A 115,343-nucleotide genomic window follows, 5' to 3' on the forward strand; every position below is an offset into this window, starting at 1 on the left:
TCCGGCGCCGCCGAGAGTGCCGCCGGCGGGCGCCACGCAGCAGGCAACAGTCCGTCCGAGGTGCAGTGAGCGCATGTCCTCTTCGGTGATGCGCCGGGTCTCGCTCCGAAACCTCCGGGCGCACAAGCTCCGCCTGTTCCTCACGGTCTTCTCGATCGTTCTCGGCACGTCTTTCGTCGCCGGGTCGATCGTGTTCACCTCGACCGTGTCCAAGGCGTTCAACAGCATCTTCGATTCGGCGGCTCCCGGTGTGGCGGTGGAGATCACGCCGGAGAACACTCAGTCGGCAGGCGTTCCGCTCACGGTGGTCGACGACCTCACCGCCCGTAAGTCCGAACTCGGCATCGACCGGATCGTCACGAATTACTCGGGTCTGGTCACCATCGCGAACTCCGAGGGCAAGGCCCTGCAGACGGGGGGCGCGCCCAGCGTCGGCACCGCGTACCTACCGCCCGATGCCGCTCTCTCACCCGATACGAACAAGCTCGTGCCCGGTGGACGAGGACCGACGAATCCCGGTGAGATAGCGCTGAATTCGTCTGCGGCCGAGAAGGCCGGTCTCCGGGTGGGCTCGACGACCAAGGTGGTGTTCGGCCAGGGATCCACGACCCCGCAGCAGGTCACCGTCGTCGGTCTGATCGATCTGCCCAGCAGCACGGGCGGATTCGTCAACGTGCAGTTCGATCAGGCGACTGCGAAACGCATCTTCTCCGACGGCTCGCACGCCGCCACCGTCGACATGTCGGCGGCCGCCGGGGTGACACCCGAACAACTGCAGGAGCGGATCCGATCGGCGCTGCCACCGGATGTGTACAAGGTCCGGACGGGCGATCAGGTTCGGCAGGATGAGAAGGACAACGTCAACCAGTTCCTGACGATCTTCACCGCAATCCTGTTGGCATTCGCGGCGATCGGACTCATCGTCGGGACGTTCATCATCTACAACACCTTCTCGATGATCGTCGCCCAGCGCAATCGTGAACTGGCGCTGCTGCGGGCCGTCGGGGCCAGCCGACGCCAGGTGTCGCGGTCGGTGCTGTTCGAGGCGTTCGTCGTCGGGTTGCTCGGCGGCGTGGTCGGTCTGGGTATCGGCATCGGTCTGGCCGCGGTGCTCAAGGCGATCACCGCGTCGTCGGGGCTGCCGGATGCGCCGTTGCAGGTCGGTGTGTCGGCCGTCCTGGCGGCGATGTTCGTCGGTGTGGTGGTGACGATGATCAGTGCGTGGGTGCCTGCCGTCCGCGCGTCGCGTGTCCCACCGGTCGAGGCGATGCGATCGGGGATGGCCGAGGGCTCGGCATCGCTGCGCACCCGCACGGTCGCAGGTGTGTTCGTCGGGGTCGCCGGCCTGGTCTGCATCATCGTCGGCGCAACCGGAGTCGGCCTCGGCCCGGCGATGTCGGTCGGCGCCGGAGCGGCCGCGATGATCGCAGCCGTGGTGCTCGCGGGGCCTGCGTTGTCCCGGCCGATCGTCGGAGCGCTGGGTCGGGTCATAGGGGCGCCGTTCGGCAAGATCGGTGGTCTGGCGCGCACCAACGCCGTGCGTAACCCGAGGCGTACCGCGGCAACGGCTTTCGCATTGACGCTGGGGCTGATGCTGGTTGCGGTGATCGGGACGTTGGGTACCTCCTTCAAGGGGACCGTCGACGACGCCGTGGACAAGGGTGTGCGCGCCGAGTTCATCGTCGCGGGCGCCAACAATCTGCCGATCCCCGCAGCGGTACTCGGCGCGGTCGATCAAGTGGACGGGGTCGGCGAGGCCGTCTCGCTCGACGTCTTGCGGGCGAAGGTCGGTGACACGGTCGAGACAGGATACGCGCCGGTCGGCGGTCAGATCACCGACGTCGCCGTGCTGTCCATGAAAGACGGTGCCTCCGAGACACTTCCGGATGACGGGATGTTTGTCAGCGAACGCACCCGGGCGAGCAAGGGGTGGGATCGTGGTGACGTCGTGACGTTCACCGGGGCCACCGGCGAGACCGTGCCGGTCACCGTCGCGGGCGTCTACGCCGACAACGAGGCGCTCGAACCGTTCCTGGTCGGAGAGTCGGCGTATCAGAAGCTGGTGCCGGCATCGGCGCGTGCCAGTGTGGGGATCTTCGTGTCGCCGAAGGCCGGGACCGATCCGGCGACGCTGCGCAGTGGCCTGGAGGACGCCACCGATTCCTACCTCACCGTGCAGGTGCAGGACCGTGAGGAGTTCAAGAGTTCGATCTCCAGCCAGATCGACCAGATGCTCGCGACCCTGTACGCGATGCTCGGGTTGGCCCTACTGATCGCCGTGCTCGGGATCATCAACACGTTGGCCCTGTCGGTGGTGGAGCGCAAGCGTGAGATCGGCATGCTCCGGGCGGTCGGCATGCTGCGCTCGCAGGTACGTCGCAGTATCTACCTGGAGTCGGTGCTCATCGCGATCTTCGGTGCCCTGCTCGGCGTGGTGCTCGGAAGCGTCATCGGTTGGGCGCTGGTGCGAACCCTGGCCAAATGGGGGCTCGGTACGCCGGTGCTGCCCTGGAGCCTGATCGTGATCACGCTCGTCGCGTCGGCGGTCGTCGGTGTGCTGGCCGCGCTGTGGCCTGCGGTTCGCGCCGCCCGGACCAGGCCACTCGAGGCGATCACCGAGGCTTGACCCCGATCGGCCTCGGAATCACCGGTGGCCTCGAGATCACCTGTGGCCTCGAGATCACCGGTGGCATGGCGTCATTCGGCCTGATCGCCGGTGGGCGCGTCGGACTTCGGGGTCAGTGCGTGCGGGCTGAGGAACCAGAGCCCGACCGCACCGACGAGCATGATCGCGCCCATCGTGACGCAGGATGCGTTCAACGGCTCGATGAACGCGTGTTTGGCCTGGGTGACGATCTCGGAGAGCGCACCCGCCTGCTGCGGGTATCGATCGCCGAGCGCTCCGATCGTGTGCAGCGCCTCGGCGAGTGAGCGGGAGATGCGGTCACCGAGTTCCGCCGATCCCGTCGCCGACCGGACCTGGTCGGCGACGGGACCGATGTTGTGCGTGTAGCCGGATGCGACGATGCTGCCCGCCAGTGCGATCCCGATGGCCGCGCCGACCTCGCGGAAGGTGTCGTTGACGGCGGAGCCGACGCCCTGATTCGCTGCCGGGGTGTTCGCCATGATGGCCGTCGTCGGGGGTGCGGTGGCGAATCCCTGACCCACCGACGCCAGGATCAGCCAGGGGAGCAGCCCCAGATAGGTCGTGTAGTCGAGGGTGCCCATCAGGATCAGTGCGACGCCGGTCAACGCCACACCGAGGAACAGGATCGTGCGTAGCGAGTAGCGCACCGCGAGCCAGCTCCCGATGGGCGACAGCACCATGATGACGACGATCAGCGGCAACATCGCGGTGGCGGCCATCAACGGCGACATACCGAAGTCGAGTTGCATCCGCTGCAGCACGACGAAGAAGAGGCCGAACGAGGCGAAGAACTGCACCAGCACGGTACATGCGCCGGCCGAGAAGGCGCGATTGGTGAACAGCCGGACGTCGAGCAACGGTGAATCGGACCGCAGTTCGGTGACGGTGAACGCGACGGCGAGCACCACGCCTGCGATCAATGCCACGATCACGAAGGGATCGTCCCAGCCGCGGGTGGGGGTCTCGAGCAGCCCGATGACGAACAGGAAGACCGCCGCGGTCGACAGCACCGCACCGAACAGGTCGAACCGTCGGGGCTCTGAGTCCCGCGACGTCGAGATGGTGCAGGACGCGATCATCAACACGGCGCTGACGACCGCGAAGGTGACGAAGATCGATCGCCAGGTGAACCACTCCAGCAACGCACCGCTGACGAAGAATCCGCCGATGCCGCCGGCCCCGGCGACCCCGGCCCAGAGTGCCACCGCCAGTGGTCGTTTCGAGGCGGGCAGCTCCGAGGTCAACAGCGAGAGGGTGGCCGGCATGATCATCGCGGCGCCGAGCCCGGACAACGCCCGTGAGGCGATCACGACGGTGGGATCGGTGGCCCAGACCGCGGGCAGCGACGCGAGGGCGAACACGGCCAGACCGACGACCAGCAGGCCCCGCCGACCGTATCGGTCACCCACCGCACCGCACGGCAGCAGCAGTGCGGCCAGCGTGACGGTGTAGGCGTCGACGAGCCACGTCATCTGCGTGGTACTCGCGCCCAGGGCCGGGCCGACCTCGGGGAGGGTGAGATTCAGTGCGGTGATCGCGGCGGCGACCACCGACAATCCGCCGCACGTCACGCACAGCAGCCAGATGCCGCGCACCCCGAGTCGATCGGGCGAGGTGGCCGCTGCGCCGGCAGGGTCCGGTCGCGATTCGGTCGTCTTCATGACGTCTTGGTCCGCCATCATCCTGTGACCATACACTCATCAGGCTTTGTATGTTCAGGCTAAGGTGACGTCATGGTGCGACGGACAGGGTGGGGCGGTGAACTGCCGGCCAGCGATGCCGAGGCGGTCGCGCGGATCATCGGCGCCACCCGTCGGGTGATCGACTCGGAGGGCGCGGGGGTCAGCATCACGCACGTCGCTCAGGAACTGCAGGTGACCAGGCAGACGGTCTATCGGTACTTCCCCAGCCTGCAGGCACTCCTGCAAGCAGTGGCACTCGACGCCGCCGAGGCGGTGCTGCCCGGCATCCTCGATCAGGTGCGCACCGCGCACGATGCGGTGGGCATCGTCATCGAACTGCTCACCTCCGGTATCGAGGTGCTCACCACCGACCGCGTGCTGGTATTCCTGCTCGGCCAGGGGGCCTCGACCGGACTGCTCGGCGGGTCGATGACCGGGCCCGTGGCCCGGGCGCACACCAAGGCCATCCTGGACCGGGTCGACATCGATTGGCGTGCACTGGGATTCGACGATCAGCAGCTCGACCAGCTCATCGAGTGGTGCCTGATCGTGATGAGCGCATATCTGCAGCGACCTGCCGACGAGATCTCGCCACCCGACCAACTGCGCGCCTACCTGACGCGTTGGCTGGCGCCGTCGATCGAGGCGGTGCGCAACGGCCCAGATCGCAACGGCGACGGACCAGACCGGCTACCGCTCGTCGAGTCCGAACGGTAGTCCGCGTGTTCGAGCCCACTCGGCGTGCAGTTTCGCCATCTGGCTCCGAGGCTCACCGACGCCGTCGAGGACGTCGGCCTGCTCACGCGTGTCCAGGGTGGCACCGAGTGCGCTGAAGACCGCGTTGACGCCCAGGTTGATGCGGCTGATCATCAGATAGTCGCTGGGCACGTCCATCTTCCGCAGGGCGGTGCCCAGCGCGCCGTCGTCGAACAGTGAACGCATCAATGCGGTCCCGTCGGCGGGGGTGAAGGTGTGCGGTTGCTCGGCGATGATCGACGACACCGACATCTCCCACCATCGAAAGGCCTCGTCGGGGTCGAGATCGGTGGACTCCTCGACGAATCCGTGGTCGGTCATGAGGCGGAAGAGCTCGTCTCGATCGCCGTCGACGGTGGCCCGGACCATGGCGACGATGCCGTGGCGCACGTGTTCGGGAAACTCCTTGACGCAGCCGAAGTCGACGAAACCCACCGACCCGTCGGCCCCGAAGCGATAGTTGCCCGGGTGTGGGTCCGCGTTGAAGAGGTTGCTGTGACGGTATCCCGAGAATGCGAAGTACCCGATCGACAGCGCCCACTGGTTGCGCAGATCCTCGTCCGCCTTCTTGGCCTCGGACCAGCTGATGCCGTCCAGGTAGGTCATGGTGAGAACCCTTGTGCCGCAGCGCTCCGGGATCACCTCGGGCACCCGGATGAACGGGTGGTCACGGAACAGGTCGGCGAACCGTGCGATGTTGCGAGCCTCGCGCCGGTAGTCGAGCTCCTCGGCGATGCGCTCGGCGACCTCGGCGGCCGCGCCGCGTTGATCGGTCGGCATCGATCGCGAGGTCAGCGACATACCGAGCTTCAGGAAGGTCGCCAGCAGTTCGGTGTTGCGCAGATCATCCCGGATCGCCTGCGCGACACCGGGGTACTGGATCTTGACCGCGACGCGGCGACCGTCGTGCAGCCGTGCTCGGTGAACCTGGCCGATCGATGCGGCCGCCAGCGGGTCGGCGGAGAACTCGGCGAACAGGTCGTCGGTCGGCGCGCCCAGGTCGTCTTCGACGATCTCGCGAGCGGTCTGCGCGTCCATCGGCGGGGCGTCGGACTGTAATCGTTGCAGCGCTTGCTGATAGGTGGCCATCGGCCCGCTCTCGATGTCGTCGACATCGTCGACGTCGAGGGTGGACAGTAGCTGGCCGGCCTTCATGAGCACGCCCTTGGAGTGGCCGAGCAGTTCGGCATAGCGTTCCGAGGTGCGTTGATGGAAGCGGTCGATCGCCTCGCGGTCTCCGGTGCCGGCCCGTAATCCGGCGATCACACGGCCGCCGGCGGCGCGGGCGGCGAAACCCGCGACCGGTACGGTGCGTCGCACCCGCCCGGAGCGCACCGGACGAAACCGCTCGGTGCGCTTCGATGGTTCATCGGTCATGGGGATCTCCTCGAAAGAGCATCGGTACCGATTGTGGTCCCCGCAGCAGGGCGGTGGGCCGCCGGGTGGCGGGGCCGGTCAGGACGGGATCACGAGCGAGGATGCGGCGCAACGCGATCTCCGTCTCCAAGCGGGTCAACGCGGCGCCCAGACAGCGGTGTCTGCCGAAGCCGAGCGCCAGATGTGCGGTGGCGTCGTCACGATCGAGGCGGAACGAATGGGGGTCGTCGAACACCTCGGGGTCGCGGTTGGCCGCGGCGATCACCACGATGACCCGCGCCCGCGCCTCGATGCGATGGCCGTCGAGATCCTGGGGTTCGAGTGCGGTACGCGCAACGGCCTGTGCCGGTCCGTCGAGTCGGAGCAGCTCGTCGACGACGGCCGGGGTGACCTGGTGGAGCCGGTCGGCGATCCGTCCCGTACCAGTGTCGGTCAACAGTCGTATCAGGCTGTTGCCCAACAGGTTCGCGGTTGTCTCATGACCTGCGATGGCGAGCAGGATCGCATTGATGACGACCTCGTCGAGTTCCAGGTCGGGGTCGGTGGCGAGCAGGCTGAGCAGATCGTCGCCGGGTTCGTCGCGCCGTGACGCGGCCAGCGGCAGGAATCGCGTGACGAGTGCAGAGAGTGCTCCGATGGCGGCCGCGCTCGGCTCCGGATCGAGTGCACCGTCGAGCAGGCGGACCAGATCGGCGGCCTCTTCCCACAGGATTCGAGTGGTATCACCTTCCAACGCAAGCCATTCCGCGATGACCGCGACCGGCAGCGGCGTCGCGATGTCGGTCATGAGGTCGAACCGCACGCCGCTGGGCAGGGTGTCGACGGTGTCCGCGGCGATCGTCTCGATCCCGGGTGCGAGGTCGGCGATGTAGTGCGGGGTGAACACGTCACGCACCGAGTCGCGCAGCCGGGTGTGGTCGGGTGGGTCGACGGTGAGCATGCTCGCGCGGAACGGGAAGTCGACGATGCCCTGCTCCTCGATCAGCCGGCGCGCGACGTCCGACGACAGGGGATCGCTGCTCCATCCGGTGCCGACGAGGAGGTCGCGAGCGGCCCGATGTCCCACCACGATCCAACATTGCGTCGCGTCGTCGTAGGCGACCGGACCGTGCCGGTCGCGCCAGATGTCGTACGCGGCATGGACATCCTCGGTCTGCCAGGGGCTCCACAGCTGCGGCGCCGTCGTGGTGTCCATCCGATCCACCTCCTAAGTGATCACTTTGGTGGTTCACTTGGGTACACTAAGTGAGCACTTAGGAGGTGTCAATGGACGATCGGTGGACACACCGATGACCGCGGCCACTCGGGATCGGTTGATCGACGAGGCGATGCGCCTGTTCGGGGAGCAGGGGTATCGCGCGACGAGCGTCGCGCAGATCGAGGCCGCTGCGGGGCTCGCGCCGGGGGCGGGCGGGCTCTACCACCACTTCCGGTCGAAGGAACTCCTCCTCGAGGCGGGCGTGGATCGGCAGCTCGATCGGCTCCGTGCGTTGCGTGACATCCGGCGCATCTTCGAAGGCCTCACCGATCTGCGTTCGGAACTGACCGTCCTGGGCCGCTACACGCTGGGGATCATCGACGAGGAAGCGCAGTTGTTGCGCATCCTGTCGTCGGAACTGCGTGACCGGCCGCGCAAGTTGGCCGACGCGTACTCCGGACTGATCGACGAGACCTACCGGGGCATGGCCGATTGGGTGTCGCATCGCGCGCCGGCGGCCGCCCGCGACCGCGTCGAAGCAGTGGCCACCGTGGCACTGAATGCGCTGTTCGCCCATCGGACGATGCACGAGTTCCTCGGGGTCCGACCGCCGCTGCTCGACGACGACCGGCTGATCGAGGAGTGGGTGGAGACGATCGCCGGGCGGATCGAGGCCCTGCAGTAGCGGGTCGACGATGAGCTGGCACGTGGGAGGTGCGTCGCCGAGGTGACACAATCGACGCCATGACCCGACCACCCGACGACCGCTGGGACCCGAACCGAGAGACGCCCGAGACGCGCCAGTTCGGTCCCTCCGACGACACGGCCGCCCACGGTCAACAGCAGCATCCCGATCCGTACCAGCAGCCGGGATATCAGGAGCCGTACGCACCGGATCCGTATGCGACGCCGCAGGCGTACACCGAGGCCACGCAGGCCTACGGCCAGTCAGGGTACGAGCAGCAGGATCCCGGATACGGTGACGAACCGCCGCAACCGCCCGCGAAGCACACCGGTCGTACGGTCGGGCTGGCGCTGGCGGCGATTGCCGCACTCATCGTGCTGATCCTGCTGGTGGTGTTGGTCACCCGCGACAACGGTGACGGCAGCGACGAGCCGGCCGCAGGTGCGGCGTCGAGCACCACGACGACGGCGCAGCGCAGTGAGCCGACCACCACGACGACCACCACCGAGGACACCACCACCACGACGACTCGGACGGCCCGGCCCGGTGCGGTCGTCTATCAACTCACCGGCAACGGGGACGTAGTGGCGATCCGATTCCGCGACGGTGATCAGCACACCTTCGTCGCTGCGGCCGGTTCGCCGTGGTCGCAGGCCGCGACGGTGAGCGGCGGACGGGCCGACATGACCGCGATCGTCGTGCGGGGGCCGGTGACCTGCACCATCCTGCACAACGGTGAGCTGTTGTCGTCGTCGACCAGCAACGGTGGCCCGTTGTCCTGCTCGGCGCCGGTGCCCAACGACTGAGGGCGGCCCCGACTCCGTGGGCTCACGCCTTGCGGAGCACCACCACGAGATTGGTGGCGAGCACCTCGCGCAGTCCCGGGACCCGCATGATCCACCACAGCCAGTGCGGTAGATAACGCGGGAAGGCGGCCACGGTGTGGGCGGACGGCTCCACCGAGCGCGCCCATCGCAGGCCGGCGGCCGCGGTGACCGCGAACAGCGAGGTGCCGAAGAGGTTCTTCGGGGGATGGCCGTGGCGGCGCGTGTACCGGCGTGCCGCCCGCCGTCCGCCCAGGTAATGGGTGAGCCCCATCTCGTGGCCGCCGAAGGGCCCCCACCACAGCGTGTAGCTGACGATGACGGTTCCGCCCGGACGAGTCACCCGAAGCATCTCGTCGCACATCTCCCACGGTCGGCTGGTGTGCTCGACGACGTTCGACGAGAACACGACGTCCATCGAGTCGTCGGCGAAGGGCAGGTGCTGACCCGAGCCGCGGACCGTCGCGCGGTGCTCGACGCCGCCGGCGTGCATCTCGGTGGGGTCCGGCTCCACCGAGATGTAGTGTGCCCCACGATCATCGAACGCGTCGGCGAAATATCCGGGGCCGCCACCGACGTCGAGGACCACTGCGCCGTCGAGAGGGGTGCCGTGCCAGTCGGCGATCATCTTCGCGGTGTCGGCGGCGATCGCGCCGTAGAAGCGCGCCGGATCGCTCTGCTCGTAACGGAAGTCGTTCAGCAGTCGTGCGGCGCGAGACAGTGTGGCGTGGCGCGCAAAGGCTTTCGGCGCAAGAGATTGAGGCATGTCGCGGTGGACCTCTCTGTTCGTCCCACCGGTCAGCGGTGGATCTCGGTGGCCCGTCGTCGAAGGCCCGCCACGAAGGTCTGCAACGCGAAGACGAACTCGGCGCGCAGATCCTCCGGCAACGCCGGGATGGCCGTCGCGATGGACGGGTACTCGGCGGCGTCGAGGCGACGATAGTACTCGGCGAGCGTCGCCCGGCTCGGCGACTCCTCCCGCGGTGACTGCAGCGCATAACCGACGATGAGTCGCGCCAGGGCATGGTCGGCGGCCGCGGCGTCGGTGGGCGAGAAGCCCGCGGCCAGCAGCAGTCGCAACGACAGTTCGTAGCGCAGCAGGCCCATCGGACCGAACTGCACCTGCCCGGCGAACAGGGAGGCGGCGTACGGGTGGCGTCGCAACACGTCGAAGGAGACGACCGCCGACTGCTCGATCGTGGCACTCCACTCGTCATCGAGTCCGGACGCCGCGATCCCGGTGACGATCTCGGTCATCACGTGTTCGGCGAGACGCGTGCACAACTCGTCCTTGCCGCCGGGGAGCTGACGGTAGAGCGTAGACGTCGACGATCCGAGGCGCCGTGCCAATGCCCGGATGCCGAGTCCGTCGAGTCCGTGTTCGGCGAGCAGGGAGAGCGCCTCGGTGAGGATCTCGTCGAGGGGCAGCGGCGGACGCCCGCGCCCGGAACGGTGCGCCGCGTCGGTGTCCTCGCGCGATGCCGCCCACCAGTCCGGGGTGCCGAGCGTGGGAGGCGTCGAGTCTGTCGGATCGGTCATCGGGTGCGTATCGTCCTCACTGGGAATGTCTCAACTGCCGTTGTAGACGTCGGCAGTTTTTTCGGCTACAGTGTAGCCGCAACCGGGGGGCGATGCCCCACGGCTGCAGGGGTTCCCAGGGGGATCGGACGTGGTGTGGAGGGGATGCCACGTACGACCTCTGGGAACCTTTTTCGACTCTCGGTACGCTGGATCGGCGATGACCACTCCGACCCATGTCCTGCTGCTCTGTTGGCGCGACACCTCGCATCCGCAAGGTGGCGGCAGTGAACGCTACCTGGAGCGCGTCGGTGCCGAACTGGTGGCGCGGGGCATGAGGGTGACCCTGGTGACGGCGGCCCACGAGGGTTCGCCTTCGATCGAGGATCGAGACGGCATCCGGATCTTGCGCGCAGGCGGACGGCTGAGTGTTTATCCACGGGCACTCGCCACGATCGTGGCGGCGCGATTCGGGCGCGGGCGATTGCGCGGGGCGGAGCCCGACGTCATCGTCGACACCCAGAACGGCATCCCGTTCTTCGCCACGGTGGTGTCGTCGGCGCCCACGGCCGTCCTCGTCCATCACTGCCATCGCGAACAGTGGCCGGTCGCCGGTCGCGGCCTGGCTCGACTCGGGTGGTTTCTCGAATCCCGGGTGTCCCCGTGGGTTCATCGGCGCAGCTCCTATGTGACGGTCTCCGGGCCGTCTGCCGACGAGTTGGTCGCTCTCGGAGTGGACCGTGACCGGATCACCGTGATCCGCAACGGGATCGATCCGCTGCCGTCGGACGGCGCGGACTCCGGCACCGCCGAACCGGACGCCGCACGGTTGTGCGTGCTCTCCCGGCTGGTCCCGCACAAGCAGGTCGAGGATGCGCTCACCGTGGTCGCCGAGCTCCGGCGTACGCATCCGCAGATTCGGCTCGACGTCATCGGCGGCGGCTGGTGGTCGGAGCAATTGGTCAGGCGGGCAGGCGAACTCGGGGTGCTCGAACACGTCACCTTCCACGGCCACGTGGGCGAGGTGGACAAGCATCGGCTGCTGAGCCGTGCTGCCGTGCACCTCATGCCGTCGCGCAAGGAGGGGTGGGGGTTGGCCGTGATGGAGGCGGCCCAGCACCGCGTCCCGACGATCGGATACCGCAGCTCGGTCGGGCTCGTGGAGTCCGTCGAACACGGCGAGACCGGCTTGTTGGTCGACGGTGTGGACGAATTGGTCAGCGCCACGAGGAAACTCGTGGACAACCCGGACGAGGCCGTACGTCTCGGTCACAATGCGCGGCGCAAGGCGGCAGGCTACTCGTGGTCGGCGACGGCGGACGGGTTCGCCGCAGTGATCGACGACCTGCGTCACTGAGGGTGGCGATCAACGCGGCGCATAGTTGGCCCATCCGTGCTCGGGCCAGTTGAACCATCCCGACGACGCCAGGGTGCCGCCGTCGGGATGGATCGTCGTCCCGGTGATGTACTCCGAGAGGGCCGACGCGAGGAACACCACGGCATGTGAGACATCGGTGACGGAGCCGGGACGCCCCATCGGGATGGCGATCCGCGCGCCGTCGGGTGTGGCCATGACCGGGGTCTCGCCGTGCCCGAACTTGGCCAGATTCGGGGTGGGGACGAAGTCCGGAGCCACGTTGTTGACCCGGATGCGATCCGGCGCGACCTCCACGGCAAGGGTTCGTGCGAACTGTTCGACGGCTGCCTTCGCCGCCGAGTAGACGGCGAAACCCGGTGCGGCACGGTGCGCTTCGATCGTCGTCACGTTGACGATGCTGCCGCCGCGTCGTCCCGCCCGCATATGTGGGACGGCCAGCCGGCACGCGTGCAACACGTGCAGGAAGTTCGTGCGCAGCAGGGCATCCCAGCCCTTCGGTGTGGTGTCCACGAAGTCGGACCGGAAGGTCCCACCGACCAGGTTCACCAGCGTGTCGATCCGCTCCCACCGTCCGACCGCCGTCGCGAAGAGATGCTCGAGGACCTCGGGATCGCGGGCATCGCCGCACTGCACCACGACGTCGTGATCGCGCAGTGTCGCGCGCAGGCCGTCAACGGCTGCCTCGTCGACGTCGACCACCGCGAGCCGTACGCCGTTGGCGGCCAGATCCACTGCGGTGGCCTCACCGAGTCCGCCTGCGCCGCCGGTGATCACCGCGACCGTGCCGTCGAGCCCGGCCCGTTCCTCGAACCATCCCATCGTGGGTACCCCGCGCTCAGGTCAGGTAGGTGGTGCCGAAGGCGTCCAGGAACTCGGTGGTTGCCGCGAGGCCGACAGTGCGGCTCGACACCACCACCCAGGTGACACCCGCCTTCTCCAACCGTGCGAAGGCCTCTCGATGACGTTGCGCGTCGTGTGCGGGCGAGTCCAGCCCATCGCCGTGGTAGGAGTACACGATGTCGATCGGCTCGGTACGTCCCGCGGTGTCGGCCGCGGCGTTGAGATCGGCGATCGCCTCGGTCAACTCGTCGACGGTGCCGATGGACGGCGTGCGGGCCGTGGAACTCAGCTGTGCGCCACCCGACATCGGCATCCAGCCCTGTGCGCGGGTGGCCACGCGGCGACGGCTCAGCCGGGAGTTCCCGCCCACCCAGATCGGGATCGGGTCCTGTGCCGGACGGGGGCGGGCCATCACGTCGCGGGCGCTGAAATGCGTGCCCTGATAGCTGAACGCCTCACCGCTCCAATGCTGCGGAAGGACGTCGAGGGTCTCGTCGAACAGGGTGTTGCGCTCACCGAAATCGATACCCAGCGCGTGGAATTCGCTCTTCTGGTACCCCACGCCCAGGCCCAGGATCAGGCGTCCGCCCGACAGCGAGTCGAGGGTGGCCGCCGACTTCGCCAGCAGCATCGGGTTGCGGTATGGCGCGACGGCGAGGTAGGTGAGCAGCCGCAATCGCTCGGTGGCTGCCGCAACGAATCCCAGCGCGACGAACGGGTCGACGGTCTGGTGGCCACCCGATGCCAACCATCGGGCGCCCGGCGACGGGTGCTCGCTGAGCGAGAACGCGTCGAATCCGGCGTGCTCGGCGGCCGCGGCCACCTCCGTCAATGCACCGGCGGCGAACAGGTCGCCGTCCGGGCCGTTGGTCTCCGGATAGTGGTAGATGAACCGCATCGGCCGAGAATAGCATTTTCAATTTGGAGATTGATGATCTCGGCGGGTTGGTTCGGTCGGTGCTCTGCGTCGGAGCCGGGTCATCGCGGCGACGACGAGCGACAGGAGCGCCGCCGCAGCCCAGGCGACGTGTGCGCCGATGACCGTCGCGCGCGCCGCGGCTGACGCACCGCGATCGGCGACCGTTCCGGGGATCCGGTAGAGGGTCAGATCGTCGCCGCGATACGCAACGGCCGCGTCGCGCGCGAGGTCGCGCGGTGGGTTGCCGTCTTCCACCACCACCCATCCGACTCCCAGCTCGGCCAGGGCACCGGGCGAACCGCCGGTGGTCAGGACATGGTCGACCTCCGCGCCCCGGCCGGACGCCCGGTCGACCACCAGGTCGTCGACGATGAGCTCACCGGAATCGGTCACCGGTGCACGAACCATACGCGGCAGCGGGTCCAGCGACACCGTGTCGGTGAACGCATAGCGTCGTACGGTCCCCACCGGCCACACGGCGACGTCTCCGTCGTCCGGCGGGATGATCCGGGTCACCGCGGCCCAATCGTCGGGGTAGGTGATCGGTCGGATCTTTCCGCCGACTCCCCACGCCAGGTCGGGCAGCGGGGCGGCGATCAGCAGGACCGCAGTGGCGAGGGCGAAACCCGCGGGTACCCAACGGCGCAGGCCGGCGACCGCGGCGGCCGTGGCGAGGCTGAAGAACGGAACGAGCAGCGCCGAGTACTTCTGCGTATCGCGGAGCAGTCCCACCCCCGGTATCACGCCGGACACGTCGGCCAGCGCCGACGCGACCGGGCCGACGGCGCTGACCACGAGGAGAATCGTCACGACCGCGGCCAGCAGGGCGAGCCGACCCACGGCCGGGTCCGAGGTCGCGCGATCGCGCCACAGGCGCAAGGCGCCGGCCACCACCACGACCAACAGCGCCACCGTCGCGGCCGCCGCCCACCAGATGGTCCGACTGGCCGGTACCGCGTCGGCATTCCAGATCCCGCCGAGGCCGAGCACCGTGCCGATCGTCCCCAACCCCGGCTCGGCTCGAAGGCCGAACACCTCGAAGCCGTCGGGACCCGTCGTCGTCGACCCGGAGCCGAAGGCGGTGGCGGTCAGCCAGGGCAACGCGCCGAGAACCATGACGGTGCAGGTGATCAGGAGGTCGACCGGGCGTCGGTCGCGAAGCAGCGGCGCACCGACGACGACGGCCACGACCACCACCGCGAGCACCGATCCCGTCGGCGTGAACCCGGCCAAACACGCCGTCGCGGCCAAGGGGGCCCAGCGTGTACCGCTTTGCCCACGCACCACCGTACGGGCGGCCAGGATCAGCCATCCGATCGTCGCGTAGGACACCAACAGACTCCAGTGACCCTGCAGAAGTCGTTCGGCGACATAGGGATTCCAGATCGCGATGACGGCTGCGGCGACCGCGCCGGTCCGTCCCGCCGCAGGTACCAGCACGGCGGCCATCCGTCCGTAACCGACGCCGGCGGACGTAAGGGCGAGGAAGGTGATCGCGGTGACCACCGCGCCGCCGTCGACGGCCCGGCTCGTCATGGCGACCACCCAATCCTGTGGTACCGCACGGGCGGCCACCCCGCCGAGTCCGAGGATGGTGTCGGTGACGAACGAGCGAGGGGTGGAGACCGCGTCGCGATACAGCAGATATCCGCCGCGCAGGATCGGCGCCAGGATCAGTGCGGTCAACGCGGCCGAGACCCCGGTGAGCAGCCACAGGAGGTGTCGCGAGCGGGGAATCTCGTTCGGCGCCAACAGGAGAGCCGGTCAGAAGTGGTGGGTGTCCGACGGTGCGGGCACGTGTACCGGATCGTCTTCGTACTCGGCGGACCCGATCTGATAGGCACGCGCCAGGTCGAGGATCTTGGTGGCGCGGGAGATACGGGGGAGGTCCGAGCCGTTGCGGATCTCGCCACCGTCACGTTCGAACTCGGCGAAGAACTCCTTCGCCCAGCTGATCTCGTCCTGAGACGGCGACAGTCCCTCGTTCACGGGATGGCATTGCTCGGGGGTCAGGCAGATCTTGCCGGTCATCCCGAACTCCACGCTGACCGCGGTGGCCTCGGAGAGTTTCAATGCGCTCGAACCCACGGTCGGACCGTCGATCGCGCTCGGCAGGTGAGCGGCCTTGGCGGCGATGGTGAATCGGGACCGTGCGTAGGCGAGGGTCGCGGGATTGTCGCCGAAGCCGGTGTCGCGACGGAAGTCGCCGATACCGAAGGCCAGGCGGAATGTGCCCTTTGCCGAGGCGATCTCACTGATCCGTTCGAGTCCGCGTGCGGTTTCCACGAGTGCGACGATGGGGATGCCCGGTAGCCGCTTGGCGGTTTCGGTGACGTGGTCGACGGATTCGACCATGGCGAGCATGATGCCGCCCACGCTGCCCGGTGCCAGGGCGGCGAGATCGTCGGCCCACCACGGGGTCCCGAACCCGTTGACGCGCACCCAGTCGGCGTGACCGCCTGCCAACCAGGACACCACGTTCTCGCGGGCGACGAGCTTGTCCTTGGGGGCGACGGCATCCTCGATGTCGAGCACGACGATGTCGGCACGTGACCGCGCAGCGGCCGCGAACCGGTTGGGTTGGGCGCCGTTGACCAGCAGCCAGCTGCGCGCCAGCACCGGGTCGATGCGGAAGCCGGTCGGGTCGTCTGCCGCATCCGGAGGTGGGGTCGTGTTCTGCTCGTACATCGGACTTTCTCGTGGTCGATGTGGGGGAGTCCCGTCAACCATCGTCACCCATGGGTGCGGCGGTGTGCAAAGTGCCCCTCCCACAGCACAGTCGCGTCGACGTGCACACTTGACCTCATGGCGGAGCAGACCCGGGGAGCGCTGGCCGGCGCGCTCGGCTGGGTGGCCGCCGGTTCGATGGTGGCCAACGTCTGCGCCTATCTCATCCACCTGACGGCGAGCCGCTGGTGGCTGAGCACCGCCGAATACGGCGAGCTGGCGGTCGGGCTGTCCGCGATGCTCGTCCTCGGCGTCGCGGCGCTCGCACTGCAGGCGGTGATCGCGCGGGCCGTCGTCCAGCGCACCGGGACGGGACGAATCCGAACGGTGACCATCCAGACCGTCGCGGTGGTCGCGGTGTTGGTGGTCGTCGGTACGCCGATCATGGCCTGGGCCACCTCCACGGGACCGGACACCGCCGGGGCCGCCCTGCTGACGGCGCCGTTGCTGACCCTGGTCGGCGCGGGCCAGGGTGTGCTGCAGGGGCGAGGACAGTTCCGACTCCTGGCGTGGGTGCTCGCGGTCGTCGGGGTGTTGCGCACCGCGCCGGTCATGGTGGCGCTCGCGATGGGCGCCGGGCCTGCCGGGGCACTGCTGGCCGGCGTCCTCGGCACCGGTGTCGCGGCCCTCGTGGTCGGGTGGGCGGTCCGTGCCACACGCGTCGACGATCCACGACCGCAGGAGTCCGCCCTCGATCTCGGCGACGTGGTGCGGGCGAGCGGCGTGCAACTGGTGCTCGTCGTCGCGGCGTCGATCGACCTGCTGCTGTCACGGTCGGTGCTGTCGCCGGACGACGCCGGGATCTATGCGCTGGGCGCCATCGCGACCAAGGTCGCGTTCTGGCTGCCGCAGGCGGTGGGGGTGGTGTTCTATCCCCGGCTCGCCGATCCGGCCACGTCGGGTCGGTCCCTGCGGCATGCCGTCGGCGTCGTCGCGGCCATCGGGGTGGTGCTGACAATAGGCGCGGGTGTCGCGGGGCCGCTGGTGCCCATCGTGGTTCGGCCCGACTACGAACCGTTGGTGCCGCTGCTGTGGCTGTTCGCGTATACGGGCGCAACGCTCGCGGTGCTGCAGGTGGCGTTGTTGTCGGCGATTGCGCGTCGGGCCACCGCGGTGTCGTCGGTGACCTGGGCCGTGGTGGTCGTCGAGGCGGTGGTCATCGTGACCGTCGTGCAGTCCATCGTCGCGCTCGCGGTGACCGCGGCGGTGTCGGCAACCGTCGCCGCGGCCGTCACGACGACGGTGGGTCTGCGCCGGACGTCGGCGGACCCTGTCGATCCGCCCACCACCGAGGACGCCACGCGGGATTGACGATCGCCAGCCCGACGGCGATGGCGACCACACCGAGGATGCCCGCGATGATCGGCACGACCCGGCCCCACACCGTGATCGGCGTGGCCAGCGATGTCGCGCGCTGCACCTGGTCGCGTTGCGTCTGCTCGTCGTAGGAGAACGTGGCCGACAGATTGGTCAACCGATGGTCGGGCAACGTGGGATCGATGAAGCGGTAGGTCTCCTCGACCGAGATCGTCGCGTCCAGGATGGTGCCGGTGGTGGTGTCGACGGCGAGCTCCCAACGGCCACTGTGGTGCAGCGTGGCACTGACCTCGCGGTCGGGGTCCACCCCCGGCACACCGAACCAGCCCGCGGGACGCGTGATGATGGTCGGCGGGGTTCCCTCGTCGCTGCCGGAGTGGATCTGATGCAGGTCGGTGTCGGGGACGTCGGCGACGAACCGGGCTACGTCGCGGCCGCCCACCGTGGTCTCGCCGCGGTGATGCAGCGGCACGGACCGCCGGGTGGTGACGTCGAAGAAGGTGTGGTCGGATTCCGACAATCCGAACGGGAACAGGTACGTGTAGCCCTGCCGGTCGGGCACCCGGATCGGTGCGGTGTTGCTGTCGTACTGGATCTCCGAGCTGCCCGGCGGGTCGCCGCGCAGGTCGGGCAGGGCGGTGACCCGGTCGAGCGTGATGCGGTCGCGTGCGGCGGTCGCGATGGGCTCGGTGCACGCGGTCGCGCCGTCCGGCACGCGGGCGTCACTGCCCGGACGAGGGGCGTCGGCCGCGATGTGTCTGCCGTCGACCACCAGATCCTCGGCCCGGATCGACGTGCCGGCCTGCAGCGTCACGCGGTCGGCGTCCGACGGGCGGACCGCGACGAACCGCTGCTGGCGCGTGAGCGTGGCCTCGACGACGTTCGCGGTGGGCGTGTTCAGCGAACAGCGGTCCAGCATGCGGGCGCCCGGCGCCGACGACGCGGCCGTCGTGACATCGGTGCTCAGCGGGATGGTCCGCAGGTTGTCGACGAACAACGTCGGCAGGGCGATGGCCGCGGCGAGCAGGAATCCACCCAGGAAGATCACCACCGGTCCGATGAGGTCGGTGGTCGACAGACGACTCGGCCCGGGTGACGGCATACCGGCGAGGTTACTGGCCCGGCCAGGCCAGGGAGATCCGCCCCGAGGTCGGGTCGGGAATTGCGCCCGGGAATTGTGCCCGCGTCGGTGGCGTGTCGTCGGCGCGTCGGAAGTCGGTCGCCAGCGGAGGGCGCTTTTTCCGGGCGCTTCACCGAACCCGGGACTGGCGTGCGCTGCGGCCACGCTCGGTAGGCTGTCGTGCAGCATGAGCACGACCCGCACCCCCGACGTCGCCCACGAGATCCGCCGGTTCTATCCGCAACTCGAGGGCATGCGGGCGATCGCGGCGATCGGCGTGCTCACCACGCACGTCGCGTTCCAGACGCGCGCCGTCGGGTTGCCGATCATCGGACCGGTACTCGGTCGCCTCGATCTGGCCGTGGCGTTGTTCTTCGGTCTGTCCGGTTTCCTGCTGTGGCGCCCCTGGGTGGGGGCTGCCCACGGTCGCGTCGCGAAGCCGTCGGTGCGGCGGTATCTCGCGCATCGTCTGATCCGGATCTGGCCCGCCTACCTCGTGGTCGTCGTGGTGGTGCTGACGTTGTTGCCGGACGCGAAGAACGCCGACCTCACGGTGTGGCTGGCGAATCTGACGCTCACGCAGGTCTTCGTGCCGCTGTCGCTGACCGCCGGGCTGACCCAGATGTGGAGCCTGTCGGTCGAGGTGGCGTTCTACGCGCTGCTGCCGCTGATCGGGTACTCGATGCTGCGCCTGCGGGCCCGTGGGGTCCGCGACGGCCGAGTGCTGTGGCGCATCCCCGTGCTCCTCGGACTCGGGGCGGTGGGCCTCGGCTGGGCGTGGGTCGCGATGGCACTGCCGGTGGCGGCGGGTGTGGAACCCAAGAACTGGGTGTTCGGTCATCTGCCATGGTTCGTGGCCGGACTGGTGCTTGCGGAGCTGGCCGGGATCGTCGAACTCGACGAGCATCGTCCGGTGCCGCGCTGGGTGCGCTCCGTGGTGGCGGTGGGGGCCAGACGATGGCTGATGCTGGCGGTGCTCGTGATCGCCTACGCGCTCGCCTGCACACCGCTGGCCGGCCCGACCGGGCTGGGCGACCTGGCGGCCTGGCAGTTCGCCGTCAAGATGGTTCTCGGCGCGATCTGCGGGTTCGCGGTGCTGGCGCCTCTGGTGTGTTCTGCGGGCGCCGGGAGCCATGTCGGCGAGCCGGGTGTCCGCGGTGCCGAGCTCGAGGCGAGTGGGCCGGGGAGCGATGTCGGCGAGTCGGGTGTGCGTGCGGTCGGGAGTGCTGTTGGTGAGTCGGGTGTGCGTGCGGTCGGGAGTGCTGTGGGCGAGTCGGGTGCTCCGACGTCGTTCCGGTTCCTCACATCGCGGGGCATGCTCGCACTCGGTCGCTGGTCGTACGGGATCTTCATCTGGCATCTCGCGGTTCTCGCGGCGGTGTTCCCGCTGTTCGGCATCGTCCCGTTCAACGGACATTTCCCACTGGTGTGGGCACTGACCGTCGGACTCACGATCGGGGTGTCGGCGGCCAGTTACGCCTTCGTCGAGGAACCGGCCCGACGGTGGCTGCGCGTCCGGGAGAGCCGTCGACGTGTCGCCGCAGCGTCCGCTACGACGCCCGAGCCCGCGCCCGTTCTCCCGAGCTAGCCGTCACGGTTCTTCCGCCTGGTTTCTCATCTTCCCCCGCACGTTTGCGGGGGAAGATGAGAAACCAGGGGGAAGAACGGACGTGGTGAACCCGCGGTGGGCGAACATCAGGTCGGTGACGGCGAGCCAGACGGTCAGCGAGACCGCGATCAGCGCAGGCAGCTGGACCCACCACGAGAACCCGTGGTAGCCCCCTGACGCATGCCACGGTCCACTCGCGAGACCCAGGGTGGCCAACAGCATCGCCACGAACACCAGCACGACACCGGCCCGACGACGACGGTCCAGCCGTGGCGGATGTCCGCCGTTCTCATCCGGGTGGAGCGGATCCGCCTGTCCGTCGAGCAGATCCTCCTGCCTGTCGGTCGTCGCGCGCCTGCGCAGATCGAAACCGTTGAGCCACAACGCTATCCCGCCGAGCGCGGTCGAGACGGCCAGGCCCCACCACCCGGTCAACAACCAGGACGCACCCAACCATGCGACCCCTGCCACCGCGGGTAACCACGCCGGGGCGCCGCTCGCGTTGGTTTCGGGTGCGGCCGGCTCGGGCGTGCCCGTCGGTCCCACCCAGAGCGCGGGATCGATCGCGTGGTGGCCGGATTCCGTGCGCCGCGGCCACCATGCGAACGCGAAGAGCAGTGCCATCAGGGCCAGTCCGAGTCCCAGGGCCCACCGATAGAGGGAGTCGAAGCGGTAGGTCAGGGTCACGGTGCCGTGGGTGCCTGCCGGGACCACCCACCCCTGCTGCCAACCGTCGACGACGACCGACCGCAGTCCGACGCCGCCCGCCTCGGCCTGCCAACCCGGGTTGGTGCTCTCCGGGACCACCAGGATTCGGTCGCGGTGTGCGGCATCGACGGTCACGGTCCGGTGCGTCGACGACCAGTCGCCGACGACGGGCCGCTCGGCGGGTGCGGCCGGACTCACCGACTGTCCGACGACCGGCAACGACACCTGCTCGACGGTGAACGCGGTGCCCGGATTCGCCGACAGTTCCTGCTCGCCGTCGCCGAGGTGGACCGGCGTCGGCGAGCACGGGCGTGCCGCCACCGGCTCGCCCGCCCGCAACGCGGATATCGTGGTGCGCACCGACATCCCGATCACCTGACCGGACACCGTGAGCCCGATCCCCGCATCACACCCGATCTCGACGACTCGGTCGGCGGGCGGGCGGATCGGTGCAGGACCGATCTCGACCTCGCTGATGCCTGCAGGGGCGGGGCGGGCGAAACCGAGACTGTTGACGTCGATGAGGTCGGCCGCTTCGGTCAGGGTGAGCGAGATCCGTTCGGTGACAGCGGGATCGAGCATCACCGTGCCGTCACTGTCGACCTCGCGCTTCTGCTCGCCGGTGCCCAGGTCCACCAGTACCTGCCGGGGTGCAGCCGGATAGCGGTCCGGCGCCACGATCCGCAACCGATCGACGCGTTGCGCTCGCGGCAGGTGGATCACCAACTCCGGGTCCGACTTTCGTCGATCGCGGGCCGAGTCGGGTGCGGTCCACGTCGTCGACGGGTCCCCGTCGACCGCGGCGCCCGCGTTGCCGCGCGGGTCGTCGACGGCCGACGGGCCGTCGGCGGTCACCTGTCCCGCGGTGGCCAACAACAGGCGAAGGCCGTCACCGGACTTCGGGCGCAACATCATCGAGGGTTCGACATCGACGGGCGCGGGCACCGACAATGCACGCGTCAAGATGCCTGGTGTCTCCGGCGCCAAGCCGAGCCCGGGTGCGCAGCGCACCACCGGATCGTCGGCGACACACGTGGACCGACCGCCGAGTTCCTGCGTGAGCAGCCACTGCGACACCCGGGTCCCGGCGGGCAGGGGCGGCAGCGCGACCCGATGCCGGATGGACAGGGGCATGCGCGTGGCCAGATCGGCGACCGACACCTCGCCGACCGCGAACTGGTTGCCCGCGCTCCCGTCCGCAGTGCTGATGGCGCGGATCTGCACCCAGTGAGTGGGGCCACTCGGAGCCGTCACCGTCACCGGTTCCCCCGGCTCCACTCCTTGTGTCACAGTGCTTCCGGCCTCGGTGGTCACCAGGATGCCGGAGACGTCGGAGCCGATCGCCTTGCGGGTGGTGATCGACAACGCCAGATCCGATCGTGGCTCGGTGAAGTCCAGGCGCAGCCACTGGCCGACGGCCGAATCCAGGCCGCTGCTCACCCATGCCGTGTCCGGATCTCCGTCGAAGGCCGCCGACGGTGCGTCGGCCGGTGAGGTCTGCCCCAATTGGGTGGCGTCCGAGGCGGATCCGGATGCGGAGACGCGCACCTGCCCGGGCTTGTTGTCGAGCAGCCACTGTCCGCGGACCAGGGGCTGGCCGTCCACCGGATAGTCGGCGGCGGCGTTCTGGGTGCGCCGCGGATCGCCGTCGGCGCGGATGGCGGAACTGTGGTCGTCCACGCGACCGAAGTCGGTCTCCCGGTCGGTGGGTGTGTCGGTGACGATCGAACCGTGCGTCGACGACAGTCCGGCACGGCGGGCATCGGCGTCCAGGATCGCCGGCCCCAGCGGCGGCAGACCGGCGCGAGCCCGCTGCTCCTGGACGGCGGCGAGGGCTTCGGGACCGCCGGTGACACGCGGAGCCGAGTCCGCGTCGACCAGCGACGGTCCGGTGCCGCGCGCCGTGTCGTCGGCGTGCACCGCATAGATCTGGATGGCGGGCATCGGCGGTCGTAAACCGCTGTCACGCACCACACCGGGCACCGATCCCGGCCCCACGCGGGGGCCGAACGTGGCGGCGCGGGTGAGGCCGGGCGAATTGTCGAGGGCCTGCTGCGCGACCAGCGGGCGCGCCGACCGAGAGGTGTCCGGGTCGAGATCGGCACGCAGCACCACGAATCCGATGCCCTGTTGCGCCAACGTCGCGGCGAGACCCGGTGACCCGCGCCCGTCGGCGATGTCGCGTTGCACCGAATCCAATGCGCGGATCGCGCCCGGTGGGGTGAGTGGAATGGCATCGCGTACCGCCCACGGATCGTCGGCCAGCGGTTGCAGCGGCTCGTCGCGGGTGAGCCCCCACAGTTGATCGGCGAACGGGGCACCGGGGACCACGAGGCTGCGCGTCGGGGCGTCGCTGCCGGGGGGATCGCCGTGGGCGGAAAGCCATGTGGACGCCGCGGACCAGTAGTCGGGCACGGCGCGATACGTGCCGGACGGGGCCAGTTGGCCGGTCCACATCAACGAGCCCGCCCCGATCGCCGCGACCGTGATCACGATCGCGGCCGCGACCGGGCGTGAGCGTTGCGGATGGGCGAAGGCCGACGCCGTCTCACGCACAGATGCGGTACCCGGCAACGGAACCCGAGCGAGCAGATGTGCCACACCCAGCACGAGCGGGATGCGGATGAACGGTTCGAACTTGTGGATGTTGCGGAAGACGGCGCCGCTGCCGTCGAGGAAAACCCGCACCGGTTCGGCGACGGGCGAGCCGAGATCACCTGCGAAGCCGAGACACATGAGCAGCAGCCCGACCGCGAGTACGGTCACCAGCCGACCTCGGAACGGCATGTGGCGCATACACAATCCGGCCAGGCCGGCGGCGGCCAGGACCCCGGTGGCGAGTACCGCTGCCGGTTGGGTGACCAGCACGGCACCGGCGACTCGTTCCGGCGACACGAACGGGGTCCACGAACTGGTTCCGCGCAGCACCTCGGTCAGTGAGGTCCACTCGGTGGTGACCCGCGACGACTCGATGAAGTCGAGGAACGGTGGCGACACCCGGGACAGGATGAGCAGCGGCACCAGCCACCATGCGCAGGCCATCACGAGCCCGAGCGCCCACCAGGCGCCGAATCGCCACCACCGGGCCGTCGGCACACCGGCCCGGAGAGCCGGGACGTGCAGCACCCACCACAGCACCGCGACCCCGAGAGCGGCCAGGGTCGCAACCGCGTTGACCGCGCCCATCAGAGCGACGGCGGCCGCCGACTGCAGGGCCGGACGCCACAATCGCCCGTCAGACCGATCGAAGACCCGTACCAGCGGCAGGATGACCCAGGGCGCCAGCACCATCGGCAGTGTTTCCGACGAGATCGACCCGATCGTCGTCAACACCCGTGGGCTGAGCACGAAGATGATGCCGGCGATGACGCGAGACCCGGAGGAGCCGATCCGCATCGCCTCTGCCAGACGCACGATGCCGACGAAGCCGACCACGAGCAGCAGCGCCCACCACAGACGTTGCACCACCCACGGCGGTATCGCGAGCACATCGCCGAGGACGAAGAACGCACCGTGTGGGAAGAAGTAGCCGTAGGCCTGGTTCTGCACCTGACCCATCGGCGCGTTGGGCGTCCACAGATGTGCGGCGCGCGCGAGGAATCCGACGGGATCGGCGGTGAGATCGAGTTTGGTGTCGGCGGCGACGCGCCCAGGGGACTGCAGGAACGAGATGATCAGCGCACAGAGCGCCGCGACGACGACGCCGCGGCGCGACAGTCGCCGATCGGTCAGTTGTCCGACCCGGTATCGCCTCGGGTGCCGTAGTCCACCGAACCCTGCACGAACCCGTTGTTCGGGTTGACGCTGTTGACGTCGGTGGACGGGCTCGTCTCGGTAGAGAGGAATCCGCCGAGGAAGACGGCGCCGAGACCCACCACGATGCCGGCTATCCCGGCGACGGCTCCGGCGACGAGGCGGTTGTTGGTCATGGCGACGAAAGTACCATCCGCCTCTGATTCACAAGGTGACCGGCGGCTGCTGCTCACATTTGGCCGGCACGATGAAGACCGGGCGATTGCAATGCTTGAGAACGTGTTCGGCGACGCTCGAGTGCAGCAGGGCCTTCAGCCCCGACTCGCCGCGGGTGCCAGTCACCAGGAGGTCGACCTTGAGGGTGTCGGCCGCGGCGACCAGCGCACCCCACACCGTCGACTCCACTTCCACCAGCGACCCCTTGGCGTGCAGACCGACGGACGTTGCCAGTTCCACGCCGCCCTTGTTGATGACGGTTGCTTCGTCGCGTAACGCCTGGTCGACGCCGGATTCCAGACGTGTGTCGATAAACGGCTGCATCCCGCCGGAGAGAGCGGACAGGCGAGTGGGGGACATGCCGCCGGGCTCCCAGGCGGTCACCACATAGGTGGTCCCGGCCTGCAGGAACTTACCGGCGTAGCGAATGGCGCGGTCGGCATTGGGTGAGCCGTCGTAGGCGATCATCAGACTGTGGCCGCTGCTCGGAGGCACCGGCTCGGACCCGTCTGGACTGAACCCCGCGTCCATTGCCCCAGGTTACATGCCAGACTCGACCCATGGGCACATCTCGGGAAGGGTTTCGTGTTCGTGGCGCGCTGGCGGCGGCGATGGTCGCGATCGTGGGCGTCGCCGCCGTCGGGTGCGCGTCGTCGGAGTCGTCGGACACCGCCGGAACCACCACGACGTCGGCGTTGCGAAGCGAGACGACGAGTCCGTCGTCGTCGAGTGTTGCGGCCACACCTGTGGCCGCATGCGGCGACGAACAGCTCGACAAGATGACGCTGCGTCAGAAACTCGCCCAGATGCTCGTCGTCGGCGTGACCGGGGCCGCGGACGCGCAGTCGATCGTGGCGTCCGAACAGATCGGTGGCATCTTCGTCGGCAGTTGGACCGACAAGTCGATCCTCACCAGCGGGGCCGCCGCCCGGATCTCCCGGAACAGTCCGATCCCGCTCATGGTGACCGTCGACCAAGAGGGGGGTCGTGTCTCGCGGCTGTCCGAACTCGGTATCGACAGTCCGTCACCGCGTGTGCTGGCCCAGACCAAGACGCCCGAGCAGGTGCGTGGGGTGGCGGCGTCGATCGGTCGACAGCTGCGCGATCTGGGCATCACCGTCGACTTCGCGCCGTCCATCGACGTCAGCGACGAATCCGACGACGAGGTGATCGGCGACCGTTCCTTCAGCAACGATCCACAGGTCGTCACCGAATATGGCGGGGCCTTCGCGGCCGGCCTGTCCGATGCGGGGGTGACGCCGGTCTACAAGCACTTCCCCGGCCACGGCCACGGTTCGGGTGATTCGCACCTCGGCGTGGTCGTCACGCCGCCGCTATCGTCATTGCAGAACAGCGATCTGGTGCCGTTCCGGAATCTGTTGCAGAACCCGGGCGATGCAGCGGCGATGGTCGGACATCTGATCGTTCCCGGGCTGACCGGGCCGGAGACACCGGCCAGCATCAGCCCGCGGGCCATCGGCATGCTGCGCGCCGGCCGCGGCTACAACGGTCCACCGTTCGACGGTGTCGTGTTCACCGACGATCTGTCCGGTATGGCCGCCATCAGCGCTCGGTATCCGATCGAGAAGGCCGTGCCGATGGCGATCCGTGCCGGCGCCGACGTCGCGCTGTGGTTGGCGACAGATCGGGTGCCGTCGGTGCTCGACGCTCTCGAGACGGAGGTCGCGCAGCATCGTCTGTCCGTCGACCGGGTGGATCGGTCGGTGGTGCGCATCCTGCGGTCCAAGGGTGTTCTGCACTGCTGATCGAGATCGACCCCTGCTGAACCGTCGGAAACTTACCGCCTGGTAAGAAATCCGGTAATGTCGAACGACATGCACCCAGACGGGTGCGGGCGTTGCTACGCCCGGCAGGTGTTCGAGGAGGGGTGCGCATGGCCGGCGGGACGAAACGGCTACCGCGTGCGGTGCGGGAACAACAGATGCTCGATGCCGCGGTCAAGGTGTTCTCGGAGAACGGTTTCCGCGAGGCATCGATGGACGCGATCGCCGGCGAGGCCGAGATCAGCAAGCCGATGCTGTACCTCTACTACGGGTCCAAGGACGAATTGTTCAGCGCATGCATCGAACGTGAGTCCGGTCGGTTCATCGACGCCATGAGCGTCGGTTTCAACCCGTCGCTACGGCAGCGCGACCAGGCCCGCACCGTGGTCAAGGAGTTCCTGCGCTACGTCGACGAGCACCGTCAGTCGTGGAAAGTGCTGTACCGGGTCGCCGTCGGCACCCAGAGCTTTGCGCATTTCGTCTCCGACAGCCGCAAACGCGTCACCGAGATGGTGACCGAGCTGATCCGTGCCGGCACCACCGTCGAAGGTGCTCGCGACATCGATTTCGAGCTCACCGCCGTCGCGCTCGTCGGTGCGGGCGAGGCCGTCGCCGACCGCATCACCGAGGGCGACGTCGACCTTGAGACCGCCACCGACCTCCTTGTCGGCATCACCTGGCGTGGCCTCAAGGGTGTCGGTACCGCCGACGTCCCGCTCGACTGACCTCGCCGCCTGCCTCGCGTCCGAACTGAATCCGGTTTCGTAGTAATAATCCGCGCTATGTGCGGATTATTACTACGAAACCGGATTCAGGTTGCCCGGCACTGGTTTTCGACCACCCGATCGAATCGGCCGGAGTGTTCTTCCCCCACAAATGCAATCGTCCCCCGCAAACTTGCGGGGGACGATGCAATTCGGGCGGAAGAACCTCGAAACGGCTCCTCCTTCAGCGGAGAGCGAGTGACTCAGGCGCCCCGAGTGGTCGCGGTCAGGTGCGGATACCCCTTGCGCCGATCGAGGATCGACATGTCGAAATTGCCGTCTCCGTCAATCCGCCTCGTATAGAGATTCACCTTGGCCGGCAACAGGATCGGCTTCCCGAAACGCACCGTGTAGGTGACGTCGTCGGGTAGCTGGGCCTCGATGTTCGCGACAGCGGTTGCCGCACTCCACATCCCGTGTGCGATGGCACGGGGGAAACCGAATGCCTTGGCCGGCAGGTTGCCCATGTGGATGGGGTTGCGGTCGCCGGATGCCTCCGCGTACTGGCGAATCCGTCCGAGATCGACCGAGACGATCGCATCCGGCGGAGGCGGTGCGATCTCCTTGGGGGCCGGTCCACGGGGTTCGTCGGAGAGGCTGGTGCGCTGTTGCTTCAGGAACGTGGCCACCTGGGTGGTCACGAGTTCCGAGCCGACGCTGATCTCGCTGACCATGTCGATGAGCAGGCCCTTGCGGTGCTCACGCAGATTCTCGGCATGGGTGTCGATGGTGAGTGGCTCGTCGACACCGATCGGTCGTAGCCGGTGAATGCTGTTCTCTACGTGCACCGAACCCACCGCACCGAACGGGAAGTCGTTGTCGGTCATGACCTTCATGGCCAGTGGGAACTGCAGCACGAACGGATACGTCAGTGGGAGAACGGCGCCGAACCGCTGGCCGGTCACCCGTGTGTACGCGTGTAGCTGTTCGGGATCCACCCGGACATCGGCGAGTCGGTAGTGCCGGTCCGGGATGGTGGCGTCGGCCCGGACCTTCGCGGGCTTGCCGACGACCGGCAGCATCGCACCGACGGCCTTGGAGTACACCTCGGCGGTACTCGGGGCGCTCGGCAGTGTGATCGTCTTACCCATCACGCACCCAGGAATCCCTGCCCGCATACGCGGACGACGTTACCGGTGATCGCATTCGACGCCGGGTTGGCAAAGTAGGCAACGGTTTCCGCGACGTCGACGGTTTGGCCGCCCTGCTGCAGAGAGCTCATCAGTCGGCCGGCCTCGCGAGTCGCGAGCGGGATCGCGGCCGTCATCTTGGTCTCGATGAAGCCGGGTGCGACTGCGTTGATCGTGATGCCCTTGTCGGCGAGGATCGGCGCGTAGGTGTCGACCAGACCGATCACACCCGCCTTCGAGGCACCGTAGTTGGTCTGACCGCGGTTGCCTGCGATACCTGCGATCGACGACACGTCGATCACGGCGCCGCCCTCGCGCAACGCACCCTTCTCCAACAGTGCGCTGACCAGGTTCTGCGGGGCGATGAGGTTGACCGCGATGACGGCGTTCCAGCGGGCCGCGTCCATGTTGGCGAGCAGCTTGTCGCGGGTGATGCCTGCGTTGTTGACGATGATGTCGACGCCACCGTGGCGTTCGAGCACGTGCTCGGCGAGTTTGGCGCCGGCATCGTCGGCGGTGACATCCATCGGGAACGCGGTGCCGTTGACCTTGTTCGCGGTCTCCGACAACGCATCACCCGCCTGCGGGACGTCGGCGGCGATCACGTGGGCGCCGTCACGGGCGAGAACCTCGGCGATGGTCGCGCCGATGCCGCGCGCTGCGCCGGTCACCACGGCGACCTTGCCCTCCAGCGGACGATCCCAGTCCTTCGGTGCGGTCGCGTCGGCGGCCCCGACGCGGATCACCTGGGCGTCGACGAATGCCGACTTCGCCGAGAGGACGAAGCGGACGGTCGACTCGAGTCCGGTCAAGCCGGTCTTGGCATCAGGGGAGACGTAGACGAGCTGCACGGTCGCGCCCTTGAGCAGTTCCTTGCCGACCGATCGGGTGAAGCCCTCGAGCGAACGCTGGGCGATGTGCTCATTGGGGTCGGCCACCAGCTCCGGGGTGGTGCCGATGACCAGCAATCGGGCGCACGGCGCGAGGGAGCGCATCTGCGGTCCGAAGAACTCGAACAGCTGGCTCAGCTCGGCCGGGGAGGTGATCCCGGTGGCGTCGAAGACCAGAGCGCCGAGTTTGTCGGCGCCGCGACCGCTGGTCGCGTTCTGGATCAGCGTGTAGTCGGGGGTGGACAGGATCTCGCGCAGCGGCTCGACGAGGCGGCCGACACCGCCGAGCAGGACCGGGCCGGGCAGGGCCGGTTCGGACGGCTTGTAGCGCCGCAGCGTCGGCGGAACCGGCAGCCCGGCCTGCTTGGCGATGAAGGCGCCGGGTGCGGAGTGGACGAAATTCGAGTACAGGCCAGTTGCTGCCACGGGAGTTCTCCTCAGTCTTTACGGCAGGTCGAGTGGATGTGCGACGACGCTCACGTGAGCGCCGTTCGACAACGAACTTACTCAAGAGTAAGAATACTCTACAGATACCGCACTAGACCCCTGGAGTTCGAAGTGGCCGAAACACCAAAGAACGCCTCGTCCAAGACCCGCAGCCTGCGTCCGGTCGCGATCCTCGGCGGCAACCGAATCCCGTTCGCCCGCCAGGACAAGTCGTATGCCAAGGTCAGCAACCAAGAGATGTTCACCGCAGCACTCGACGGCCTCGTCAGCCGGTTCAACCTGCAGGGCGAGCGGCTCGGCATGGTCGCGGGCGGCGCGGTCCTCAAGCATTCGCGAGATTTCAATCTCATCCGTGAGAGCGTGCTCGGCTCGGCTCTCTCGCCCTACACGCCTGCGTTCGACGTGCAGCAGGCCTGCGGCACCGGTCTGCAGGCCATCGTCGCGGTGGCCGACGGTGTCGCGTCGGGCCGCTACGACGCCGCGGTCGGGGGCGGGGTGGACACCACCTCCGACGCACCGATCGGTGTCTCGGAGCCGATGCGGCGTCAGATGCTGGAGGTCAACCGCGCGCGTAGCCCGAAGGATCAGCTGCTCGCCGCGGTGAAGCTGCTGCCGAAGCTGGGCATCGAGATCCCGCGCAACGGTGAGCCGCGTACCGGGATGTCGATGGGCGACCACGCGGCGATCACGGCCAAGGAGTTCGGCATCAAACGTGCCGACCAGGATGCGCTTGCCGCGGCCAGCCATCAGAACATGGCGCTCGCCTACGACGAAGGCTTCTTCGACGACCTCATCACCCCGTTCATGGGTCTCACCCGCGACGAGAACCTGCGGCCGGATTCGTCGGTGGACAAGCTCGCCAAGCTCAAGCCGGTCTTCGGTGTCTCCCTCGGCGACGCCACGATGACCGCGGGCAACTCCACACCGCTGACCGACGGCGCCTCGACGGTCCTGCTGTCCAGCGATGAATGGGCCGAGTCCAAGGGGCTGCCCGTGCTGGCGTACCTGGTCGACAGTGAGACGGCGGCCGTCGACTACGTCAACGGTCCCGACGGCCTGCTGATGGCTCCCACCTACGCGGTGCCGCGGTTGTTGGCGCGCAACGGCCTCACCCTGCAGGACTTCGACTTCTACGAGATCCACGAGGCGTTTGCGTCGGTGGTGCTCGCGACGCTGCAGGCGTGGGAGTCCGACGAGTACTGCAAGGAGCGGCTCGGTCTCGACGAGGCGCTCGGCCCGATCGATCGGTCGAAGCTCAATGTGCACGGTTCGTCGCTCGCCGCGGGGCACCCGTTCGCGGCCACCGGTGGGCGCATCGTCGCGCAGGCAGCCAAGACGATCAAGGAGAACGGCGGTGGCCGTGCGCTGATCTCGATCTGCGCCGCCGGCGGACAGGGTGTGACGGCCATCATCGAGGGCTAACCGGCGCCGAACCATCTCAAATCGACCAAAACAGCCCCGGACCTGCGGTGATCGCGTGATGTCGGTCGCCCGGGCCGGGGCTGTTGGGCAACGATCCGATCACACTCGCCGAAAATTCTTCGTCGGAAGTATGTAACGCGACCGAAAATAGCGTAGATATAACGGTTAGCTCCGGCTGAGCTGCCAGACCCCCGACCCGGCAGCTCGGTCGGGGCGCCTTCTTTTCGGCGCCCGATCGGTCGGCGTCGGTCCTGCAGTCGTCCCCCGTAGGGTTGTCCCGTGAGCATCCATCCGTCCGCGCGTGTCGTGCTACGGGTCGTGATCGGTGTGTGCGCCGCGGTGGGGATCGCCCTCGCCGTGGATCTCCTGCTCACCTTCGACAAGAGCGGTCGGGGCACGGTGATCGCCGGCATCGACGCGGGCAATCTCGACGCCGAGCAGGTGGACGCGGTCACCGATCGATTGGCGGATCGGGCCACCGAGCGGGTGCGGCTGCGGACACCGTCGGGGGCCGCCACGACGCTGCCCGCCGAACTCGGACTGAACCTCGATGTCGAGGCCACACGGGCGCGGCTGCTCGAACAGCCGCGGAACCCGCTCACCCGTATCGCCGCGCTGTTCGGCGCCTCGCGTCCGGTCGAACCCGTCGTCACGGTCGAGCGTGACGCTCTCGACCGCGCGCTGGACACACAACGTCCGGTACTGGAACAAGCTGCCGTCGAGGGCGGTGTGCACTACGTGAACGGCACCCCGACCGCGGACATGCCCGCGGCCGGCAAACGTGTCGCACGTGACGACGCGACGTCGACGCTTGCCCGCGAGTGGCTCGACGGAGACGCGATCGACCTTCCGACAGAAGACTTCTCGCCGACGGTCTCGGCCGAGGTGGTCGAGGAGACGGTCGCGGGACCGGCGGCCCGCGCGACCTCGGCACCGCTCACCGTGACCGGTGAACGCACCACCGTCCGGATCGAACCCGCTCGGCTGGGGGAGATGTTGCGGTTCGGTCCCGACGGCAACGGTGGCCTCAGGCCTGTGATCGACCAGGACAGTGCGCGTTCGTTGCTCGCTCCGAGGCTGGCCCGCACCGAACACCGTGCCGTCGATGCGACCTTCTCCCTGAGTACCGGCACGCCGGTGGTGGTGCCGTCCCGCGACGGGACGCGGATCGATTGGCCTGCGACTCTGGCATCGATGTCGTCGGCCGCGGTCGACGACGATCCGGCCGCCGACCGCGTCGCCGAGGTGGCCTACCGGCCGGTCCGCCCCCGGCTCGACACCGCTGCGGCGCACAAGCTCGGTGTGCGTGAGGTGGTCAGCGAGTTCACCACCTCGGATTTCACCAGCGCTTCCGGGGAGAACATCCGCCTTGCCGCCGCGGAGGTAGACGGTGCTCTCGTCCGTCCGGGTGCGACGTTCTCGCTCAACACCCATACCGGGCCACGCGGTGCGGCTCAGGGGTACGTGGACTCGACGATCATCGACCACGGGCGCGCGGCGAAGGCCGTGGGCGGCGGTATCTCCCAGTTCGCGACGACCCTCTACAACGCCGCCTACTTCGCCGGTCTCGAGGACGTCGACCACACCGAGCACTCCTATTACATCTCGCGCTACCCCGAAGCGCGGGAGGCCACGGTCTTCGAAGGCGCCATCGATCTGGCGTTCCGCAACAACACCCGGCATGGCATCTACATCGAGACGAGTTGGGATCCGTCGTCGGTGACGGTGCGAATGTGGAGCACCAAGACCGTGGAGGTCCAGTCGCTCACGGGGGAGCGCAGCGCCTACACCGATCCGCCGTCGAAGACCCTGCCCAAGGGCGACGACTGCATCGCGTCGAGCGGCAGCCGCGGGTTCACCACGTCGAACACCCGGGTGATCACCGACGCGCGGTCGGGTGCCGAAGTCTCCCGCCACACGCGCACGGTGAAGTACGACCCGGAACCCAAGGTGACGTGCAGGTGACCCCTCTGGACTGAGCGATAGAACGCTCGATAGGCTCCGGACGTGGATATCAATGGAGCAAGTGCAATCGTCACGGGCGCCGCGTCGGGCATCGGTGCGGCCGCGGCTCGCCAGCTGGCAGCCAAGGGTGCCAAGGTCGTCGTCGCCGACCTGCAGGCGGACAAGGGCGAGGAACTCGCCAAGGAGATCGGCGGCACGTTCGTGCGTGTCGACGTCACCGACACCGCGCAGATCGAGGCAGCCGTCAATCAGGCCGTCGAGCTCGGCCCCCTTCGTGCGGCGGTGAACTCGGCAGGCATCGGCTGGGCGCAGCGCACCGTCGGCCGTGACGGCGAGTTCTCGTCGGCACATGACCTGGAGGCCTACAAGCGGGTCATCGCGATCAACCTGATCGGTACGTTCGACGTGGTGCGCCTCGCCGCCACCGCGATGGGACGCAACGAGCCGTTGGCATCCGGTGAGCGTGGCGCCATCGTCAACATGGCCAGCGTCGCCGCATTCGACGGCCAGATCGGACAGGCCGCGTACTCGTCGTCCAAGGGTGGTGTCGTCGGCATGACCCTGCCGATCGCGCGTGACCTCGCCGCCATCGGCGTGCGCGTCAACACCATCGCCCCCGGGCTGATCGACACCCCGATCTACGGCGAGGGCGAGGCCTCCGAGGCGTTCAAGGCGAAGCTGGGCGAGTCGGTCCTGTTCCCGCACCGTCTCGGTCAGCCCGACGAGCTCGCGTCGATGGTCGTCGAACTGGTCACCAACTCGTACATGAACGCAGAGGTCATCCGCGTCGACGGCGGCATCCGGATGCCACCGAAGTAATCCCGACCAATCGTCGTCCTCACTCCCGCTGTCACTCGAGACATCTTGTGACAGCGGGAGTTTCATATGTGGAAGTCAGCTGTAGCGATCGTCGGCGAGGTCGTTGCCCGCAGCCGCCCGGTGATCCGCACCACGTGACGGCGTGACCCCGCTACGCATCCCCTTGCCGGACAACGAGAAACGACGACGCGGGCCGGGAATCATTCCGGCCCGCGTCGTCGTTCGTCTGCGGCGGCGTCGCGATCAGAAGACCGCTTCGTCGACCTCCATGACATCGGTGTCGATGTTCTCCACGGTGCCGCGGATGGCGGTGAGCGGCGGCAGCATGTTCTTCGCGAAGAAGCTCGCCACGGCCAGCTTGCCCTCGTAGAACGACTTGTCGTCGCCGGCAGCGCCGGCATCGAGGGCCGCGAGCGCCACCTCGGCCTGGCGCAGCAGCAGCCAGCCGATGAGCAGGTCGCCGACCGACATCAGGTAGCGCACCGAACCGAGGCCCACCTTGTAGAGGTCCTTCGGATTCTCCTGTGCGCCCATCAGGTAGCCGGTGAGGGTCGCGGTCATCGCCTGGACATCCTCGAAGGCGGTCTTGAGCAGTTCGCGCTCGGCCTTGAGGCGCCCGTTGCCACCCTCGGCGTCGAGGAACTTCTGGATCTGCGCGGCCACGTGGCCGAATGCGGCACCCTTGTCGCGAATGATCTTGCGGAAGAAGAAGTCCTGCGCCTGGATGGCGGTGGTGCCCTCGTAGAGCGAGTCGATCTTCGAGTCGCGGATGTACTGCTCGATCGGGTAGTCCTGCAGGAAGCCTGAGCCGCCCAGGGTCTGCAGCGACTCGGTGAGTGTGCCGTAGGCACGCTCGGAGCCGACGCCCTTGACGATGGGGAGCAGAAGGTCGTTGACCTTGTGCGCCAACTCGGCGTCCGCGCCGGAGACGATGTCCGCGGCCACCGGATCCTGGTGGGATGCGGTGTAGAGGTAAATCGCGCGCAGGCCCTCGGCGTATGCCTTCTGGGTCATCAGCGAGCGACGCACATCCGGGTGATGCGTGATGGTCACACGCGGTGCGGCCTTGTCGGTCATCTGGGTCATGTCGGCGCCCTGGACACGCTCCTTGGCGTAGTCGAGTGCGTTCAGGTAACCGGTCGACAGGGTGGAGATCGCCTTGGTGCCCACCATCATTCGAGCGTGCTCGATGACGTCGAACATCTGCGCGATGCCGTCGTGGACCTCGCCGACGAGCCAGCCGACGGCCGGGGTGCCGTGCTGCCCGAAGGACAGTTCACAGGTGGCGGACGCCTTGATGCCCATCTTGTGCTCGACGTTGGTCACGAACACGCCGTTGCGCTCGCCCAATTCGCCTGTCTCGTGGTCGAAGTGGAACTTCGGAACGAAGAACAGCGACAGACCCTTGGTGCCCGGCTTCGCGCCCTCGGGGCGGGCCAGGACGAGGTGGAAGATGTTCTCGGTCATGTCCTGGTCGGCCGAGGTGATGAATCGCTTCACGCCGTCGATGTGCCAGGTGCCGTCCTCCTGCTTGACGGCCTTGGTGCGTGCCGCGCCCACGTCCGAACCCGCATCGGGCTCGGTGAGGACCATCGTTGCGCCCCAACCACGTTCGGAGCAGATGGCTGCCCACTTCTTCTGTTCGTCGGTGCCGTTGTCGAAGAAGATGTTGGCGAATCCCGAACCGGCGGCGTACATGAACACCGGAGGGTTGGCGCCGAGGATCATCTCGCCGATCGCCCAGTACAGCGAACGCGGTGCGGGCAGGCCGCCGAGCTCCTCGGCGACACCGATCTTGTCCCAGCCGCCCTCGACGAGTGCGTTGTAGGACTTCTTGAAGCTCTCCGGGATGGCAACGGTGTGCGCGTCCGGGTCGAACACCGGCGGATTGCGGTCGGCGTCGGCGAAGGAATCCGCGATCGGCCCTTCGGCAAGGGCCTTGACCTCGCGCAGCATGTCGACGGCGGTCTCGTGGTCGAGGTCGCCGAAATCGCCGTCTTCGAGGACCTTGTCCAGGTTGTACATCTCGAAGAGGTTGAACTGCAGGTCGCGCATGTTGCTCTTGTAATGGCCCATGGGAATTCCTTATCTGGCTGAGTCTGGTGGGCTTACGAGTCTTGGCTTGAGAGTAAGTTACTCGCCGGTAACCAAAGAATACCCCGGTTCCGCCATCCGTGCCAATCCCGGTGACATGCGGATGCAGCCCGTCGTCGGGGTGGGGTGAGTCACACCGTCGAGGGCTGCGGGGGTCGGAAGGCCAGGGTGTCCGCGGCCGCGGGTCCGAACGCTGCGGCGTCGGAGGCTGCGGGCTCCCGGGACTACATACGTCCGGGTGCTATGGGCGTCCGGGACTGCAGACGTCCGGGACTAGGTGTGTTCGGGGGGTACGGGCGTCAGAGGGCTTCGCGCAGATAGGCCAGATCGGCAGGGATGCCGTCGGCCGGGGTCTCGAGGATCACCGGTGCGTCGGCGGCGGCGGCCACCGCGACGAGCACGTCGGGATCGATGTGGCCGTCGGCGAGGTTGGCATGTCGGTCGCGGCCGGAGTCGAACTCGTCGCGAGAGTTGTTCAGATGCACCAGATCGATGCGACCGGTGATTCCCTTGACGCGCTCCACGAGCCCGACGAGATCCTCGCCGCCGGCCCAGGCGTGGCAGGTGTCGAGGCAGAATCCGGCCTGATCGAAGTCGCCGACGGACTCCCAGAGTCGATCGATGGCCTCCAGGGTGCGGGCCATCGCGTGATCGCCACCCGCAGTGTTCTCGATCAGGATCGGCACTCCGAAGCCGCCCTTGTCGATCTGGCGGTCGAAGAGCTTGCGCCAGTTGGCAAATCCTTCCTTCGCCGCCTCGCCGTCACGGAGATGGCCGCCGTGCACCACGAGGCCGAACGCGCCGAGTTCGGCGGCCGCGGCGGCCTGCTGCTCGACCGCTTTGCGTGATGGCATCCGCAGCCTGTTGTTCAGGCTCGCCACGTTGATCTGGTAGCTGGAGTGGACCACCACGTCGACCGCGGACTCACGGATGGCGACCGCATCCGGTCGTGGTGCCGGCTTCTTCCAGCCCTGCGGGTCGGTCACGAACATCTGGAAGACGTCGATGCCGAGTTCGCCTGCGGTGGCCAGGGGGTCGGTGTCCTCGCGAAGATGTGCTCCGATGCGCATGTGTCAACGATAGAGGGCGCCCACGACGGTCCGCTCGCGGTGGCTCGGTCGTCGAGGGGCTCAGTCGTCGATGCCCGGCAACGTCTCCACGGTGATCGGTACGCCGGGGGCGATGAGCAGTCGGCAGGGGGCCTGGGTGTCGGGGTAGAGGCTCAACCATTCGTGACCGCGGCTGCCCCCGCCGTACACCGAGTCGAGCGCGCGGTCGAGCCGGGCTTCGGCCTCGCGGGTGATGATGTAGCGCTGGTCCCCATAGCGCAGATATCTGTCGGGCACTCTGGTACCTCCGGGCATCGCATTGTGATGGCGATCACCATGCTAGGGGCTTTTCGGCCGTCCGGATGCGTGCGCGCGGCGGTTTGCCGAACCGCGAACGTGACATGGTCACTAGGCTGACGACAGGTAAACGCGTCGGGTGCCCCGTTGCGGGGTGTGGGTGGGCAGGATTCATGGGTGAGTATTGACGAGACGGTCGACGTCCCGCCGCCGGACAGGTCCGGGCGTGCCCGCACGGACCCCGACGACACGGACGACACCCCTGCCGGTGTCGAGCCCATCCTCGACGACATCGCAGCCGCTGCCGCGCCGGACGTGGAATCGACCGGTCGTCGCGATCTGACGCTGGTCCGCCGCATCGCGATCGCCGTGTGGCTGGCGTTCATGGTCTACGAGATCGTCGTCTACGGACTCGCCTTCGACCGCACGCGACTGATCATCCTGCTGTGCCTCGGCATGGTGGCGGCGACGATCGGTCGTCGCCGGGCGGTCAGCGTGATCATCGACTGGTTGCCGTTCGCGCTGATCTTGTTGCTCTACGACTGGACGCGCGATGTGGCGCGGATCGTCGACATGCCGACGCAATGGCATCTCGCCGTCGACGTCGACCACTGGCTGTTCGGGGTCAACCCGACGGTGTGGCTGCAGAGTCACCTCAAGGACGCGTCGCCGCCCTGGTGGGAAGTCGTCACCAGCGTGGTCTACATGTCGTACTTCATCGTCCCGTACGCGGCGGCGGCCGTGCTGTGGCTGCGGGACCGGGCCGCATGGCGTCGATATGCGGCCTGCTTCGTCGCGACGACGTTCCTCGCCCTGGTGGGTTACACGCTGGTACCCGCCGCGCCGCCGTGGGCCGCAGCGCGCTGCACCGCGGAGCAGGTCGTCGACCACCCGCGTGAACCTCAGTGCATGGCCACCGAGGGGGCAGTGCCCGGAGGCGGCATCCTCGGGGAGGTCACGCCCACCAACGACGGCGCAGCCCCGTACGTAGAACGCATCTCGGCGCGCGGCTGGAACTTCCTGAACATCCACGCTGCGTCGACATTGGTCGAGGTAGGTCAGGGTAAGGCCAACCTGGTGGCCGCGATCCCGTCGTTGCACGCCGGCCTGACGATGTTGCTGGCGCTGTTCATGTGGCCGCGGGTCAAGGCGCTCGGCAAGACGTTGTTCATGGGCTACGCGTTCGCGATGGCGTTCACGTTGGTCTACACCGCCGAGCACTACGTGTTCGACATCCTGCTGGGGTGGGGCCTGGCCGCGTTCGTCATCATCGTCTACCGGACGATCGACCGACGCTGGCTGATCCCGCGCCAACGACGTCGAGCCGAGCAGGCCGGGCAGACCGAGGACGTGGAAGTGGTGTCGAGCTAGGACGGGGACGAGCTCGGGCAGGACCACCCGGGCGCAGGGAGATGTCCACTGGACGCGCTCGGTACCCTCGGGGGGTGTCGACCGTTCGCCTGCATCGCCCGCGCAGTGCGGTGGTGGCCGGTCTGTTGCTCGGGCTTGCCGCGGCGATCCTGTTCATGCATTCGGTGATCGCACACTGCGTGACCGGCGGTCATCATGCGGCCGAGCAACAGGGCCGTCAGCAGGTGACGATGCAGTCGTCGACACACGAACTCGACGTGCCGACCATCGGTGGAGCACTCGACTGCATGCCCGCCCAGCACGCCTGCGTGTTCATCCGAGCGGGTGAGCCGGACATCGTGATTCTCGCGGTCCTGGTGCTGGCGTGGGGTTTTCCGCTGCCCGCCTTGCTCCGGTCGGTACGCGCCACGCTGATCCTGCGGTCGGGTCGTCCGCCACCGTGGGCGATACCGACTCATCTCCAACTCTCGGTGATCCGTTGCTGATGGACGGTGACGGGCGGGTCGACCCCGCCCCACCGTCATCTCCGCCTGCCCACACGCAGGGCGGATCATCAACTGTTGCAGAGGATTCACCATGCAGAAAAAGCACGCACTCCTGATCCCGGCCGCCGCCGCGGCGGTCGCACTGGCCGCCGGATGCTCGGACACCGGCGACTCGACGTCGGGCACCTCGGCGCCCGCGTCCGGTTCGTCGATGCCGGGGATGTCACACCACTCGCAGATGGCCGAGCCGTCGAAGACCGCGTCGCACAACGACGCCGACGTCATGTTCAACCAGATGATGATCCCGCATCATCAACAGGCCATCGAGATGGCCGACCTGATCGACGGCCGGACCACCAACCCGGCCGTCGTCGATCTCGCCGCCCGGATCAAGGCCGCGCAGCAACCGGAGATCGACGAGATGACCGCGCGTCTGGCCGCGTGGAACGTCGACACCTCCGGCGGACAAGACGATTCGGGTTCGGATCACGGCGGCCACGACATGTCGGGCATGATGAGCGCCGACGAGATGGCTGCGCTCACCGCAGCCCAGGGCGCCGAGTTCGACAGGCTCTGGCTCACCGGCATGATCGCCCATCATCAGGGCGCCGTGACGATGGCCGACGCCGAACTCGCCGACGGGATCGACCCGGCCTCAACCGATCTCGCCACCCGGGTCAAGCAGACCCAGCAGGCGGAGATCGACGAGATGAACCGGTTGCTCGGGAAGTGATGCACACGGCCGGGTGCCCTGACCTCAGGGCACCCGGCCGTTCGGGTCGGCGGTGACTCAGTCGCGGAACAGCGGCAGCTTCATGAGGTACACCTGGTACCCGGCCGAGATGGAATAGGTGAAGTAGAGCGTGTTGCCCTTCGACCACGGGTGGATGTAGGGGGCGTAGCCGGAGTACGGATTGTTGGCCGGCACCACGATCTGCCCCGAGGTCCACGGCCCCTCCGGCCGGTTCGCGGTGCGCAGCACCACCCCGTTGTCGCCCTGGCCGAGCGAGATGTACTTGCCCAGGTAGTCGTTCCAGGCGACCGAGAGCTCACCGGTCGGACGGCCCATCACCGGGGTGGCTGCCGCCGGGTTGTTGCGCACCCACCGGCCGTAGGAGAAGTACTCGTACTTCCCGAGGTGTTCGATGTCCTTCTCGTTCATGCGCGCGAGATAGACCGAGCCCCAGCGGCCGTCGGGTGTCCCGTACATGTAGACCGTGTCGCCGACCTTGAGGTAGGCGACCATCTGGAACTTGTGGTTGCCGCCGCCGTTCGGACGGAAGGCGTCGACGGCCTTCCAGTTCTGGCCGTTGTCGGTCGAGGCCGCCAAACCCGACCAGTTGGTGTTCCAGATGCCCGGGTTGCCCCAGTGCTTGACCGACATGACGTTGAGGTATTGCTTGCCGTTGGCGGCGATGCCGCCGGTCGGGATGATGGTGACCTCGCGGCGGAGATTCGGCTTGAGCAGGCGTTTGGCGTGGCCCGGACGTCCGGCATGGCTGGTGAACGTCATGCCGTCGGACAGATTGCGGTCGGTCGAGCGCAGCAGGACATTGGACCGCCAGTAGAACAGCTGGCCGTAGAGCAGCGACCATCCGTTGAACGACTGGGTGTCACCGAACGCGGTGAGGATCTCGCCGTGGCCGTTGTCCCACATGACACCGAGGTCGGTGCCCACCATGTTGTATTTGCCGATGGTGTCGTTGATGGCGCCCGGTCCGGTCAGACGTGCGACCATCGAGGCCTGGCCGGCAACCTGTGCGTTTGCCGCTGGTGCCGTTGCCATTCCGGCGGTGAGGGCGGTGGCCAGTGCCGAGACCGCAAGTGCCGTTCTCAATCGTCCGATGCGCCGCGTCATGAGCGTGACCCTATCAAGACCCCTCGGTGATCGGGGCGTGACGTATCGGGTCTTGGTCGGTCGTCCAGCACGGACGGGTCGTCGGGTCTACGCCTCGCTGTAGCGTCCGCTGCGATCGACCTTGGTGAAATCGATCTCGGCGGCCGCGTTGTCCACACCGGTCACCATGCCGACGCCGAACATGCCCTCGGTGTCGTAGAGGCAGGTGGTGCTCGTGGAGATGCCGTCGATCTCGATGTGCGTGTCGGCCTCCACGCCGATGCGGGTGCCGACCGGCAGACGTGACAGGGCGACTGTCAGATCGCAGTTGATGAAGCCGATCCCGGTGTCACCCCAGTTGCACACCAGGCTGGTCGATTCCCCGCTGATCACCGATCGCTCGAACGGACTGGGTTCCTCACCCGCGACCGTTGCCACCGCCCGGGTCCACAATCGTTTGCGGCGGCCGTCCTGATGCCGGCCCATGTCCTGGTCCCAGGCCGTCTGGTTCGTGCCGTCGTCGTCCGGCGTCTCGGAGCCGAACCAGGGCAACGGATCGTCGTGGGCGGCAGGCGGTGGGCGGAAGTCGATGGTCGATGCCGGACGCGTCCACCGTTCGCCGGGCGGATTGGTGCTCTCGCGGACGAAAACCGTGGTGCTGCGGGCCACCGAGACCTCGGCGCCCTGATCGTCGTACTGGAGGACGTCGGTCTCGGCGACCTTGATCCGGCCTCCGTCACGGATGAGTCGTCCGCGAGTGAACGTCGGTACCTCGCGGGCCACCTTGAACAGGTCGATGGTGAAGCGCGCGGGCCGGAACCCGGGTACGGAGTGGTCGTGCTCGGCCGCGCGCGCGGCGAGCGCGCACACCGCGGGTCCGTTGAGCGTGCCCGGTGCCCAGAGACTGCGCGCGAACCGGGTGGGGGCGTAGACGATCGGAGCCGAGGCGGAATCAACGGCGGTGACCGCATCCGAACCGGAATCGACAGCGAAAAAGGCGATCGGCGACACGGAAGAAAATTCCCTTCTGTCCGACGGGTGAATCCAGTGTCGAACCCCTGGCTGCGTATTAACCTTCGCTCATGACAATTGCAGATTACGCAAGGCAGATCCCCGACGAGGTGGTCGGCCTGGTCCGATCTGCGATGATCCTCACGTCGATCATCGGGATCGCCCTGGGCATCATCGTTCTCGTCTGGCCCAAGGCCACGCTGGTCGTGATCGCCGTCCTGTTCGGCATCTCGTTGATCGTCGCCGGATTGTTCCGGCTCTATGAGGCGTTCGCGTCGAATCTGCTGTCCGGCGGGTGGAGGTTCGCACTCGGTCTGATCGGCGTGCTCATCCTGGCGGCCGGCATCATCGCGCTGTTCAATCCCGAAGAGTCACTGGTCTTCTTGGCGATCTTCATCGGTATCGGCTGGATCTTCCAGGGCGTCGCCGATCTGTCGCATGCGGTCTCCGGCTCCGCGCACACACCGCGCTGGCTCCTCGTCGCCTCCGGCGTCATCGCGATCATCGCCGGCATCGTGATGATGTCGATCCCGGCGCTGGCCTTGGCCACCGTGGTGTGGATCTCCGGAATCCTGCTCATCGTGATCAGCGTCGCGACCCTGCTGACGTTGCCGAAGAAGGTGAACACCCCGGCCGTGTGACGCCCGGGCGGGTGCACCCGCGCGCGGGGTGTGCACCCGTGCCGGGTGCACACCCGAACCACGGATGTCAGGCCAACACGAGGCCGTCGATCGTGACGGAGGCGCGGGTGGATTCGGCGTCCGGTGGGAAGTCGTCGATCAGCCGGTTGATGGTCGCCATGACGTCGTGACCGTGGCGCAGGCGACGGCTGTCGCTCAGCATGCCCTCGGGCGTGACCATCGTGCGCGGGTCGGCATCGGAGCGATGGGCCACCGCGGCGGCGAGAAGTCGGCGGGCCTGCTCCGGGTCGTCGTCCCAGAGCGCGTCCGCGGTCATGAGGTACAGCCGTACGGCGGGCGGGTAGTCGTGCAGATGCAACAGCGCCCACGCCCAGTGTTTGGCGACGTCGACGGTGTCCGATTGCCCGGGACCGTGGGTGTGTACGTACTTGCCGTGCAGTTCCCGGCACAGCGGTGTCGAGTCCGACCACAGCTGTAGGTGCGACATGCAGCGCACACAGGCGTGCAGATTCGACAGGTACATGATCGAGTACGGACCCTCGCGGCGCGATCGGATCTCACGCAGTACCGAGAACTCGGCGAGGGCGTGCGAATACTCGCCGGCGGAGAAAAAGGACTCGGCCTCTTCCTGCATCTCCTCGATCATCTTCTGCATTGTCGCCGACCGTGACACCACGTGGGGGCGTTCCATGCAAAACGGTGCCCAACCGATATGGTCGGGCACCGTTTCGACGTCGGGTCGCAGGTGATCGTAGGTGTCAGTACTGCTGGTTCGGGGGATAGGTCGGCGGGTAGGGCGGTGCCGCGGCCGAACCGATCGGGGCGATCAGCCCACCCGTGAAGTGCCGGTAGGCGTAGGTGCTCGAGATGACCACCAGCGGCATGGTCACCAGCAGGCCGATGCCGCAGAGGATGACGCCGAGGATCAGCAGACCGACGTTGGCCAACGCGAGCAGGAACAGCTCTCCGAAGTTCTGGCTGATCACCGAGAAACTCGACTTGATGCCCTGGATCGGGTCTTCGTCACGATCGACGACGAACGTCAGCGCCCAGTACGCCAGGAACGCGAAGACGATACCGGGGATGATCAGCAGGATCAGACCGATCGAGGTGCCGATGCCGACGAGTAGCGCGGTGATGATGACCGGTCCGAAGTTGATCCGGAAGAAGTTGCCGAAATCGGCCTTCGTGCCGCTCACCTCATCGAGGGCACCTCGGATGTAGGCGCCCTGGAAGATATAGCCGACCACCGTGCTGATGATCGAGAAGATGGCGAGGATGAGGAAGTTCCGGCCGTCGTCGGACAAGGTCTGACCGAGGTAACTGATCACACCGCTCACGACGACGCCGACCAGGATCAGGATGATCCACGGCAATGGGTTGGCCTTGTAGCGATTCCAGGCGTACCCGATCGCTTCCCCGACCGAGAACTGTGGTGCCGCAGGTGCACCGAAACCGGGGGCGCCGTAGCCGGGTGCGCCGTACCCGCCCTGCGGGGCCCCGTAGGCACCGGGGGGAGGTCCGCCGTACCCGCCGCCGGGAGGTGGCGGTGCGTACTCGCCCGATGGTGGCGGAGGTGGCGGTGGGCTCTGGTACCCGCCGGGTGGCGGGTACCCCGCGCCTGGCGGTGGCGGCGGAGGTGCTTGTGGTGGTTCGTATCCGCCCGGCGGCGGAGGCGGAGGTGCGTACCCGCCGGGCGGGGGTGTCTGTGGCGGGCCGTATCCGCCCGGGCCCTGGGGTGGTGGGTAACCGCCCGGGGGAGGCGGGGGCGACGACGGTGGGGGCGGGTAGTTGGCTGGCGTCGTCGGCTCCGGGGACTGTCCGGGGTCGCCGCCGGCGCTCTGGCCGGAGTCGCTGGTGCCGGAATCGTTCGGATCGGGCGGATTGGTCATGGCACGGAGGATACGGAACACCGACCACGCTCAACAGTGTTTGCGCGTGCGCGTCGTGCCAATGGTCGACCGGTGATGGCCGCTCGGTATCGCTTTGGTGATCACCCTGGAATCAACGGTCGTGGACTGGCATCGTGAACCTCGTGAGTGACATCGACAGCACGTCGGAAGGTTCGGACGGCGAATACAGCCTCGACCAGGACGACCAGCTCCAGCCCGGGGATTCGCTCGTCGACCGCGGGGTCGAGGACGTGCTCGACGAGGGATACTCGCCGCCCGATCATCGTCCCAGTGGGGCGCGTCGGGGGCTGACCACGCAGGAACAGCGCGAGGGCGAGTCCCTCGACGAGCGTCTGGCGGAGGAGACGCCCGACGTCGGGGCCACGGATCCGCTCGACGACACGAACAAGGACTGGCGCTCACACGAGTGCGATCGTGACGACGGGTTCGCCGACGGCGATCAGGCGGGCGACCGCCGCGCCGGCAGGCTGATCGCCCCGGACGAGGGTGTCGGCGCCGACACCGACCAGGAGGCGTTCGCCACCGACGCCGGGATCGACGGCGCCGGGGCGTCGGCCGAAGAGGCCGCCGTGCACTACATCACGACCGACGAGGTCGAGGACTCGGAGGAGTCCGAGGAGTACCGGGACTGAGCCGTGCCCGCCGCCCGCGGCCGACTGACCGGACGCGAGTGCCGGGGTACCCGAACCCGAGATGCGTCCGGGTACCGATCCGGCGAGTGTCGGCGGGTGCCTAGTGTTCGAACTGGGCGAGGGCCTCGGTGATCGAATCGCGTGCCACGTCGGCGTCGACGCCGACCGACACCAGTGTCGCGGCCAGCGTCTCGTCGGTGAAGAACGCGAGCAGCAGGTGCTCGGTGCCCACGTAGTTGTGCCCCATCTCCAGTGCGGTGGTCAGGGTCTTCTCCAGAACCGCTTTCGATCGGTCGTCGTAGGGCACGAGGGTCTTCACGTCGGCGTCGGTGCCGGTCGCCGCAGTGGCATCGATGGTGGCAGTACATGCCGCGGACAGGTCGTCGAGTCCCACTCCCTGCGCGCGCAGTGCGAGGTCGGCGACCGATTGGGGTGCCACGGCCAGACCGCGCGCGAGGTGCTCGGGGGTGACGTGCTCGGCATGTTCGGTGACGGCGATGTTGTGTGCCTCGGCGATCACATTGCGTGCACGAGGTGTGAAGCGGGAGAACGGGTTCGGCTCGTCGGCGGTCGCCGCGTCCGATGTCGTCGCCGGTGACCGGGGCACGAACCGCTTCTGCGCGGCCTGTTTGGTGACCCCCATGCTCGCGCCGATCTCGGTCCACGATGCCCCGGTACGGCGTGCCTGGTCGACGAAGTGCCCGATCAGATGGTCGGCGACGTCGCCGAGATGATCTGCGGCGACCACCGCGTCGGAGAGTTGGTCGAGTGGGTTGTCGTGCACGGCGCGGATCGCGCTGATGAGGTCATCGAGTCGGATGTTCTTGAGGTGCGTGGGCTCGTCCATGTCGTCAACAGTAGGTTGACGAAACCTCAATCGTCAACCGATCGTTGACGGCGGCTCGCGAATCGCGGAACTTGTCGGTGGGGTGTGATGCGATATCGACGAGCCGGTGTCGTCCCAGCCCGTGTCGTCCATACCCGCTGTGGCGAAGTGGGGCTGCGTCGTTGACAGCACTACGGCCGCTGGCAACGATGGACGACAGGGTTGCCAGTCCCGTCCCGACCAATGTGCCGCGGGAGGTACCAGTGAGCATCACCAATCGAATGCCGACGCCATCATCGACCACGCCCTCATCGACGCAGCATGTGCGCACGGCCGCCGAGCCGACCGCCCGTCGATTCCTCGATGTGCGGCGCTGCACCGACGCCCTGACCGCGAATCTGTCCGCCGAGGACCAGACCCCGCAGTCGATGACCGACGCCAGCCCGACGAAATGGCATCGGGCCCACGTCACCTGGTTCTTCGAGGAGTTCATCCTGCGCAGACAACCCTCGTACACGGTTTACGACGACACCTACCGGTACCTGTTCAACAGCTACTACGAGGCCGTCGGCGCGCGTCATCCGCGCCCCGACCGCGGCTTGGTGACGCGTCCCGGGGTGGCCGACATCGGCCACTACCGCGAATACGTGGACAGCGCGATGGTCGATCTGCTCGAGCGGGGCGCGCTCGACGACGCACAGCTCGCATTGCTCGAGCTGGGATGCAACCACGAACAGCAGCATCAAGAACTGATCTTGATGGACATCAAGCATCTGTTCTCCACGCATGCCTTCGCCCCCGTGTACGTGGATCGCGCATGCGACGTCGGAGCCGGACCCGAGCCGCTGACGTGGCGGTCGATCGCCGGCGGCATCACCGAGATCGGTGTCGAACCCGGTGGTGACGGGTTCTCCTACGACAACGAGGGTCCGCGCCACCGGGTCTTCCTGGAAGACTTCGAGATCGCCGAACGTGCCGTGACCAACGCGGAGTGGATGGCGTTCATGGCCGACGACGGATACCGCCGCCCCGAACTCTGGCTTTCCGACGGCTGGGCGCACATCAACGAGACCGGCTGGCGCGCACCGGGTTACTGGCAGGAGGTCGACGGAGAGCAGACCACCTTCACGTTGTCCGGACGACGGCCGGTGGTGCCCGACGAACCGGTCGTGCACGTGTCCTTCTTCGAGGCCGATGCGTATGCGCGGTGGGCAGGCGCACGGCTGCCCACCGAATTCGAGTGGGAGGCTGCAGCTCAGACCGGTGGCTCCGATCGGGGGCAGCTGCTGGATCCGGCGCGATGTCACCCGGGACGCGCCGGCGCGACGATGATCGGTGACGTGTGGGAATGGACGGCCAGTGCCTACCTGCCCTATCCGGGCTTCGTGCCGGCCAACGGCGCCGTGGGGGAGTACAACGGGAAGTTCATGAACGATCAACACGTACTGCGCGGGGCGAGCGCGGTGACACCGCCGGGACATGAGCGGGCGACCTACCGCAACTTCTTCCCGGCCTCGTCGAGGTGGGCCTTTTCCGGACTGCGGCTGGCCCGATGACCGCGAGCGCCGACCATCCGCTCGCCGCGGATGCGCTGGACGGACTGTGGTCCGACCCGCCGACCCTGCCCACCAAGTGGCTCTACGACGAGCGCGGCAGTCGCCTCTTCGACGAGATCACCCGGGTGCCCGAGTACTACCCGACGCGTCGGGAAACCGAGATCCTGCAGGAGCACAGCGCATCGATCGCCGCGGCCACCGATGCGTCGACGATGGTCGAGTTCGGTTCGGGTACCTCGACCAAGACACGGTTGCTGTTGCGCGCCTTCGCGGATCGGGCCGCCCAGACCGGCAACGGGTTCACCTATGTCCCGCTCGACGTCAGCACCGAGATACTGGAATCGTCGGCGGTCACCCTGGCCGCTGACTATCCCGGCATCGCCGTCGAACCCGTCGTCGGCGACTTCACCGCACCCGACCTGGCGCTGCCGCCGGCACCGGGTCCGCGCATCGTCGTGTTCCTCGGCGGCACCATCGGCAACTTCGACGACAAGGAGCGGGCGGTCTTCCTGGAGAGGCTCGCCGCAGCGCTCGCGCCGGGTGACTTCTTCCTCCTGGGCGCCGATCTCGTGAAGGACACCGGCAGGCTCGTGGCGGCCTACAACGACAAGGCCGGGGTCACCGCCGACTTCAATCGCAACATGATCGAGGTGCTGCGCAGCGGGCTCGATGCGCAGGGGCTCTACGTCGACGACTTCGACCACATCGCCCGATGGAATCCGCGACGGCACCGCATCGAGATGTGGTTGCGTGCGCGCCGCGACATCGACGTGTATTTCGAAGTGCTGCAGCGGAGTTGGCGGTTGCCCCGCGGTGCGGAGGTGTTGACCGAGATCAGCACCAAGTTCGATCGACGAGCACTTGACGACGAACTCGGCGACGCAGGACTGCCCGTGGTGCAGACCTGGACCGACGGCGCGGAAGATTTCGTCCTCGCCCTGTCTCGGCGCTGAGAACCGAACTGTCGGTGACGAGTTCGCGATATCGGGACAACCGGCACCGGTGCGCGATAGCGTTTCGGTACGGTCTGTGGCCTTGACGAACGGAGTGCCGATGCCTGCTGATTTCGCCGATCGAACGGACTACGACAACGCGAACAGAGGGCTGGTCGCGGTCCTGGAGCCTGCCGAGGTACGGGCGGATGGTGGCCGGGTGGTCTACGACGCCGCCGGATTCGCCGCGGCGACGGACGGGGAATGCCCCGACACGGTGAATCCGAGTCTGTGGCGTCAGGCGCAGTTGACGGCGATCCACGGTTTGTTCGAGGTGACCGATGGTATCTACCAGATCCGGGGCTACGACCTGTCGAACATGACCCTGGTCGAGAGCGACAACGGCGTGATCGTGATCGACCCGCTGGTCTCCGCCGAGTGCGCCGCCGCCGGATTGTCGCTGTATCGCGAACACCGCGGAGAGCGTCCCGTCACCGCGGTGATCTACACGCACTCACACATCGACCATTTCGGCGGCGTGCTCGGGGTGGTCGACGCCGACACCACGGTGCCGATCCTGGCGCCGGAGCATTTCCTCGAGCATGCGGTCTCGGAGAACGTGTACGCAGGTGGAGCCATGCTGCGGCGCGGGATGTACCACACCGGTGTGGTGCTGCCGGTAGGTGCGACCGGCACATTGGGTGCCGGGCTCGGACCGAGCACCTCGACCGGAACGGTGGGGCTTCTCGCGCCGACGGTGGACATCACCCACACCGGTCAGGAGGAAAACCTCGACGGGGTGCGCATCGTCTTCCAGGTGACCCCGGGGACCGAGGCCCCGTCGGAGATGAACTTCTACTTCCCCGATCGGCGCGCACTCTGTATGGCGGAGAACGCGACTCACAATCTGCACAACCTGCTCACGCTGCGCGGTGCCGAGGTGCGCGATGCGCGTAACTGGTCGCGGTACCTGGCCGAGGCCGTCGAGATGTTCGGCTACGACTCCGACGTCGCCTTCGCCTCGCACCACTGGCCGACCTGGGGTACCGAGAACCTGATCCGGTTCCTGACCGAACAGCGCGATCTGTACGCCTACCTGCACGATCAGACGCTGCGTCAGATGAACAAAGGCTTCGTGGGTGCCGAGATCGCCGAGGATTTCGCGATGCCACCGGCGTTGGACGCCGCCTGGCACACCCATGGGTACTACGGCTCGGTCAGTCACAACGTGAAAGCCATCTACCAGCGCTATCTCGGTTGGTACGACGGCAACCCCGCCCATCTCTGGCAGCATCCTCCGGAAGCCGCGGCGGCACGGTATGTCCGGGCGATCGGCGGTATCGATGCGGTCGTGGCCAAGGCGCAGGAGTTCGCCGACGAGGGCGACCTCCGCTTCGCGGCCGAGCTGGCCAGCCACGCGGTGTTCGCGGAGCCCGATCACAAGGGCGCGAAAAGCGTTCTCACCGAGACGCTGACCCGTCTGGGCTACGGCTCGGAATGTGCCACGTGGCGTAACAACTACCTCGTCGGAGCCAGTGAGGTCGACGGGCCGCCGCATCCCGCGGAGGTCAGCGCCGCCGGCATGGCCACGGCGTTGACCATCACGCAGGTGTTCGACAGCCTCGCCATCCGGATCGACGGCCCCCGCGCCTGGGACGCGACCACATCCATCCGGTGGCAGTTCAGCGATGTCTCCGAGACCTATCGGATGGAGCTGTCCAACGGTGTGTTGATCCACTACCCGACGAATCGGTCCGATCCCGCAGACCTTGTGGTCACGCTGACCAAGCAGCAGCTACTGGGCCTGCTGGCCGGCGCAGGCACCGACGGGATCGGCCTCGACGGCGACACGTCGGCGATCTCGACGATCGTCGGGCTGACCGACGAGGCCGATCCGGCGTTCCCGATCGTCACGCCCTGAGCGGGCTGGGCCGACCGCGAGTCTCACACTGCGAGGGTGATTGTTGTGAGACACGGCCCGTGTGACGATGCCTCGAGGTATGGACTGTGGCAAGCTCTCAGGCACGACGACACAACCGGTCGCCGTGCCTGAGCACGCCACACTGAGCACAAGGAGCAACCCGTATGTGGGATTCGTTCTGGGATTTCATCTGGTACACGATCGTCATCTTCGCCTTCGTGGCCTACCTCATCGTGCTGTGGCACATCATCATCGATTTGTTCCGTGACAAGAGTTCCGGCTGGATCAAGGCGGTCTGGATCGTCTTCCTGGTCCTGATTCCGTACCTCACCGCCATCGTGTACCTGCTGGTCAAGGGGCGCGGCATGGCCGAACGTCAGAACGAGGCGGTGCAGGAGGCCAAGACGGCCACCGACAACTACATCCAGTCGGTTGCGGGCAAGAGCCCGGCTGAACAGATCGCCGATGCCAAGTCGCTGCTCGACGCAGGCACCATCACGCAGCAGGAGTTCGATGCGCTGAAGGCAAAAGCCCTGTCGTAACCCGACCGGAACTCCGGAGCGAGGCGCCGTGGACATATCGTCCACGGCGCCTCGTCGTCTCGGCGGGTGGGATCGGCTCGGAAACCGTTCCGCGTCGAACCGCGCGGAACCATCGTCACGCTGACACAATGGGGCACCACGGTCGGCGACGTCGGCCGAGCCCGAGTTGCAGCCGAGACAGAGGTCATAGGTGGTCGGTTACCTGTGCAAACGCATCGCCGCCTGGGCGGTGCTGGTGTTCTTGGCCACCAACCTCACCTTCTTCCTCGCCTCGTGGTTCCTGGAGCCGAGGTCCAATTACGCCGAACGCAAACCGCCGCTGCCACCCGACGTCGTCGACAACACGCTCGACAGCTACAACCTCAACGACAAGACGCCCATCCTGGAACGCTGGTGGACGTGGCTGACCGGCGTTGTCCTGCATTGGGATTGGGGCGCGACACCCGTGGGCACCAGTGTCAACGCGCAGGTCGGTTTCCGCATCTGGTCGTCGGTCCAGCTGTTGGCCGGGGCCACCGTGCTCGCCACGATCCTCGGAATCGCGCTGGGGGTGTACACCGCACTTCGGCACTACCGGTTCGCCGACCGGGCTTGGCAATTCGTCTCGATCGTCATGATCAACATCCCGGTCGCGGTTGCCGGTCTCGCGGTCGTCTTGCTCGGCATCGCGGTCAACCAGCAGTTCGGCCACACCGTGGTGTTCGTGGCCGGATCGTCGAGCGTCGATGTGCACGGGTTCTGGCCGGTGGTGGCCGACCGCATCAAACATCTGATCCTGCCGACCATCACGCTGGTGATCGTGCAGTACGCGGGCCTGCACCTCATGCAGCGGTCGCTGCTGCTCGACACCATCAACGCCGACTACGTGCGAACGGCGCGCGCCAAGGGTCTGACCCGCGGTGTCGCGGTGCGTCGGCACGCCCTGCGCACGGCCATCATTCCCGTCGCCGTCGGGGTGGCCTTCGCCATCCCGGCCGTGTTCACCGGCGCGGTCATCACCGAGACGATCTTCGGTTGGGAGGGGATGGGTCGCTATTTCGTGACCTCGATCAACACCAACGACATCCACGGCGCGGTCGCGGTGGCCGCATTCGGCGCGCTCGCGACGGCGGTCGGGGCGATCCTCGCCGATCTCGCCGTGGTGTACCTCGATCCGCGGGTGAGAGTGAGCTGACATGGTGATGGTGTCCGAGCCTCCCGTCGCGCGCCGCCGCAAGGGGCGGATTCGCCTGGTGGCCAGACGATTCGCCCGCAACCGGACAGCGCTGGTCGGGTTGGTGATCTTCGTCCTCCTGGTGGCGTTTGCCCTGTTCGGCGGGTTGTTCACCCGTTGGTCGTACACCGACTCGGACTTCCTCGCGATCGGCTTCCCTCCGTCGTCGGGACATTGGTTCGGCACCAACGATGCAGGCAACGATCTGTATGCGCAGGTCGTGCACGGCCTGCAGCGGTCGCTGGTGATCGCACTGACGGTATCGGCGGGCACCACGGTGATCGCAGCATTCGTCGGGGCGTTGGCCGCCTATTTCGGCGGATGGGTCCAACGGGTGATCCTCGGTGTCATCTACCTGCTGCTGGTGGTGCCGACCTTCCTCATCATCGCGCTGACCGCCAACAAGACCGGCGGTGACTGGCGCTGGCTGATCGTGGTGCTCACCCTCACCGGTTGGATGATGCTCGCCCGCGTGATCCACTCGATGGCGCAGTCCATCCGAGAGCGCGACTACGTGCGTGCCGCACGGTATCTGGGTGAATCGCCGGTGGTGATCGTGATCCGGCACATCCTGCCCAATCTGGCCTCCCTGCTGGTGATCAACTTCGCGCTCGGCGTCGTGGCCACGGTGCTGGCCGAGACCGGTCTGTCCTTTCTGGGACTCGGCGTGAAGATCCCCGATGTCACGCTGGGCGCGTTGCTGCAGTCGGGTGCGGGTGCGCTGTTCGCCTCGCCCTGGCTCTTCTACTTCCCGGCGGCGGTGCTCACCCTGTTGACGGTGTCGATGGCGCTCATCGCCGACGGGCTGCGCGACGCCCTCGATCCGACGTCGGAATCGGGGGCCCGCGCATGAGCACGGACACCTCGTCGGCGACCCCGGTTCTGTCGGTGCGCGATCTGCACGTCTCGTTCGGCACCGAGGCCGGCCGGGTGGATGCCGTTCGCGGCGTCTCACTCGACGTGACCACAGGCGCGTCGGTGGGAGTGGTCGGCGAGTCGGGATCGGGGAAGTCGGTCACCGCGATGGCGATCCTCGGACTGCTTCCCGACAGCGCCACGGTGCGCGGTTCGATTCGCCTGGACGGGAGGGAACTCGTCGGTCTCGACGACAAGCAGTTGTCATCGGTCCGGGGTCGGGAGATCTCGATGATCTTCCAGGACCCGAGCTCGTCGTTGACACCGGTGTTCACCGTCGGTGACCAGATCTCGGAGGCGCTGCGGGCGCATCGCGACATCGGCAAGAAGGCGGCTCGCGCACGCTCCGTGGAACTCCTCGACCTCGTCGGGATTCCCGATCCTGCCCGTCGCGCAACGTCTTTCCCGCACGAGATGTCCGGTGGGATGCGCCAACGCGTGATGATCGCGATGGCCATCGCCAACGAACCCGCGGTGATCGTCGCCGACGAGCCGACCACCGCGCTCGACGTGACGATCCAGGCGCAGATCTTGTCGCTGTTACGCACCGCGCAGGCCGAAACCGGTGCGGCACTGCTGCTCATCACCCACGATCTGGGGGTGGTGGCGGGTAACGCCGACGACGTGCTCGTCATGTACGGGGGACGCGTGGTGGAACGCGCAGACGTCGACACCCTGTTCGCGACACCGCGCATGCCCTACACGATCGGGCTGCTCGGGGCGATGCCGCGGGTGGACCGGGTCACCGACATGCTCACTCCGATCGCCGGATCGCCCCCGGTGCTCATCGATCCGTCGGAGATGTGCCAGTTCGCGCCCAGGTGCCCGCTGGCGTTCGACGACTGCCGCAACCGCGAGCCGGAATTGCTGCCGATGGGTGCGACAGCGCAGCCCGCCGCCGATCACGATGCCGCGTGCCTGCGAGCCGACGAGATCACCGGCCCGGGGTTGATCGACGATCAGCCGGTGTTCGCGCATGCGGCCAACCCGCGAGGCTCCGACGTCGACGCAGATGTCGCCGGACCGACCGTCCTCGAGGTGACCGGGCTCCGCAAGGAATTCCCGCTCACCACAGGTCTTCTCAAACGTCGGGTCGGGACGGTCCGCGCGGTCGACGACATCTCCTTCACGGTGCGGCGCGGACAGACGCTGGCCATCGTCGGCGAATCCGGCAGCGGCAAGTCCACCACGTTGCTGGAGGTCATCGATTTCGATCAACCCGCAGGCGTGGTGCGGCTCTCGGGCACCGATCCCAGGGATCTGTCCAGACGGGCGGCTCGCGTGCTGCGCCGCGACGTCTCCATCGTCTTCCAGGATCCGGCGCAAGCCCTCGACCCGCGGTTCCCGGCCTTCGAAGTCGTGGCCGAACCACTACGCGCCCTGGGTTTGTCGCGCGTGGAGACCGAGCGCCGGGTGTCGGCGCTGCTGCAGCGGGTCGGACTGGATCCGGCGCACGCGGACCGGTACCCGGCGGCGTTTTCCGGCGGTCAGCGACAGCGACTCGCCATCGCGCGCGCACTGGCCACGGAGCCCAAGTTGATCATCTTGGACGAACCGCTGTCGGCGCTGGACGTTTCGGTCCAGGCCGACATCGTGAACCTGCTCGAAAGACTGCAGGCCGACAGTGGGGTCGCCTACCTCGTGGTCGCGCACGATCTGTCGGTGGTGCGGCACATGGCCGATGGGGTGGCCGTGATGTATCTCGGTCGTTTCGTCGAATCCGGTTCCACCGCAGACGTCTTCGACGATCCCCGGCATCCGTACACGCAGGCGCTGCTGTCCGCGGTTCCGGTACCCGATCCGCAGGTGGAGCGCGACCGCTCTGCGGTCGTGCTGCGCGGCGAGCAGCCCAGCGCCACCGACGAGATGGTCGGGTGTGCGTTCGTGAGCCGGTGTCCGCTGCACCAGACGCTCGACGATACCGACCGGAACCGCTGTCGCACTGAGGTTCCCGCGCTGGCGCCGACCACCGAGGCGTCGTCGGCCCGCGAGCATCGTTCGGCGTGCCATTTCGCCGACCGGATGCCGTTCGTCGAGGAAGGTGCATCGTGAGGCGGCTCGTCGTGGTGCTGTTCACCGTCATGGTGGCCGTCGCCTACGTGTCGGGTTGCGGTGTCGCCCTCGATGATTCCGCGGTCTCCACCGAGGGGGCCGATCTCAATCCACAGCCACGCGAAGCGTTGCGTGACGGCGGCAGTCTCACCACGGCCATCACCGAAGTCAGCCCGCAGTGGAACACCTTCCACGCCGACGGCACCGCCTACACCCAGTTGATGTGGCGCTGGTACAACCCGACGCTCGCCTACTTCGCCCCCGACGGCACGTACTCGTTCAACCGGGACTACCTCACCGACGTCCGCAAGGAACTGGTCGACGGAAAGACGGTGGTCACCTACACCATCAACCCGAAGGCCCACTACAACGACGGCACACCGATCGACTATCGGTCGTTCGTGAACACCTGGCGTGCGAGCAGTGGTGCCGACCCGAACTACATCGTCAGCTCGACCGACGGATACGACCAGATCGCCTCGGTCACCCGCGGCGTCGACGACCGTCAGGCGGTGGTGCGGTTCCGGGGTGTCTGGGCGTGGCCGGACGGCCTGTTCAACCAGCTGCTGCACCCGAAGGTGAACTCGGCCGAGGTCTACAACAAGGGTTATCTGCAGAATCCACACCCCGAGTGGGGCGCAGGCCCGTACACGATCGGTGGCTACGATCCGAACACCGGCGTCGTGACCTTCACCCGCAACCCACAGTGGTGGGGGCACCGCGGCAAGCTCGACCGACGGGTGTTCCGGCAGATGGAGGACCAGGCGGCGATCAACGCGTTCCGAAACGGTGAACTCGACGCGATCGGGGTGGCGACCAAGGACTCCCGCGCCCAGGTGATCACCATGGGAGGTGTGGACATCCGCACTGCGGCCGCTCCGCAGAACAACCTCCTGATGGTCAACCTCGACACCCCGATCCTCGGTGACCGGCGCGTCCGCGAGGCCGTCCTGCGTGGGGTGGACCGCCGGACACTGGCACGCATCCGATTCACCGGCCTCAACTACACCGAACCGTTGCCGGGGTCCCTGCAGATGTACCCGTTCCAACCGGGGTACGAGGACAACGTGTCCGGCGTGATCGATTACGACCCGAACCGAGCTCGGGCGTTGCTCGACGAGGCGGGCTGGCGGTCGACGGGTGACGACGAGATCCGGGAACGCGGCGGCGCACGTCTGACGCTGACGTTGCCGATCCTGTCGGATGCGCCCGCCATGCAGAACCTGGCCCGCGCATTCCAGGCCATCCTCGCCAAGATCGGTGTCGAGGTCACGATCGACCAGCGACCTGCGTCGGACTTCTCGCAGGTGGTGATCAACAAGGAGTTCGACCTGTTCCTGATGGGGTTCTCGTCCTCCGATCCGTTCGGGATGGCATACCTGTGTCAAACCTGGTGTGAGGGATCGCAGCTCAACCGCGTCGGCGCAGGCTCTCCGGAACTCGACGCCGAGATCGCTCGCGTCGCGCAGATCCCCGACCCGAGAGCCCAGATCGCGGCAGGCAACGCGGTGGAGCGCACGGCGTTCGGTCAGTACTCGGACCTTCCGCTGTTCAACGGCCCGGCGATGTACGCGGTGAAGGAGGGACTGGCGAACTACGGGGCCGGACAGTTCTACGTCGGGCCGGTCGAGGACGTGGGCTGGCAGGAGTAGTCGGACGCAGTGATGCCGGCCGTCGTCGGTTCACGTTGGTCAAGCGAAGGTCACGCTCTGGTGAAACCCGGACACCCGCCGCGGCACGCGAGTACGGTCGCCCGTGGGGGCGACGTTGTTGCTCGAGCAGTTGGGAGTGCCCATGGCACGCCGACGAACTCCGTTGCTGGCCGCGGGTGTGGCCGTGATGGCCGCGGTACTGATGACCGGCGGGCTCGCCGGATCGGTACCGACGCAGCTGGCCTCCGACCAGAAACCCTCGATCAACGCTGTCGGGCCGGGGGCCGCGCCACCACTCTCGTTTCCCGCCTCGTCGGCACTGTCGGCGCTGGCGCCGGGGGAGAACATGCCGGGCGCGGTGCGGCCGTTGGCTGCGCGAGACGTCGCCACCAACGTGTCGTCGGCACCCTCGACCGGGCTGATCCCGGAGATCTCCGAGCCGGTCCTGCCGTCGTACGCAGCGGCACCCATGACACCGCAAGGACGGACGATCCCGACCACGGCCGAGCTCCAGGCCGAGCTGGACACGATCGTCGGGCCGTCGACGAGACGACAGAAGGCGCTGTACCTGGAGAGCGGAACACGCGCGTTGCCGCAGGTCGAACCGATCACACGGACGGTGCGGGCCCTCGAACCGCTCGGGTTCACCTACCTGGTGAAGGGGCCGGTGACCGTCACCGGCAGCACCGCGTCGGCGACCCTGGCGGTCGGTTCGGCCGGGTGGACGCCGGCTCGCATCCGCGTCCACTGGGTCTGGAAGGACGACCACTGGGTGTTCTCCGACCGCTCGAGCTGCGCGCTCGGCGCCTATCTGCGGATCCCCTGCAGGTTGCGGTAGGGAGCAGGGCACCTCACAGCACGTCCCGACCCACCATCTCGGTGGTGACCACGACGGCGATCGAGCTGACCGCCAGCAGCGAGATCAAGACGAACAGCTGCATGACCGCCGCCGCGGTGGTCGACGCACCGCCGAGCACCATGCCGACGAAGGCGCCCGGGATCGTCACGAGTCCCACCGAGCGGGTCTGATCGATACCCGGGATCAACGCAGTCGCCGCAGGTTCTCGGCAGATCTCCAGGCGGGCGTCACGCGGTAGCAAACCCAACGACAGCGCAGCGTCGACCTCACCGGCACGTGTGCGCAGTTCGTCGTGTGCGCGTCGCCCTGCGAGTGAGGCCGTGTTCATCGCCCCGCCGAACATGATGCCCGCGGTCGGGATCACCGCGAGACCGGAGGCGGGTAACACCCCGATCACGACCATGGTCGCGACGATGACGATCGTGGCGAGGGCGACCGGGAGCAGGCAGTAGACCGATCCACGCAGCGACGCGCGCCGCCCGGTGATCCGGCCGGCCGATGTCCATGCGGCCGCGCAGCCCATCACGACCACGAAGATGGCCCACGCCCAGGCGCGCTGGATGACCAGACCCAGAACGGCGGCCAAAGCGGCCAGCTGAACCGTCGCGCGGACCGTGGCGACGATCACCTCGCGCGTGTGTCCCGTCCGTCCCGCGCGATTGATCACCACGGCGAGAATCGCCAGGATGACCACCACAATCGCCAGCGCGGGGCCGATCCGGATCACGGCGTCACCGACCGAGTTCACACCCCCAACCGCCTCTCGCCGAAATCGTCTTGCGTCCGCAGATAGATTAGGCTCGCCTTAGCTTCATGCTCGTGAGTTCGTACCCGGAGGAATCGCAGACCAATGATGACCGCAAAATCGCAGGCCAGTCCAGTGCCGGCCATCGAGGTTGCGCAACTCACCAAGACGTACGGGTCGGTGAACGCGCTCCGTGGCATCGACTTCACCGTGCAGCGCGGCGAGGTACTCGGTCTGCTCGGCCCCAACGGCAGCGGCAAGACCACAACCGTCGGCCTGCTGTCCACCCTGCAGCGACCGAGCGGCGGCACTGCGCAGATCTGCGGTCACGACGTGACCCGTGAACCGGCCCGGGTCCGCGAACTCATCTCCCTGACCGGCCAGTACGCGTCGCTCGACGAAGGGCTCACGGCCGCCGAGAACCTTGCCGTGTTCGGGCGGCTGACGGGCCTGCGGCGTCGCGCCGTCGCCGCACGGGTCGACGAACTGATCGAGGAATACGACCTCGGCGAGGTCCGTGACCGTCGTGTCACCACGTTGTCCGGCGGCATGCGACGGCGCGTCGACATCGCCAGCGCGCTGGTCACCCGACCCGAGGTGCTGTTCCTGGACGAGCCGACCACTGGTCTGGATCCACGCAGCCGCGCCGCGGTCTGGGACACCGTCGCCCGGCTGAAGGCGGGCGGCATCACCGTGCTGCTGACCACCCAGTACCTCGAAGAGGCGGATCGGCTCGCCGATCACATCGTGCTCCTCGATCACGGTCGCGTGGTCGGCGCGGGCACGCCGGGTCGGCTCAAACAGCAGGCCGGTGCGGCGATCTGTCAGATCACCCTGGTCGACGACACACATCTCGAGCAGGTCCGAGCGCAGCTGGCCGACCTCGAGATCGTCGAGGGTGGTCCCTCGGCCGGTGCCCCGAATCCTCAACTGGCCGTGCGGGCGCCGGACGGCATGGCAACGGCTGCGACCGTGATCACCCGCCTGCAGGCGGCGGGCGTCGAGGTTCTCGACGTCGGACTGCGGCAGCCCTCGCTCGACGAGGTGTTCTTCACGCTCACGGAGACTTCGTGACGGGCCCGACCGACGCGACCGGCCTGCTCGACGACGTGGCCGCCGACGGTCGGGTCGGAACCGATCACGAGGCGCCGCGCCGCGCCGCGGTCGGACAGGGTGTCGCCGTCGGTGTCCTGGCCACCGAAAAATTGAGGGGCGCATTGCGTTCCGGCGACCTGGTGATGGCGGTGCTCAGTCCGCTGGTGTTCTTCGTCTGCTTCTACATGCCGCTGCACCGCCGATTCGAGGCACTGGGCGCCGACTATGCGCAGTTCCTGACCCCGATCATTCTGTTGCAGGCCGGTCTGTTCACCGCGATCGCCGCCACCGAGGCGGCCGGTGCGGACGCTCGTGCCGGGGTCCGGGAACGGCTCGCGTCGTTGCCGATCGCGCGGACCTCGGTACCGTTGGCGCGGATGGTGTGGGTGCTCGTCCGCCTGGTGTTGTCGATCGCCGCCGGTATCGCCATCGGCTCGGCGCTCGGTTTCAGATTTCACGGAACATGGTGGCAGACAGTCGTCTTCGTTCTCGTCACCGTGCTGGTCGGGCTGGCGCTGAGTATGCTGACCGATGCCGCCGGGTCGGTGGCCCGCAATTCCACGAGCGTCGCACACGTGCTGATGATCCCGCAGTTGATCCTGGTGATGGCATCGACGGGACTCGTTCCCGCCGAAGGATTCCCGACGTGGGCTCAGCCGTTCGTACGCAACCAGCCGTTGTCTGTGTTCACCGACATGCTGCGGGGCCTGGCGTCGGGCGACGAGGTGTCGGCCACGGCGCCGGTCGCCTGGCTGATCGGTCTGCTGGTGGCCGGCTGGATCGCGATGGTCTGTGCGGGACGCGCTCAGGTGGGCCGATGAGCATCACGACACCGACGATCACGCAGTGGCCCGCCCGCCGGGGTGTCGGCATCGCCGCCCAGGCGGTGACCCACGCAGGCGCCTTGCTGCGGGCATGGGCCCGCGAGCCCGGCATCGTCGTGCAGGCCCTCGTGTTCCCGGCCTTCATGCTGGCGATGTTCCAGTTGGTGCTCGGCAAGACCGTGACCTCGATGGGCGGCGGTGACAGCGTCTACGGCAATGCCGGACTGGTGGCCCTGGTGGGCGCCATGTACGGCACGCTGTCGACCGCGGTTCGACTCATCGAGGAACGCGACAGCGGTCTGCTCTCCCGGCTCTGGACCCTGCCGGTGCCGCGCTCGGGTTTCATCGCAGGGCGGTTGCTGGCCGAGGCGCTGCGCACCGCGATCAGCACCGTGGTCCTCTTTCTCGTCGCCGTCCCGATGGGGTTCCGGTTCGACGAGGGGTGGGCCGCCGGCGTCGGAGCCGTTGTGGTGCCGGTGATCTTCGCCGTGGGTCTTGCGGTGCCGATCATGGCACTGGCCCTGGTCTCCACCGGGCAGGCCGCGGTGCAGCAACTCGGCGGCCTGTTCTTGTTCATGCTGTTCTTCAACACCGGGTTCGCCCCGGTCGGTGAGTATCCCGGCTGGCTGCAACCCCTCGTCCGATATCAACCGATGAGCCCCGCGATCGACGCGATACGCGGCCTCACCGAAGGCGGGCCGATCGCCGGTCCGCTGCTCGCGACGCTCGCGTGGACGGCCGGCCTCACGGTCGCCTTCGGTGTGACCGCCGTGCGCGGCTACCGGCGTGCGGCAGAAGGGAATCACCATCGATGAGCGCACACCAGGAGATCCGTGCCCGCATCGCCGAGATCCTCGGCGTGGGACACGACGAGATCGACGACGACGTCAATCTGATCGAGATGGGTTTGGATTCCATCCGGATGATGACCATCGCCGGTGAGTGGCAGCAGCGTGGGCACCAACTGAATTTCGCCGATCTCGCTGCCGCACCGACCATCGACGCATGGGTCGCGATGTTGGCAGCGTCCGCACCCGCCGACACCCCGGTGGCCGAACCGTCGACCGCCGCCGGTGCATCCGAAGACCCCTTCGAGCTGGCGCCGATGCAGCACGCGTACTGGGTCGGCCGCACCACGGCCGCCGACCTCGGCGGTGTGGCCGCCCACCTCTACGTGGAGTTCGACGGACTCGGACTCGAGGCCGAGCGACTGCGCACCGCGATGCACTCGTTGGTGGACTGCCATCCGATGCTGCGAGCACGATTCCTGCCCGACGGCACCCAGCAGGTGCTCCCGGAGCCGGCGCACGATCCGTTCTCCGTCAACGATCTCCGCCATCTCGCCGCCGACGCGATCGACCGCGAACTGACGGCGATCCGTGAACGCAAGAGCCACCAGATGCTCGATGTCGCCGCCGGGCAGGTCGTCGACCTCACGCTCACCCTGCTGCCAGACGACAGGCATCGTCTGCATTTCGACATCGACATGATCGCCGCCGACGCGATGAGTTATCGGGTTCTGCTCGCCGATCTCGTCGGGTTCTACAACGGTGCAGCGCCGACCGCGCCCGCCTACACCTACCGCGATTACCTGCAGCACCGTCGCGACCACCCGAATCAGAGTCGGGAAACCGACCGAGCCTGGTGGTCCGATCGTCTCGACGACCTGCCCTCTGCCCCTGCGCTTCCGACCGGTGCCGACGGTGCGGTCATCGACCACCGGGTGGTCCGTCACCACCACTGGGTTGATGCAGCCACCAAGCAGACGCTACTGGCGGCCGCGCACGAGCGCGGGGTGACACCGGCGATCGCGCTCGCCGCCGTGTTCTCCGCCACGATCGGCGCGTGGTCGAGCTCGGACCGGTTCCTGTTGAACGTCCCGCTGTTCCATCGCGAACCGGTGCACCCGGACATCGAGCGCGTCTCCGGTGACTTCAGCTCCTCGGTCCTGCTCGACGTGGATCTGCGACATGCGCAGTCGGTGCTCGACCTCACCAGGTCGATGCAGCAGACCATGCACGCCAACGGTTCTCACTCCAGCTACGGTGCCCTCGAGGTGCTCCGTGACCTCGGCCGCACCCGTGGCGAGCAGGTCCTGGCCCCGGTGGTGTACACGAGTGCGCTGGGACTGGGCGAACTCTTCGCCGACGAGGTGGCCGAGTTGCTGGGCGAGCCGGTGTGGGTGGTCTCGCAGGGGCCGCAGGTGATCCTGGACGCCCAGGTCACCGAGGTCCGTGGTGGGCTGCTGCTCAATTGGGACGTCCGTGCCTCGGCGTTCCCGCCTGGGGTGATCGAGGCGATGTTCGCCGAGTACACCGCCGCCGTCGACCGACTCGGCGACGGCGACGCGGGCTGGATGGCGACGTCGTCTCCGCAGCTGCCCACCGCGCAGCGGGCCACCCGCGCACGTGTCAACGACACGGCGGTGACCACATCCGGACGACTGCTGCACCAGGAGTTCTTCTCACGGGCGACCCACGAACCCGACCGCACCGCCCTGCTCTGGCGCGACGGCGAGATGTCTTACGGTGACCTCGCGGCGGAGGCGTTGACCGTCGCCGGGGCGCTGCGGGCCGCCGGTGTTCTCCCCGGCGATGCGGTGGCGGTGCAGTTGCCCAAGGGCCACGAACAGGTGATCGCGACCCTCGGCGTGTTCGCCACCGGTGCGGTCTGGGTGCCGATCGGTTACGACCAACCTGTTGCGCGGCGTTCGGCAATTCTCGAAACCGGTGATGTGCGAGCACTTCTGGGCTCCGGGAAGTCACTCGACGACGTCCCGGACAGTGTCCGGGCGCTCGATGTGGCGCAGGCACGCGAGCATCGGACACCGTTCGCCGAGGCTCTGCTCGGTGACCCGGAATCGGTTGCGTACGTGCTGTTCACGTCCGGATCCACCGGCACCCCCAAGGGCGTCGAGGTGCCGCACCGCGCGGCGATGAACACCATCGACGACATCAACACACGTTTCGATGTCGGACCCGACGACCGGTCGCTCATGGTCGCCGCACTCGAGTTCGACATCTCCGTCTACGACATCTTCGGCATCCACAGCGCCGGAGGCGCGGCCATCGCGGTCGACGCCGCGGACGCGAAGGACCCGGCTGCCTGGCTCGAACTGCTCCGTACCCATCACGCGTCGATCCTCACGTGCGTGCCCAGTGCCTTCGACATGCTGCTGACCGCCGCCGAATCCGACCCGGCCGGGCTCGGGAAATCGTTGCGGGCGACGCTGCTCGGTGGCGACTGGGTCGGCGTGGACCTGCCGCAACGGCTGCACGCGCTGGCCCCCGACGCGCGATTCGCCGGGCTGGGCGGTGCCACCGAGATCGCGGTGCACGGCACGGTGTGCGAGGTCGCCGACCCGCCGGAGCACTGGACGTCGGTGCCGTTCGGAACGCCGTTGGGCAACGTCACATGTCGCGTGGTGGATTCGCTGGACCGTGATTGCCCCGACTGGGTCACCGGTGAACTCTGGGTTGGCGGCGCGGGCGTCGCCCACGGCTACCGCAACGATCCCGAGCGGACCGCCGAGCGGTTCATCGAGCGCGATGGCCAACGGTGGTATCGCACCGGGGATCTGGCGCGCTACTGGCCCGACGGCACCATCGAGTTCCTCGGTCGCGCCGATCACCAGGTCAAGATTCGCGGCTTCCGCGTGGAACTCGGTGAGGTCGAGGGTGCCCTGCGCTCGGTCGACGGTGTGCGTGCCGCGATCGCCACGGTCACGACCGGGGGGACGCGACGTCTGGTGGCCGCGGTCACCGTGGACCGGCCGGGGCCGGACGCGACCCAGGTGGAGAACGCCCTGCGTGACCTGTTGCCCGCCTACATGGTCCCGTCGCAGATAGAGGTACTGGACGCCTTCCCGCTCACCAGCAACGGCAAGCTGGACCGCCGGGCGGTCGAGGGGTTGTTCGGCAGCCCCGAGACCGAGGGGGAGAAGGTCGCTGCCGCAGACGATCTGGAACGCGCGCTGGTCGACATCGTCGCCGAGGTCCTCGGTCAACCCGCCGACACGATCGGCGTGACCGACGACTTCTTCGCGGTGGGTGGCGACTCGGTGTTGGCCACCAAGGTGATCGCGAGGGTCCGGGACTGGCTCGATGCCCCGCACGTCGGCATCGTCGACATCTTCGCTGCCCGCACGGTGCGCGATCTCGCACGCCGTATGGACGAGACGGACGAACGTCCCGGCCGGCTCGCGCAGGTCGCGGCGGTCTACCTGGAGGTCGCGGGTATGGATGACGAAGCGCTTGCCGACGCCGCGGAGGTCGATGCCCGATGACGGGTGCGGGCACTCCCTCGACCCTGCTGATCATCGGCGCCGGGCCGAAAGCACTTGCGGTGGCGGCCAAGGCCAAGGTGATGCGAGATCTCGGCCTGCCCGCACCCGAGGTGCGCGTAATCGAGGCCCATGCCGTGGGTGCCAACTGGCAGTCGATCGGCGGCTGGACCGACGGTCGCCACCGGTTGGGCACCAGCCCGGAGAAGGACATCGGCTTCCCGTACCGATCCGCCGTCGCGGCCCGCGGAGGTGGTGAGGAGAACGCCGAGATCAGCAGGCGTATGGTCGATTACAGCTGGATGTCGTTCCTCGTCGAGCACCAGACGTATGCCGAGTGGGTCGATCGCGGTCGCCCCAACCCGCAGCACCACGTGTGGGCACGCTACCTGGAATGGGTTGCCGCACGGGTGGACCTCGATCTGACCATCGGAACTGTCACGGCGATCTCGGCCGACGACGAACAGTGGTCGCTGGACGTGCGGACGTCCGACGGCACGGCCACCGAGGTCGTCGGGGACGCGTTGATGATCACCGGCCCGGGTTCGAGCGCGCGGGCCATGATCGACGACGACGGGATGCTGTCGATCTCGGCGTTCTGGGATCGGGTGTCGCGGCGTGACCTGCCGGTGGCATCACGCGCGGCGGTGATCGGTGGCGGCGAGACGGCGGGTTCTGCTCTCGACGAGTTGGTCCGACACGAGGTGATGACCGTCTCGGTGATCTCGCCGGGCGCCACCATCTACACCCGGGGCGAGAGTTATTTCGAGAACGCGATGTTCAGCGATCCGACCGGCTGGTCGAACCTGCCGCCCGAGGAGCGTCGTGACGTCATCCGCCGCACCGACCGCGGTGTGTTCTCGGTCCGGGTGCAGGAAAACCTGCTGGGGGACAGTCGGTTTCATCACCTACAGGGTCGTGCGGTGTCGGCGCGCCGGGCCGGTGACCTCATCGCGGTCACCCTGCACAATCCCGGGCGGCCGGCGCAGACGCACACCTTCGACCTCGTCGTCGACGCCACCGGCGGGCAACCCCTGTGGTTCCTCGACCTGTTCACCGACGACGCCGCGGATCTGCTCGAACTCACACTGGGCTGGCCACCCACACTCGACCGGATCGAATCCTCGATCGGCCACGATCTCGCCATCACCGGGCTGACCCCGAAGTTGTTCCTGCCCAACCTCGCCGGCTTCGCGCAGGGTCCCGGATTCCCGAATCTCAGCTCACTGGGCGAACTCTCGAACCGGGTGCTGCGAATCGCCACCCGACGCTCGCGCGGCGCGCGTGCCGACCGCCTCGGCGAGGCCCGGTGATGTCCGGTCCCGGTACACGGCTCCCGGATTCAGAGGGGCGGCACGTCCTGCGGTGTCCGACCCAGGACATGCAGCGCGATACGCCGATCGGGGCGGACATCGAACTCGCCGACGTCGACCCAACCGCGCCTGGTCGCGGCACGACGGATTCTGGTGTTACGCCAGTCTGGTTCGAGAACCACGCGGCGACAACGGGAGTCGGCGTCGAAGACGGCCTGGGCCAACTCGGCCATCCAGTCGGACATCACCCCGCGACCGATGAGGCTCGCGTCGGCCGTCGCGATGTGCAGACCCATGTCGTGCGGATCGGCCGGATACAGACGCGCGATCTCGTCACGCGCCGGTCGGTACAACTCGATGTATCCGATCTCGGTGCCGTCGAGCGACACGATCAGCGGACGCGAGTAGTCGCCTGCGAGTCGGTGCGCCGAGTCGGCCCGCCACCGCTCGACCGACCAGTCCTGCTCCCAGGTCTCCGCCAGATGCGGTCGTGCGAACCACTCCACCAGCATCTGCGGGTCGCTGCCGTCCGGATCGACCAGACGCAAGCGAAACCGGCCGGTCAGATCCGGTACCACTGGTCCACCCGCCGCAGCCACTTCGGCAGAAACGTCGGTGATCTCGCGGCCGATCGAATAGGGCTCGGGCGGTGTTGTTCCGGCGGCATCCATCCCGGACGACTCCGTTCGCTGGTCGGTGCATTACCGACGTCAGGCTAGCCCATGCTCAATCCAAGTCAGAGAAGTGCAGATATGACAACGAACTCAACCCCGTCCCCACGCAAGCCGCTCGGAGCGCTGCGCCAGTTCCATCAACCGCTGCGACCGGACCTTCCCCCGCTGCTGGTGTTCCCACACGCAGGCAGTGGCGCGTCGTCGTATCGTGCACTCTCCGAACACTTCAGCCGTGCGTTCACGGTCCTGATCATGCAGTACCCCGGCCGTCAGGACCGGATGCGCGAGCCCGCGGCCACCGAGCTGACCGACCTGGCAGCCGAGGCGCACGCCGAGTACACGCAACGCCCCGACGCCCGACGTGCCCCGCTGACGGTGTTCGGACACAGCATGGGCGGCATCGTCGGCTTCGAGTTCGCGCGGCGGGCGCAGCGGACGGGCGATCCAGAACTCGCGCGACTCGTCGTGTCGGCCGCCGCCGCACCGAGCCGTGTCGCCGACCTCCCTCGACACCCCACCGACGACGAAGGTCTGATGGCGCATCTGTCGGTGCTGGAGGGAACCGGTGGTTCGGTGATGGCCAGCGAGGCCGTCATGCGGATGGCGTTGCCGGTGCTGCGGGCCGACTACCAGGCCTTCGACGCCTACCGCGCCGAGCCGACCGATCGGGTGACCGCGCCGATCTCGGTGATCGGCGGTGCCGACGACCCGGCGATCAAGGCCCATGAACTGCACGCGTGGAACATCCACGGAGACGATGTCTCGGTGAGTGTGTTCGACGGCGGGCACTTCTACCTGGACGACAACGCGTCCGACGTCTTGGAGGTCCTCACCGAATCGACTTCGGTGGTGGGCAAGTGAGGGACTTCGCGTGATGATGGATCTCGAACCGATCGTCATCGCCGGGATGGCCGTCGAGGCGCCCGGTGGGGTGGAGACGACCGAGCAGTTCTTCTCGGCACTGGCCGACGGCACCGAACTCGTCGAACCCTTTCCCCGGGACAGGGATTGGCCGATCGATCAGGTGTTGTCCCTCGGCGTCCACGAGGGGTGGGGTGAGGTTCCCGACGCGGGTGGATTCCTTCGTGGGGCAGCCGAGTTCGATCCGATGTTCTTCGGGATCAGCCCTCGCGAGGCTGTCGCCATGGACCCGCAGCAGCGTGTGGGGATGCGGGTGGCATGGCGGGCGCTGGAGAACACCGGGATCAACCCGACCGCACTCGTCGACGAGGAGGTCGGCGTCTACATGGGCGCGTCCATCGCGGAGTACGGCCCGCGGGCGGCGGCCGTGAACGAGTTCAGCGGGCACCGTATCGCGGGCACCGCACTGGGCGCGGTCGCCGGACGGATCTCGCACGCACTCGGGCTCATCGGTCCGTCGATGACCGTGGACACCGCCTGCGCGTCGTCGCTGACGGCGATACACCTGGCGGCCAACGCAATCCGGGGTGGGGAATGCACCTGGGCGATCGCCGGCGGCGTGTGCGTGATGGGTTCGCCGGGCGCGTTCTTCGAGTTCGCCAAGAACAACGGACTCGCCGCCGACGGACACTGCCGGTCCTACAGTGCAGCCGCCACCGGAACCCTGTGGGGTGAGGGGGCCGGCGTGGTTGTCCTCGAAACCGAGAGCCGGGCACGGCGATTGGGGCACCGCATCCTGGGAATCGTGTTGGCGACCCGGATCAATCACAATGGGCGTGGGGCGCCGATCGTGGTCCCCAGTGCCCAGGCCCAGCAGCGGCTCATCGAGCGCACCATCGCCGCTGCGGGCATCTGCCCGGCCGATGTCGACCTCATCGAGGGGCACGGTACCGGCACCCCGCTGGGCGATCCGATGGAACTCGAGGCGCTCCAGAACACCTACGGGGTGGCCCGGCCTGCCGACGACCCGGTCCTGCTCGGATCGGTGAAATCCAATGCCGGACACGCACAGGCGGCTGCCGGGATGATGGGTTTGATCAAGGTTCTGCTCAGCGGTCGGCACGGTGTGACCGTCCCGACCCTGTTCGCCGACGACCCCACAGACAAGATCGACTGGGAGCGTGGCGCCATGCGGTTGTCCACCGAACTGCGTCCGTGGGAGCCTCGCGGCGACCGACGGCTCGCCGCGGTCTCGAGCTTCGGCGTATCCGGGACGAATGCGCACGCCATCATCGCAATGCCCTTGTCGGACACAGACCGTACCGGTGGGAATGCCCATGTCTGAGAACTCCTCGTCAACATATCGATTGCCCGACGGCCGGGTGCCGGTGCTGGTGTCCTCGGACGTCGCGGAGCTGGTGCCGGCGGAGGCCGCCGCGATGCGCGAATACGCCATGGCGCACCCGGAGATCGCCCCGGCGGCGATCGCCGAACATCTCCTGCGGACCCGGCCCGCACGCCGGCATCGCGCTCTCGTGGCGGTCCGCGACCGCGGCGAACTCGTCGAAGCGCTCGATGCCCTGGCTAACGAGCGTCCGCATCCCGCCGTCGTACGTGGCGGGGGACCGGCAGGGTTGCGCCGGGTTGCCTACACCTATCCGGGTCAGGGGAGTCAGCGACCCGGTATGGGGCGCCGGTATCACGAACTGTCCGAGCCGTTTCGGCGTGCGGTCGAGGACTGTCACGCGCAGTCCGTGCGTCTGTTCGGCACCTCGCCACGCGATTACGTGCTCGGGGAACTCGCCGACGACGACCCGGCGGTCTCCGATGTCCGCGTCGTCCAGCCCGCTCTGTTCATGCAGATGGTCGGCCTGACCGCGATGTGGGACGCTGCCGGCGCGACGCCGGCGATGACGGTGGGGCACAGCCAGGGAGAGATCGCCGCCGCCTACCGCAGCTCGGTGATGACGTTGTCGGACGCCCTGACCATCGTCACGGTCCGCGCCCGTCTGGTCCATGAGCTGGCACCACGCGGACACACCATGGCGGTCGTCGGGATCGACATCGACGAGTGCGAGGCCATGCTCGCGCGTCATTCCGGGTGGGCGCAGCTGTCGGTGGTGAACTCGTCGCACATCCTGTGCATCTCGGGACGGCGGGAGGCCGTCCTCGAGATGGTCGAGATGCTCACCGCGCAAGGCAAGTTCGCGAAGGAGATCCGGGTCGAGTATCCGGCCCACACCAGTGTGGTGAGTGAGTACCAACCGGCATTCCTGGACGCGCTCGGCACCTATCTGGAACACGATCGCATGCTGCCCGGCAGACTGCCGTGCATCGGTGCAACCCTCGGCGAGGCCGTGGACGAATCGATGAGCCTGGGGGACTACTGGTTCTGGAATCTGCGCAACAGGGTGCGATTCGACAAGGCGGTGGCCGACGCGGTCGTCGGTCACGGCGCCGACTTCTTTGTCGAGATGTCCGAACACCCGACCCTGATGCTCGCGATGGGCGAGACGCTGTCGGAGGTCGACGCCACCACCCCGCGACCGGTGATCGGAACGTCGCGGCGCGACGCCGATGGGCTCGAGGAGTTCACCCGCAACCTGGCGTCGCTCGCGGTTGCCGACACCGGGTTCCGTTGGGATGCGCTGAAGGTGGGCGACGACGATGCGGCGCGGTTGCCGCTCGAGGACTTCCCCAACACCGTGATGCGTCGTCTGCATCTGTGGGCCGACCGAGAGTCCGGCGTGACCGATGAGGCGAACTCGCCGGAGTGGGCGGCCGCGCAACGTGGTGGCGACGTTCAGCGTCTGCTCACCCGCTGGCAGCCGCTCAAACGTCGGAAACTGCTGGCGCCGAGGACGATGGCGATCCTGGATCCGACCGGCAGGTGCGCGGTCGAAGCCGCGGAGATCTGTGCGGCAGCGGCCGCGCAGGGAGCCACCGCGACGATCATCGGAGCCGACGAACAACCGGGGATCGACATCGACACCGCGGTGCTCCTGATCGGTGCGACCGGTGATCGTGATGACGCCGTCGACATGCTCGCCGAGATCCTGGCCGAGGGGCGTTGGCATGCGGGTCTGGCCGACCTGCCCGAACAGTTCTGGTGGGTGACCGTCGGCGGTGAGCAGGTCGTCGACGGCGATCCGGTGGCCGACGCCGTGCACGGCCCGATCACGGCTGCGTTGCGGTGTGCCGCAGCCGAATACCCGACCGTCCGGTTCCGGCATCTCGATCTGGATGCCGCACACGGTGCGCCGCAGGCCGAGGATGTCCTGACCGCGGTGCACGTGGCCGAGGAGCCGGAGCTGGCGTTGCGTGAGGGCACCTTCTACGTCAAACGTCTGGAGCCGGCGGCCGTCGACGAGACCCGGACACCGAATACCGGCCACATCTTGATCACCGGCGGCACAGGCAAACTCGGCCTGGAGATCTGCGAGTACTACGCGACCCACAGGGTGGCGCCCGCGGGGCGGATCACCCTGATCAGCCGTTCCGGCGGCACCGCGGAGACGGCCTCCAGGCTGGCGGCGCTGCGCAGGCGGACCGGCAGCGTCATCGACGTGATCGCCTGCGACATCGGTGATGACGCGGCGCTGGGCCGATTGGCGTCGGCCCTCGCCGAGCCGGTGTCCTTGGTGATCCACACCGCGATGAACTACGTGGCGACTTCCGTCGACAGCATCCGGCGCGACCAGATCGTCGACGCCGAGCGCGCCAAAGTGGCGGGTATGCGACTTCTGCTCGATGCCGTGCCGGTCACCGACGACCTGCAGGTCGTGCTGTGCTCGTCGGTGGCGGCGTCTCTCGGTGGACGAGATCAGGCGCTCTACGCCTTGACCAATCGCATGCTCGAGATCGCCGCTGCACGGTGGCGGGCCGGTGGCGTCGCGGCGGTCGCGATCGAATGGGGACTGTGGCAGGTGCAGGGGCCGCTCGACGAGTCGGGGGTCGCGCGCGTGGAAGGTGCCGGGGTGGTGCCGATGGCGCCGCGCGCGGCGATGCGGGTGGGACTGGCCGATCTCGGCGCCGACGCCATCGTGTTGTCGGCGAACTGGCCGGAGTTGCGCGACCTGTTGTCGTTGTTCGGGTATCAGCCCGTGCTGTCGGCGATCCCCGACACCACGGCCGTGGTCACGCGGCCTCCGATCGCGGAGGTGCCCCCGGTCGAACCCGTGCCCGTACCCGACGAGACACCGCCTGAGAGCGACTCCGTCGCAGGTCAGCCGTCGATCGAGGGAGCGCTCGACGACCTGCTGGCCGCAGAGTTGGCCGCGACGATGGGGTTGTCCGCGCCCGGTACGGATCTGGATCCGGAGACCCCGTTGGTCGCATTGGGGCTGGACTCCCTGCAGGCGCTCGAGTTCCGTCGACGGGTCAAGGGGTCGCTGGGCCGTGACCTGCCGGTCGAGGCGATCCTCGGCGGCGCCACGTTGCGTGAGGTCGTCGGTCTCATGCGATGACGCGATATGGACATCGACCTAGTAAGGTCAGGCTTACTAATCTCGACTTCGGGGAGTGCTCACATGACACCCACATACGGTTCCACCGGCACGGACACCGCTGCCGGCTATGACGACACCGCCACCGGACCGATCGGTGCGCCAGCCTATTCAGAGGCGGCGCCCGACGGCGATACTGCGGTCGACGGTGCTGGGGTCGACGGTGCTGGGGGCGAGGGTGCTCCGGCAGAGGGGGCGGGCAGCGCATCGGGGGGCAGCGGCGTCAACTGGCCGACCGTGCTGGTGTCGGGTGGTGTTGCCGCGATCATTTCCGCGGTCATCGTGACCATCGGCGTGGTCGGCCTGCTGGTGTCCGAACTCGGCGACCGTGACGCGGCGGCCAGTGCACAGCAGCAGCCCACCGTGGTCAACCTCGGCTCGGCACAGAGCGCCGCGCCGTCGGCTGCGGCCCCGGGAGCCGGAGCCGCGCCGGGTGCGCCCGGCGCTCCGGCAGCCGCAGCCCCGCCTGCTGCCGCAGCGGCGCCGCCCGAGGGCAGCAGTGCCGATCTCCCTGCCGGTGGTGGCACGAGCGGCGGCGGCATGTTGCCGGGTGCGGCCGCGCCTCAGGGCGTCCCCCAGGCGCAGAGCGCAGCGCCCCAGCAGACCACCGCACGTTCCACGCCGACCGTCGGCAAGTTGCAGAACGATCTGGACATGTTGGTCGGTGGCGGTTCGCCGGCGCAGAAGGCTGCTCGCCTCGAAGGTGGTAGCCGCGCGGTCACCCAGGCGCAGCCGATCGTGACGGTCCTGCAGCGTTTCAAGCCGCTCGGCTTCAGCTACCGCGTGACCGGACCGGTGTCCGTCAACGGCGGCACCGCGAAGGCGACGCTCGAGTTGCGTTCGCCGGGATGGAACCCGGCCAAGATGCCCTTGTACTGGGTCTGGAAGGGCGGCCAGTGGAAGCTGTCCAACCGTTCCATCTGCGACATCGGTTCGTACGCGCAGATCCCGTGCTCTCTCTGATCGTTGGTTAGGCTTGCCTAGGTAGACTGTCCAGCATGTCTGACAAGAGTGCGCTGCGCAGGAAAGAACTGCTCCGGAAGCGGCTCGAGGCCGGAGGGCTGGCGAGCGCGAACACCACAGCAGAGGTCGCGGCCCGGCCGGACGGTGCGACGAGCCCGTTGTCGGCGGCGCAGCGCCGTCTGTGGTTCGTGTCTCATCGTGATGTCGCCGACACTTCTCTCAATGTCGGTGTGGCCCTTCGCCTCGACGGGGACCTCAATCCCGCTCGGCTGCGCCGCGCCTTCGACACCGTCGTGGGTCGGCACGAGATCCTGCGCACCACATACGAACTCGGCTCCGACGGCGAACCGACTGCGAGGCACCACACCGGTGTCGCCGCGTCGTGGGAGACGGCCGACATCGCCGACCTCACCGGCCGGGCCGCGGAACGTCGTCTCCAGGTGCTCGCGCGGCGGGAGTTCGGCACCCCCTTCGATCTCACCACCGACCATCCGATGCGACTGGTGCTGGTGCGACTGGCCGACGATGCCCATGTCCTGCTCCTGACCGTGCACCACATCGCGTGGGACGACGATTCGTGGCCCGTCCTCTTCGGGGAGATCAACGCCGTCTACAACGCAGACGAGCCCGACCGGGCAGGCCTGGTCGAGCTCCGCCGTCAGTACGCAGATCTGCCCCAGGCCGATCCGGCCACCGTTGCCGCGGACCTGGAGTACTGGCGCAACCAGCTGACGCCGGCCCCGGAGCCGTTGGGGCTCACCGGGACCGGACGACAGGCGTCCGCCGGCAGCGCCCGGCTCACCCGGCCGGTGCCCGCCGACCTCGTCGCGCAGGTGGAAGCATTCGCCCGCAGTTCGTCGGTCAGCCCGTTCACCGTCCATGTGGCCGTCACCGGCGCGCTCATGCACCGCATCACGGGTGCAGAAGACTTCGCCATCGCGGTACCCGTCACGCATCGCCCGTCCGAGGGTTCCGGTCTCATCGGCTACTTCGGCAACTCGCTGCTGCTGCGGACCCGCGTGGCCGCCGACGACACGTTCGCCGCGCTCACCTCGTCGACCGGTGCAGGCCTCGTCGAGGCCGTGACCCATCAGAGCGTGCCGGTCGACTCGGTTGTCGGGGCGGTGAATCCGGCACGCATCGGTGGCGGTGACGGACTGACCCAGCTCGTCGCGGTGAGCGTGAGCACGCGCACCGCAACCGAAGGGCTGGCCCTGTCCGGGGTCGACGTCACCCACCTCGACGCACTGACCATCCCCAACGGGCAACTGCCGCTGGAGTTCTCCCTCGTCGCCGGGGAGCATCCGGTCCTCGAACTCGAATATGACACCGGTGCCTTCCCGGGCGAGATCGCCGCGGGTCTCGCCGACGCCTATCTCCATGTGTTGCGCCGGTCGATCGAGTCGCCCGATCGTCCGATCCGAGACCTCGAGCTCCTCGATGCCACCGCGCGGGCGCGTGTCCTGGCGGCGTCCACCGGCCGGGTGCACCCGCAGCCCGGGGTGACCGTCGTGGACCTGTTCGCACAGACGGTCGCCGAGCGACCCGAGCACGAGGCCGTGGTCGCCGACGACGAGGTCTTCACCTATCGTCAGCTCGACGACCGGTCGAACCGTTTGGCCCACTGGATGATTCGCTCCGGAGTTCGACCCGAGGACCTGGTCGGACTGAGGATGGGCGGTTCGGTGGGCTTTGTCGTCGCCGCCTTGGCGGTGATGAAGGCCGGTGGCGCGTACCTCCCGATCGATCCCGACTATCCGCAGGACCGCACCGAGTTCCTCATCGCCGACGCCGCACCGCGGTTGGTACTCGACGCCGCAGCACTGGAGATCGCGGAGGCCGAGGCGGCCTCGGTGTCTGACGCGGTCCGACCGGTCACCGACGACGACCGGCATTCGCCGCTGCGGCCGGGCAACCTCGCCTACGTCATCTACACCTCGGGCTCCACCGGAACCCCCAAGGGTGTACCGGTGGCACATGATGCGATCGCCGATCACCTGGTCGGGTTCGGTGCGGGCGAGGTGCTCTCACCCGACGACCGGTTGGTGCAGACCTCGTCGGTGAGCTTCGACGCCTCGATGTTCGAGATCTTCTGCACCTTGGTGGTGGGCGCGACCTTGGTGGTGCCGAAACCGAGGGCAGTGCAGGACATCTCGTACATGGCCGAGCTCCTGGTGCGGCAACGGGTCACCGTGATGCACATGGTGCCCACGTTGTTGTCGACGCTGCTGATGGTGCCCGAGGTCAAGCAGTGGACCATGCTCCGCACCGTGCCGGTCGGCGGGGAAGCGATGTCCGGTGAGATCGCCGACGCGTTCACCACGACCTTCGACGCGGCGCTGTCGAACAACTACGGGCCGACCGAGGCCGTCGTCGCCGCGACCCATTATCCGGTCGACGGCCCGCAGGGCAACGTCATCGTGCCGATCGGGACACCGAACACCAACGTCACCAGCTATCTGCTCGATGCGGGTCTGCACCTGGTGCCCGACGGTGTCGTCGGTGAGATCTATCTCGGGGGTGGGCAACTCGCGCGCGGATACCTCGGCCGAACGACGCTGAGTGCGACCCGGTTCGTCGCCGACCCGTTCACCGAGGGGTCGCGTCTCTATCGCACGGGCGACCTGGCGCGCCGTACCGTCGACGGTGATCTGGAGTTCGTCGGCCGGTCCGACGAACAGGTGAAGGTCCGCGGATTCCGGATCGAGCTCGGCGAGGTGGAGGCGGGTCTGTGCACCCACCCGGACGTGGCCCACGCCGTGGTCCTCGTCGAATCGGCCGACACGGGCGCGCGTCTGGTCGGATACGTGATCCCGGAACCGCGCGCGGGGTCGACTCTCGACGTCACCGACGTGCTGGCCCACGCCCGCTCGGTGCTTCCCGACCACATGGTTCCGGCGGCGCTCGGCACCATCGACGAGGTCCCGCTGACCGTGCATGGAAAGCTGGACCGGGACGCACTGCCGATCATCGTGGCTGCCCCGCAGTCGGTTCGGGCGCCCGAGACACCCACCGAGAAGCGGATCGCGGCGGTGTACGCGGGCATCTTCGGCACCGACGACATCAGCGCAGGCTCCTCCTTCTTCGATCTGGGTGGACACTCCCTGCTCGCTGCTCGGCTGGTGACCACCCTGACCGCCGAGTTCGGTATCGACGTGGATGTCCGTCTACCGCTGGACAATCCGACGGTGGAGGGGCTCGCGTCCGCGGTCAACGCCGCGGTGCGCGACGAGTTCGGCATCGACCTCGACGAACTCGGAGACATCGACGGTCTCGGCGCCGACAACGCGTTCGTCGTCGACCCGGCGGTCGGGCGTGGTGGGCGACCACCGTTGACGGCAGGCGATCGGCCGGACCCGGCGCCGCTGTCGTTCTCGCAGTTGGCGATGTGGTTCCAGCAACGGTTCACCGGCGGCGCCGCCGCGGCGGGCAACATCCCGCTGGCGCTGCGGATCGACGGTCCACTCGACCGGGCTGCTCTGCAGGCCGCGATCGCCGACGTCGTCGCACGTCACGAATCGCTGCGCACGACGTTCGTGGAACACGACGGTCTGCCCGCCGCACGGATCAGCGACAGCGTCGACGTCGAACTGCCGGTGATCGACGTCGCGGATGCGGCCGAGCGGGACTCGGTGCTGGCCGCCGCCCGCGAGCACGACTTCGATCTGTCCGTGCCGCCGCTGTTCGCGCCGAAGCTGTTGCGAGAGAACGATGATGTCCACGTGCTGTCGATGGTGGTGCACCACATGGTGATCGACCACTGGTCCACCGACGTGCTGATCGGTGACCTGATCACGGCATATCGGGCGCGCGTGGCAGGGGCGACTCCAGACCTCGGGGCGCCGGACCTGACGTACACCGATTACGCGGCCTGGCAGCATCGGGTGTTCCCGGTGGGTGACCCCACGTCCGACTCCGATGTGTTCGCCGAGTTCGGGCGCGCGGAGATCGAGCATTGGCGGGCGGCGCTCGCCGGACAACCCGACGAGATCACCGTGGCCGCGGACCATCCACGCCCCCAGGCACTGTCCAAGCGGTCCGTGCTCGCGGATTTCGTGGTGCCGGCCGAGATCCGACGTCGCGTCCGCGCCGTCGCCGACGACTGTGGCGCCACCGAGTTCATGACGCTGACCGCGATGCTCACCGGACTGTTGAGTCGCCTCGGTGGCGGCGACGACATCGCCATCGGCACGCCCGTGGCCGGGCGAGTGGACCCGGGAACCGACACGCTCGTCGGCCTGTACGCCAACATGGTGGCGCTGCGTACCCGAACCGTCGACGATCCCACCCTGCGTCAATTGATCGGGCGAGCCCGCGACACCGTCTTGGATGCCTTCGCGCACCAGGACGTTCCCATCGAGCGTCTGGTGGAGGCACTGAACCCGCGGCGCACGCGCTCGTACAATCCGTTGTTCCAGAGCATGATCCACTTCCGTGATCGCGACCAGAACGCCTGGGGACGCCCCCTGGACGAATCGGGGCGGAGCACCGTGGCGTTGCTGCCGGTGGAGCAGGACACCTCGTTCCTCGATCTCAACGTGAATCTGGTGGTCATCGCCGACGGTGGCATGGAGGGCCGGATCGTCGCGGCCGCCGATCTCTACGAGCAGGACACCGTGACGGCGATCGCCGCCACCTTCGGGGCGCTTCTGGAGACCCTCGCCACCGCGGCCGACACCGCGTTGTCCGGGGTCGCCCTCCCGCCCCTGCCAGGGGTCGTTGCCGCGGATCGGCATCAGGAGGACCCGGCTCGGCTGGCGCAGCTGATCGTCGCCGAACATCCACGACGCGTCCACGCCGGGCCTCGCACCTTGGCTGCGTTGCAGCACACCGGGATCACCGACCTCCGTTCGGTGACCGAATGGGTCGTCACCGAAGCAGGTGCGCCGGCGGCCCTTCCGGAGGCCCTCGCCGCGCTCGCACCCCGATCGCGGGTCACCGATCCGTTCACCGACACGGTCGCGCCCGCGGTGATCGCCATGGCTGCGACAGCGGGCGGAGAACCACAGACCCCGACCGAACAACGACTGGTCACCATCCTGTCGGAACTGCTCGGCGTGGACGGTCTCGGACGTGACGACAACTTCTTCGCGGTCGGTGGGGACAGCGTGATCTCCATCCAGTGGTCCGCACGCGCCGCCGCGGAGGGAGTCGCCTTGTCGCCGCAACAGATCTTCGACAACTACACGATCGCCGAACTCGCGGCGGCGGTCGACGCAGCAGAAGATGCGGCCGACGATGCCGAGACCACGGCCGACGGCGTTCCGGTCGACGATGTGGCACCGATGAGTGCATCGGGTCTCAGCGACGACATGCTCTCGTCACTCGGTGCCGCCTGGAAGTCACAGCAGTGAGCGCAACCCCCGAGATCGAGGACGTCCTCGCACTGAGCCCACTGCAGCAAGGGCTCTTCACGCTCTCGGAGATGTCCGGAGACGGCTTCGACGTCTACTCCATGCAGTTCGTCGTCGAGATCACCGGCCCCCTCGACGTCGATCTGCTCCATCGCAGTGTCGACGCCCTGCTACGGCGCCATCCCAACCTGCGGGTATCGCTGTGGGACAAGGACATCCCGAAACCGGTGCAGATCGTTCCCACATCGGTGACCACCCCGTGGGAGGAGGTGAGCACCACCGCCGCGGACTTCGACGCCCTCGCCACCGCCGAGCGGGCGGCCCGCTTCGATCTGCGGCGCGGCCCGGCGCTGCGGGTCAAGCTCGTTGCGCTCGAGGATGCACCCGGGGAGCAGCCGGCACGCCGTCGGCTTCTCGTCACCGCTCACCACATCCTGATGGACGGATGGGCGGTGGCCCTGTTCTTCCAGGAGCTGTTGGCGATCTACTCGGCCGGCGGTTCCGATGCCGCCCTGCCCGCGGTGCGGCCCTACCGCAACTACATCGCGTGGCTCGCCGCGCAGGACGCCGATCGGGCGACAGAGTCCTGGAGGACCTATCTCGACGGTGCGGAGCCGTTGATGCTCGCCGGTTCGGGGTTCGCGGCCACCGAACCGATCCGCACCCGCCATCGGCTGCCGGTTGCGCAGACCGAGCGGCTGGTGGCCTGGGCGAGGGCGTCGGGACTGACGCTCAACACCGCCGTCCAGTACGCGTGGGCCACGGTCCTGGGGCGTCTCACCGATCGTGACGACGTGCTGTTCGGCACCACCATCTCCGGTCGGCCACAGGGCCTCCCGGGCGCCGACGAGATGGTCGGCCTGTTCATCAACACGGTGCCCTCACGCGTGCGACTCGCGACGGGGGACGGGACTTCCGTGGAGGCCAGTTGCGCTGTGCTGCAACGCGAATCCGCGGCCATGCGCGACGAGGGATATCTCGGACTGTCGGAGATCCAACGGGCCGGTGGGCATCCGGCACTCTTCGACACCCTGTTCGTCTTCGAGAACGCCCCGATCGGTGCGGCCACCGAACCGTTCAGCACACCGGACGGCACCCGGTTCCTGCCGTTGGCGATGGAAAGCCTTGCGCACTATCCGCTCACGGTGGTGGCCTACCTGCTCGACGGTGAACTCATCGTCATCACCGAGGCCGTCGACGGCGCACTCGGTGCGGCCGAGCCCGCCCAGATCGCCGAGCGAGTCCTGCGGGTGCTCGAGCAACTGCCCGACGCCGCCGCGTCTCATCCGGACCGCCTCGACGTCCTGTTGCCGTCCGAACGCGAACGCCTGTGGGCCATGGGGCGGCGTGATCACGGCGCGCACGATCTCCCCCCGACCGCGATCCGCGCGTTCGTCGATCAAGCCGCGGCGACCCCGCGGGCACCGGCACTGGTGACCGCGTCGTCGGCGTGGAGCTATGGGGAACTGTGTTCTGCCGCCGCACGATTGGCCGCCGAGCTGGTAGACCGTGGGGTGGGTCCCGAATCGGTCGTGGGGATCGCGCTGCCCCGGTCGGCCGACACGGTTGTCGCGATACTCGCGACCTTCCTGTCCGGTGGAGCCTACGTCCCGCTCGATGTCGCGTTGCCCGATCAACGCATCAGCGGCATCGTCGGGCAGTGCGACACACGGGTGCTGATCACCGATGCCGGACACGCCGACCGATTCGCCCCGTTGGGTGACCTCGTGATGCTCGACGACCCCGAGACCGCCCATCGGATCTCCGCACGCCCAGACGCGGTGGTGATGCCCGACACCCACCCGGACAGCGCCGCCTATGTGATCTTCACGTCGGGTTCCACCGGAGAACCCAAGGGTGTCATCGGAACCCACTCGGCCCTGGTCAGCTACTGCCGCGACCACCGGGACAACATGCTCGCCCCGGCCCGCGCCGAACTCGGCCGACCGCTGCGTGTGGCGCACGCCTGGACCTTCGGCTTCGACGCGTCCTGGCAACCGCTCGCGGCGCTGCTCGATGGTCACGCCGTGCATCTGTTCGGAGAGGATGAGATGCGGGATGCGGGCCGCCTCGTCGCCGGTCTCGCCGAGCACGCGATCGACATGATCGACACCACCCCGTCGATGTTCGGTCAACTGTCGGCTGCCGGACTCGTCGACGAGGGGACCGCCGACGAGTCCGCGGCCGCACAGGGGCATCTGACCGTGCTGGCTCTCGGCGGAGAAGCCATCGGTCCCCGCTTGTGGGCGCAGCTCGGTGCGTTGCCGTCCACCACCGTGCACAACTGTTACGGGCCCACGGAGACCACCGTGGAAGCGGTCGTGGCGCGCGTCGCCGATTCGCCCGTGCCGACCATCGGTGCGCCGACCGATCGGATGACCGCTCATGTCCTTGACTCCCGACTGCGTCCGGTGCCCACCGGGGTAGCGGGCGAACTCTATCTGTCCGGTGCTCAGGTCACGCGCGGCTACCAGGACCGTCCGGCGATGACCGCGACACGGTTCGTCGCCGATCCGACGGACTCCGGCGCGCGTATGTACCGCACCGGAGATCTGGTGCGGTACAACGATCGTGGGGACATCGAGTTCATCGGTCGCAGTGACGATCAGGTCAAGATCCGTGGCTACCGGATCGAGATAGGTGAGATCGAGGCGGCGTTGCGGGCGTTGGCCGGCGTCGAGTCGGCGGCCGTGGTCGTGGTGGAACGGGCTGCCTCCCCGGCGCTCGTCGGATTCGCCGCGGGTGCCGATCTCGACGCCCGGACGTTGCGTGGCAGGCTCGTGGACATCCTGCCGGCGCACATGGTCCCGGCCCGCATCGTGTGCCTGCCGGTGCTGCCGATGAACACGAACGGCAAACTCGACAGTCGGGTTCTCGCGGAATCGGCCGCTGCGGCCCTGCAGGCGCGACCGAGCGGGTCCGACGAGGATCTGACGGCCACCGCGACGGTGGTACGCAAGGTGTTCGCCGAGGTGCTCGGTACCGCACCCGGTGCCGACGACGACTTCTTCGACCTCGGCCTCGACAGCATCATCGCAATGGCCGCCGTGAACAGGCTGCGTGATCTGGAGATCGCGGTGACACCACGTATGGTTCTGTCCCGCAACAGTATCCGAGATCTCGGCGACGCCATCGACCGTGCCGCAGACGAGGGCGTCGACGTCGTCTCCGCGGGCATCGGGGCCGTGCCCGCACTACCGGTCGTCGAGCAGATGTACGAGTTCGGCAATCACCGTCGCTTCACCCAGACCGTGCTGTTCACCTTGCCCGAGGAACTGTCGGACGCGGCGTTGATCGCGGTGCTTGCGGCACTGCTCGACGGCCACGACATGCTGCGCGCCCAGCAGACCCCCGACGGTGTGATCACCCGCGAGCCCGGGGTGGTCGATGCCTCGTCGATCCTGACGACGGTCGACGTCGACGACCTCGGCGTCGCGGTGGGCGTGGCGGCTCGACGGGCGAACGAATCCGTCGATCCGACTGCCGGACGCATCATGGCGGCGGTTCGGCTGCGCCGCAACGGCTCCGCTGATCTGCTGTTGCTCGCCGCCCATCACCTCGCCGTCGACGTGGTGAGCTGGCAGATCATCTTCGCCGACCTCGCCGCTCTCGGTGTGGCGTCGGCGCGGGGGGAGTCGTTGGCGCCGCCGGTCGAGGGCAGTGACTACCGTGCGTGGTGTCGGTTCGTGGCGTCGCGGCGTGACGATCCCGCCGTGCTGGCCCAGCGTGATCACTGGATTCGGCAGGTCGCCGCCCCGGACCCTGCGCTGGGTGCGCGGCACCCGGATCCGCGCACCGACACATGGTCGTCGTTGCGGCCCTTGGTGTCTCTCACCGATCACGCTACGACGGCGACGATCCTCGCCGGCGTCGGACGCCGGGTGGGGATGCGGGAGTTCCTCATCGCCGCACTGACCCTCACGCTGGCGAGTTGGCGACGCCACCGTGGACAGGACCCGTCCTGCGGTGCCTATCTGGCGCTGGAGGGCCATGGTCGAGAGGACGACCTCGCGGGTCCGGGTATGGACACCACACGCACCGTCGGTTGGTTCACCTCGGTGTTCTGCGCGCGACTCGGCGTCGGCCGCGACATCGATGCGGCCCAGGTGGCCGCGGATCCGGCGGTGGGGCGGGCGTTGCTCGACGACGTGGTCGGTCACCTGGATGAAATTCCCTCTGCGGGAATCGATTTCGGGGTCCTCAAGTACCTCGCCGAGGTGCCCGGGTTGCGTGAGGCGTCCGACCCGCAGGTGGAGTTCAACTATCTCGGTCGCTACGACCTGCACACCGAGGCGGATTCCACCGCGACGTCGCAACCGTGGACCCCGATCACCGATCTCGAGGTGAATCGTCACCTGCCGTCCGATCCGGAACCCGATCTGCCGCTACGGTATGCCGTCGATCTGGTCGCGGTGGTCCGCGGGACGCCCGACGGCGCACAGTTGGTCGCCAACTGGCGCTACAGCGACGCGGTGCTCACCGACACGCAGGCCGCTGAGCTCGCAGACCTGTGGCAGCAGTCGGTGGCGGCGTTGTCGGTGTCGTTGGGTGAGATGCCCCGATAACCCGTCGCCGGTGGTCGAGACGGCGCTGGGCGTCGGTGAGGTGCGTGTCGAGATCTGGGGCGGGGCCAGCGTCTGTCTCGTTAAACGGTGGATGCTGTTGCCCGTCTCACCTCAAGTCGCCGATCCGCGCGGCAGCAGCGTCAGTGCCTGAGTCCCACCAAACGGCTTGGCTGTCATGAATCACAGGGCGATAGGGCGCGCTGCCGGTTGATGGCCACAGGGTGTACTCGTATCCAGCGAGGAAGTCTTGAACGGCCTGCGCTGTCCACACAGTGCACTGAGCACTTGGGGCATTGGCCGTGTACCCCTGGCTGACAAGGAAGCCGCCAATTCTGTTGGTAGAACTGTGAAACCCGATTGCTACCGAATCACCGCCCGATAGTTCCAAGTCCCACACCAGATCACCAACATCGACATGTCCACCGGATTGTAGGACGAGGAGGTCGTGCGAGACGGAACGGAGCGCCTCTGTCCAATGCTCCGGGAACCCGATAGGCAGCGCCGGGAGTTCGTTAACTGGCGCAGTCCACCGATTATCTGGACGCTCGCCTGACACACGCGACATGCCCTTGACCCTAGCGATGCGAGGTTTCTCCACCGACCGAAAACCGGCGATGCGCTGGCACGTCGACGCTCGATCCGACATAAACGGCGAGTGAGTTTCAGGGCCGCCGGTGTGGTGCACTGTTTAGGTGGCCCTTGTGCTCTGTGACGACGTGACCCCTGCGGAATGGATCACCCGCAGTGGTGAGTCCTGGAATGTCCTGGCACTGTACGGGCCACCTGGTTTCGATGCGTACGCGAGACTCCGGTTCGCCTCGGACCCCGAGTACGCTGGCCAGAAACTGAGTGATGCCCGCCCATGCCGTCCTGGTGTGTCGGACACGGCTGTCCTGGCGCAGCTGTGTGCCGTGCTGGCCGGGGAAACCACAACCCCCGATGATTGTTACTTCGCGATGTGGGACGGGTATGGCACGGTTCGTGAGCTGCCCCGCGTGGGACGCATGTCCATCCCCAATCGCAAGTACCACTTGTTCTGCGGGGCACTCGCCGATGTCGGTGACTGGGGTCGGTCTGAGGCCGTGCTGGCCAACGAGCCGGCGGCATTCATTTGGCCCGCCGACCATGCCTGGTGCATCGCCTGCGACACCGATCCACATTGGGCAGGCATCGGCGCGGCCAGGCATGTGATCGATGCTCTGCTTGCGCAGCGCGACGTTGATGTCGTCGCTGCTGACCGGTCGACTGACTTTCCGTTTTACACCGCCTGACCGTTGCGAGCTTCGGCGTGTTGTCGGACGTCCTCGGTGCCTGATCGCAGCACCAACCGCCCGAGGGGCCGGACCCAGCCGACTTGTGCCGCACGGATTGTCACGGCGCTGTCGGTCCACGCTGGCGCTTCTCGCAGACTCCGAAGGCGTAGTGCCGAGAAGTTGGCTTCTCTGCACGAAGGCAGGGTGCGATTTTTCGAGACGATTGAAGCTGGGGCAGTCCCGAGTGGCCGCAGTGGATCGATTCATCGGCGGAGACATTCCCGACTCGTGAAGGATCACGTGTACCTCGGTGGATAGCTTTCTGGATCGTCTTCAACTATGTCGATGCGGGAGTCATTGAGCAGATCGGTGATGGCGGGGTGGCTGGCGCCGATGGTGGCGAAATGGGGGTCGATGTCATCAGTGATGCACCAGGCACGATCAGCGGGCCAGGTGAACGCGGGATCGGGGAGCAGCCGAGTCGGCGATGCCAGGACGTTACTGGCGTCTTCCCACGCGAATAGGTCGGCTTCACCGTTGAAAAAGTAGTAGCTGCGAACCACGCCTAACTGCTCATCTTGAATGTTGAGGTCGCGGTCACCTAGCTTCTCGTACTGAACATAGGGCCACCCGGAAGGCCATCCGTCCCAGATGAGGAAGTAGCAGTCGTCAGGCGTCGTGGTGTGCCGCGCGAGGTGTGAGACGGCGACCGCGAGCTGCCAGAGTTCGCTGGGACCGGCGGCAATCTCGTCTGGGACCTCAGCGTGACTCTCGCGCTGACCGTCGAAGGCGGGGTCAGGGATAAAGCGCAGACGCGCATACCGCTCGTAGCCGAGTGGGCCACGGGCAGTCAGGTCGTACCATTCACGTTGTTGACTGAGCAGCCAGGACGCGGCCGACGTGTCGCGGCACCGTTCCACCGTCACGACATCACCATCCCACAAGCCGACGGAAGCTGGCCGTGTTGTGGGCCCGCACGAGACGTCCGGGATTGACGTTTCCAAGCGGTGTCATAGCCTCGCGCCGGGCAATTGCCCGTACGTGGACCCGGCGATGCCGGTCGGAGTGGGTTACTCGATCTCAACGTCCAGGAGGAGTCCAGTATCGCGACGCCAGGTCTCCTGTGGTTGCGGGCCGCGCTGTCCCGTGTCGCGTTCGCCGACCGCGGCCAGAGCCGAATCGGCGAATTTTGTTCGTCGTGTATTGATGTCGCTGAGTTCATAGGAAGGCGGCTGCCGGTGTGCTCGAGGTGCTCGTACTTCGGTGATCAATCTGCGCCGCAACACTGTCCCCAGCACGCGGGGGACAGTGGCAGCCGTCATCTCGTAGTCCACGTGCAACCGGCCGTACAGTGTCGACTCGCCCTGGTGCAGCGACGTTGCGTTAAGCGACGTTGCGTTATGGGCAACCGCAGTGAAGGTTGAGAAATGCACGAGCGCCGGATGCGGCGTTGTTATCCCGCCACCGCCGAGCAGCACCACCTCGGCGGCGGCGGTGATGCACATCTCTGGCAGATCGTTGCCTTGTGCTGGGGCAAACCCAAGGACAATATCGACCCGGTCGCCGTCGGCTGGAAAAGCCACCGCACCGTCGCCGATCATCCAGCTGGCCAGGGTCACCGGCACATGCATCGCGTTCTCCAGCGTCGGATCACTTTGGTGACGAGGCCAGCAGGCTGTGGCCCGATGCGTCGGAACAGGCCCACCCATTCATGGTCGCGGTACACCCTCCTGAGGCTGACGGTCCAACGAGCGCAAGGACGTTCATGATTCTCGCTTTGTGATTCAGTCCGCGGGCGACACATCGGCACAAAATCGACGCACGCCACGAGTATGCGCTCTCCAGGTTGAGTCAAGATGCTCTCGTGCGAACGTCTTGACCGCCAGCTGCAACTCCGCCAAGGACGCGAGATCCAGTGCCTGATCGACAAGGCCTATCCCAGGCCCCAATCGAGCCACGCCCCGAGTAGTGCGATCGCTCCGGCCGTTGCTCCAACCGCGAGCGAGTATGCCCAGCCCGCCAGGCGGGAGCGTACCGGGAGCATGAACGCGATCCCGGGAACGAGTAGCACGGCCCACGCCAGCAGCCACGGAACCCAGTAGGTGGCGATGAACGGTCTGTCCACCGGCCCGTCCAGGGGTACCGCGGTGGGTTCCGGCAATCCCAGCCAACTCCGTATCTGATGGGCGAGCGGGACCACGATGACTATCCCGACGACGAAGCCGACGATCGCGGCAGTGACAACCTGGACCTTTCCTGCACGCGTGGTGGTGGAGGTGGCGGCCATCGATTCAGCTTACGGTGAGGCCACACACAGGGTCAGGTGAGACTGCCCCAGACTTGGGGCGCAAACCACCAGGCCCCGTGGGTCAAGTGGGTCGCCGCCACAGGCGAGATGTGACCTCGTAGAAAGGCGCAGACTGGTGACCGGTGCGACGTTGCTCCAGACGTCAAGCGGCAGAGAGGGCAGCCCATGATGACACGCCTTCTCGGAGTCATCGTGCTCAGCTTCATGAGCGCGGTGGTGATCTCCGCTGTGGCAGCGTGGCCGCTGTCAGTCTTGTCCGAGTCGATGCACCTCGGTTGCGAGGCGACCAGCATTGACGGACAGACTTCGTGGGTGTGTCCCGATGGTGTCGGCTATGCCTTGCCGATTGCCGCGCTGGTCGTAGGTGTGACCATTGTCTTGGTGGTCGCTACGGTCCGGTTATGGGCTGGCCTCGGCGGTCAGACCCAGCGAAACGTCGTCGGTACTCGCCTCACCTGGTGCGCGGCGGTCGTGGCGATAGCACTTGGGTTGGCGGTGACGGCGATGGGCATCGCCGGTGTTAGCGCAGCGTATGGTCGCCAGCTCATCCTGGTCGGTGTCATATGTTGTGCCGCAGCGGTTCTGGTTCTGATGTGCGTCCATCGCGTCAACCAGCGATCAGCTGCTGCGTCCTGCATCTTGTGCGCGGCAGTGGCTGCGGCTTTCACCCCGTTGACCGGAGTGGCGGCGCCACTGGTCGCCACGCTCGCGGGGATGTTTCTCGTGGCCGCTGCCCTGCAATGGCCAAACCGCCGAGCGTTGACCGACGCACCTTCGGACCGTTGACAGTGAATGAGAGCCGCACAGAATGAGGGTGCTTCAACCCTCGCTACGCGGGGGGCGGCGAGACACGAAAATGCCGAGATTCCTGCTGCTTCGCGCCCGCTGCATCTGTCGAGGATTGCTCAGCCGTCTGAAACTGTCGACCGAACCAACCGTCTTGCGGAGCCACCAGGGTCGAATCCACGTGCGGTCTCGGATCGTCGAGACCGATGGGAGTCGGCGGGATTGGCTCCCAAAGCTTCTCGACACGACTGGCAGCGTCACGGATGGCCGTCGCATCAAAGGTCACCTGGTGTTCTGCAAGGTCGAAGAATGGCCAGGCCGAGACCACAGAGAACTGCCCAGTCGGTGGCAGATGATCAAGCAGTAGGGTGACCCGCGCGTGCTGGGTTCCCCCGCCGCCCCCGCCGTTGCGAAGGCCCCCGTGAAGGTCGGTCATAGGCAGGTTCGACGAGACAGTTCCATCGGACCACTCGAAACCCAGTAGGAACGGAGCACTTGTCTGAGCCCCAGATTCAGGCCGCCCGAAACCATAGGTTCCCAGAGTCACTGTGGAGACACGCTTGAAGACCTCGATTTCGAATCGCACCTCCGACGAGTAGACCCAGGTGGCTGTCAACGCAAGAACGAGTTCAGGCGAGCGGTTCAGCACCCCAGATATGCCGGCATTCTCGGGGATCTCATTGGTAGGACGTTGTCGCATCGTCAACCTCCACTCATATCATCTGAACGGCCATTGTCGCACCAACCGTGCCATGTTCGCTTGCAGGTGAGGTGCAGCGCAGACCGCCGAGGGCATCCGAACCCAGCGCTCGAAGCCACTCAGCGGCCCTGGCCCGATCTGATGCGGCCTGCAGGAAGGCCAGTGAACCCCAAACTTGACTACGACACGAACGCTTCCCGGCTGTCCACCACTGTCCGGGAGAGCGACTTTCAGTCGCGACCGTCGACGGCTGCGGGGCGGTCCGCTATATGGTCAACGACGACAGCAGCCGCTGGGACATGTCGTGGCGCAACAGCTTTGGCTCTATCTGGTGATCATCGGCGGCCACGCACCGCACACCGAGTGCGGCCAGAGCCGCTATTCCCGCGGCGTGCCCACGACGAAGGTGCCCACGTTGGCCTCGACCAATTCGTCGGCTCCGGTCGCCTCGGCGAAGGCCGCGGTGTCGCCGTATCCCTGGGCGACACCGCCGAGTCCCATGGCGGTTGCGGTGAGATAGAGCGTCTGGGTCAACACGCCGACATGCTTGAGGATGACGGCGTACGGCATCTGCTCATAGGTCCACATGATCCGCCCGACGCGAGCCGCGATGGCCAACATCACCTGGGGGCGTTGCCCGTCGGCGAGCGTCAGGGAGGCAGGGGCGATCAGACGTTGGACCGCCGGATCGTCGTAGGGGGCGACCAGCCGTAGGGCATGGTCGTAGGAATCGTAGTGGTACATGCCGGGCGCAACGCCCTCGACGTTGCGGATCACCGGGTAGATCTCGAGCTCGTAGAGAGACCCGCCCGACGGGTACGGCCGCGACGGGAGTTCTTCGGGCACCGCACGATTCGCATCCACGGTACGCACGCTGCGGGTACGGCCACAGCGGTACAGCAGTTCGCCGAGCTGTGCGATCGACATCGGGTCGGCGTCATCGAAATCGCGTACCGACGTGCGCGCCTCGACAACCGTCACCAGGGGCAGATCGTCGCGTTGCAGCTCGTCGAGATCGGGGGCGGGCAGCGCGATCACCTCGCCGGCAACCGTGTCGCGGCGTGCCGGCAACGGTTCGAACTCGCCGTCGGCCCATCGTGTGGGACCGAAGTCGGCGAATGCTGCCGCCCGGTCGCCGACGGTGGTCCGACGGTGGAACCACAGTTCGTGCGGACTCCAACTGCGCGTGGCGAAATCGCTGCGTTCGGCGCCCGGCGAGATGGCATGTCCGGTCCAGTAGAGATCCGCGTGCAGACGCTCGACGACCCAGGTCGGTAGCGCATCGACGTGTGCCGCACCGAGACCCGTGACGACACCGAGAACCGCGGGATCGTGGACGACGATGTCCGACCAGGATCGGGGGTGTTCGGCGACCACATCGTCACCGTGCTTGCGGACGATGGTGAACCGCGAGATCTCCACCGGGCCGGTGTCGGGATCGGGCCGGGCCGCAGGCGGTCGACGGAAGGGACGCAACGTGTACAGGTCGCGCCCGTCGAGCGACACGGTGATCGAGACGACGCCGGCGTCGACGAGAGTGTGCAGCAGCGCCTGCGTTTCGGAGTCGATCGTCTCGACGAAGGAAACCGGACCGGCGTTGAGTCTGCGGAGCACATCGACCTGTGCCGGGGAGAGTCCGTCGAGACGTTGCTTGGCCGGTAGCAACACGGCGACACCGCCGCCACCGATCAGGCATCGGGCGCCCGGGGACAGGGCATAGGAGGTCTGTGACGTGCTCACCGAGGATTCCGATCGCAGTGCAGGTTCAGGCGGGGTGCTCAGGCCGCGGCCTTCTGCAGCGCCGGATGCATCTTGTCGAGCAGGTACGGGATCGACAGCGGTGTCGGCTCGTTCAACCCGCCGATCTCGGCGACCGACATCCGACTGACCGCGCCACTCTTCACCGACCGCAACGCCTGGTAGCCGGGCAACTTCTGCAGTGTCGACATCAACTGGTCGGTGTTGGCCGTTATGACCAACAAGTCCGAATTGAGTAAGGGCACGTTCTCTGTCGAAACAGGGAAGCGCGGTTGATGATTCGCGCGGAACTGGTTGACGAGATCCGGTGCGATGCTCATGCCCAGGGAGGTGAACAGACTGTTGGCGCCGTCCTCCGGGTCGGCGAGCACCTGGATCTGATCGCCCGAGTACATGTACGCCATCGTGTAGGTCTTGCCGTCGAGGCCGGGCAGTTCGGTCTTGGTGGCGTCGATCTTGGCGTTGACGCCGTCGGTGATCTCCTTGGCCTTGTCCGGCTGACGCAGGACCGTGCCCATGAAGGTCACCATGTCTTGCCAGGGATCGATCTGCTTGCCGGTGATGCCGGGGATCGTCGGCGCGAGCTTCGACACGCTGTCGTACATGGCCTGCTGGCCTTCGGCCATGTACCCGGTCGCGAGGATCAGATCGGGTTTCGCCTTCGCGATCTGCGACACGATGTCGTCGGTGGACAGCGCGGTGGAGCCCTTGAGCTTGTCGCGCGACCACGGGGCCGGGCTGCCGGTGAGTACCTGGATGTTGTCGAGGTAGGCGACCGGGGTCACGCCGAACGCGAGCGAGACGTCGATCCACTGGGCGCCCAATGTGACGATCCGCTTGGGTACCCCGTTGATGGTCACCGCCCCCTTGGGGGTGTTCACCTGGATGGGGGCGCCGCCGTCGGTCGACTCGTCAGGGGAACTACACCCGGTCACCACGCCGATCGACAGTGCCAACACCGCGACGAGCATGCCGAGCCCTCGATACCTCCGTGCCATGGGGCTCAGCCTAGCCTAAGCTCAGTTGTCGTCGGTCTCCGGTTTGAACGGAGAGTCGCGTGTGTCAGCTCTCGGATGTGCCGCGGAAGTCTGCTGCTCGGTGCCTTCGCGGTCGGTGCGCTGACGCTTGTCGCCACCGCACACACGGGCGCACCCGCACCGCTGGTCGAGTAGGCACCGAGGCGCCACCCGAGGATCTGTATCGAGACGACGCAGGCACCCAGATCGTGCCAGGGTGCGGTGGTCGAACGCGGGCGGAACTCACGTTGTCAATACCCCTGTGCAACAACACTACTCACCACTCCAAGACTGTCAGAGGCCGTCGGTATAATGACATTCAGGCGACGTCTGTTGTGGCGAAATGCGTTGCAGCCCAGTCGAATACCTGTGGATGAACTCTTCCCGGCGAACGCATGTTCGACTACAATCGAGTCATGCCGTTGGACACTCTGATTCCGTTGCTGCGTGAGGTGACGATCGACGCTGATGCGTCTGGTCGCCAGGTCTTCGAGACCACGAAGACATTGATGGACGTGCGTAACCTGGTCGATCATCAGCTGGCCGTGCACGCGGCTGGTCTTGATCGTCTAGGGTTGGCGCAGCGCTCTGGCGGGAAAACGCGGAGCCTGTTGATCGAGATGGGGGCTGCTCCGGCTGTCGCCGACCGGTGGCTACGCATCGGGACGGCTCTCGGCCGGTTGGAACGGGTGGCCGCGTATTCTGCGGACGGGGTGTTCTCCGGCGAACACGTCGACGCGTTGGTCCGCGGGATGGCCCATATCGACCAACGGGCACCCGAACCACTATCGGCTGGGTCGGTGATCGAACACGAACTGGCGTTGATCGCCCAAGCATTCTCCGGCGCCACCCCACGCGAAGTACTGGCGGCGGCACGCGCGCGAGGCAATCAGATCGCCGAGGATGAGGGTGGGGTGCCGGCGGCCGAAGACCGCTCGATCAACGAGGTCTCCACGACCGTGGCCGCCGATGGCCGGTTGGAGGTGTTCGCCAACCTTGACATCGTCACCGGGGAGAAGTTCGTGTCCGCGGTCGAATCCCTGTCCCGCAAGCGGCCAGAACCCGACGGGTCCGAGGACGCCCGGTCGGCCGGGCAACGTCGCGCCGATGCGTTGGAGATGATCCTGGATGCCGCGGCCAAAGCCACCAGAACAGGTGACGCCGACATGGTGGTCGCCCCGAAAACACAGGTGAATCTGACCGTGCCCGCCGACCACCCCGATCGGGCAACCCTGGAATGGTTGGGACCGGTCTCCCAAACAACCGCCCATCTGGTGGCGTGTGATTCGACCGTCACCATATTCGACCTCGACGAACACGGCGCACCCCTCGGCGTGAGCAACGGGCCACGCCTGTTCACCTCCCAACAACGCAAAGCACTCATCGTGCGTGACCAATGCTGTGTGAAATGCGGAGCCGCCGCCGGATATACGCAGTGCCATCACATCATCTACTGGTCACACGGAGGCGCCACCGTCATCGACAACGGCTGCCTGTTGTGCACGGCCTGCCACGCGCAAATCCACGCGTCCGGGTGGGAGATCATCATGGGCGCTGACCGACACCCGTGGTTGATTCCACCGGTCGAGGTCGATCCCACACGCACCCCGCTACCGGCGTATAACCGGCGCACCATGACCCTCGCCGCCTGACACCGGTCACCGCCATCAGGGATGCGTTCGGCATCCAATCCGCGCCCTTGACACCCACCCACCGCCGATCGAGTAGCCCGCGAGGCGCAAGCCGAGCGAGCGTATCGAGATCACCCTCCCGACATCGCCATATTCATGGCCATCGAAACAGACTGACCCACCAGGACTTTCACCAAGCCTAAACCAGCGACCCGGGACAACCCGGGTTGTGCACGACCCTTGACAACTCCACAGTGTGAAATGGGAAACCCCGTTCGGGTGCCCGCCGAGCAGTGAACCGGCGGGCACCCGGCGGTGGCCTCTTTCGTGACGCTCGCAAGTGGGCTACCCGCAGGTGGTGGTCGAACTCGGCACGCATGTGTCCCCCTCTGGTCGATCTCTGTGCATGTCGGTGTCACCTATGCCGTTCGTGACATCGCGGCGACGACGATCGATCGTCAGGGTGTTCACCTGCATCGACGACAGTCCGATTCGCGCTGCCGACAGTAGGAATCGTCGGCTTAGAGATCGCTGAGTGTGGGGTTGGTCACTCTGGTCCGTCAGTCAGGCGATCCGCCGCCCACCCGCCACAGCGGATTGACCGGGCCGTGCCCGGCGCCGAGCGGATAGGCCGCCTGTAGTCCACGCGTGACCCATCGCTTGGCGAAGCCGATCGCATCCGGGACCGACCGTCCGTGGGCCAGCGCGCACGCGGTGGCGGCAGCGAGGGTGTCGCCGGCGCCGTGGTCGTGTGGGGTGTCGATCCGGGCGTGCGAGAACTCGTGGAAGTCCGTGCCGTCGAACAGCAGATCGGGACTCTCGTCGTTGGACCGCAGATGCCCGCCCTTGACGAGTGCCCACTGGGCCCCGAGATCGAGCAGGGCATGCGCCGCCTGCCGTTGGGTGGCCGCGTCAACCACGTCGATCCCGGTGATCAGGCGGACCTCGTCGAGATTCGGCGTCACCACGGTGGCGCGGGGGATCAGCGCCGACCGCAACGTGTCGAGGGCGCTGTCGGCGAGCAACTGGTCACCGTGCATGGATGCACACACCGGGTCGACGACCAGTGGCGTCGCGGTGTCTCGACCGATGCCGAGTTCGGCACACGTCGCTGCCACCGCGTCGATGATCGGCGCCGATGCCAGCATGCCGGTCTTGGCGGCCCCGGTCCCGATGTCGGTGACGACGCTGCGCATCTGGGCGGCCACGGTCTCGGGGTCGATCTCCTGAAAACCCTGGACGCCCACCGAGTTCTGCACGGTCACCGCGGTCACCGCCACCAGTCCGTGCAGACCCAGCAGCGCAAAGGTTCGTAGATCGGCTTGGATACCCGCGCCGCCACCGGAATCCGATCCCGCGATGGTCATGACCCTGGTCGGGGCGACACCCGGTGCGGCGGTGGGTAATCCGAGGTGATCGGTCATGTGGTCGCGTCCAAGGGCAGATAGACGCGGTTGCCGTGTTCGACGAACTCGGCGGACTTCGCGGCCATCTCCTCGGCGAGCTTGCGATCGATGTCCTCGGCGGTCACCAGGCCGTTCTCCTCGGCATAGGTCCGGACGTCCGCGGAGATCCGCATGGAGCAGAACTTGGGGCCGCACATCGAGCAGAAGTGTGCGGTCTTGGCGGGCTCGGCGGGCATCGTCTCGTCGTGGTACTCGCGCGCGGTATCCGGGTCGAGTGCCAGATTGAACTGGTCGGTCCATCGGAACTCGAAGCGCGCCTTGGAGAGTGCGTCGTCTCGCTCCTGGGCGCGCGGATGGGCCTTGGCCAGGTCGGCGGAATGGGCGGCGATCTTGTACGTGATCACGCCGACCTTCACGTCGTCGCGGTTCGGCAGTCCCAGATGCTCCTTCGGCGTGACGTAGCAGAGCATCGCGGTACCGGCCTGCGCGATCATCGCGGCACCGATCGCCGAGGTGATGTGGTCATAGGCGGGTGCGATGTCGGTCGCCAGCGGTCCCAAGGTGTAGAAGGGTGCCTCCTCGCAGAGTTCCTCCTCGAGTCGCACGTTCTCTGCGATCTTGTGCATCGGGACGTGGCCGGGACCTTCGATCATCACCTGAACGCCATGGGATTTCGCGATCCTGGTCAGTTCGCCGAGGGTGCGCAGCTCGGCGAACTGTGCCTCGTCGTTCGCGTCGGCGATCGACCCGGGACGCAGGCCGTCGCCGAGGGAGAAGGTGATGTCGTAGCGGGCGAAGATCTCGCACAATTCGTCGAAGTGTGTGTACAGGAACGACTCCTGATGATGTGCCAGACACCAGGCGGCCATGATGGAACCGCCTCGAGAGACGATGCCGGTGACCCGGCGCGCCGTCAGCGGGACATAGCGCAACAGCACTCCTGCGTGCACGGTCATGTAGTCGACGCCCTGCTCTGCCTGCTCGATCACGGTGTCGCGGTAGATCTCCCACGTCAGGGCCGTGGGATCGCCGTTGACCTTCTCCAGCGCCTGATAGATGGGTACGGTGCCGACCGGAACCGGGGAATTGCGCAGAATCCACTCGCGGGTCGTGTGGATGTCCTTGCCCGTGGACAGGTCCATGATGGTGTCGGCGCCCCACCGGGTGGCCCACACCATCTTCTCGACCTCCTCGGCGATCGAGCTCGTGACCGCCGAATTGCCGATGTTGGCATTGACCTTCACCGCGAAGGCCTTACCGATGATCATCGGTTCGGATTCGGGGTGACGGTGATTGGCCGGGATCACCGCGCGGCCGGTGGCGACTTCGTCTCGGACCAACTCGACGTCGACGCCCTCGCGGGCGGCGATGAAGCGCATCTCGTCGGTGACGATCCCGGCTCGCGCCCAGGCCAACTGGGTGGCGGCGGGCCCGATCGGGTCGGGTCGACGCCAGGAATCGCGTGTCGGCGCCAGTCCTCGCTCCACGTCGATCGTCGCCGAGGAGTCGGTGTAAGGCCCGGACGTGTCGTAGACGTCCAGGTGGTCACCGTTGGTCAACGAGATGCGCCGCTGGGGCACCCGGAGGTGGTCGACGTCGAGGTAGTGCTTGTCGCTGCCTTGGATCGGACCCGTGGTGACGGCAGATGCAGATACAGCTGTTCCCATGATGTGGCTCCCTACGCCGGCATTACCCGGACAGGTTCAGGCGGTCGACGACCGCCTGTCGCCATCTCAGCCCCCGGTGATCGTGGGAGCCCCCGCGTGTGGAATTGTCGTTCGGCCCGGGGCTGCCGGACCATCCGCGACACTACGCGGAATCCGCGCGCGTGACCACCGACGCACCGGTGTGTTTTCGTCGCCGCCTTTTCGTGGCCGGATCGTTTTCCACAGGTCTGTCGTGCTGCCACGCAGTTACGGCAGCGTAGGGTAGTGTGTGACCGGGATCACACACGATCCCGCGCTCGTTGCTCGGAAGGGGAGTCCTGGCACCGGGCGTCCGACGCTGCAGCCTGGAGGGGATCGTGCACCGGAAACATCGCCAACGGCCACCGCAGTCCGCGCAGGCCATCCTGCAGCAGATCGCGCAGGTCGTCCACAACCCCGTCCGCGACCGTTTCGAACTGTGGGTGGCAGGCGACCTGGTCGGCGTGCTCGGCTACACCACCGAGGTCGAGGACGGGCAGAAGACGGTGACCATCCTGCACACCGTGCTCTACGACGAGTACACGGGACATGGTCTCGGCACCCGGTTGATGCGCGGTGCGATCGAGTACGTGCGGCAGCAGGGTGCTCGCCTGCGGCCGGTGTGTTCGTTCACCAAGACCTACCTCGATGCGCATCCCGGACTGGTCCCGGTCGCCCCCGCCTGAACTGTCGACGCGAGGTCTGGTTAGCGTAGGCTAGCCTGACAACTGCGCGGCAGGGACGCGTGTGTGACGGGAGGGGTCGCTCGATGGCGGAATCCACGAAGAGTCGGTCGCGCGGCGTGCAGGGCGTCATCATGAAGCTCTTCGGGGCCGACGACTACGAGCTCACCGTGACCAGCAACGAGCGCGTCACCGACGAGTACATCAGGCTCGGTTTCACCGGTGGGGGCCTGCTCACCGATCGCCCGCTGCATCCGACCATGTGGATACGAATCTGGTTCGAGAACGCCGACGGCAAGCTGCACCAGCGCGGCTACACGCTGGTCGACCCGGACCGTGGAACCGATTCCTTCAGTGTGGAATTCGCGATCCACGAGGGGGCCGCCACCCGATGGGCGCAGCAGGCCCGCCCGGGTGACACGATCGGTGCGTCCTTCCTCGGTTCCAAGTTCGCCATCCCCGATCCCGCGCCGATGGGCTGGCTCATCGCAGGCGATCCAGCTGCCCTGCCCGCGATCAACTCGCTGCTCGACGCGATCTCGGCATCATCGAATCCGTCGGCGCCCGTGACGATCTGGTTCGAGTACGTGCACGACTCGGACAAGACGCTCCCCCTGCGGCTGCGAGATCAGGATGTCATCAACTGGGTCCGTCGTGAGCGAGACGGCGCAGCCATGGTCGATGCGGTCAAGGCGGGTGCCTTCGCCGCGGCCGGGCACTTCGGTTGGGTTGCCCTGGACACGAAGAGCACACGGGCCGTCGCTGACGCGTTCCGCAACGATTACGGGCTCGGCAAGAAGGGTGTCAAAGCCCAGGCATACTGGCAGCCGAACATCGGCCCGTCCTAGAACTCGACGACGACAGGCGCGTGATCGCTGGCGCCCTTGGGTTTTCGTGCTTCGCGGTCGACGAATGCGGCGCGGACCCGATCGTCGAAAGCCGGGGAACTCAGCATGAAGTCGATGCGCACGCCCTCGTTGCGGGCGAACCGTAACTGCTGGTAGTCCCAGAAGGTGTAGGAATCGGTGTACGGCAAGGCGGAATCGCGGAATCCGGCATCGACGATCGCTGCGAGCGCAGCCCGTTCGGCTTCGGAGACATGGGTCTTGCCCGCGAACAATGCGGGATCCCAGACGTCGTCGTCGGTGGGGATCACGTTCCAGTCGGCGGCCAGCACGACCTGTGCTGCCGGGTCGTGGGCGAGCCACAGTGCGCCGATGTCGCGCAGCGCCGCGAGCCAGTCGAGTTTGTATCGATAGTGCGGGTCGTCGAGCTCGCGGCCGTTGGGTACGTACAGGGACCACACCCGGATGCCGTCACACAGAGCCGAGATGGCCCGAGCCTCCATCACGGGCCCTGCCCCCGCGCTGTCGAAGGTGGGCTGGTGTTCGAAACCGTACTGGACCTCGTCGAGGCCGATCCGCGAGGCGATGGCCACCCCGTTGAAACCGCCGTTCCCCAGATGGGCGACGTCATATCCGGAGGCGAGAAAGCTCATCACCGGGAACTCGTCGTCGCGGCATTTCGTTTCCTGCATCGCCAGCACGTCGATCTCGTTGCGTTCCATCCAGCCCACCACGAACTCCGACCGGGCGCGGATGGAATTCACGTTCCACGTGGCGATGCGCATGTCAGGCAACGTCTTCCGGGTACTCGATCTCGGCCACCGGCGACCCCGCATCACGCCACCGCTCCTCGATCAGATGGGTCAGGGGGACAGGTGTCAACAGCAGCGCCGCGAATCCGGTCGGCGCGGTCGCGATGTCGCGGTAGTGGTCCCGGTAGAAGGTGAGGGACTCGGCGAACCAGCCGAGTTCGTCGGGCTCCTCGCGCAACAGGCGGGGCGCGTTCGCGATCACCGTCACGAAGCCGACCGTGTCGTCGTCGGCGGCGCCGCCCAGATCACGCATGCAGTCGTCGAACGCATCTTTGTTGTGGCCGAAGTGGGCGGGAAAGTCCCAAGCCCTGGCGAACTCGTCGAACAGGTCGGCGACGGTGGGCATCTCGACGGCGTCGACGGTCCGCACCCGAACACGGGCGGGTAGATCGGGTGCCTGTTCGTCTGCGACGATGCCGGCGACCGGGCCGTGTCGCCGCGCCGCGGACAGGAACTGCGCCAACGGGATAGGGGTGACGGGTCTGCTCATCGGCTCGGTCCTCGGATCTGTACGAAGGAACGGTAGTGGTCGTCGGTGTACCAGGCGGTGCCGTCGTTGCCGGTGACGATCCGTTCGGCGTCGCGCGACCGCCCGCGTTCCTTGGCGTTCACGTCCCACTCGCGATAGGCGATCCGGCTGCCCGCGGCGGTGGTCACCGGCAACATGCGCTCGTTGTTCCGGAAGGTGGCGCCACCTTGCGTACCCGGGGCATCTGCGGCCTCGGGCCAGTCGCCTGCGTCGATGAACGCAAGCGTGCGCAGTACGTGGTCGGGCACGGTGGATGATCCGGCGTCACGGGCGATCGACGTTGCGGCCGAGGACGATCCGCTGTTCGTCGCGGAGTCGTCGGAACCACCTCCGACGACCCAGGTCACGACCGCGACGACGGCGATGACCACGAGGCCGGCCACCGACATGATCACTTGCCGTCGCCTACCTGCCGCGCTGGTCGTCGCCACGAGGCCCACCCTATCGCCGGATGTCAGATCTCGACGTAGCGGGACGTGTGGTGCAGGCCGAAACCGAGAGCGCGATACCAGGTCCCGGCGATGCGGTTGTCGGCCTCGACCTGTACGTAGACCCGTTCGGCGCCGTGCGCGACGCCCCAGCCGACCAGCGTGGACACCACCGAGCCTGCGAGTCCGCCGCGTCGGGACGTCGGGTCGGTCCACAGTGCGGTCAGGCCCAGCCATCGGGTGCCGTCGTCTGCCGAGGTGACCGACGCCCGGCCGATCGCGCGGGGTTCGGCGCCCACGGAGGCGACCGCGACGGGACCTCGCGACGCGCCAACGACACCGGCGGCCGTGTGCACGTCGATCTCGGGGCCCCGGTAGGCCCGCAGCCATTCCGGCGTGGGGGAATCCGCGAGGTGCACCGACGAATGCTCGGTGGTGTCGAGGCCCGTGACGTCGCGGGCGAGGATCTGGATCTCACCGCTGACCGGACGCGCGTCGACAATCCCGGCCCGCAGCAGCCGATCCGGCAGCGCGAGGGTTGCCGGGAGGTCGCGGTCGCGGTACCAGGTGCGAATCGCGGCGAGCGTCGTGACGTCGGCCCGTGCGCCGAACTCCACGGGGATGGCCGAGTTGGCCCGTCGGGTGAAGCCTCCGCCGGCACGTGCGAACCAGCCGTCGATCCACTCCGAGTCGGTGCCCGGCCAGGCCAGTGCCGCGGCTCGCTCGAGGTCGCGGATGGCCGAATTGCGCACCGCGGTGTTCGACAGCACCCGAATCGAGGTCACCGCCGATCGAGGCACCGCCTCGACGGTGCCGTCGCGTTCGATCCGCAGCGGGTCGCCGTCGTCACGCAGCTTGCCGGTGATGTCGGACAGCGACGGACCACGGGTCGCGGGGTTGGCCGTCGCCCGCCAGTCCGTGGGGGCGTCGTCGGCGAGACGGTAGCGGACCACCACGCGGTCGCCCGGGAACGGATCAGTCACGTGCTCACCCCGATCGGGTCAGTCCTCGTCGTCGTGCCCGAAGGGATCGGTGACCGCGCCGGGCAGCCAGGTCAGACCCGGTACACCCCATCCCTCGCGCTTGACCGTTTTCTTCGCGGCCCGGGCGTTGCGGCCGATCAGGACATCGACATACAGGAAGCCGTCCAGGTGCCCGACCTCGTGCTGCAGCATCCGGGCGAAGAATCCCGTGCCCTCGACAACGACCTCGTCGCCGTTGCGGTCGACGCCGGTGACGCGCGCCCAGTCCGCGCGTCCGGTGGGGAACTGATAGCCGGGCACCGACAGGCAACCCTCGTCATCGTCGTCCGGATCGGGCATGGTCTCGGGGATCTCCGAGGTCTCCAGCACCGGGTTGATCACCTCACCGCGGCGGCGTGCGCTCTGGCGCGTCTCGTCGGGGCAGTCGTAGACGAACATGCGCTTGCTCACCCCGACCTGATTGGCCGCGAGGCCCACACCGTTGGCGGCGTCCATGGTCGCGAACATGTCGTCGAGCAGCGTCACGAACTCGGGAGCGGGCTTGCGCTCGGCGTCGAGCTCGACGAGCTCGGTCACATGGTGCAAGACCGGTTCGCCGATGATGCAGATCGGGAGAATTGCCATGCGGGACAGATTACCGAGCGGTCTCCGACGCGCTCCGCAGTCCTGGCGAGTCACACCACGATTCGGCCCGGGGATCGTGGTTAGATGATCACCGAACCACAGTGCTGTCATTCGAATTCTCAGCAGTGTGATTGGTGTGCACGAGGCGATCTTGAGGGAGCGAGATGGACGGCGCAGCTGCGCGAAGCCAGAAGCAGGGCGATCAACCCACACCCAAGGACGTTTCCACCGAGCCGACCACGAACCCGACCGACCCGCACGAGGTCGGGCCCGACGGGTTGTCCCGTCGTGAGCACGACATCCTGTCGTTCGAGCGGCAGTGGTGGAAATATGCCGGTGCCAAGGAAGAGGCCATCAAGGAACTCTTCGGTCTGTCCGCGACCCGCTACTACCAGGTGCTCAACGCGCTCGTCGATCGGCCCGAGGCGTTGGCCGTCGATCCGATGCTGGTCAAGCGGCTGCGGCGTCTACGGGCATCGCGGCAGAAGGCCCGCGCCGCGCGGCGTCTCGGCTTCGAGATCACCTGACGCCAGACGACCGGTGATGCCACGGCAACCGCGCCGGGCCCACGGCCCGACGTGAGTTAAGGTTCACGTGATGAATCCTGATCGCGAACCGAGTCGACTTCCGCTACGGGCCGGGGCCATGCTCCTGCTGGCCGTCGCCATCGTCTTCATCGGTCTCGGCTGGCACTCGGCGGCCACCAGTGGGGACGATCCGGAGAAGGATCTCCAGGCTGCGCAGCCCACGCAGACGCAGGTCACGACCACGACGATGAGCGGTGCTTCGGCGTCTGCCGGCTCGTCTGCGACGAAGTCCAAGCTCTGTGTCTTCAATGCCGGATCGGTCTCGGGCCTGGCCGGAGAGGTCAGCGACGAGCTGAAGGCGAAGGGCTACGAGATGGACGAGCCCGGCAATCTGTCGACCAGCTCGATCACCGAGAACACCATCTTCTACGACGAGGGACAGAAGTCGGAGGCCGAGGATGTCGCGCAGTCACTCGGCGGCAACCCCAGTGTCGAGTCGCGCCCGTCCTCGTTCACCGACTGTTCCGACGGCATCCCGGTCATCGTGGTCACACAATGACCCGGTCCCGCCCGAACCTCACCGATCACGGCCCGCTGAAGATCACAAGGAGTGACATGACCAGTTCGACATCACGCAGCGCGACCGCCGCGCGTACCCGACGCACCCTGGCCGTGCTCGCCGCCGCCGGCATCGCCGGTGCGGCGCTGGCCGCGTGCACCCCGGACGAGCCGGTCAGCGACACGCCCGGAACGACCCCGTCCGTGGTCACCGGCAACCAGGCCCCTCCCGGCGACGTCGACGACGCCGACAACGTCCCGGCCTCTCCCGAGGGGGAGGCGACCGCGTCGCTGGAGAACGCATCCGGCAAGGCGGTCGGCACGGCGACGTTCACGCCCAGCGGTTCGTCGGTCAAGGTCGATGTGCGGGTGAACGCCGACAGCGGGCTCTCGGCGGGATTCCACGGCATGCACATGCATCAGAACGGTGTCTGCCAGGGCAGCGGTAGCGAACCGTTCCAGAGTGCGGGCGGGCACCTGCAGGTCGCGGGTCACTCCGGACATCCCTCGAGTGGCGACCTGGTGTCGATCAACATCTTGAAGGACGGGACCGGTGAGACCGTCACCACGACCGATGCCGTGAATCTCGGTCAGATCGTCGGCAAGTCGATCATCATCCACGAGAAGGCCGACAACTTCGCCAACATCCCGACCCGTTACGCCCCGGCTCCCGACCAGCAGACGATGAGCACCGGCGACGCCGGCAGCCGAGTCGCCTGCGGGGTCATCGAAACCGGCGAGTGACGTCGACCCCGATCCGCAGGCGGTAGGTCCGCGGTCATGATCGACCCGATCGAATTCGACGGTTCGCCGACCCCGTCCCTCGGAGTCGAATGGGAATTCGCTCTGACGGACAAGGGTTCCGGTGACCTGTCGAACTCGGCGGCCGACCTGTTCGCTCTCGTGTCCGAACGCGCTCCCGAGCATCGGGGGCAGATCCACAAGGAGTTGCTTCGCAACACCGTGGAGTTGGTGACCGGCGTGTGCCGGGACGTACCCGAGGCGATCGCCGATCTCACCGGGACACTGCACATCGTCCGCGGGCTCACCGAGGAGCTCGGTGTCGATCTCTACGGTGCCGGGACGCACCCGTTCGCCGAGTGGTCGACGCAGTTGCTCACCGAGGGGCACCGTTACGCCGAACTGATCGAGCGCACCCAGTGGTGGGGCCGACAGATGCTGATCTGGGGCGTGCACGTGCACGTCGGGATCAGCCACCGCGACAAGGTGTTGCCGATCCTCAGTTCGCTGCTGAATTGGTATCCGCACCTGTTGGCGCTGTCGGCATCCTCGCCGATGTGGTCGGGCCAGGACACCGGCTACGCCAGCAACCGGGCGATGATGTTCCAACAGTTGCCGACGGCCGGGCTACCGTTCCAGTTCGAGACCTGGCCGCAGTTCGAGGCGTTCGTCGCCGACCAGAAGACCACCGGCATCATCGACCATCTCAACGAGATCCGTTGGGACATCAGGCCGTCGCCACATCTGGGCACCATCGAGGTCCGGGTGTGCGACGGCATGACGAACCTCACCGAACTTTCGGCGCTGGTCGCGTTGATCCATTGCCTCGTCGTCCACCTCGACCGACGCTGGTCGGCGGGGGAGACCCTCCCCGTGATGGCCCCGTGGCTGGTGCAGGAGAACAAGTGGCGTGCGGCGCGATACGGACTGGACGCCATCATCATCCAGGACGCCCGCTGTAACGAGCGATTGGTCACCGACGATCTCGCCGACCTGCTGGTCACGCTGGAACCGATTGCGCGCGAACTGAACTGCGCCACCGAACTCTCCCGTGTCGCCGACATCGTCGGCGACGGGGCCAGCTATCAACGGCAGCGTGCGGTGCTTCGGGAGACCGCCGACATGCGTGCCGTGGTCAGCTCGGTGGTGGCCGAGCTCGACTGACGCCGACCGCGCCTCCCACACGCCGACAGCACCCTCATCCTCGCCGACAGCAACCGATTTCACGCCGACAGCAACCCCGTCCACGCCGACAGCAACCTCATCCACGGCGACAGCAACCGATTTCACGCCGACAGCAACCGTCGCTTCGACGATGAGGGATCGGAGGCGGCGGAGGGTTGTTGCTGTCGGCGAGAATTCGGTTGCTGTCGGCGGTCGGCCCGGTCAGTTGGTCAACCAGATCTCCTCGGGTAGGGGCGAACCGAGGCCGTACAGTTTGACACCACCCACGTCGGCGCCGGCGATCACCGACGGGGCGGAGCGGACGTAGAAGAGGCCGGGGACCTGCTCGGCGAGTTCACGCTGCACGGTGTCGTATGCCGACTTGCGCTCCTCGACCGTCGCGCCGACACGCCCCGCGTCGAGCGCGGCGTCGAGTTCTGTGTCGTGGACACCGGTCATGTTTCCCTTGGACGAGGAGTGAAAACCGGCCCACAGCTCGGTATCTGGATCGAGCACGTTGGCGGTGGTGACCACCATGTCGAAGTCACGTTTCGCGACGACGGAGTTGATCGCGCTCGAATCGAGGGCGTCGATCCTGACCTCGACGTTGTCGTAATCGCTGAGCTGCGCCTGTATCGCCTCACCGGTCAGCTTGCTCTCCGTGGTCGAGAACGACGTGTAGGCGAACGCGACGCGTTTGCCCTCGCGGGCCAACTCGTCGAACAGGGCTCGCGCCTCGTCTCGGTTGTTCTCGGCCAGTGTGATGTCGCTGTAGAAGGGCGACGACTCGGTGAACAGGGTTCGCGGAACGGTGCCTGCCGCGTTGTTGACGATCGTGTTGATCGTGTCGAGGTCCAGCGCAAGCGAGATGGCCTTGCGGGCCCGCGGGTCGTCGAACGGTGCGCGACGGTTGTTCATCGCCAGGTAGTAGCCACCACCGGTGGTCGACATCGCCGAGGTCAACCCGGCATCCTTTGCCTTCGCGACGTTGGCGGAGTTGGTTTCCGACGCGAGGTCGGCGGCACCACTGAGTACTGCGTTGAACCGTTGGGCCGTGTCCGGGACGAAGCGGAAGGTCACGCCGTCCAGATAGGGTTTCGGTGCATCCCAGTAGTCCTGGTTCTTCACGAGTTCCATCTTGTCCTGGCGCGTCCAGCTCGCCAGCGTGAACGGACCGGCCCCGACGGGAGCCGCGTCGAATGCCGCGCGGCCCTTCTCCAGGGCGCTCGGGGATGCCGTCCAGTTCAGCGTGCTCGTCACCACCGCCTGGGCGAAATGCTGATTCGGCGCGATCATCGACACCCGCAACGTGGTGGGTGTGAGGACGGTGGTCTGGGCGATCTGAGGACTCACCTTGCTAGCCCCGGCACCGAGCTTCGGGTCCTTCATGCGGTCCCAGTTGTACTTGACCGCCGCGGCGTCGAGCGGTGTGTCATCGGTATAGCGCAGCCCCGGACGCAATCTCAGGATGTAGGTGGCGCCACCGTCGGCGGTCGAGAAGTCCTCGGCCATCTTGTATTCGATCTCGCCGGTATCGGCGTTGTTGATCATGAGCGTGCCGTAGAGCGCATTACCCAACGCCGGCTGGGTGGCCCAGACATTGCCGAGCGCTGCCGGATCCAGGCTGCGGGGCTCGGTCACCTGGATGAGATTCGCCCTGCCGCCCGACACTGGCGGGCCCATGTCCTCGGATGCGCTTCGGCCGGTGGTGGGTGCACCGCAGGCTGTCACCAGCAGGGCAGCCGAGCACACCGCGGCCAGTGCCGCCCCGATCAGGGATCTGCGTCGAGTCATCGTCGACCTTTCGATGGGTTGGGTGGGGGAAACCGGGGTGCGCCGACGCCCGGTGGTCACATCGGCTCCCGATGCGGGCCGGCGAGCTGACCGCCGTCGATGACGAGAGAAGTCCCTGTGCAGTAGGAACTCTCGTCGGAGGCGAAGTACAAGACCGCGTTGGCGACGTCGTCGGGCCTGCCGAACCGGGCGATCGGTTGTCGGGCCATCGCGGATTCGAGCCGGTGTCGTACGGTCCCGGTGGCCTTGAGCATCATCGGGGTCTCGATGAAGCCAGGATGGACCGAGTTCACCCGGACGCCGACCGGACCACCTTCGAACGCAACGGTTTTGGTGAGCCCGGTGACGGCGAACTTCGAGGCGACGTACGAGGTCATCCCTGCCACGCCCACCAGGCCGTCGATCGAGGAGATGTTGACGATCGAGCCACCACCGTTGTCTCCCATGATGGGCAGCGCGGTGCGTGTGCCCATCCACACCGACGAGACGTTCAGTTCGAGGATCGAGTGGTGCCCCTCATAGACCTCGTCGACGATGTCGCCGACACCGCGCCCGCCGCCGGCGTTGTTCACCAGCACGTCCAGCGGTGCGAACCGCTCGGTCGCCGTCGCCAGCAGCCGATCCCAGTCGTCCTGGTCGGTGACGTCGGTGTGCACGAACGTCGCATCCGTTCCGAGCTCGTCGGCCACCGTCGTGCCGAGGTCGTCGTCGATGTCGGCGATCACCACCCGAGCACCCTCCCGCAGAAACCGTTCTGCGGTCGCCGCACCGATGCCGCTGGCACCTCCGGTCACCACCGCGACCTTCCCCTCCAGCCTGCCCACCATGGGCTTTCCTCCTCCATGCTGCGCGAATCGTGTTGTCGGGCTTGTCCGAGCGCGGGCGGTCATGCCATGAACGATCCGCCGTTGACCCGGACGACCTGCCCGGTGATGAATGCGCCGGCGTCCGATGCCAGCTGCAACACCGACAGGGCAATGTCGCGGGTGGTTCCGACCCGGGACAGCGGCGAGGCCGAGGCCATCGTCGCCAGATATGACTCGCGTGCCGCGGCGTCGATGCTGCCGTCGGTGTGCGTCCAGTGCTGCCTGGTCATCCCGGTCTCGACCCACCCCGGTGCGATCGCGTTGACCCGTATCCCGGCGGGGCCGAGTTCCAGGGCCAGCGTGCGCGTCAGCTGCGCCACACCGCCTTTCGAGATCGCATAGGTGATCCGTCCGGGACTGCTGCGGTCCTGGATGGACGACGACAGGTTGACGATGCTCGCACCCGTGGTCATGACGCGGGCGGCCGCCTGGCATGCGAAGAAGGTGCCCCCGACGTTGATCCGGAGCACTCTGTCGAGTTCCTCCGGGGTCACTTCCAGGGCGTCTCGCATGATCATGACACCGGCCGCGTTGACGAGGATGTCCAACCGATCATGTTCGGCGACAACATGTTCGACGGTGTCTGCGATCTCTGCGGGATCGGTGATGTCCAGACGGCGGGTGGTGATCGAGATCCCTCGCTCTCCGGCGAGAACGAGGGTGTTGCGGAGTCCGTCGTCGTCGACGTCGGTGGCGATGACGTGTGCCCCGGCGGCGGCGAGTACCAGCGCGGTCTCCTGTCCGATCCCGTCGCCGGCGCCGGTGACCAGGGCGACTTTGCCGGTGACCAGAAACGTGTCGACGACGCCGAGATACCGGTCATCGGGCATGGTGTGTCGGTTCTCTCCGTCGTACCGCCGCGCCCCCGTGGCGGTGGTCATGACTGCGTGGTCGCGTTCGAGAACGCGGCGTTGCGTCCGATCTGGTCCTCGGTCATGCGCCAGGGACTCTGGATCAGGGCGCCACCGTCGACGACGAGCGTCTGGCCGGTTATCTTGGTGGCCAGTCCCGATGCGAGGAACAGGACCGCATCGGCGACGTCGCGGCCACGCGGTGGGGCGAGTGCGTTCACGACGTCCTCTCCGAATCCGATCTCCGGTAGGTCCCAGTTGCCGCCGCCGACGTTCCCGGGCGCAACCGCGTTGACCCGGACGCCGTGCCTGCCGTACTCGTCGGCCATCGTTTTCACCAGCGAGATCAGCCCGGCTTTCGCCGCGCCGTAGCCGGCGTGGAAGCGAGACGAACCGATTCCGTCCACCGATGTGAGGGCGACGAGTGATCCGCCGCGTGCGTTGCGCAGCAGATGCGGGATGGTCGCGCGGAAGACGTAGAAGACCTGTGTGAGGTTGACGAGAATCTGCGAATCCCATTCGGTGTCAGGGATGTCCGCGGCCTTGTTCCAGTGGGCCTGGCCGACGATGTCCACGCAGACGTCGATCCCGTCCATCCGCCGGGAGGCTTCGTCGATCGCGGCGCGGGCCTGCTCGGGGTCCAGCACGTCGGCGACGATCGGGAACGCATCGCCGCCGTGTTCGACGATCTCGCGCACGATCTCCTCGGCACGGCCGGCATCCTTGTCGATGCATGCCACCCGGGCGCCCGCCCGTGCCAATTGGAGTGCGCAGCCGCGGCCGTGTCCGGCGCGCATGGGGATGAACCCGGCGCCGACGACGACGGCCCGGGCTCCTTCGAGGCCCAGATCGATCATGTTCGGTGTGCTCTCTCTGGTCGGCGGATGGTGGATCGCGTGTGGCCGGTGGCCTCGGCCTCTCGTGGCTCCCCGGTCCTCGGGCCGGTCGGATGCTCCTTGGGGCACACCGGAGAATCTGAAGTGGCCTCGATCCAGGTGCAGGAATCGGGTCCCGAGTTCCAACCCCGACAACGGGGTGCTCGTGCCGAGCCGGCCGTGTTCATTGACGTAGTAGTTGCGCTCGGGATTCGCAGCGGGATCGAGCCAGATGAGCTTGCTCGCCTCGTCGTCGACCGCGTTGTTGTACTCCCAGAACGCTTCGTCTGTCACCTCGGCGCAGAGATGACCGTCCTCTACAACCGCGACGATCACCCGGGCGATGTAACCCACCCAGGTCTCCATCCACGCCGGGAGCCCGCCGACTCCGATCCCGCCGCCGGTGGCCGGTTGTGCGTTCGGGCCGTAGAGGACGAACAAGTTGGGGAACTCGGGGATCGCGAGCCCCTGGAATGCCCGAGGGCCGCCCGGACGGTTCCAGCGTTCCTCGATGTGTCTACCTCCGACGCCGCAAAAATCGATGGGCCACAGCCATTTCGTGACCTCGAAGCCCACGGCGGTGAGGACGAGATCGACCGCGCGTTCGGTACCGTCCGAGGTGACGATGGCATCAGCGGTGAAGCGATCGATCGGATCGGTGACCAACTCGACGTTGTCCCGCGTCAGCGATCGATACCACCCGTTGTCGACGATCGGTCGGCGCGCGGCCGGCGTGTAGTCGGGGACGAGTTTCTCGACGAGATCCGGCCGGTTGTCGACCTGGGTTTTGATGTAGCCCGTCAGGTTCTCTCGGAGCCTGTCGTTGCTCCGGCTGAAAATCCCTCCGGCGGACTGCCATTCGGGATCGGGCGCAATGGTGTCACGTGGGTTGTTCGGCTTGAGGGCGGTGGTGCGGGCCCAGTTCCAATAGTGCGGGATGTTGTCGAGGACCCAGCGCATCTCCGGGCTCACCGGTTCGCCGTAACCCTCGCGAGGTGCGATCCACTGTGGTGTTCGTTGGAACACGTGCACGTGATCTGCGACTTCGGCGATACGCGCGAGGAGTTGGACGCCGGTGGACCCGTTGCCGATGATGGCCACGCGCTTGTCTCTGGCGGTGTGTCGTTCGGTCCACTCGGTGGTGTGGATGACATCGCCGGTGAAGCTGTCGATCCCTTCGGCGGCAAGCTGTCTCGGGGTGGAGAACAAGCCGGTGGCGGTCACGATGAAATTGCTGCGGACCGAGGTCACCACGCCGTGGGCGTCCCTCACACGCAGCCGCCACGACGACGACTCCTCGTCGAACTCGGCTGCGGTGAGCTCGGTCTCGAAGCGGATGTGTTCGAGCACACCGTACTTCGCGGCGACCATCTCGAGGTAGGCGCGCACCTCGGGTTGCCGGGCGAACTGTTCGGACCACGGATGGTTCTTGACGAAGCTGTATTCGTAGGTGGTGCTCGCGGTGTCGACGCGCGCATCGGGGTAGGTGTTGATCGCCCAGGTCCCGCCCGCGTCGGGGCGACGCTCGTAGATGACGTAGGGGATGCCGAGCTGCTCGAGTTGTACACCCATCGCGATCCCGCACAGCCCGGCGCCGATGATGGCCACCGAGAAGTGGTCGGCGCGCTGCGGACGCGCGCCGGTCCAGTCGGCGAAGAGCGGGAATTCGTCGATGGCGGGCATGGTTCGGGCGACCGCGAACTCCGCGTCGGTCAGCTCGTGCCCGAGGGCGAGCTCCATCATCTCGCGGAGTCCCCTCTCGTCGAGCGCGCGCGGGACGTAGCCGTCGGCTTCGGTCGCGAGGAATCGCTCGGCGCGGCGGAAGAGATCTTCGTGGAACTCCTCGGCGATCGTCATCTCGAACGCGGCGCCGCTTCTGATGGGTACCAATTCGAGTGTCATCGCGGCCAGGGCGGGATCGCGCGTCGCATGCAGCAGGGCGAGCCGCAGAGCGTGGAGGTTGCAGCTCCTCAGGGCCTGCCGAGTGAATGATTCTTCCGTCATGCGATTCTCATTTCAGCATTTCGAAAACAGTTTCAACACGTGATCGATTACGCTAGCCTCGGCAGAAGATCGCGTCAATGGCGTTCACAGAATTAGGAGATCCATGGCCCTCTCGGCGATACGGGCACTGCAGGTGTTGGACTTTCTGACCGTCAACGAACGCGACTCGTTCACACTCAGCGAGTTGGCCAAGGCGCTCGATGTGAGTCCGGGATCGATGTTCGCGGTGCTCAAGTCGATGAGCGACGGCGGCTACGTCAGCCGGCATCCCCGGCACAAGACCTATACCCTGGGGCCGGCCGTGGCGGCAGCGGGACATGCTGCGTCCGTTGCCAATCCGGTCATCGACCTGGCCCGCGCCGAGCTGGTGGATCTGGCATCGGCCACTGGCTGCGAGTGCTCCGGCACGATGTTGGTCGGCCGCGACATCCTCTGTATCGCGGTGGAGGGTAGGCCGACCGGTCGGCAACTCGATCTCGCGCCCGGTCAGCGCATACCGCTCGTGCCGCCGTTCGGGCAGCCGTTCATGGCGTGGATGGCGCCGGCAGAGGTACGTGAATGGCTGACGGAGGTTCCCGACAGCCTGCAGGAACGAGTGGCCGAGTACATCACCGCCTACGGGCACGAGGTTCGGCGGCGGGGCTACACGATCGGTCGGGAAGACCCCACGCCGGTGCGTCGGTCGTTGACCCGCGATCTCGCCGAACGTCCCAACGACGCCTCCCTGCGAGAAGCGGCGATCGCGCAGTTCTTCGAGGAACAACCCGATTACGCCATCCTCGAGATGGAGTCAGACGCCGACTATGTGGTCGGCAACATCGCGGCGCCCGTCTTCGGCCCCGACGGCCGGGTTGCCTTCTGTCTCACACTGCTTCATCTCGGAAGCCTCACAGGCGGCGACATCCCCGCAGCGGCGCAGCCGGTGATCGCATCGGCCCAACTGTTGACCAGGCAGATCGGTGGTCGGGTACCCAACCACGACTGGTCCGATCCCATCTAGCACCGGCTCGTCATCGACCGCGACCAGGAGGGGAGTCGACCTTGTCCGAAACCGACCTTGCTGCAGCGGATTCGCCGATCGATGTGGAGGTCACCAGCCTTGGCGCGGCGCCGGTGCCGTTGCTGCGGATCACGCCGTCCGATGCTCCGGTGGACACCGCGTTGATTCACTTCCACGGCGGCGGGTACCGAAAGGGCTCGCCGGAGATGTTCGCGGACAGCGTCTCCCGGATCGCGACGGCCTGCCGGATGCAGGTGTACTCGGTGGGTTACCGGCTCTCCACCCGGGCGCCCTTCCCGGCTGCGCTCGACGATGCGTTGGCGGCATACCGCTGGATCAGCGACACGGTTCATCCGGAACGCCTGGCGCTGTGGGGTGATTCGGCAGGAGGTGGCCTTGCCGCGGCATTGTTGCTACGTCTGCGGCAGCTCGATCTGCCGCGACCCGCGGGGGCATTCCTCTTCTCTCCGTGGGCAGACCTGCGCAACGCGGCGGAGAGCTTTCACGAGAATGCGCCCACCGACGAACGGTTCTCGCTGTCGCAGGCGACCGTAGCTGCCGCCGACTATCTGTCCGGCCATCCGGCCACCGATCCACTGGTGTCGCCGGTGCTCGGCGACTGGGCGGGACAGCCCCGGCTGGTGGTACAGGTGAGCGATACCGAAGTGCTGCGCGACGACTCGGTGCTGTTGGCGCGGGTGGCCGCAGCCTCGGGGGCCGATGTACGCCTGACGGTGCATCCCGGCCAGCCACACATCTGGAACCTCGCCTATCCGTCGACCGACGCCTCACGATCGGCGATCGCCCACATGTCCGAGCAACTCGCCGAACTGTTCGCCCCGACTGCCTGACTCGCGACAGCAACCGATTTCACGCCGACAGCACCCGCCCACACGCCGACAGCAACCGCCCTCACGCTGACAGCAACCGCCCTCACGCTGACAGCAACCGATTTCACGCCGACAGCACCCGCCCTCACGCCGACAGCACCCGCCGATTCGACAGCGAAGGCTCGGAGGCGGCCGACAGTGGTTGCTGTCAGCGCGAAATCGGTTGCTCTCGGCGGAAATCCGGTTGCTGTCGCGGGGAGGGGACGCTCGGCCGCGTGCGGCCGTCAGTCGCGGTTGCCCGATTCCATGTCGTCGCGCGCCATGAGTCCGTCGCGGGCCCGCTGCTCCTGGTAGACCAGACGGCCGATGCGGTGCGCGATCACCGGGGCTGTCATCAAGGCGAACAGGCCGGCGAGGATGAGCATGCCGATGTCGACGTTGTCGCCGAGGCGGATGATGGCCCCGGTGAGCATCAGCAACAGCCCGAAGGTCTGCGGTTTGGTCGACGCGTGCATGCGGCTCAGCGTGTCCGGGAAGCGCAGCAGCCCGATCGCCGTGGTCAGGGCCAGGAGGGCACCGGTGATGAGCAGGACCGAGGAGATGATGTCGCTGATCATGCCTGGTCATCCCGGACGCGGAAGCGGGCGATGGCCACCGACCCGACGAAACTGAGCAGCGACAGCGCGACGATGGCGGGGACCACCGTGGAGTCCCGACTGTAGGCTGCCCACGCGCCGAGCCCACACATGCACAGCGCGATCATCGTGTCGAGCGCGACGAGTCGATCCAGTGTGGTGGGGCCGCGCAGGGCACGGATCGTGGTGAGCGCCGCCGCGGCCATCAGCATCGCGCTCACGATCACCCACACGTAGGTCATCGGGTGCTCCCGTCGGTCGTGTCCGACTGTTCGGAGATGGTCTCGAGTCGAGTACCCGCGCGCACGCGGGCCCGGTCGGTGTGCCGGACGTGGTGATAGTCGTCGTCGATGCCGTGATAGGGGCTCGGATGCCACTCGCTGTCACGTTCGAAGGCCCGGATGAACGCCCGCTCGACGAAGGCGATCTGCTTGTAGAACGCCTTCACCTTCTTCTCGGTGCGCACGTCGAACACATGGATGTAGAGCATGCGGCGACGGTGATCGATCTCGAGGACCATGGTGCCCGGCACCAGGTTCAGATAGTCGACGGCCAGCGTGAGCACGAGATCGGACTTGATCGCCACCCGCACCCGCATCACCGCGCCCAGCGGCGGTCGGCCCGGCCGGACGGCGGCCCACGCGACCTGGGTGCTGGAGATGACGAAGTCGACGAGCAGTCTCGCGACCAACACGACCAATGCCAGGGGATGGATGCGGCCCTCGACGGGCACACGGGGCAGCGGGAGCAACGTCACCACCGCGATGGCGACTACCAGGCCGCCGACGATGTTCGCCCAGGAGATGGTGCCCCACAGGAGCACCCAGACGAAGGTCAGCCATGCGAGGTTCCACAGACGGACGGCGACCTCACGCCCGTCACTACCGAGCCAGCGCGGGAAACCGATGTGTTCGCGTCCCCACACCCAGACCTTGACGGTGTTCCAGAACAGGAACAGCAGCGAGGCGCGCCAGACGACGATGATGCGGGCGCGCAGCGACGACCGTTGGGTCGAACGTGGCGTCGTCATTTGTCGTCACCTCCGAGTACCGCCTCCATGTAGATACCCCGATCGGTGAGATCGGTGGCGGCGCGGTCGGTGAAGCCGATGATCGGGCCCGCCCACAGTGTCAGCACGAGTCCTGCGGCCACCATGATGACCGTCGGGATGACCATGCCGATCGGCATCCGGCCCACGTCCTCGCGGTCGTCGAACGCGATGTCGGTGGCGCTCTCGTCGATCAGTGCCGACGGTGCGCGGTCGGCCAGATCGCCTTCGGGGGCGTCGGCACGCGGACGCCAGAAGCCCTTCGTCCACACACGGGCCACCACGTAGAGCGTCAGCAGGCTCGTCACGACCGACCCGGCGACCAGCACCCAGGCCAGCACCGACCCGTCCTGGACGCCCGCCTCGAGAAGGGCGACCTTCCCGATGAACCCCGAGAACGGCGGGATGCCACCGAGGTTGAGGGCCGGTATCAGGAACAGACCGGCCAGCACCGGGCTCGCGACGAGACCACCGAGCCTGCGCAGCGACGACGACCCGGCCTGCCGTTCGATCAGACCCACCACCAGGAACAGCGTCGTCTGCACCAGGATGTGATGGGCGACGTAATAGATCGACGCCGACAACCCGAACTGCGACGACAAGGCGATGCCGAACACCATGTAGCCGATGTGGCTGACCAGGGTGAACGACAGCAGACGTTTGATGTCGGACTGCGCTATCGCACCGAAGATGCCGACCAACATGGTGAGCAGACCCGCGATCAGCAACAGATTGTCCATCGAACCGCCCGGGAAGAGCAGCGTGTGCGTGCGCATGATCGCGTACACACCGACCTTGGTGAGCAGGCCGGCGAACACCGCGGTGACCGGCGCCGGTGCGGTCGGATACGAGTCGGGCAGCCACGTCGACAGCGGGAACACCGCCGCCTTGATGCCGAAGGCCACCAGCAAGACCGCGAACAGGGCGTTACGCGTGCCGTCGGGGACGTGGTCGAGGCGGGCGGCCATCTCTGCGAGGTTCAGGGTGCCGGTCGTCGCGTAGGCGAACGCGATGCCTGCCAGGAAGATCAACGACGACACCATCGACACCATCACGTACGACGCGCCCGCGCGCACACGGTCGGCGCTGGCGCCCAGCGTGAGCAGTACGAAGCTCGCCGCGAGCAGCACCTCGAACGACACGTAGAGGTTGAACAGGTCGCCGGCCAGGAAGGCGTTGCACACGCCTGCGGTGAGAATGAGGTAGCTCGGGAAGAAGATCGACACCGGCTGCTGCTCGGTCCCGTCGCGGACACCCTGACCGATGGCGTAGAGCACCACGCACAACAGCACGATGGTCGAGACCACGAGCATCAGGGCCGCCAGCTGGTCGACGACGAGGGTGATGCCCAACGGTCCGTTCGGGTAGCCCTTGCCGCCCCAGCCGCCGATCGCGACGGCGAAGGTCCCGTGCTCGTTGGTCAGGTAGAGCAGCATGCCCGACGCGATCAACGCGACGGAGATCGCGCCGACCGTGATCGCCCGTTGGAACGTGGGACTGCGGCCGAGCAGCATGGTCAACGCGGCCCC

General features: G+C 67.3%; 94 protein-coding genes and 1 riboswitch (2 of these 95 only partly in view). Of the genes, 49 read left to right on the forward strand and 45 right to left on the reverse strand.

Going from position 1 to position 115,343, the window contains the following annotated elements:
- Both AAFP35_RS01070 and AAFP35_RS01075 read left to right on the forward strand, forming a co-directional pair.
- Positions 1 to 69, forward strand: partial view of an ABC transporter ATP-binding protein gene (locus AAFP35_RS01070; protein WP_419219662.1) — the end only. 789 nt of this gene lie to the left of the window's left edge; the window shows 69 of its 858 coding nt (coding positions 790-858); the start codon falls outside the window, past its left edge; it ends in the stop codon at positions 67 to 69.
- A gap of 19 nt (positions 70 to 88) precedes the next feature.
- Positions 89 to 2,626: an ABC transporter permease gene (locus AAFP35_RS01075; protein WP_419219948.1), complete on the forward strand. Its 2,538-nt coding sequence runs from the start codon at positions 89 to 91 to the stop codon at positions 2,624 to 2,626.
- A 71-nt stretch (positions 2,627 to 2,697) separates the two neighbouring features.
- Here AAFP35_RS01075 and AAFP35_RS01080 read toward each other — a convergent pair whose 3' ends face one another.
- On the reverse strand, positions 2,698 to 4,308 hold the full coding sequence (locus AAFP35_RS01080) for an MFS transporter (protein ID WP_419219663.1): 1,611 nt from the start codon (positions 4,306 to 4,308) through the stop codon (positions 2,698 to 2,700).
- A gap of 72 nt (positions 4,309 to 4,380) precedes the next feature.
- Here AAFP35_RS01080 and AAFP35_RS01085 point away from each other — a divergent pair, with 72 nt between their 5' ends.
- A complete protein-coding gene (locus AAFP35_RS01085; protein ID WP_419219664.1) occupies positions 4,381 to 5,046 on the forward strand; it encodes a TetR/AcrR family transcriptional regulator in 666 nt (221 codons plus the stop codon).
- Here AAFP35_RS01085 and AAFP35_RS01090 read toward each other — a convergent pair.
- Together AAFP35_RS01090 and AAFP35_RS01095 are read right to left on the reverse strand one after the other, a co-directional pair.
- A complete protein-coding gene (locus AAFP35_RS01090; RefSeq protein ID WP_419219665.1) occupies positions 5,020 to 6,462 on the reverse strand; it encodes an ABC1 kinase family protein in 1,443 nt (480 codons plus the stop codon). The genes AAFP35_RS01085 and AAFP35_RS01090 overlap by 27 nt on opposite strands.
- The gene (locus AAFP35_RS01095) at positions 6,452 to 7,657 is read right to left on the reverse strand and encodes a cytochrome P450 (protein WP_419219666.1); all 1,206 of its coding nucleotides are present in this window, start codon (positions 7,655 to 7,657) and stop codon (positions 6,452 to 6,454) included. Before AAFP35_RS01095 ends, AAFP35_RS01090 begins: the two co-directional genes overlap by 11 nt.
- A 94-nt stretch (positions 7,658 to 7,751) precedes the next feature.
- Here AAFP35_RS01095 and AAFP35_RS01100 point away from each other — a divergent pair, with 94 nt between their 5' ends.
- Together AAFP35_RS01100 and AAFP35_RS01105 are read left to right on the forward strand one after the other, a co-directional pair.
- Positions 7,752 to 8,345 carry a TetR/AcrR family transcriptional regulator gene (locus tag AAFP35_RS01100; RefSeq protein WP_419219667.1) on the forward strand — a complete coding sequence of 198 codons (594 nt, stop codon included), beginning with the start codon at positions 7,752 to 7,754 and terminating at the stop codon, positions 8,343 to 8,345.
- Between the two features lie 59 nt (positions 8,346 to 8,404).
- Complete coding sequence (locus AAFP35_RS01105; RefSeq protein ID WP_419219668.1) at positions 8,405 to 9,151, forward strand: hypothetical protein; 747 nt, start codon at positions 8,405 to 8,407, stop codon at positions 9,149 to 9,151.
- 22 nt (positions 9,152 to 9,173) lie between these two features.
- Here the strand turns inward: AAFP35_RS01105 and AAFP35_RS01110 are convergent, their stop codons facing one another.
- Both AAFP35_RS01110 and AAFP35_RS01115 read right to left on the reverse strand, forming a co-directional pair.
- Positions 9,174 to 9,935: a class I SAM-dependent methyltransferase gene (locus tag AAFP35_RS01110; protein ID WP_419219669.1), complete on the reverse strand. Its 762-nt coding sequence runs from the start codon at positions 9,933 to 9,935 to the stop codon at positions 9,174 to 9,176.
- 32 nt (positions 9,936 to 9,967) lie between these two features.
- Positions 9,968 to 10,708, reverse strand: coding sequence for a TetR/AcrR family transcriptional regulator (locus AAFP35_RS01115; RefSeq protein ID WP_419219670.1), 741 nt, complete (start codon positions 10,706 to 10,708; stop codon positions 9,968 to 9,970).
- Positions 10,709 to 10,907: 199 nt separating this feature from the next.
- Here AAFP35_RS01115 and AAFP35_RS01120 point away from each other — a divergent pair, with 199 nt between their 5' ends.
- On the forward strand, positions 10,908 to 12,044 hold the full coding sequence (locus tag AAFP35_RS01120; RefSeq protein WP_419219671.1) for a glycosyltransferase family 4 protein: 1,137 nt from the start codon (positions 10,908 to 10,910) through the stop codon (positions 12,042 to 12,044).
- Positions 12,045 to 12,053: 9 nt separating this feature from the next.
- On the opposite strand, the gene AAFP35_RS01125 is transcribed toward AAFP35_RS01120, so the two are convergent.
- Genes AAFP35_RS01125 through AAFP35_RS01140 form a run of 4 tightly spaced genes read right to left on the reverse strand, consistent with a single transcriptional unit; the run spans position 12,054 to position 16,512 of the window.
- Entirely contained in the window at positions 12,054 to 12,884 is an 831-nt protein-coding gene (locus AAFP35_RS01125) for an SDR family NAD(P)-dependent oxidoreductase (protein WP_419219672.1), read from the reverse strand.
- A gap of 16 nt (positions 12,885 to 12,900) precedes the next feature.
- Positions 12,901 to 13,803: an LLM class F420-dependent oxidoreductase gene (locus AAFP35_RS01130; RefSeq protein WP_419219673.1), complete on the reverse strand. Its 903-nt coding sequence runs from the start codon at positions 13,801 to 13,803 to the stop codon at positions 12,901 to 12,903.
- A gap of 18 nt (positions 13,804 to 13,821) precedes the next feature.
- Positions 13,822 to 15,576, reverse strand: coding sequence for a hypothetical protein (locus tag AAFP35_RS01135; protein WP_419219674.1), 1,755 nt, complete (start codon positions 15,574 to 15,576; stop codon positions 13,822 to 13,824).
- Between the two features lie 12 nt (positions 15,577 to 15,588).
- Positions 15,589 to 16,512 carry an HpcH/HpaI aldolase/citrate lyase family protein gene (locus AAFP35_RS01140; protein WP_419219675.1) on the reverse strand — a complete coding sequence of 308 codons (924 nt, stop codon included), beginning with the start codon at positions 16,510 to 16,512 and terminating at the stop codon, positions 15,589 to 15,591.
- A gap of 117 nt (positions 16,513 to 16,629) precedes the next feature.
- Here AAFP35_RS01140 and AAFP35_RS01145 point away from each other — a divergent pair, with 117 nt between their 5' ends.
- Positions 16,630 to 17,862 (forward strand): polysaccharide biosynthesis protein, encoded by a 1,233-nt coding sequence (locus tag AAFP35_RS01145; RefSeq protein ID WP_419219676.1) that lies wholly within the window; start codon positions 16,630 to 16,632, stop codon positions 17,860 to 17,862.
- On the opposite strand, the gene AAFP35_RS01150 is transcribed toward AAFP35_RS01145, so the two are convergent.
- Positions 17,783 to 18,970 carry a DUF3068 domain-containing protein gene (locus tag AAFP35_RS01150; RefSeq protein ID WP_419219677.1) on the reverse strand — a complete coding sequence of 396 codons (1,188 nt, stop codon included), beginning with the start codon at positions 18,968 to 18,970 and terminating at the stop codon, positions 17,783 to 17,785. The genes AAFP35_RS01145 and AAFP35_RS01150 overlap by 80 nt on opposite strands.
- Positions 18,971 to 19,175: 205 nt before the next feature.
- On the opposite strand from AAFP35_RS01150, the gene AAFP35_RS01155 reads away from it, so the two are divergent.
- On the forward strand, positions 19,176 to 20,576 hold the full coding sequence (locus AAFP35_RS01155) for an acyltransferase family protein (RefSeq protein ID WP_419219678.1): 1,401 nt from the start codon (positions 19,176 to 19,178) through the stop codon (positions 20,574 to 20,576).
- A 3-nt stretch (positions 20,577 to 20,579) separates the two neighbouring features.
- Here the strand turns inward: AAFP35_RS01155 and AAFP35_RS01160 are convergent, their stop codons facing one another.
- From AAFP35_RS01160 to AAFP35_RS01170, 3 genes are read right to left on the reverse strand one after another with little or no spacing between them, the layout of a single operon-like run.
- Complete coding sequence (locus tag AAFP35_RS01160) at positions 20,580 to 25,037, reverse strand: alpha-(1->3)-arabinofuranosyltransferase (protein ID WP_419219949.1); 4,458 nt, start codon at positions 25,035 to 25,037, stop codon at positions 20,580 to 20,582.
- Positions 25,034 to 25,234 carry a DUF2613 domain-containing protein gene (locus AAFP35_RS01165; protein WP_419219679.1) on the reverse strand — a complete coding sequence of 67 codons (201 nt, stop codon included), beginning with the start codon at positions 25,232 to 25,234 and terminating at the stop codon, positions 25,034 to 25,036. Before AAFP35_RS01165 ends, AAFP35_RS01160 begins: the two co-directional genes overlap by 4 nt.
- A gap of 28 nt (positions 25,235 to 25,262) precedes the next feature.
- A complete protein-coding gene (locus AAFP35_RS01170) occupies positions 25,263 to 25,805 on the reverse strand; it encodes a universal stress protein (protein WP_419219680.1) in 543 nt (180 codons plus the stop codon).
- Positions 25,806 to 25,834: 29 nt separating this feature from the next.
- On the opposite strand from AAFP35_RS01170, the gene AAFP35_RS01175 reads away from it, so the two are divergent.
- Positions 25,835 to 27,040 (forward strand): glycoside hydrolase family 3 N-terminal domain-containing protein, encoded by a 1,206-nt coding sequence (locus tag AAFP35_RS01175; RefSeq protein ID WP_419219681.1) that lies wholly within the window; start codon positions 25,835 to 25,837, stop codon positions 27,038 to 27,040.
- A 128-nt stretch (positions 27,041 to 27,168) separates the two neighbouring features.
- Positions 27,169 to 27,783 (forward strand): TetR/AcrR family transcriptional regulator, encoded by a 615-nt coding sequence (locus AAFP35_RS01180; protein ID WP_419219682.1) that lies wholly within the window; start codon positions 27,169 to 27,171, stop codon positions 27,781 to 27,783.
- Positions 27,784 to 28,025: 242 nt separating this feature from the next.
- Here AAFP35_RS01180 and AAFP35_RS01185 read toward each other — a convergent pair whose 3' ends face one another.
- Both AAFP35_RS01185 and AAFP35_RS01190 read right to left on the reverse strand, forming a co-directional pair.
- The gene (locus AAFP35_RS01185) at positions 28,026 to 28,913 is read right to left on the reverse strand and encodes a MaoC family dehydratase (protein ID WP_419219683.1); all 888 of its coding nucleotides are present in this window, start codon (positions 28,911 to 28,913) and stop codon (positions 28,026 to 28,028) included.
- Positions 28,913 to 30,268, reverse strand: a complete 1,356-nt coding sequence (locus AAFP35_RS01190) for a 3-oxoacyl-ACP reductase (protein WP_419219684.1) — start codon at positions 30,266 to 30,268, stop codon at positions 28,913 to 28,915. The genes AAFP35_RS01185 and AAFP35_RS01190 overlap by 1 nt, the downstream gene beginning before the upstream one ends.
- 132 nt (positions 30,269 to 30,400) lie before the next feature.
- On the opposite strand from AAFP35_RS01190, the gene AAFP35_RS01195 reads away from it, so the two are divergent.
- The 3 genes from AAFP35_RS01195 (at position 30,401) to AAFP35_RS01205 (ending at position 34,495) form a co-directional block, all read left to right on the forward strand.
- Positions 30,401 to 31,711 carry an acetyl-CoA C-acetyltransferase gene (locus AAFP35_RS01195; protein ID WP_419219685.1) on the forward strand — a complete coding sequence of 437 codons (1,311 nt, stop codon included), beginning with the start codon at positions 30,401 to 30,403 and terminating at the stop codon, positions 31,709 to 31,711.
- A 279-nt stretch (positions 31,712 to 31,990) separates the two neighbouring features.
- The gene (locus AAFP35_RS01200) at positions 31,991 to 33,676 is read left to right on the forward strand and encodes a VanW family protein (protein WP_419219686.1); all 1,686 of its coding nucleotides are present in this window, start codon (positions 31,991 to 31,993) and stop codon (positions 33,674 to 33,676) included.
- A gap of 42 nt (positions 33,677 to 33,718) precedes the next feature.
- Entirely contained in the window at positions 33,719 to 34,495 is a 777-nt protein-coding gene (locus AAFP35_RS01205) for an SDR family NAD(P)-dependent oxidoreductase (protein ID WP_419219687.1), read from the forward strand.
- A 243-nt stretch (positions 34,496 to 34,738) separates the two neighbouring features.
- Here AAFP35_RS01205 and AAFP35_RS01210 read toward each other — a convergent pair whose 3' ends face one another.
- From AAFP35_RS01210 to AAFP35_RS01220, 3 genes are all read right to left on the reverse strand, one after another.
- A complete protein-coding gene (locus tag AAFP35_RS01210; RefSeq protein WP_419219688.1) occupies positions 34,739 to 36,571 on the reverse strand; it encodes an acyl-CoA dehydrogenase in 1,833 nt (610 codons plus the stop codon).
- Positions 36,572 to 36,888: 317 nt separating this feature from the next.
- Positions 36,889 to 37,659 (reverse strand): deoxyribonuclease IV, encoded by a 771-nt coding sequence (locus AAFP35_RS01215; RefSeq protein ID WP_419219689.1) that lies wholly within the window; start codon positions 37,657 to 37,659, stop codon positions 36,889 to 36,891.
- A gap of 60 nt (positions 37,660 to 37,719) precedes the next feature.
- Positions 37,720 to 37,935, reverse strand: a complete 216-nt coding sequence (locus AAFP35_RS01220) for a hypothetical protein (RefSeq protein WP_419219690.1) — start codon at positions 37,933 to 37,935, stop codon at positions 37,720 to 37,722.
- Between the two features lie 177 nt (positions 37,936 to 38,112).
- Between AAFP35_RS01220 and AAFP35_RS01225 the strand changes: the two genes are divergently transcribed.
- The 3 genes from AAFP35_RS01225 to AAFP35_RS01235 all read left to right on the forward strand — a co-directional run bounded on the left by AAFP35_RS01225 (position 38,113) and on the right by AAFP35_RS01235 (position 40,524).
- Positions 38,113 to 39,306, forward strand: coding sequence for a phosphatase PAP2 family protein (locus AAFP35_RS01225; RefSeq protein WP_419219691.1), 1,194 nt, complete (start codon positions 38,113 to 38,115; stop codon positions 39,304 to 39,306).
- Between the two features lie 74 nt (positions 39,307 to 39,380).
- Positions 39,381 to 39,791, forward strand: a complete 411-nt coding sequence (locus AAFP35_RS01230) for a hypothetical protein (RefSeq protein ID WP_419219692.1) — start codon at positions 39,381 to 39,383, stop codon at positions 39,789 to 39,791.
- Between the two features lie 91 nt (positions 39,792 to 39,882).
- A complete protein-coding gene (locus tag AAFP35_RS01235) occupies positions 39,883 to 40,524 on the forward strand; it encodes a DUF305 domain-containing protein (protein WP_419219693.1) in 642 nt (213 codons plus the stop codon).
- Positions 40,525 to 40,581: 57 nt separating this feature from the next.
- Here AAFP35_RS01235 and AAFP35_RS01240 read toward each other — a convergent pair whose 3' ends face one another.
- Positions 40,582 to 41,649 (reverse strand): DUF4185 domain-containing protein, encoded by a 1,068-nt coding sequence (locus AAFP35_RS01240; protein ID WP_419219694.1) that lies wholly within the window; start codon positions 41,647 to 41,649, stop codon positions 40,582 to 40,584.
- 87 nt (positions 41,650 to 41,736) lie between these two features.
- A complete protein-coding gene (locus AAFP35_RS01245) occupies positions 41,737 to 42,639 on the reverse strand; it encodes an acyl-CoA thioesterase domain-containing protein (protein ID WP_419219695.1) in 903 nt (300 codons plus the stop codon).
- Between the two features lie 71 nt (positions 42,640 to 42,710).
- Between AAFP35_RS01245 and AAFP35_RS01250 the strand changes: the two genes are divergently transcribed.
- A complete protein-coding gene (locus AAFP35_RS01250; RefSeq protein ID WP_419219696.1) occupies positions 42,711 to 43,280 on the forward strand; it encodes an HdeD family acid-resistance protein in 570 nt (189 codons plus the stop codon).
- Positions 43,281 to 43,347: 67 nt separating this feature from the next.
- Here AAFP35_RS01250 and AAFP35_RS01255 read toward each other — a convergent pair whose 3' ends face one another.
- Entirely contained in the window at positions 43,348 to 43,935 is a 588-nt protein-coding gene (locus AAFP35_RS01255) for a hypothetical protein (RefSeq protein WP_419219950.1), read from the reverse strand.
- A gap of 103 nt (positions 43,936 to 44,038) precedes the next feature.
- Positions 44,039 to 45,172 carry a hypothetical protein gene (locus tag AAFP35_RS01260; protein ID WP_419219697.1) on the reverse strand — a complete coding sequence of 378 codons (1,134 nt, stop codon included), beginning with the start codon at positions 45,170 to 45,172 and terminating at the stop codon, positions 44,039 to 44,041.
- A gap of 143 nt (positions 45,173 to 45,315) precedes the next feature.
- Here AAFP35_RS01260 and AAFP35_RS01265 point away from each other — a divergent pair, with 143 nt between their 5' ends.
- Complete coding sequence (locus AAFP35_RS01265; protein WP_419219698.1) at positions 45,316 to 45,825, forward strand: DUF5709 domain-containing protein; 510 nt, start codon at positions 45,316 to 45,318, stop codon at positions 45,823 to 45,825.
- 100 nt (positions 45,826 to 45,925) lie between these two features.
- On the opposite strand, the gene AAFP35_RS01270 is transcribed toward AAFP35_RS01265, so the two are convergent.
- Positions 45,926 to 46,672, reverse strand: coding sequence for a Clp protease N-terminal domain-containing protein (locus tag AAFP35_RS01270; RefSeq protein ID WP_419219699.1), 747 nt, complete (start codon positions 46,670 to 46,672; stop codon positions 45,926 to 45,928).
- A 242-nt stretch (positions 46,673 to 46,914) separates the two neighbouring features.
- On the opposite strand from AAFP35_RS01270, the gene egtB reads away from it, so the two are divergent.
- The 9 genes from egtB (at position 46,915) to AAFP35_RS01315 (ending at position 58,272) form a co-directional block, all read left to right on the forward strand.
- Positions 46,915 to 48,207 carry an ergothioneine biosynthesis protein EgtB gene (gene egtB / locus AAFP35_RS01275; RefSeq protein WP_419219700.1) on the forward strand — a complete coding sequence of 431 codons (1,293 nt, stop codon included), beginning with the start codon at positions 46,915 to 46,917 and terminating at the stop codon, positions 48,205 to 48,207.
- Complete coding sequence (gene egtD / locus AAFP35_RS01280) at positions 48,204 to 49,160, forward strand: L-histidine N(alpha)-methyltransferase (RefSeq protein WP_419219701.1); 957 nt, start codon at positions 48,204 to 48,206, stop codon at positions 49,158 to 49,160. Before egtB ends, egtD begins: the two co-directional genes overlap by 4 nt.
- 100 nt (positions 49,161 to 49,260) lie before the next feature.
- On the forward strand, positions 49,261 to 51,060 hold the full coding sequence (locus tag AAFP35_RS01285) for an alkyl/aryl-sulfatase (RefSeq protein ID WP_419219702.1): 1,800 nt from the start codon (positions 49,261 to 49,263) through the stop codon (positions 51,058 to 51,060).
- A gap of 164 nt (positions 51,061 to 51,224) precedes the next feature.
- Positions 51,225 to 51,602, forward strand: a complete 378-nt coding sequence (locus tag AAFP35_RS01290) for an SHOCT domain-containing protein (protein WP_419219703.1) — start codon at positions 51,225 to 51,227, stop codon at positions 51,600 to 51,602.
- Positions 51,603 to 51,792: 190 nt separating this feature from the next.
- Positions 51,793 to 52,776, forward strand: coding sequence for an ABC transporter permease (locus AAFP35_RS01295; protein ID WP_419219705.1), 984 nt, complete (start codon positions 51,793 to 51,795; stop codon positions 52,774 to 52,776).
- Position 52,777: 1 nt separating this feature from the next.
- On the forward strand, positions 52,778 to 53,668 hold the full coding sequence (locus tag AAFP35_RS01300; protein ID WP_419219706.1) for an ABC transporter permease: 891 nt from the start codon (positions 52,778 to 52,780) through the stop codon (positions 53,666 to 53,668).
- Positions 53,665 to 55,782, forward strand: coding sequence for a dipeptide ABC transporter ATP-binding protein (locus AAFP35_RS01305; RefSeq protein ID WP_419219707.1), 2,118 nt, complete (start codon positions 53,665 to 53,667; stop codon positions 55,780 to 55,782). Before AAFP35_RS01300 ends, AAFP35_RS01305 begins: the two co-directional genes overlap by 4 nt.
- Before the next feature lie 29 nt (positions 55,783 to 55,811).
- Entirely contained in the window at positions 55,812 to 57,434 is a 1,623-nt protein-coding gene (locus AAFP35_RS01310; protein ID WP_419219951.1) for an ABC transporter family substrate-binding protein, read from the forward strand.
- A gap of 142 nt (positions 57,435 to 57,576) precedes the next feature.
- Positions 57,577 to 58,272, forward strand: coding sequence for a hypothetical protein (locus tag AAFP35_RS01315; protein WP_419219708.1), 696 nt, complete (start codon positions 57,577 to 57,579; stop codon positions 58,270 to 58,272).
- Positions 58,273 to 58,285: 13 nt separating this feature from the next.
- Here AAFP35_RS01315 and AAFP35_RS01320 read toward each other — a convergent pair whose 3' ends face one another.
- Positions 58,286 to 59,041 carry an ABC transporter permease gene (locus AAFP35_RS01320; protein ID WP_419219710.1) on the reverse strand — a complete coding sequence of 252 codons (756 nt, stop codon included), beginning with the start codon at positions 59,039 to 59,041 and terminating at the stop codon, positions 58,286 to 58,288.
- 105 nt (positions 59,042 to 59,146) lie between these two features.
- Here AAFP35_RS01320 and AAFP35_RS01325 point away from each other — a divergent pair, with 105 nt between their 5' ends.
- Genes AAFP35_RS01325 through AAFP35_RS01345 form a run of 5 tightly spaced genes read left to right on the forward strand, consistent with a single transcriptional unit; the run spans position 59,147 to position 66,552 of the window.
- Positions 59,147 to 60,112: an ATP-binding cassette domain-containing protein gene (locus AAFP35_RS01325; RefSeq protein ID WP_419219711.1), complete on the forward strand. Its 966-nt coding sequence runs from the start codon at positions 59,147 to 59,149 to the stop codon at positions 60,110 to 60,112.
- On the forward strand, positions 60,109 to 60,954 hold the full coding sequence (locus AAFP35_RS01330) for an ABC transporter permease (protein ID WP_419219712.1): 846 nt from the start codon (positions 60,109 to 60,111) through the stop codon (positions 60,952 to 60,954). Before AAFP35_RS01325 ends, AAFP35_RS01330 begins: the two co-directional genes overlap by 4 nt.
- Complete coding sequence (locus AAFP35_RS01335; protein WP_419219713.1) at positions 60,951 to 61,772, forward strand: ABC transporter permease; 822 nt, start codon at positions 60,951 to 60,953, stop codon at positions 61,770 to 61,772. Before AAFP35_RS01330 ends, AAFP35_RS01335 begins: the two co-directional genes overlap by 4 nt.
- Positions 61,769 to 65,242, forward strand: a complete 3,474-nt coding sequence (locus tag AAFP35_RS01340) for an amino acid adenylation domain-containing protein (RefSeq protein WP_419219714.1) — start codon at positions 61,769 to 61,771, stop codon at positions 65,240 to 65,242. The genes AAFP35_RS01335 and AAFP35_RS01340 overlap by 4 nt, the downstream gene beginning before the upstream one ends.
- On the forward strand, positions 65,239 to 66,552 hold the full coding sequence (locus AAFP35_RS01345) for a SidA/IucD/PvdA family monooxygenase (protein ID WP_419219715.1): 1,314 nt from the start codon (positions 65,239 to 65,241) through the stop codon (positions 66,550 to 66,552). The genes AAFP35_RS01340 and AAFP35_RS01345 overlap by 4 nt, the downstream gene beginning before the upstream one ends.
- Positions 66,553 to 66,581: 29 nt before the next feature.
- Here the strand turns inward: AAFP35_RS01345 and AAFP35_RS01350 are convergent, their stop codons facing one another.
- The gene (locus AAFP35_RS01350; RefSeq protein WP_419219716.1) at positions 66,582 to 67,223 is read right to left on the reverse strand and encodes a GNAT family N-acetyltransferase; all 642 of its coding nucleotides are present in this window, start codon (positions 67,221 to 67,223) and stop codon (positions 66,582 to 66,584) included.
- An 81-nt stretch (positions 67,224 to 67,304) separates the two neighbouring features.
- Here AAFP35_RS01350 and AAFP35_RS01355 point away from each other — a divergent pair, with 81 nt between their 5' ends.
- From AAFP35_RS01355 to AAFP35_RS01385, 7 genes are all read left to right on the forward strand, one after another.
- Positions 67,305 to 68,087: a thioesterase II family protein gene (locus tag AAFP35_RS01355; protein WP_419219717.1), complete on the forward strand. Its 783-nt coding sequence runs from the start codon at positions 67,305 to 67,307 to the stop codon at positions 68,085 to 68,087.
- A gap of 13 nt (positions 68,088 to 68,100) precedes the next feature.
- Positions 68,101 to 69,432 (forward strand): polyketide synthase, encoded by a 1,332-nt coding sequence (locus tag AAFP35_RS01360; protein ID WP_419219952.1) that lies wholly within the window; start codon positions 68,101 to 68,103, stop codon positions 69,430 to 69,432.
- Positions 69,425 to 72,553: a nocobactin polyketide synthase NbtC gene (nbtC, locus tag AAFP35_RS01365; RefSeq protein ID WP_419219718.1), complete on the forward strand. Its 3,129-nt coding sequence runs from the start codon at positions 69,425 to 69,427 to the stop codon at positions 72,551 to 72,553. The genes AAFP35_RS01360 and nbtC overlap by 8 nt, the downstream gene beginning before the upstream one ends.
- 63 nt (positions 72,554 to 72,616) lie before the next feature.
- Positions 72,617 to 73,555, forward strand: coding sequence for a hypothetical protein (locus AAFP35_RS01370; protein WP_419219719.1), 939 nt, complete (start codon positions 72,617 to 72,619; stop codon positions 73,553 to 73,555).
- Between the two features lie 35 nt (positions 73,556 to 73,590).
- Entirely contained in the window at positions 73,591 to 78,909 is a 5,319-nt protein-coding gene (locus tag AAFP35_RS01375) for an amino acid adenylation domain-containing protein (protein ID WP_419219721.1), read from the forward strand.
- Positions 78,906 to 83,474: an amino acid adenylation domain-containing protein gene (locus AAFP35_RS01380; RefSeq protein WP_419219722.1), complete on the forward strand. Its 4,569-nt coding sequence runs from the start codon at positions 78,906 to 78,908 to the stop codon at positions 83,472 to 83,474. The genes AAFP35_RS01375 and AAFP35_RS01380 overlap by 4 nt, the downstream gene beginning before the upstream one ends.
- A 692-nt stretch (positions 83,475 to 84,166) precedes the next feature.
- The gene (locus tag AAFP35_RS01385; protein WP_419219723.1) at positions 84,167 to 84,745 is read left to right on the forward strand and encodes a hypothetical protein; all 579 of its coding nucleotides are present in this window, start codon (positions 84,167 to 84,169) and stop codon (positions 84,743 to 84,745) included.
- A gap of 278 nt (positions 84,746 to 85,023) precedes the next feature.
- Here AAFP35_RS01385 and AAFP35_RS01390 read toward each other — a convergent pair whose 3' ends face one another.
- The 3 genes from AAFP35_RS01390 to AAFP35_RS01400 all read right to left on the reverse strand — a co-directional run bounded on the left by AAFP35_RS01390 (position 85,024) and on the right by AAFP35_RS01400 (position 87,014).
- A complete protein-coding gene (locus AAFP35_RS01390; RefSeq protein WP_419219725.1) occupies positions 85,024 to 85,653 on the reverse strand; it encodes a hypothetical protein in 630 nt (209 codons plus the stop codon).
- Positions 85,654 to 85,797: 144 nt separating this feature from the next.
- Positions 85,798 to 86,358 (reverse strand): hypothetical protein, encoded by a 561-nt coding sequence (locus AAFP35_RS01395; RefSeq protein ID WP_419219726.1) that lies wholly within the window; start codon positions 86,356 to 86,358, stop codon positions 85,798 to 85,800.
- A gap of 302 nt (positions 86,359 to 86,660) precedes the next feature.
- Positions 86,661 to 87,014 carry a hypothetical protein gene (locus AAFP35_RS01400; RefSeq protein ID WP_419219727.1) on the reverse strand — a complete coding sequence of 118 codons (354 nt, stop codon included), beginning with the start codon at positions 87,012 to 87,014 and terminating at the stop codon, positions 86,661 to 86,663.
- 186 nt (positions 87,015 to 87,200) lie between these two features.
- Between AAFP35_RS01400 and AAFP35_RS01405 the strand changes: the two genes are divergently transcribed.
- Positions 87,201 to 87,821 carry a hypothetical protein gene (locus AAFP35_RS01405; RefSeq protein WP_419219728.1) on the forward strand — a complete coding sequence of 207 codons (621 nt, stop codon included), beginning with the start codon at positions 87,201 to 87,203 and terminating at the stop codon, positions 87,819 to 87,821.
- 1,078 nt (positions 87,822 to 88,899) lie between these two features.
- Here AAFP35_RS01405 and AAFP35_RS01410 read toward each other — a convergent pair.
- Positions 88,900 to 90,261 (reverse strand): SagB family peptide dehydrogenase, encoded by a 1,362-nt coding sequence (locus AAFP35_RS01410; RefSeq protein ID WP_419219729.1) that lies wholly within the window; start codon positions 90,259 to 90,261, stop codon positions 88,900 to 88,902.
- A 38-nt stretch (positions 90,262 to 90,299) separates the two neighbouring features.
- Complete coding sequence (locus AAFP35_RS01415) at positions 90,300 to 91,277, reverse strand: ABC transporter substrate-binding protein (RefSeq protein ID WP_419219730.1); 978 nt, start codon at positions 91,275 to 91,277, stop codon at positions 90,300 to 90,302.
- A 413-nt stretch (positions 91,278 to 91,690) separates the two neighbouring features.
- On the opposite strand from AAFP35_RS01415, the gene AAFP35_RS01420 reads away from it, so the two are divergent.
- Complete coding sequence (locus tag AAFP35_RS01420) at positions 91,691 to 92,947, forward strand: DUF222 domain-containing protein (protein WP_419219731.1); 1,257 nt, start codon at positions 91,691 to 91,693, stop codon at positions 92,945 to 92,947.
- Between the two features lie 539 nt (positions 92,948 to 93,486).
- On the opposite strand, the gene thiD is transcribed toward AAFP35_RS01420, so the two are convergent.
- Together thiD and thiC are read right to left on the reverse strand one after the other, a co-directional pair.
- Positions 93,487 to 94,350, reverse strand: a complete 864-nt coding sequence (gene thiD, locus AAFP35_RS01425; protein WP_419219732.1) for a bifunctional hydroxymethylpyrimidine kinase/phosphomethylpyrimidine kinase — start codon at positions 94,348 to 94,350, stop codon at positions 93,487 to 93,489.
- Positions 94,347 to 95,999: a phosphomethylpyrimidine synthase ThiC gene (gene thiC, locus AAFP35_RS01430; protein ID WP_419219733.1), complete on the reverse strand. Its 1,653-nt coding sequence runs from the start codon at positions 95,997 to 95,999 to the stop codon at positions 94,347 to 94,349. The genes thiD and thiC overlap by 4 nt, the downstream gene beginning before the upstream one ends.
- Positions 95,991 to 96,105, reverse strand: a riboswitch (TPP riboswitch). It overlaps the preceding gene by 9 nt.
- Positions 96,106 to 96,355: 250 nt before the next feature.
- Here thiC and AAFP35_RS01435 point away from each other — a divergent pair.
- Both AAFP35_RS01435 and AAFP35_RS01440 read left to right on the forward strand, forming a co-directional pair.
- Positions 96,356 to 96,703: a GNAT family N-acetyltransferase gene (locus tag AAFP35_RS01435; protein ID WP_419219734.1), complete on the forward strand. Its 348-nt coding sequence runs from the start codon at positions 96,356 to 96,358 to the stop codon at positions 96,701 to 96,703.
- An 83-nt stretch (positions 96,704 to 96,786) separates the two neighbouring features.
- The gene (locus AAFP35_RS01440; RefSeq protein ID WP_419219735.1) at positions 96,787 to 97,548 is read left to right on the forward strand and encodes a siderophore-interacting protein; all 762 of its coding nucleotides are present in this window, start codon (positions 96,787 to 96,789) and stop codon (positions 97,546 to 97,548) included.
- Here the strand turns inward: AAFP35_RS01440 and AAFP35_RS01445 are convergent.
- The 5 genes from AAFP35_RS01445 to AAFP35_RS01465 are packed head-to-tail and all read right to left on the reverse strand — an operon-like array spanning position 97,545 to position 100,921.
- Positions 97,545 to 98,330: an exodeoxyribonuclease III gene (locus AAFP35_RS01445; protein WP_419219736.1), complete on the reverse strand. Its 786-nt coding sequence runs from the start codon at positions 98,328 to 98,330 to the stop codon at positions 97,545 to 97,547. The genes AAFP35_RS01440 and AAFP35_RS01445 overlap by 4 nt on opposite strands.
- 1 nt (position 98,331) lies before the next feature.
- Positions 98,332 to 98,847 (reverse strand): barstar family protein, encoded by a 516-nt coding sequence (locus AAFP35_RS01450; RefSeq protein WP_419219737.1) that lies wholly within the window; start codon positions 98,845 to 98,847, stop codon positions 98,332 to 98,334.
- Positions 98,844 to 99,344, reverse strand: coding sequence for a ribonuclease domain-containing protein (locus AAFP35_RS01455; protein WP_419219953.1), 501 nt, complete (start codon positions 99,342 to 99,344; stop codon positions 98,844 to 98,846). Before AAFP35_RS01455 ends, AAFP35_RS01450 begins: the two co-directional genes overlap by 4 nt.
- Positions 99,341 to 100,297, reverse strand: a complete 957-nt coding sequence (locus tag AAFP35_RS01460) for an N-acetylglutamate synthase, CG3035 family (protein WP_419219738.1) — start codon at positions 100,295 to 100,297, stop codon at positions 99,341 to 99,343. Before AAFP35_RS01460 ends, AAFP35_RS01455 begins: the two co-directional genes overlap by 4 nt.
- Before the next feature lie 18 nt (positions 100,298 to 100,315).
- Positions 100,316 to 100,921 (reverse strand): peptide deformylase, encoded by a 606-nt coding sequence (locus tag AAFP35_RS01465; RefSeq protein ID WP_419219739.1) that lies wholly within the window; start codon positions 100,919 to 100,921, stop codon positions 100,316 to 100,318.
- A 164-nt stretch (positions 100,922 to 101,085) separates the two neighbouring features.
- On the opposite strand from AAFP35_RS01465, the gene AAFP35_RS01470 reads away from it, so the two are divergent.
- The 4 genes from AAFP35_RS01470 to AAFP35_RS01485 all read left to right on the forward strand — a co-directional run bounded on the left by AAFP35_RS01470 (position 101,086) and on the right by AAFP35_RS01485 (position 103,911).
- Entirely contained in the window at positions 101,086 to 101,448 is a 363-nt protein-coding gene (locus tag AAFP35_RS01470; protein WP_419219740.1) for a DUF3263 domain-containing protein, read from the forward strand.
- A 70-nt stretch (positions 101,449 to 101,518) separates the two neighbouring features.
- Positions 101,519 to 102,007 (forward strand): LytR C-terminal domain-containing protein, encoded by a 489-nt coding sequence (locus AAFP35_RS01475; protein ID WP_419219741.1) that lies wholly within the window; start codon positions 101,519 to 101,521, stop codon positions 102,005 to 102,007.
- A 56-nt stretch (positions 102,008 to 102,063) separates the two neighbouring features.
- Positions 102,064 to 102,750 (forward strand): superoxide dismutase[Cu-Zn], encoded by a 687-nt coding sequence (gene sodC, locus AAFP35_RS01480; RefSeq protein ID WP_419219742.1) that lies wholly within the window; start codon positions 102,064 to 102,066, stop codon positions 102,748 to 102,750.
- Between the two features lie 39 nt (positions 102,751 to 102,789).
- Complete coding sequence (locus tag AAFP35_RS01485) at positions 102,790 to 103,911, forward strand: glutamate--cysteine ligase (protein ID WP_419219954.1); 1,122 nt, start codon at positions 102,790 to 102,792, stop codon at positions 103,909 to 103,911.
- Positions 103,912 to 104,133: 222 nt separating this feature from the next.
- Here the strand turns inward: AAFP35_RS01485 and AAFP35_RS01490 are convergent, their stop codons facing one another.
- Genes AAFP35_RS01490 through AAFP35_RS01505 form a run of 4 tightly spaced genes read right to left on the reverse strand, consistent with a single transcriptional unit; the run spans position 104,134 to position 110,301 of the window.
- Positions 104,134 to 105,705: an ABC transporter substrate-binding protein gene (locus AAFP35_RS01490; protein ID WP_419219743.1), complete on the reverse strand. Its 1,572-nt coding sequence runs from the start codon at positions 105,703 to 105,705 to the stop codon at positions 104,134 to 104,136.
- A 56-nt stretch (positions 105,706 to 105,761) separates the two neighbouring features.
- Positions 105,762 to 106,532, reverse strand: coding sequence for an SDR family NAD(P)-dependent oxidoreductase (locus AAFP35_RS01495; RefSeq protein ID WP_419219745.1), 771 nt, complete (start codon positions 106,530 to 106,532; stop codon positions 105,762 to 105,764).
- Positions 106,533 to 106,591: 59 nt separating this feature from the next.
- A complete protein-coding gene (locus AAFP35_RS01500; RefSeq protein ID WP_419219746.1) occupies positions 106,592 to 107,452 on the reverse strand; it encodes an SDR family NAD(P)-dependent oxidoreductase in 861 nt (286 codons plus the stop codon).
- Positions 107,449 to 110,301 carry an SDR family oxidoreductase gene (locus tag AAFP35_RS01505; RefSeq protein WP_419219747.1) on the reverse strand — a complete coding sequence of 951 codons (2,853 nt, stop codon included), beginning with the start codon at positions 110,299 to 110,301 and terminating at the stop codon, positions 107,449 to 107,451. Before AAFP35_RS01505 ends, AAFP35_RS01500 begins: the two co-directional genes overlap by 4 nt.
- A 103-nt stretch (positions 110,302 to 110,404) precedes the next feature.
- On the opposite strand from AAFP35_RS01505, the gene AAFP35_RS01510 reads away from it, so the two are divergent.
- The gene (locus tag AAFP35_RS01510; protein WP_419219748.1) at positions 110,405 to 111,301 is read left to right on the forward strand and encodes an IclR family transcriptional regulator; all 897 of its coding nucleotides are present in this window, start codon (positions 110,405 to 110,407) and stop codon (positions 111,299 to 111,301) included.
- A gap of 41 nt (positions 111,302 to 111,342) precedes the next feature.
- On the forward strand, positions 111,343 to 112,152 hold the full coding sequence (locus AAFP35_RS01515) for an alpha/beta hydrolase fold domain-containing protein (RefSeq protein WP_419219749.1): 810 nt from the start codon (positions 111,343 to 111,345) through the stop codon (positions 112,150 to 112,152).
- Between the two features lie 263 nt (positions 112,153 to 112,415).
- Here AAFP35_RS01515 and mnhG read toward each other — a convergent pair whose 3' ends face one another.
- The 4 genes in view from mnhG to AAFP35_RS01535 are tightly spaced (each overlapping or abutting the next) and all read right to left on the reverse strand, a layout consistent with a single transcriptional unit that may run on beyond the window.
- A complete protein-coding gene (mnhG, locus tag AAFP35_RS01520) occupies positions 112,416 to 112,748 on the reverse strand; it encodes a monovalent cation/H(+) antiporter subunit G (RefSeq protein ID WP_419219750.1) in 333 nt (110 codons plus the stop codon).
- Positions 112,745 to 113,008: a monovalent cation/H+ antiporter complex subunit F gene (locus tag AAFP35_RS01525; protein WP_419219751.1), complete on the reverse strand. Its 264-nt coding sequence runs from the start codon at positions 113,006 to 113,008 to the stop codon at positions 112,745 to 112,747. Before AAFP35_RS01525 ends, mnhG begins: the two co-directional genes overlap by 4 nt.
- Positions 113,005 to 113,796, reverse strand: a complete 792-nt coding sequence (locus AAFP35_RS01530; protein ID WP_419219752.1) for a Na+/H+ antiporter subunit E — start codon at positions 113,794 to 113,796, stop codon at positions 113,005 to 113,007. Before AAFP35_RS01530 ends, AAFP35_RS01525 begins: the two co-directional genes overlap by 4 nt.
- Positions 113,793 to 115,343: the 3' portion of a Na+/H+ antiporter subunit D gene (locus AAFP35_RS01535; protein WP_419219753.1), read on the reverse strand. 63 nt of this gene lie beyond the right edge of the window; only the last 1,551 of its 1,614 coding nucleotides appear in the window; the start codon falls outside the window, past its right edge; the stop codon is at positions 113,793 to 113,795. The genes AAFP35_RS01530 and AAFP35_RS01535 overlap by 4 nt, the downstream gene beginning before the upstream one ends.

It is taken from the genome of Gordonia sp. CPCC 206044, assembly GCF_048537895.1.
Lineage (GTDB): Bacteria > Actinomycetota > Actinomycetes > Mycobacteriales > Mycobacteriaceae > Gordonia.

Coding starts and splice junctions, on each gene's coding strand:
- AAFP35_RS01075 (WP_419219948.1), top strand. CDS start 89: ATGCGCCGGGTCTCGCTCCGAAACCTCCGGGCGCACAAGCTCCGCCTG.
- AAFP35_RS01080 (WP_419219663.1), bottom strand. CDS start 4,308: ATGAAGACGACCGAATCGCGACCGGACCCTGCCGGCGCAGCGGCCACC.
- AAFP35_RS01085 (WP_419219664.1), top strand. CDS start 4,381: ATGGTGCGACGGACAGGGTGGGGCGGTGAACTGCCGGCCAGCGATGCC.
- AAFP35_RS01090 (WP_419219665.1), bottom strand. CDS start 6,462: ATGACCGATGAACCATCGAAGCGCACCGAGCGGTTTCGTCCGGTGCGC.
- AAFP35_RS01095 (WP_419219666.1), bottom strand. CDS start 7,657: ATGGACACCACGACGGCGCCGCAGCTGTGGAGCCCCTGGCAGACCGAG.
- AAFP35_RS01100 (WP_419219667.1), top strand. CDS start 7,752: ATGACCGCGGCCACTCGGGATCGGTTGATCGACGAGGCGATGCGCCTG.
- AAFP35_RS01105 (WP_419219668.1), top strand. CDS start 8,405: ATGACCCGACCACCCGACGACCGCTGGGACCCGAACCGAGAGACGCCC.
- AAFP35_RS01110 (WP_419219669.1), bottom strand. CDS start 9,935: ATGCCTCAATCTCTTGCGCCGAAAGCCTTTGCGCGCCACGCCACACTG.
- AAFP35_RS01115 (WP_419219670.1), bottom strand. CDS start 10,708: ATGACCGATCCGACAGACTCGACGCCTCCCACGCTCGGCACCCCGGAC.
- AAFP35_RS01120 (WP_419219671.1), top strand. CDS start 10,908: ATGACCACTCCGACCCATGTCCTGCTGCTCTGTTGGCGCGACACCTCG.
- AAFP35_RS01125 (WP_419219672.1), bottom strand. CDS start 12,884: ATGGGATGGTTCGAGGAACGGGCCGGGCTCGACGGCACGGTCGCGGTG.
- AAFP35_RS01130 (WP_419219673.1), bottom strand. CDS start 13,803: ATGCGGTTCATCTACCACTATCCGGAGACCAACGGCCCGGACGGCGAC.
- AAFP35_RS01140 (WP_419219675.1), bottom strand. CDS start 16,512: ATGTACGAGCAGAACACGACCCCACCTCCGGATGCGGCAGACGACCCG.
- AAFP35_RS01145 (WP_419219676.1), top strand. CDS start 16,630: ATGGCGGAGCAGACCCGGGGAGCGCTGGCCGGCGCGCTCGGCTGGGTG.
- AAFP35_RS01150 (WP_419219677.1), bottom strand. CDS start 18,970: ATGCCGTCACCCGGGCCGAGTCGTCTGTCGACCACCGACCTCATCGGA.
- AAFP35_RS01155 (WP_419219678.1), top strand. CDS start 19,176: ATGAGCACGACCCGCACCCCCGACGTCGCCCACGAGATCCGCCGGTTC.
- AAFP35_RS01165 (WP_419219679.1), bottom strand. CDS start 25,234: ATGACCAACAACCGCCTCGTCGCCGGAGCCGTCGCCGGGATAGCCGGC.
- AAFP35_RS01170 (WP_419219680.1), bottom strand. CDS start 25,805: ATGGACGCGGGGTTCAGTCCAGACGGGTCCGAGCCGGTGCCTCCGAGC.
- AAFP35_RS01175 (WP_419219681.1), top strand. CDS start 25,835: ATGGGCACATCTCGGGAAGGGTTTCGTGTTCGTGGCGCGCTGGCGGCG.
- AAFP35_RS01180 (WP_419219682.1), top strand. CDS start 27,169: ATGGCCGGCGGGACGAAACGGCTACCGCGTGCGGTGCGGGAACAACAG.
- AAFP35_RS01185 (WP_419219683.1), bottom strand. CDS start 28,913: ATGGGTAAGACGATCACACTGCCGAGCGCCCCGAGTACCGCCGAGGTG.
- AAFP35_RS01210 (WP_419219688.1), bottom strand. CDS start 36,571: ATGGGCCATTACAAGAGCAACATGCGCGACCTGCAGTTCAACCTCTTC.
- AAFP35_RS01215 (WP_419219689.1), bottom strand. CDS start 37,659: ATGCGCATCGGAGCACATCTTCGCGAGGACACCGACCCCCTGGCCACC.
- AAFP35_RS01235 (WP_419219693.1), top strand. CDS start 39,883: ATGCAGAAAAAGCACGCACTCCTGATCCCGGCCGCCGCCGCGGCGGTC.
- AAFP35_RS01240 (WP_419219694.1), bottom strand. CDS start 41,649: ATGACGCGGCGCATCGGACGATTGAGAACGGCACTTGCGGTCTCGGCA.
- AAFP35_RS01250 (WP_419219696.1), top strand. CDS start 42,711: ATGACAATTGCAGATTACGCAAGGCAGATCCCCGACGAGGTGGTCGGC.
- AAFP35_RS01255 (WP_419219950.1), bottom strand. CDS start 43,935: ATGCAGAAGATGATCGAGGAGATGCAGGAAGAGGCCGAGTCCTTTTTC.
- AAFP35_RS01260 (WP_419219697.1), bottom strand. CDS start 45,172: ATGACCAATCCGCCCGATCCGAACGATTCCGGCACCAGCGACTCCGGC.
- AAFP35_RS01270 (WP_419219699.1), bottom strand. CDS start 46,672: ATGGACGAGCCCACGCACCTCAAGAACATCCGACTCGATGACCTCATC.
- egtD (WP_419219701.1), top strand. CDS start 48,204: ATGACCGCGAGCGCCGACCATCCGCTCGCCGCGGATGCGCTGGACGGA.
- AAFP35_RS01285 (WP_419219702.1), top strand. CDS start 49,261: ATGCCTGCTGATTTCGCCGATCGAACGGACTACGACAACGCGAACAGA.
- AAFP35_RS01290 (WP_419219703.1), top strand. CDS start 51,225: ATGTGGGATTCGTTCTGGGATTTCATCTGGTACACGATCGTCATCTTC.
- AAFP35_RS01300 (WP_419219706.1), top strand. CDS start 52,778: ATGGTGATGGTGTCCGAGCCTCCCGTCGCGCGCCGCCGCAAGGGGCGG.
- AAFP35_RS01305 (WP_419219707.1), top strand. CDS start 53,665: ATGAGCACGGACACCTCGTCGGCGACCCCGGTTCTGTCGGTGCGCGAT.
- AAFP35_RS01310 (WP_419219951.1), top strand. CDS start 55,812: ATGGTGGCCGTCGCCTACGTGTCGGGTTGCGGTGTCGCCCTCGATGAT.
- AAFP35_RS01315 (WP_419219708.1), top strand. CDS start 57,577: ATGGCACGCCGACGAACTCCGTTGCTGGCCGCGGGTGTGGCCGTGATG.
- AAFP35_RS01325 (WP_419219711.1), top strand. CDS start 59,147: ATGACCGCAAAATCGCAGGCCAGTCCAGTGCCGGCCATCGAGGTTGCG.
- AAFP35_RS01335 (WP_419219713.1), top strand. CDS start 60,951: ATGAGCATCACGACACCGACGATCACGCAGTGGCCCGCCCGCCGGGGT.
- AAFP35_RS01340 (WP_419219714.1), top strand. CDS start 61,769: ATGAGCGCACACCAGGAGATCCGTGCCCGCATCGCCGAGATCCTCGGC.
- AAFP35_RS01345 (WP_419219715.1), top strand. CDS start 65,239: ATGACGGGTGCGGGCACTCCCTCGACCCTGCTGATCATCGGCGCCGGG.
- AAFP35_RS01350 (WP_419219716.1), bottom strand. CDS start 67,223: ATGGATGCCGCCGGAACAACACCGCCCGAGCCCTATTCGATCGGCCGC.
- AAFP35_RS01355 (WP_419219717.1), top strand. CDS start 67,305: ATGACAACGAACTCAACCCCGTCCCCACGCAAGCCGCTCGGAGCGCTG.
- AAFP35_RS01360 (WP_419219952.1), top strand. CDS start 68,101: ATGATGGATCTCGAACCGATCGTCATCGCCGGGATGGCCGTCGAGGCG.
- nbtC (WP_419219718.1), top strand. CDS start 69,425: ATGTCTGAGAACTCCTCGTCAACATATCGATTGCCCGACGGCCGGGTG.
- AAFP35_RS01370 (WP_419219719.1), top strand. CDS start 72,617: ATGACACCCACATACGGTTCCACCGGCACGGACACCGCTGCCGGCTAT.
- AAFP35_RS01375 (WP_419219721.1), top strand. CDS start 73,591: ATGTCTGACAAGAGTGCGCTGCGCAGGAAAGAACTGCTCCGGAAGCGG.
- AAFP35_RS01395 (WP_419219726.1), bottom strand. CDS start 86,358: ATGCATGTGCCGGTGACCCTGGCCAGCTGGATGATCGGCGACGGTGCG.
- AAFP35_RS01400 (WP_419219727.1), bottom strand. CDS start 87,014: ATGGCCGCCACCTCCACCACCACGCGTGCAGGAAAGGTCCAGGTTGTC.
- AAFP35_RS01405 (WP_419219728.1), top strand. CDS start 87,201: ATGATGACACGCCTTCTCGGAGTCATCGTGCTCAGCTTCATGAGCGCG.
- AAFP35_RS01415 (WP_419219730.1), bottom strand. CDS start 91,277: ATGGCACGGAGGTATCGAGGGCTCGGCATGCTCGTCGCGGTGTTGGCA.
- AAFP35_RS01420 (WP_419219731.1), top strand. CDS start 91,691: ATGTTCGACTACAATCGAGTCATGCCGTTGGACACTCTGATTCCGTTG.
- thiD (WP_419219732.1), bottom strand. CDS start 94,350: ATGACCGATCACCTCGGATTACCCACCGCCGCACCGGGTGTCGCCCCG.
- thiC (WP_419219733.1), bottom strand. CDS start 95,999: ATGGGAACAGCTGTATCTGCATCTGCCGTCACCACGGGTCCGATCCAA.
- AAFP35_RS01440 (WP_419219735.1), top strand. CDS start 96,787: ATGGCGGAATCCACGAAGAGTCGGTCGCGCGGCGTGCAGGGCGTCATC.
- AAFP35_RS01445 (WP_419219736.1), bottom strand. CDS start 98,330: ATGCGCATCGCCACGTGGAACGTGAATTCCATCCGCGCCCGGTCGGAG.
- AAFP35_RS01450 (WP_419219737.1), bottom strand. CDS start 98,847: ATGAGCAGACCCGTCACCCCTATCCCGTTGGCGCAGTTCCTGTCCGCG.
- AAFP35_RS01465 (WP_419219739.1), bottom strand. CDS start 100,921: ATGGCAATTCTCCCGATCTGCATCATCGGCGAACCGGTCTTGCACCAT.
- AAFP35_RS01470 (WP_419219740.1), top strand. CDS start 101,086: ATGGACGGCGCAGCTGCGCGAAGCCAGAAGCAGGGCGATCAACCCACA.
- AAFP35_RS01475 (WP_419219741.1), top strand. CDS start 101,519: ATGAATCCTGATCGCGAACCGAGTCGACTTCCGCTACGGGCCGGGGCC.
- sodC (WP_419219742.1), top strand. CDS start 102,064: ATGACCAGTTCGACATCACGCAGCGCGACCGCCGCGCGTACCCGACGC.
- AAFP35_RS01490 (WP_419219743.1), bottom strand. CDS start 105,705: ATGACTCGACGCAGATCCCTGATCGGGGCGGCACTGGCCGCGGTGTGC.
- AAFP35_RS01495 (WP_419219745.1), bottom strand. CDS start 106,532: ATGGTGGGCAGGCTGGAGGGGAAGGTCGCGGTGGTGACCGGAGGTGCC.
- AAFP35_RS01500 (WP_419219746.1), bottom strand. CDS start 107,452: ATGACCACCGCCACGGGGGCGCGGCGGTACGACGGAGAGAACCGACAC.
- AAFP35_RS01505 (WP_419219747.1), bottom strand. CDS start 110,301: ATGACGGAAGAATCATTCACTCGGCAGGCCCTGAGGAGCTGCAACCTC.
- AAFP35_RS01510 (WP_419219748.1), top strand. CDS start 110,405: ATGGCCCTCTCGGCGATACGGGCACTGCAGGTGTTGGACTTTCTGACC.
- mnhG (WP_419219750.1), bottom strand. CDS start 112,748: ATGATCAGCGACATCATCTCCTCGGTCCTGCTCATCACCGGTGCCCTC.
- AAFP35_RS01525 (WP_419219751.1), bottom strand. CDS start 113,008: ATGACCTACGTGTGGGTGATCGTGAGCGCGATGCTGATGGCCGCGGCG.
- AAFP35_RS01530 (WP_419219752.1), bottom strand. CDS start 113,796: ATGACGACGCCACGTTCGACCCAACGGTCGTCGCTGCGCGCCCGCATC.